Annotated in this window: 110 protein-coding genes (2 of these 110 running past the window's edge); 52 read left to right on the top strand and 58 right to left on the bottom strand. The window is 59.5% G+C overall.

Annotated features, from left to right (window positions below; translation table 11 throughout):
- Window positions 1-57 carry the start of a choline ABC transporter substrate-binding protein gene (gene choX, locus ACRQ1B_RS03930; RefSeq protein ID WP_432292357.1) on the bottom strand. 897 nt of this gene lie to the left of the window's left edge, so the window shows 57 of its 954 coding nt (coding positions 1-57); the start codon lies at window positions 55-57; its stop codon lies off the left edge, out of view.
- Between the two features lie 202 nt (window positions 58-259).
- Between choX and ACRQ1B_RS03935 the strand changes: the two genes are divergently transcribed.
- From ACRQ1B_RS03935 to ACRQ1B_RS03945, 3 genes are all read left to right on the top strand, one after another.
- Window positions 260-712 (top strand): pseudoazurin, encoded by a 453-nt coding sequence (locus tag ACRQ1B_RS03935; protein ID WP_432292358.1) that lies wholly within the window; start codon window positions 260-262, stop codon window positions 710-712.
- A 122-nt stretch (window positions 713-834) separates the two neighbouring features.
- The gene (locus ACRQ1B_RS03940; RefSeq protein ID WP_432292359.1) at window positions 835-1,761 is read left to right on the top strand and encodes a hypothetical protein; all 927 of its coding nucleotides are present in this window, start codon (window positions 835-837) and stop codon (window positions 1,759-1,761) included.
- A 32-nt stretch (window positions 1,762-1,793) separates the two neighbouring features.
- Entirely contained in the window at window positions 1,794-2,912 is a 1,119-nt protein-coding gene (locus ACRQ1B_RS03945) for a DUF2333 family protein (protein ID WP_432292360.1), read from the top strand.
- 131 nt (window positions 2,913-3,043) lie between these two features.
- On the opposite strand, the gene ACRQ1B_RS03950 is transcribed toward ACRQ1B_RS03945, so the two are convergent.
- The 4 genes from ACRQ1B_RS03950 to ACRQ1B_RS03965 all read right to left on the bottom strand — a co-directional run bounded on the left by ACRQ1B_RS03950 (window position 3,044) and on the right by ACRQ1B_RS03965 (window position 6,637).
- On the bottom strand, window positions 3,044-4,138 hold the full coding sequence (locus ACRQ1B_RS03950; protein ID WP_432292361.1) for a porin: 1,095 nt from the start codon (window positions 4,136-4,138) through the stop codon (window positions 3,044-3,046).
- 537 nt (window positions 4,139-4,675) lie between these two features.
- A complete protein-coding gene (locus ACRQ1B_RS03955; protein ID WP_432292362.1) occupies window positions 4,676-5,230 on the bottom strand; it encodes a TetR family transcriptional regulator in 555 nt (184 codons plus the stop codon).
- Between the two features lie 150 nt (window positions 5,231-5,380).
- Complete coding sequence (locus tag ACRQ1B_RS03960; RefSeq protein ID WP_432292363.1) at window positions 5,381-5,881, bottom strand: PAS domain-containing protein; 501 nt, start codon at window positions 5,879-5,881, stop codon at window positions 5,381-5,383.
- A gap of 33 nt (window positions 5,882-5,914) precedes the next feature.
- Window positions 5,915-6,637, bottom strand: coding sequence for a helix-turn-helix transcriptional regulator (locus ACRQ1B_RS03965; RefSeq protein WP_432292364.1), 723 nt, complete (start codon window positions 6,635-6,637; stop codon window positions 5,915-5,917).
- A 351-nt stretch (window positions 6,638-6,988) separates the two neighbouring features.
- Between ACRQ1B_RS03965 and ACRQ1B_RS03970 the strand changes: the two genes are divergently transcribed.
- Window positions 6,989-8,668, top strand: a complete 1,680-nt coding sequence (locus ACRQ1B_RS03970) for a formate--tetrahydrofolate ligase (protein WP_432292365.1) — start codon at window positions 6,989-6,991, stop codon at window positions 8,666-8,668.
- A gap of 182 nt (window positions 8,669-8,850) precedes the next feature.
- Here ACRQ1B_RS03970 and ACRQ1B_RS03975 read toward each other — a convergent pair whose 3' ends face one another.
- Window positions 8,851-10,077 carry an extensin-like domain-containing protein gene (locus tag ACRQ1B_RS03975; RefSeq protein ID WP_432292366.1) on the bottom strand — a complete coding sequence of 409 codons (1,227 nt, stop codon included), beginning with the start codon at window positions 10,075-10,077 and terminating at the stop codon, window positions 8,851-8,853.
- 316 nt (window positions 10,078-10,393) lie between these two features.
- On the opposite strand from ACRQ1B_RS03975, the gene ACRQ1B_RS03980 reads away from it, so the two are divergent.
- The 5 genes from ACRQ1B_RS03980 (at window position 10,394) to queF (ending at window position 15,555) form a co-directional block, all read left to right on the top strand.
- Window positions 10,394-12,583 carry an anthranilate synthase gene (locus ACRQ1B_RS03980; protein ID WP_432292367.1) on the top strand — a complete coding sequence of 730 codons (2,190 nt, stop codon included), beginning with the start codon at window positions 10,394-10,396 and terminating at the stop codon, window positions 12,581-12,583.
- Between the two features lie 79 nt (window positions 12,584-12,662).
- Window positions 12,663-13,487 (top strand): signal peptidase I, encoded by an 825-nt coding sequence (lepB, locus tag ACRQ1B_RS03985; RefSeq protein WP_432292368.1) that lies wholly within the window; start codon window positions 12,663-12,665, stop codon window positions 13,485-13,487.
- A gap of 36 nt (window positions 13,488-13,523) precedes the next feature.
- A complete protein-coding gene (locus ACRQ1B_RS03990) occupies window positions 13,524-14,024 on the top strand; it encodes a GNAT family N-acetyltransferase (RefSeq protein WP_432292369.1) in 501 nt (166 codons plus the stop codon).
- A 191-nt stretch (window positions 14,025-14,215) separates the two neighbouring features.
- Window positions 14,216-15,094, top strand: a complete 879-nt coding sequence (locus tag ACRQ1B_RS03995; RefSeq protein ID WP_432293801.1) for a cation diffusion facilitator family transporter — start codon at window positions 14,216-14,218, stop codon at window positions 15,092-15,094.
- The gene (gene queF / locus ACRQ1B_RS04000; protein WP_432292370.1) at window positions 15,091-15,555 is read left to right on the top strand and encodes a preQ(1) synthase; all 465 of its coding nucleotides are present in this window, start codon (window positions 15,091-15,093) and stop codon (window positions 15,553-15,555) included. Before ACRQ1B_RS03995 ends, queF begins: the two co-directional genes overlap by 4 nt.
- Window positions 15,556-15,713: 158 nt before the next feature.
- Here the strand turns inward: queF and ACRQ1B_RS04005 are convergent, their stop codons facing one another.
- Window positions 15,714-16,517 (bottom strand): DUF2076 domain-containing protein, encoded by an 804-nt coding sequence (locus tag ACRQ1B_RS04005; RefSeq protein ID WP_432292371.1) that lies wholly within the window; start codon window positions 16,515-16,517, stop codon window positions 15,714-15,716.
- A gap of 110 nt (window positions 16,518-16,627) precedes the next feature.
- A complete protein-coding gene (locus ACRQ1B_RS04010; protein ID WP_432293802.1) occupies window positions 16,628-17,215 on the bottom strand; it encodes a HupE/UreJ family protein in 588 nt (195 codons plus the stop codon).
- Window positions 17,216-17,429: 214 nt separating this feature from the next.
- Here ACRQ1B_RS04010 and ACRQ1B_RS04015 point away from each other — a divergent pair, with 214 nt between their 5' ends.
- The gene (locus ACRQ1B_RS04015) at window positions 17,430-18,014 is read left to right on the top strand and encodes an ATP-dependent Clp protease proteolytic subunit (protein ID WP_432292372.1); all 585 of its coding nucleotides are present in this window, start codon (window positions 17,430-17,432) and stop codon (window positions 18,012-18,014) included.
- An 81-nt stretch (window positions 18,015-18,095) separates the two neighbouring features.
- On the opposite strand, the gene ACRQ1B_RS04020 is transcribed toward ACRQ1B_RS04015, so the two are convergent.
- Window positions 18,096-20,390: a bifunctional diguanylate cyclase/phosphodiesterase gene (locus ACRQ1B_RS04020; protein ID WP_432292373.1), complete on the bottom strand. Its 2,295-nt coding sequence runs from the start codon at window positions 20,388-20,390 to the stop codon at window positions 18,096-18,098.
- A gap of 221 nt (window positions 20,391-20,611) precedes the next feature.
- On the opposite strand from ACRQ1B_RS04020, the gene ACRQ1B_RS04025 reads away from it, so the two are divergent.
- The 4 genes from ACRQ1B_RS04025 (at window position 20,612) to leuA (ending at window position 24,085) form a co-directional block, all read left to right on the top strand.
- Entirely contained in the window at window positions 20,612-21,793 is a 1,182-nt protein-coding gene (locus tag ACRQ1B_RS04025; protein ID WP_432292374.1) for a benzoate/H(+) symporter BenE family transporter, read from the top strand.
- The gene (locus ACRQ1B_RS04030) at window positions 21,793-22,020 is read left to right on the top strand and encodes a hypothetical protein (protein ID WP_432292375.1); all 228 of its coding nucleotides are present in this window, start codon (window positions 21,793-21,795) and stop codon (window positions 22,018-22,020) included. Before ACRQ1B_RS04025 ends, ACRQ1B_RS04030 begins: the two co-directional genes overlap by 1 nt.
- Before the next feature lie 71 nt (window positions 22,021-22,091).
- The gene (locus ACRQ1B_RS04035) at window positions 22,092-22,217 is read left to right on the top strand and encodes a hypothetical protein (protein ID WP_432292376.1); all 126 of its coding nucleotides are present in this window, start codon (window positions 22,092-22,094) and stop codon (window positions 22,215-22,217) included.
- Window positions 22,218-22,378: 161 nt separating this feature from the next.
- Window positions 22,379-24,085 (top strand): 2-isopropylmalate synthase, encoded by a 1,707-nt coding sequence (gene leuA / locus ACRQ1B_RS04040; RefSeq protein WP_432292377.1) that lies wholly within the window; start codon window positions 22,379-22,381, stop codon window positions 24,083-24,085.
- Between the two features lie 76 nt (window positions 24,086-24,161).
- Here the strand turns inward: leuA and ACRQ1B_RS04045 are convergent, their stop codons facing one another.
- The 3 genes from ACRQ1B_RS04045 to ACRQ1B_RS04055 form a co-directional block, all read right to left on the bottom strand.
- Window positions 24,162-24,995 (bottom strand): anti-sigma factor family protein, encoded by an 834-nt coding sequence (locus tag ACRQ1B_RS04045; RefSeq protein WP_432292378.1) that lies wholly within the window; start codon window positions 24,993-24,995, stop codon window positions 24,162-24,164.
- On the bottom strand, window positions 24,995-25,462 hold the full coding sequence (locus tag ACRQ1B_RS04050) for a sigma factor (protein ID WP_432292379.1): 468 nt from the start codon (window positions 25,460-25,462) through the stop codon (window positions 24,995-24,997). The genes ACRQ1B_RS04045 and ACRQ1B_RS04050 overlap by 1 nt, the downstream gene beginning before the upstream one ends.
- Window positions 25,463-25,548: 86 nt before the next feature.
- Complete coding sequence (locus ACRQ1B_RS04055; protein WP_432292380.1) at window positions 25,549-26,517, bottom strand: metallophosphoesterase family protein; 969 nt, start codon at window positions 26,515-26,517, stop codon at window positions 25,549-25,551.
- A 42-nt stretch (window positions 26,518-26,559) separates the two neighbouring features.
- On the opposite strand from ACRQ1B_RS04055, the gene ACRQ1B_RS04060 reads away from it, so the two are divergent.
- Window positions 26,560-27,048: an NUDIX domain-containing protein gene (locus ACRQ1B_RS04060; protein ID WP_432292381.1), complete on the top strand. Its 489-nt coding sequence runs from the start codon at window positions 26,560-26,562 to the stop codon at window positions 27,046-27,048.
- A gap of 90 nt (window positions 27,049-27,138) precedes the next feature.
- Window positions 27,139-27,297, top strand: coding sequence for a hypothetical protein (locus tag ACRQ1B_RS04065; RefSeq protein WP_432292382.1), 159 nt, complete (start codon window positions 27,139-27,141; stop codon window positions 27,295-27,297).
- Between the two features lie 30 nt (window positions 27,298-27,327).
- Here ACRQ1B_RS04065 and ACRQ1B_RS04070 read toward each other — a convergent pair whose 3' ends face one another.
- Window positions 27,328-28,317, bottom strand: coding sequence for a glutathione S-transferase family protein (locus tag ACRQ1B_RS04070; RefSeq protein WP_432292383.1), 990 nt, complete (start codon window positions 28,315-28,317; stop codon window positions 27,328-27,330).
- A gap of 260 nt (window positions 28,318-28,577) precedes the next feature.
- Between ACRQ1B_RS04070 and ACRQ1B_RS04075 the strand changes: the two genes are divergently transcribed.
- Together ACRQ1B_RS04075 and ACRQ1B_RS04080 are read left to right on the top strand one after the other, a co-directional pair.
- Window positions 28,578-29,093 (top strand): GNAT family N-acetyltransferase, encoded by a 516-nt coding sequence (locus ACRQ1B_RS04075; RefSeq protein ID WP_432292384.1) that lies wholly within the window; start codon window positions 28,578-28,580, stop codon window positions 29,091-29,093.
- An 80-nt stretch (window positions 29,094-29,173) separates the two neighbouring features.
- Entirely contained in the window at window positions 29,174-30,487 is a 1,314-nt protein-coding gene (locus ACRQ1B_RS04080; RefSeq protein WP_432292385.1) for an MFS transporter, read from the top strand.
- A gap of 39 nt (window positions 30,488-30,526) precedes the next feature.
- On the opposite strand, the gene ACRQ1B_RS04085 is transcribed toward ACRQ1B_RS04080, so the two are convergent.
- Window positions 30,527-31,501, bottom strand: coding sequence for an MBL fold metallo-hydrolase (locus ACRQ1B_RS04085; RefSeq protein WP_432292386.1), 975 nt, complete (start codon window positions 31,499-31,501; stop codon window positions 30,527-30,529).
- Between the two features lie 89 nt (window positions 31,502-31,590).
- Between ACRQ1B_RS04085 and ACRQ1B_RS04090 the strand changes: the two genes are divergently transcribed.
- Window positions 31,591-32,568 (top strand): LysR substrate-binding domain-containing protein, encoded by a 978-nt coding sequence (locus ACRQ1B_RS04090; protein ID WP_432292387.1) that lies wholly within the window; start codon window positions 31,591-31,593, stop codon window positions 32,566-32,568.
- 11 nt (window positions 32,569-32,579) lie between these two features.
- On the opposite strand, the gene ACRQ1B_RS04095 is transcribed toward ACRQ1B_RS04090, so the two are convergent.
- The 6 genes from ACRQ1B_RS04095 to ACRQ1B_RS04120 form a co-directional block, all read right to left on the bottom strand.
- Window positions 32,580-33,317, bottom strand: a complete 738-nt coding sequence (locus ACRQ1B_RS04095; RefSeq protein WP_432292388.1) for a class I SAM-dependent methyltransferase — start codon at window positions 33,315-33,317, stop codon at window positions 32,580-32,582.
- A 22-nt stretch (window positions 33,318-33,339) separates the two neighbouring features.
- Window positions 33,340-33,762, bottom strand: a complete 423-nt coding sequence (locus ACRQ1B_RS04100) for a GNAT family N-acetyltransferase (RefSeq protein WP_432292389.1) — start codon at window positions 33,760-33,762, stop codon at window positions 33,340-33,342.
- A 92-nt stretch (window positions 33,763-33,854) separates the two neighbouring features.
- Window positions 33,855-35,921 carry a hypothetical protein gene (locus ACRQ1B_RS04105; RefSeq protein ID WP_432292390.1) on the bottom strand — a complete coding sequence of 689 codons (2,067 nt, stop codon included), beginning with the start codon at window positions 35,919-35,921 and terminating at the stop codon, window positions 33,855-33,857.
- A gap of 12 nt (window positions 35,922-35,933) precedes the next feature.
- Window positions 35,934-38,813 carry a DUF4159 domain-containing protein gene (locus ACRQ1B_RS04110; RefSeq protein WP_432292391.1) on the bottom strand — a complete coding sequence of 960 codons (2,880 nt, stop codon included), beginning with the start codon at window positions 38,811-38,813 and terminating at the stop codon, window positions 35,934-35,936.
- Complete coding sequence (locus ACRQ1B_RS04115; RefSeq protein ID WP_432292392.1) at window positions 38,810-39,742, bottom strand: DUF58 domain-containing protein; 933 nt, start codon at window positions 39,740-39,742, stop codon at window positions 38,810-38,812. The genes ACRQ1B_RS04110 and ACRQ1B_RS04115 overlap by 4 nt, the downstream gene beginning before the upstream one ends.
- A 26-nt stretch (window positions 39,743-39,768) precedes the next feature.
- Window positions 39,769-40,782 (bottom strand): AAA family ATPase, encoded by a 1,014-nt coding sequence (locus ACRQ1B_RS04120; RefSeq protein WP_432292393.1) that lies wholly within the window; start codon window positions 40,780-40,782, stop codon window positions 39,769-39,771.
- Between the two features lie 183 nt (window positions 40,783-40,965).
- Here ACRQ1B_RS04120 and ACRQ1B_RS04125 point away from each other — a divergent pair, with 183 nt between their 5' ends.
- From ACRQ1B_RS04125 to ACRQ1B_RS04135, 3 genes are read left to right on the top strand one after another with little or no spacing between them, the layout of a single operon-like run.
- Entirely contained in the window at window positions 40,966-41,589 is a 624-nt protein-coding gene (locus tag ACRQ1B_RS04125; protein WP_432292394.1) for a DUF1285 domain-containing protein, read from the top strand.
- Window positions 41,586-42,221 (top strand): CoA pyrophosphatase, encoded by a 636-nt coding sequence (locus ACRQ1B_RS04130; protein ID WP_432292395.1) that lies wholly within the window; start codon window positions 41,586-41,588, stop codon window positions 42,219-42,221. Before ACRQ1B_RS04125 ends, ACRQ1B_RS04130 begins: the two co-directional genes overlap by 4 nt.
- Window positions 42,218-43,495: a CCA tRNA nucleotidyltransferase gene (locus ACRQ1B_RS04135; protein WP_432292396.1), complete on the top strand. Its 1,278-nt coding sequence runs from the start codon at window positions 42,218-42,220 to the stop codon at window positions 43,493-43,495. The genes ACRQ1B_RS04130 and ACRQ1B_RS04135 overlap by 4 nt, the downstream gene beginning before the upstream one ends.
- Here the strand turns inward: ACRQ1B_RS04135 and ACRQ1B_RS04140 are convergent.
- Window positions 43,492-43,683: a DUF1059 domain-containing protein gene (locus ACRQ1B_RS04140; protein ID WP_432292397.1), complete on the bottom strand. Its 192-nt coding sequence runs from the start codon at window positions 43,681-43,683 to the stop codon at window positions 43,492-43,494. The two genes, ACRQ1B_RS04135 and ACRQ1B_RS04140, sit on opposite strands and share 4 nt — an antisense overlap.
- Window positions 43,684-43,881: 198 nt before the next feature.
- Between ACRQ1B_RS04140 and ACRQ1B_RS04145 the strand changes: the two genes are divergently transcribed.
- Window positions 43,882-44,136 carry a type II toxin-antitoxin system Phd/YefM family antitoxin gene (locus tag ACRQ1B_RS04145; RefSeq protein ID WP_432292398.1) on the top strand — a complete coding sequence of 85 codons (255 nt, stop codon included), beginning with the start codon at window positions 43,882-43,884 and terminating at the stop codon, window positions 44,134-44,136.
- On the top strand, window positions 44,133-44,405 hold the full coding sequence (locus ACRQ1B_RS04150; protein ID WP_432292399.1) for a Txe/YoeB family addiction module toxin: 273 nt from the start codon (window positions 44,133-44,135) through the stop codon (window positions 44,403-44,405). The genes ACRQ1B_RS04145 and ACRQ1B_RS04150 overlap by 4 nt, the downstream gene beginning before the upstream one ends.
- Before the next feature lie 13 nt (window positions 44,406-44,418).
- Here the strand turns inward: ACRQ1B_RS04150 and ACRQ1B_RS04155 are convergent, their stop codons facing one another.
- The gene (locus ACRQ1B_RS04155; protein ID WP_432292400.1) at window positions 44,419-44,682 is read right to left on the bottom strand and encodes a hypothetical protein; all 264 of its coding nucleotides are present in this window, start codon (window positions 44,680-44,682) and stop codon (window positions 44,419-44,421) included.
- Window positions 44,683-44,785: 103 nt separating this feature from the next.
- Complete coding sequence (hemF, locus tag ACRQ1B_RS04160; RefSeq protein ID WP_432293803.1) at window positions 44,786-45,700, bottom strand: oxygen-dependent coproporphyrinogen oxidase; 915 nt, start codon at window positions 45,698-45,700, stop codon at window positions 44,786-44,788.
- A gap of 154 nt (window positions 45,701-45,854) precedes the next feature.
- Here hemF and ACRQ1B_RS04165 point away from each other — a divergent pair, with 154 nt between their 5' ends.
- Window positions 45,855-46,112 carry a hypothetical protein gene (locus ACRQ1B_RS04165; protein ID WP_432292401.1) on the top strand — a complete coding sequence of 86 codons (258 nt, stop codon included), beginning with the start codon at window positions 45,855-45,857 and terminating at the stop codon, window positions 46,110-46,112.
- Between the two features lie 3 nt (window positions 46,113-46,115).
- Here ACRQ1B_RS04165 and ACRQ1B_RS04170 read toward each other — a convergent pair whose 3' ends face one another.
- Window positions 46,116-46,574, bottom strand: coding sequence for a tRNA (cytidine(34)-2'-O)-methyltransferase (locus ACRQ1B_RS04170; protein ID WP_432292402.1), 459 nt, complete (start codon window positions 46,572-46,574; stop codon window positions 46,116-46,118).
- 378 nt (window positions 46,575-46,952) lie between these two features.
- Between ACRQ1B_RS04170 and ACRQ1B_RS04175 the strand changes: the two genes are divergently transcribed.
- From ACRQ1B_RS04175 to ACRQ1B_RS04195, 5 genes are all read left to right on the top strand, one after another.
- Window positions 46,953-48,803: an ABC transporter ATP-binding protein gene (locus ACRQ1B_RS04175; protein WP_432292403.1), complete on the top strand. Its 1,851-nt coding sequence runs from the start codon at window positions 46,953-46,955 to the stop codon at window positions 48,801-48,803.
- Between the two features lie 232 nt (window positions 48,804-49,035).
- Entirely contained in the window at window positions 49,036-50,949 is a 1,914-nt protein-coding gene (locus tag ACRQ1B_RS04180; RefSeq protein ID WP_432292404.1) for a methyl-accepting chemotaxis protein, read from the top strand.
- Window positions 50,950-51,247: 298 nt separating this feature from the next.
- Complete coding sequence (locus ACRQ1B_RS04185) at window positions 51,248-53,185, top strand: HAMP domain-containing methyl-accepting chemotaxis protein (protein WP_432292405.1); 1,938 nt, start codon at window positions 51,248-51,250, stop codon at window positions 53,183-53,185.
- Between the two features lie 319 nt (window positions 53,186-53,504).
- Entirely contained in the window at window positions 53,505-55,415 is a 1,911-nt protein-coding gene (locus ACRQ1B_RS04190) for a HAMP domain-containing methyl-accepting chemotaxis protein (protein ID WP_432292406.1), read from the top strand.
- A gap of 135 nt (window positions 55,416-55,550) precedes the next feature.
- Window positions 55,551-57,410, top strand: a complete 1,860-nt coding sequence (locus tag ACRQ1B_RS04195; protein ID WP_432293804.1) for an ABC transporter ATP-binding protein — start codon at window positions 55,551-55,553, stop codon at window positions 57,408-57,410.
- Window positions 57,411-57,414: 4 nt separating this feature from the next.
- Here ACRQ1B_RS04195 and ACRQ1B_RS04200 read toward each other — a convergent pair whose 3' ends face one another.
- Window positions 57,415-58,344, bottom strand: a complete 930-nt coding sequence (locus tag ACRQ1B_RS04200; protein WP_432292407.1) for an endonuclease/exonuclease/phosphatase family protein — start codon at window positions 58,342-58,344, stop codon at window positions 57,415-57,417.
- Window positions 58,345-58,723: 379 nt separating this feature from the next.
- On the opposite strand from ACRQ1B_RS04200, the gene petA reads away from it, so the two are divergent.
- The 5 genes from petA to ACRQ1B_RS04225 all read left to right on the top strand — a co-directional run bounded on the left by petA (window position 58,724) and on the right by ACRQ1B_RS04225 (window position 62,980).
- On the top strand, window positions 58,724-59,302 hold the full coding sequence (gene petA, locus ACRQ1B_RS04205; protein ID WP_324184667.1) for a ubiquinol-cytochrome c reductase iron-sulfur subunit: 579 nt from the start codon (window positions 58,724-58,726) through the stop codon (window positions 59,300-59,302).
- Between the two features lie 14 nt (window positions 59,303-59,316).
- A complete protein-coding gene (locus tag ACRQ1B_RS04210; RefSeq protein WP_432292408.1) occupies window positions 59,317-60,633 on the top strand; it encodes a cytochrome b in 1,317 nt (438 codons plus the stop codon).
- Between the two features lie 21 nt (window positions 60,634-60,654).
- Window positions 60,655-61,542 (top strand): cytochrome c1, encoded by an 888-nt coding sequence (locus ACRQ1B_RS04215; protein ID WP_432292409.1) that lies wholly within the window; start codon window positions 60,655-60,657, stop codon window positions 61,540-61,542.
- 167 nt (window positions 61,543-61,709) lie between these two features.
- A complete protein-coding gene (locus ACRQ1B_RS04220) occupies window positions 61,710-62,255 on the top strand; it encodes an adenine phosphoribosyltransferase (protein ID WP_432292410.1) in 546 nt (181 codons plus the stop codon).
- Window positions 62,256-62,365: 110 nt separating this feature from the next.
- Window positions 62,366-62,980, top strand: coding sequence for a LysE family translocator (locus tag ACRQ1B_RS04225; RefSeq protein WP_432292411.1), 615 nt, complete (start codon window positions 62,366-62,368; stop codon window positions 62,978-62,980).
- Window positions 62,981-62,985: 5 nt separating this feature from the next.
- On the opposite strand, the gene ACRQ1B_RS04230 is transcribed toward ACRQ1B_RS04225, so the two are convergent.
- From ACRQ1B_RS04230 to ychF, 3 genes are read right to left on the bottom strand one after another with little or no spacing between them, the layout of a single operon-like run.
- A complete protein-coding gene (locus ACRQ1B_RS04230) occupies window positions 62,986-63,453 on the bottom strand; it encodes a MaoC family dehydratase (protein WP_432292412.1) in 468 nt (155 codons plus the stop codon).
- Entirely contained in the window at window positions 63,450-63,920 is a 471-nt protein-coding gene (locus ACRQ1B_RS04235; RefSeq protein ID WP_432292413.1) for a MaoC family dehydratase, read from the bottom strand. The genes ACRQ1B_RS04230 and ACRQ1B_RS04235 overlap by 4 nt, the downstream gene beginning before the upstream one ends.
- A 16-nt stretch (window positions 63,921-63,936) precedes the next feature.
- Window positions 63,937-65,040: a redox-regulated ATPase YchF gene (ychF, locus tag ACRQ1B_RS04240; RefSeq protein ID WP_432292414.1), complete on the bottom strand. Its 1,104-nt coding sequence runs from the start codon at window positions 65,038-65,040 to the stop codon at window positions 63,937-63,939.
- A gap of 138 nt (window positions 65,041-65,178) precedes the next feature.
- Between ychF and ACRQ1B_RS04245 the strand changes: the two genes are divergently transcribed.
- From ACRQ1B_RS04245 to clpS, 3 genes are all read left to right on the top strand, one after another.
- Entirely contained in the window at window positions 65,179-65,475 is a 297-nt protein-coding gene (locus ACRQ1B_RS04245; RefSeq protein WP_432292415.1) for an AbrB/MazE/SpoVT family DNA-binding domain-containing protein, read from the top strand.
- On the top strand, window positions 65,465-65,863 hold the full coding sequence (locus tag ACRQ1B_RS04250) for a type II toxin-antitoxin system VapC family toxin (protein WP_432292416.1): 399 nt from the start codon (window positions 65,465-65,467) through the stop codon (window positions 65,861-65,863). Before ACRQ1B_RS04245 ends, ACRQ1B_RS04250 begins: the two co-directional genes overlap by 11 nt.
- Before the next feature lie 83 nt (window positions 65,864-65,946).
- Window positions 65,947-66,255: an ATP-dependent Clp protease adapter ClpS gene (clpS, locus tag ACRQ1B_RS04255; protein WP_432292417.1), complete on the top strand. Its 309-nt coding sequence runs from the start codon at window positions 65,947-65,949 to the stop codon at window positions 66,253-66,255.
- Between the two features lie 2 nt (window positions 66,256-66,257).
- Here the strand turns inward: clpS and ACRQ1B_RS04260 are convergent, their stop codons facing one another.
- The 5 genes from ACRQ1B_RS04260 to ACRQ1B_RS04280 all read right to left on the bottom strand — a co-directional run bounded on the left by ACRQ1B_RS04260 (window position 66,258) and on the right by ACRQ1B_RS04280 (window position 72,229).
- Complete coding sequence (locus tag ACRQ1B_RS04260) at window positions 66,258-67,187, bottom strand: oxygenase MpaB family protein (RefSeq protein ID WP_432292418.1); 930 nt, start codon at window positions 67,185-67,187, stop codon at window positions 66,258-66,260.
- Between the two features lie 119 nt (window positions 67,188-67,306).
- Window positions 67,307-68,044, bottom strand: coding sequence for an aminoacyl-tRNA hydrolase (gene pth / locus ACRQ1B_RS04265; RefSeq protein ID WP_432292419.1), 738 nt, complete (start codon window positions 68,042-68,044; stop codon window positions 67,307-67,309).
- A 96-nt stretch (window positions 68,045-68,140) separates the two neighbouring features.
- Window positions 68,141-68,866, bottom strand: a complete 726-nt coding sequence (locus ACRQ1B_RS04270) for a substrate-binding periplasmic protein (RefSeq protein WP_432292420.1) — start codon at window positions 68,864-68,866, stop codon at window positions 68,141-68,143.
- Between the two features lie 37 nt (window positions 68,867-68,903).
- Window positions 68,904-71,279, bottom strand: coding sequence for a putative bifunctional diguanylate cyclase/phosphodiesterase (locus tag ACRQ1B_RS04275; RefSeq protein WP_432293805.1), 2,376 nt, complete (start codon window positions 71,277-71,279; stop codon window positions 68,904-68,906).
- 332 nt (window positions 71,280-71,611) lie between these two features.
- Window positions 71,612-72,229 carry a 50S ribosomal protein L25/general stress protein Ctc gene (locus ACRQ1B_RS04280; protein WP_432292421.1) on the bottom strand — a complete coding sequence of 206 codons (618 nt, stop codon included), beginning with the start codon at window positions 72,227-72,229 and terminating at the stop codon, window positions 71,612-71,614.
- A 327-nt stretch (window positions 72,230-72,556) separates the two neighbouring features.
- Here ACRQ1B_RS04280 and ACRQ1B_RS04285 point away from each other — a divergent pair, with 327 nt between their 5' ends.
- Together ACRQ1B_RS04285 and ACRQ1B_RS04290 are read left to right on the top strand one after the other, a co-directional pair.
- The gene (locus ACRQ1B_RS04285; protein ID WP_432292422.1) at window positions 72,557-74,632 is read left to right on the top strand and encodes a putative bifunctional diguanylate cyclase/phosphodiesterase; all 2,076 of its coding nucleotides are present in this window, start codon (window positions 72,557-72,559) and stop codon (window positions 74,630-74,632) included.
- A gap of 108 nt (window positions 74,633-74,740) precedes the next feature.
- The gene (locus ACRQ1B_RS04290; protein WP_432292423.1) at window positions 74,741-76,195 is read left to right on the top strand and encodes a hypothetical protein; all 1,455 of its coding nucleotides are present in this window, start codon (window positions 74,741-74,743) and stop codon (window positions 76,193-76,195) included.
- A 119-nt stretch (window positions 76,196-76,314) separates the two neighbouring features.
- Here the strand turns inward: ACRQ1B_RS04290 and ACRQ1B_RS04295 are convergent, their stop codons facing one another.
- From ACRQ1B_RS04295 to lgt, 6 genes are all read right to left on the bottom strand, one after another.
- Window positions 76,315-77,247, bottom strand: a complete 933-nt coding sequence (locus ACRQ1B_RS04295; RefSeq protein ID WP_432292424.1) for a ribose-phosphate pyrophosphokinase — start codon at window positions 77,245-77,247, stop codon at window positions 76,315-76,317.
- Window positions 77,248-77,396: 149 nt separating this feature from the next.
- A complete protein-coding gene (locus ACRQ1B_RS04300) occupies window positions 77,397-78,242 on the bottom strand; it encodes a polyadenylate binding domain-containing protein (protein ID WP_432292425.1) in 846 nt (281 codons plus the stop codon).
- 102 nt (window positions 78,243-78,344) lie between these two features.
- Entirely contained in the window at window positions 78,345-79,511 is a 1,167-nt protein-coding gene (locus ACRQ1B_RS04305; protein WP_432292426.1) for a M24 family metallopeptidase, read from the bottom strand.
- 1 nt (window position 79,512) lies between these two features.
- Window positions 79,513-80,298 (bottom strand): peptidoglycan editing factor PgeF, encoded by a 786-nt coding sequence (pgeF, locus tag ACRQ1B_RS04310; protein WP_432292427.1) that lies wholly within the window; start codon window positions 80,296-80,298, stop codon window positions 79,513-79,515.
- Window positions 80,299-80,511: 213 nt separating this feature from the next.
- Complete coding sequence (locus tag ACRQ1B_RS04315) at window positions 80,512-81,615, bottom strand: class I SAM-dependent methyltransferase (RefSeq protein WP_432292428.1); 1,104 nt, start codon at window positions 81,613-81,615, stop codon at window positions 80,512-80,514.
- Between the two features lie 14 nt (window positions 81,616-81,629).
- Window positions 81,630-82,445 (bottom strand): prolipoprotein diacylglyceryl transferase, encoded by an 816-nt coding sequence (gene lgt / locus ACRQ1B_RS04320; RefSeq protein ID WP_432293806.1) that lies wholly within the window; start codon window positions 82,443-82,445, stop codon window positions 81,630-81,632.
- Window positions 82,446-82,714: 269 nt separating this feature from the next.
- Between lgt and ACRQ1B_RS04325 the strand changes: the two genes are divergently transcribed.
- The 4 genes from ACRQ1B_RS04325 (at window position 82,715) to ACRQ1B_RS04340 (ending at window position 85,097) form a co-directional block, all read left to right on the top strand.
- Entirely contained in the window at window positions 82,715-82,972 is a 258-nt protein-coding gene (locus tag ACRQ1B_RS04325) for an accessory factor UbiK family protein (RefSeq protein WP_132272045.1), read from the top strand.
- A 471-nt stretch (window positions 82,973-83,443) separates the two neighbouring features.
- A complete protein-coding gene (locus ACRQ1B_RS04330) occupies window positions 83,444-83,935 on the top strand; it encodes a type III secretion system chaperone family protein (RefSeq protein WP_432293807.1) in 492 nt (163 codons plus the stop codon).
- Complete coding sequence (gene proC / locus ACRQ1B_RS04335) at window positions 83,935-84,753, top strand: pyrroline-5-carboxylate reductase (protein WP_432293808.1); 819 nt, start codon at window positions 83,935-83,937, stop codon at window positions 84,751-84,753. Before ACRQ1B_RS04330 ends, proC begins: the two co-directional genes overlap by 1 nt.
- Window positions 84,754-84,755: 2 nt before the next feature.
- Window positions 84,756-85,097 (top strand): tRNA-binding protein, encoded by a 342-nt coding sequence (locus ACRQ1B_RS04340; RefSeq protein WP_432292429.1) that lies wholly within the window; start codon window positions 84,756-84,758, stop codon window positions 85,095-85,097.
- 39 nt (window positions 85,098-85,136) lie between these two features.
- On the opposite strand, the gene ACRQ1B_RS04345 is transcribed toward ACRQ1B_RS04340, so the two are convergent.
- The 4 genes from ACRQ1B_RS04345 to ACRQ1B_RS04360 form a co-directional block, all read right to left on the bottom strand.
- Entirely contained in the window at window positions 85,137-85,586 is a 450-nt protein-coding gene (locus tag ACRQ1B_RS04345; protein WP_432292430.1) for a MarR family winged helix-turn-helix transcriptional regulator, read from the bottom strand.
- A 101-nt stretch (window positions 85,587-85,687) separates the two neighbouring features.
- A complete protein-coding gene (locus ACRQ1B_RS04350) occupies window positions 85,688-87,070 on the bottom strand; it encodes an ATP-binding protein (RefSeq protein ID WP_432292431.1) in 1,383 nt (460 codons plus the stop codon).
- Between the two features lie 52 nt (window positions 87,071-87,122).
- Window positions 87,123-87,821, bottom strand: coding sequence for a response regulator (locus tag ACRQ1B_RS04355; protein WP_432292432.1), 699 nt, complete (start codon window positions 87,819-87,821; stop codon window positions 87,123-87,125).
- A 6-nt stretch (window positions 87,822-87,827) separates the two neighbouring features.
- The gene (locus tag ACRQ1B_RS04360; RefSeq protein WP_432293809.1) at window positions 87,828-88,286 is read right to left on the bottom strand and encodes a MarR family winged helix-turn-helix transcriptional regulator; all 459 of its coding nucleotides are present in this window, start codon (window positions 88,284-88,286) and stop codon (window positions 87,828-87,830) included.
- 299 nt (window positions 88,287-88,585) lie between these two features.
- Between ACRQ1B_RS04360 and ACRQ1B_RS04365 the strand changes: the two genes are divergently transcribed.
- Together ACRQ1B_RS04365 and ACRQ1B_RS04370 are read left to right on the top strand one after the other, a co-directional pair.
- Window positions 88,586-88,789: a hypothetical protein gene (locus tag ACRQ1B_RS04365; protein WP_432292433.1), complete on the top strand. Its 204-nt coding sequence runs from the start codon at window positions 88,586-88,588 to the stop codon at window positions 88,787-88,789.
- A gap of 90 nt (window positions 88,790-88,879) precedes the next feature.
- Window positions 88,880-89,527 (top strand): MBL fold metallo-hydrolase, encoded by a 648-nt coding sequence (locus tag ACRQ1B_RS04370; RefSeq protein ID WP_432292434.1) that lies wholly within the window; start codon window positions 88,880-88,882, stop codon window positions 89,525-89,527.
- Window positions 89,528-89,619: 92 nt separating this feature from the next.
- Here the strand turns inward: ACRQ1B_RS04370 and ACRQ1B_RS04375 are convergent, their stop codons facing one another.
- Window positions 89,620-89,835, bottom strand: coding sequence for a cold-shock protein (locus ACRQ1B_RS04375; protein ID WP_003494703.1), 216 nt, complete (start codon window positions 89,833-89,835; stop codon window positions 89,620-89,622).
- A gap of 575 nt (window positions 89,836-90,410) precedes the next feature.
- A complete protein-coding gene (locus ACRQ1B_RS04380; protein ID WP_432292435.1) occupies window positions 90,411-90,728 on the bottom strand; it encodes a hypothetical protein in 318 nt (105 codons plus the stop codon).
- A 364-nt stretch (window positions 90,729-91,092) separates the two neighbouring features.
- Here ACRQ1B_RS04380 and ACRQ1B_RS04385 point away from each other — a divergent pair, with 364 nt between their 5' ends.
- Complete coding sequence (locus ACRQ1B_RS04385; protein WP_432292436.1) at window positions 91,093-92,295, top strand: pyridoxal phosphate-dependent aminotransferase; 1,203 nt, start codon at window positions 91,093-91,095, stop codon at window positions 92,293-92,295.
- 78 nt (window positions 92,296-92,373) lie between these two features.
- Here the strand turns inward: ACRQ1B_RS04385 and ACRQ1B_RS04390 are convergent, their stop codons facing one another.
- The 5 genes from ACRQ1B_RS04390 to ACRQ1B_RS04410 form a co-directional block, all read right to left on the bottom strand.
- Window positions 92,374-94,860 carry a TonB-dependent receptor gene (locus tag ACRQ1B_RS04390; RefSeq protein ID WP_432292437.1) on the bottom strand — a complete coding sequence of 829 codons (2,487 nt, stop codon included), beginning with the start codon at window positions 94,858-94,860 and terminating at the stop codon, window positions 92,374-92,376.
- 113 nt (window positions 94,861-94,973) lie between these two features.
- Window positions 94,974-95,951, bottom strand: a complete 978-nt coding sequence (locus tag ACRQ1B_RS04395) for a FecR family protein (RefSeq protein WP_432292438.1) — start codon at window positions 95,949-95,951, stop codon at window positions 94,974-94,976.
- A 6-nt stretch (window positions 95,952-95,957) separates the two neighbouring features.
- Entirely contained in the window at window positions 95,958-96,518 is a 561-nt protein-coding gene (locus ACRQ1B_RS04400) for an RNA polymerase sigma factor (protein WP_432292439.1), read from the bottom strand.
- Window positions 96,519-96,672: 154 nt separating this feature from the next.
- The gene (locus ACRQ1B_RS04405; RefSeq protein WP_432292440.1) at window positions 96,673-97,896 is read right to left on the bottom strand and encodes a PQQ-dependent sugar dehydrogenase; all 1,224 of its coding nucleotides are present in this window, start codon (window positions 97,894-97,896) and stop codon (window positions 96,673-96,675) included.
- A 203-nt stretch (window positions 97,897-98,099) separates the two neighbouring features.
- Window positions 98,100-99,275, bottom strand: coding sequence for a calcium:cation antiporter (locus ACRQ1B_RS04410; protein ID WP_432292441.1), 1,176 nt, complete (start codon window positions 99,273-99,275; stop codon window positions 98,100-98,102).
- 225 nt (window positions 99,276-99,500) lie between these two features.
- On the opposite strand from ACRQ1B_RS04410, the gene ACRQ1B_RS04415 reads away from it, so the two are divergent.
- Window positions 99,501-99,767 (top strand): DUF2188 domain-containing protein, encoded by a 267-nt coding sequence (locus tag ACRQ1B_RS04415; RefSeq protein WP_432292442.1) that lies wholly within the window; start codon window positions 99,501-99,503, stop codon window positions 99,765-99,767.
- An 80-nt stretch (window positions 99,768-99,847) separates the two neighbouring features.
- Here the strand turns inward: ACRQ1B_RS04415 and ACRQ1B_RS04420 are convergent, their stop codons facing one another.
- The 4 genes from ACRQ1B_RS04420 to trxB all read right to left on the bottom strand — a co-directional run bounded on the left by ACRQ1B_RS04420 (window position 99,848) and on the right by trxB (window position 103,814).
- Window positions 99,848-100,975, bottom strand: a complete 1,128-nt coding sequence (locus tag ACRQ1B_RS04420) for an alkene reductase (protein ID WP_432292443.1) — start codon at window positions 100,973-100,975, stop codon at window positions 99,848-99,850.
- Window positions 100,976-101,011: 36 nt separating this feature from the next.
- On the bottom strand, window positions 101,012-101,341 hold the full coding sequence (locus tag ACRQ1B_RS04425) for an ArsR/SmtB family transcription factor (RefSeq protein ID WP_432292444.1): 330 nt from the start codon (window positions 101,339-101,341) through the stop codon (window positions 101,012-101,014).
- Window positions 101,342-101,911: 570 nt separating this feature from the next.
- The gene (locus ACRQ1B_RS04430) at window positions 101,912-102,808 is read right to left on the bottom strand and encodes a LysR family transcriptional regulator VtlR (RefSeq protein ID WP_165931952.1); all 897 of its coding nucleotides are present in this window, start codon (window positions 102,806-102,808) and stop codon (window positions 101,912-101,914) included.
- A gap of 31 nt (window positions 102,809-102,839) precedes the next feature.
- Window positions 102,840-103,814: a thioredoxin-disulfide reductase gene (trxB, locus tag ACRQ1B_RS04435; protein WP_432292445.1), complete on the bottom strand. Its 975-nt coding sequence runs from the start codon at window positions 103,812-103,814 to the stop codon at window positions 102,840-102,842.
- A 257-nt stretch (window positions 103,815-104,071) separates the two neighbouring features.
- On the opposite strand from trxB, the gene ACRQ1B_RS04440 reads away from it, so the two are divergent.
- Window positions 104,072-104,539, top strand: coding sequence for an Lrp/AsnC family transcriptional regulator (locus tag ACRQ1B_RS04440; RefSeq protein WP_432292446.1), 468 nt, complete (start codon window positions 104,072-104,074; stop codon window positions 104,537-104,539).
- 75 nt (window positions 104,540-104,614) lie between these two features.
- On the opposite strand, the gene ACRQ1B_RS04445 is transcribed toward ACRQ1B_RS04440, so the two are convergent.
- Both ACRQ1B_RS04445 and ACRQ1B_RS04450 read right to left on the bottom strand, forming a co-directional pair.
- A complete protein-coding gene (locus tag ACRQ1B_RS04445) occupies window positions 104,615-105,376 on the bottom strand; it encodes a glycosyltransferase (protein WP_432292447.1) in 762 nt (253 codons plus the stop codon).
- A 107-nt stretch (window positions 105,377-105,483) separates the two neighbouring features.
- Complete coding sequence (locus tag ACRQ1B_RS04450; protein ID WP_432292448.1) at window positions 105,484-106,305, bottom strand: glycosyltransferase family 25 protein; 822 nt, start codon at window positions 106,303-106,305, stop codon at window positions 105,484-105,486.
- A 93-nt stretch (window positions 106,306-106,398) separates the two neighbouring features.
- On the opposite strand from ACRQ1B_RS04450, the gene ACRQ1B_RS04455 reads away from it, so the two are divergent.
- Window positions 106,399-107,205, top strand: a complete 807-nt coding sequence (locus ACRQ1B_RS04455) for a glycosyltransferase family 2 protein (RefSeq protein ID WP_432292450.1) — start codon at window positions 106,399-106,401, stop codon at window positions 107,203-107,205.
- A gap of 13 nt (window positions 107,206-107,218) precedes the next feature.
- Here the strand turns inward: ACRQ1B_RS04455 and ACRQ1B_RS04460 are convergent, their stop codons facing one another.
- On the bottom strand, window positions 107,219-108,295 hold the full coding sequence (locus ACRQ1B_RS04460; RefSeq protein ID WP_432292451.1) for a glycosyltransferase family 4 protein: 1,077 nt from the start codon (window positions 108,293-108,295) through the stop codon (window positions 107,219-107,221).
- A 118-nt stretch (window positions 108,296-108,413) separates the two neighbouring features.
- The gene (gene greA, locus ACRQ1B_RS04465; protein WP_432292452.1) at window positions 108,414-108,890 is read right to left on the bottom strand and encodes a transcription elongation factor GreA; all 477 of its coding nucleotides are present in this window, start codon (window positions 108,888-108,890) and stop codon (window positions 108,414-108,416) included.
- Between the two features lie 230 nt (window positions 108,891-109,120).
- Between greA and ACRQ1B_RS04470 the strand changes: the two genes are divergently transcribed.
- Entirely contained in the window at window positions 109,121-110,353 is a 1,233-nt protein-coding gene (locus tag ACRQ1B_RS04470) for a putative DNA modification/repair radical SAM protein (RefSeq protein WP_432292453.1), read from the top strand.
- Window positions 110,350-110,492: the start of a UdgX family uracil-DNA binding protein gene (locus tag ACRQ1B_RS04475; RefSeq protein ID WP_432292454.1), read on the top strand. 1,330 nt of this gene lie beyond the right edge of the window; 143 of the gene's 1,473 nt are visible here — the first part of the coding sequence; its start codon is at window positions 110,350-110,352; the stop codon falls past the right edge of the window. The genes ACRQ1B_RS04470 and ACRQ1B_RS04475 overlap by 4 nt, the downstream gene beginning before the upstream one ends.

Consider the following 110,492-nt stretch of genomic DNA (forward strand, 5'->3'; position numbering starts at 1 on the left):
AAGCAGCAGTGCCGATACGGTCGTGGCCAATACAGTCGAATATTTGATAAAGCGCATGTTGGGCTCCCGTTATTTTTTGTTCCCGATCATTATGAATACATCCGGCCCGCAAGCAAGCGCGCGCAAAAACGGCAGGCGAACCGGGGTATTTGCGACATAATGGCACGTCAGGGCAGGTTTGATCTCCGTCAATGTTGGTAAAGGAGCATGGGGTGTAGGTGTCGCGTGATAAAAGCCATGAACGCCACAGGAGTTTCCCATGCGTCTCGCCCTCATCCGCCCAGCCATTCTTGCCGCAGCCGTTGGCCTGTTCGCCGTTCCGGCGCTCAGCGCCGAAATCGAAATCAAGATGATGAACAAGGGCAGTGACGGACAGGCCATGGTCTTCGAGCCGGCTTCCGTGCGCGCTGCCGTCGGCGACACGATTCGATTCGTCTCCGTCGACAAGGGCCATGACGCCCAGGCCGTGAAGGAACTGATCCCGGAAGGCGTCGAGCCGTTCAAGGGCAAGATCAGCACCGACCTGACTGTCACTGTCGACAAAGAGGGTGCCTATGTCGTGAAATGCACGCCGCATTACGGCATGGGCATGATTGCCCTGATCGTCGTTGGTGAAGGTGCTCCTGCCAATCTCGACGCCGTCAAGGCTGCCAAGATGCCGAAGAAGACCCGCGACCGCCTTGATGCCGAAATCGCCAAGCTCGGTCTCTGATCGGTACAATGCATGATTTTCGATGCGGCGGCGCAGACATGCGTCGCCGCATTGGTCTGCAGGCCTCTGGTATTTTGCTTGTCGGTGCTTATGTGTAGCGAGCAAATATAAAGGGCTGCCGCATGGCGAAACGACATTCTGTTGACGATGAGCTATCCGGTGCGCTGGCGATCCTGAACGGCATCGAGGTCGCGATTGAGGAATGGGCGCCGGAACCGGCGCAATCGCCCGTCGATATCGAGCCCGACAAGCCGGCCTTGGCCGAGGTGGCCGGTCAGACGCAGCAACCCGAGCCTGTGAGACGCGCTGATCCCGATGCCGCCGCCTTTGTCGCGAGCGTCGATCGTGCGGCAGGGCGGTCTTCTCCACTGGTGAATTTCATCCGCCATCTCGATGATGAGATTCAACGGATCATCGCGCAGGCGAACGATACCGAAATTCTGTCATTTCACGAAAAGCTCTTGCGCCGGCTGCATCTCAGCCGCACGCCACAGGATATGCACCGCCGAGACGGTGTGCTGGCCGGGCGACTTGTCACCGTCCTGGAACGGGCGGCAAGGCTGATTGCGGCGCTTGATACGCATCGCCGCATGATGAAATCGCAGCTGTCGCCGATCGAGACCGATCTCGTCATTCGGATCGAACAGACAAAATCGATCGGCGATGAGGCCGGTGCCATCGCCGATGCTGCTGAGCAGCTGACCAGCCGGCAGGATGTGGTCGAGGCCGCCATTCGTCACGAAGCCGACTGCAACAGCCTTTATCACAAACTCGCCATCGAGGCCGAGCGCGGCATCGTCGTGTTGCGCGCTCTGACGGGCGGGCAAAACCTGTCGTTTGCCGAACAGTTTTCAGCAGAAGCGCGCGCGGCATTTTCGCCGCTCCTGGCGCTCAGTGATAAAGGCATGCTTTCGATGCGCGAAGTCGAACGGCGCAAGCATGCCGTCGACCAGAGTTTTCTGCACCGCTTTAATCCCGCGCCGGTGCGGCGCGCAGAAGGCGAAACAACGACCGAACATACACCGCAGACAGAACAGGCACACGCCTGACATGACGGCCGACACAGGAGCAGCAACCGCTTATGTTTGAACAGATTCTCGCCTTTTTCCGGCGTCTCTTCACCCGCATCGGCTGGCCTTTCATGGCGGTGCGCGGCTGGTATGGGCGGCGTAACTGGACCATTCGCGGAACCGTTCTTGCTCTGTTGGCGCTCCTGATCGGCTTCTACGGCTATTTCTTCTACCAGACGCAGGTCTGGAGCGATTTCGATCCCGATTTCGTCGAGGCCTATCGCTGGTCGGAACGCACCGTGCCGGCCGGTCAGCAATTGACGACGCCGGCGCCGGCCAGTGTCGATGCACCGGCCGGTGCGGCAACGCCGCCGCGCCAGTGCCAGTCTTCCGCCATTGTCGATGTGGCCGCCGATCTCACCAACCGCAACGTCAACAGCAATGCCTGGATTTCGTCCATGCTGCTCTACCGGCTCGGCTTTTTCGGCGTCGACTGGGATCACACGCCGTTCTTCGACAACAAGGCGTCCTTCCAGCGCGGCGTCAACCAGGCCGTGCGTCGTACTACTGTGGAGCTGGTCGACAGCCTTGCGCGTGTGCGCGGCACGTCCGGCATCGACAATAATCTGCAGGATGCCCGCAACAATCTGCAGTTCGATGAATATGCCTGGTATTTCGGCCTGACGCCGTTTGGCCCGAAAACACCGACACCGAGCTATTATCGCGCGGCGATCAACAGTTTGAAGAAATTCAATGTCGATCTGGCCGCTTGCGTGACGACCTTCGACAGTCGCGCCGACAACCTCGTGCAATTCGTTGATCGTATCGCTAACGATCTCGGCAGCACGACCGCAATTCTGCGCGAGCGTTCGGAAAATCATAATGGCGGCTGGTTCGATACGCGCGCCGACGACCGTTTCTGGTTCGCTTATGGCCAGCTCTACGGTTATTACGCCGTGCTTTCGGCTGCCGGTGCGGATTTCAGCCAGGTCATTCGCGAGCGCAATCTCGGCCCGCTCTGGACCGATACGCTTGGCCAGTTCAAGGCGGCTTTGAAAATCCAGCCCTCGATCATTTCCAATGGACGCGAGGATGGCATGATCATGCCGACGCATCTGTCGACCATGGGTTTTTACATGCTGCGCGTACGCTCGAATCTCGTGGAAGTGCGTTCGGTTCTGGACCGCTGAGCCGAGACGCCGCTTTTGGGAGGGGCATTTCGGCAGTCCTGACAATCCTGCCGGTGGCGAATGTTCATCTGCCAAAAACAGAAAAGCCCGGCAATTCGCCGGGCTTTTCCGATCAGATCTGACAGATCAGATTAGAAGTCACGCTGCAGACGCAGGAAACCGTCCCAACGATCTCCGCCACCGGCGACGGCACTGTCGATATCGACATCGGTGTAGTTGACGGTGGCCTTGAAAGCGAGATTCTGGGTGATGGCGTAATCAGCCGTTACGCCGACGCGCCATGCGCTGCCGCCGTCGTAATCGCCAAGATCGGTCGTCTTGATCTTGTCCCAGTACTGGGCGCCCGGAGCAATCGACAGCTTGTCGCTGACCTTGAGGGCGTATTCAGCGCCGATCGTCCACTCGGAATAATCCCAGTAACGGTTCGGGCCGGTGGAATAGACACCGAAGACGCCGAGCGAGCCGGGGCCGATTTCAGCGGTCAGCGTGGATGCGATGACGCCGTCTTCGTTGTCGAATTCGTAGCCGCCGAACAGATCGATCGCGACGCCGCCGAACTTGGCAGCGAGTAGGCCGTTGACGCCGATTTCGTCCTGGCTATCGTCAGCGTCGGTCTTCCAGCCGGCTTCCGAATTGAAGGCATCTGCGCCGACATAGCCCATGAACGAGCCCGCCTCGAAGGTGTAACGGATACCGTTGTTCAGCGTGTCGGTGGCCTGGTAATCGATGGCGCCGCCGAGCGGGCCGTCGTCATGCAGAACGGTTTCGCCCGGGAGGCCCGTGTCGAAATAGTTGTAGAACTGACCGACGCGCAGGCCGCCGAGTTCGAGGTAGGTTTCCTCGAGGTAGAAATCGCTGCCGCGGCTAGAATCGTTGGTGTTGGCGCGCAGGGTCACGCGCGAGGCCAGCGTGCCGAGTTCTGTATCGGACTTGGCTTCCAGACGAAGCTGGGCGCGGGTGTTGGTGCGATAACCGCCGTCCTGAACCCGGCCGAGACCGTCGATGTCGAAGTCACTGCGGCCGCCGACTTCGGTGCGGACGTAACCGCCGATCTTCAGGCAGGTTTCCGTCCCCGGAATGTAGAAGTAACCCGTGCCGAATGCATCGCATACGCGAACATATTCCATGGGCTCCGGTTCAGCGGCGACGATAGCGTCGGCAGCCTGCGCACCCGTGGCGAATGCCAGGGCAGCAGCGGAGCCGGCCAGAAGGCTCTTGATGTTCATCAGTTGAACTCCAGTAAGGTAATATGGGCGCGAGAGAGTGCCCGATCTGATCCGAGTCGAAGCGGAGTTCGACGCAGTCCGGCCAGTGTACGAACGATCGTTCTTTTCTCAATCGCTGAATCCGCTTCAGGATCGGATCATCGGTTGTTTGCCGAGGTTCAGTGGCAAAAAAAACACAATGTGAGCGATTTGGCGCTCTCGCAAAATATGGCTATTTTGCGGCTTTTGCGCTGTGTTTCAGTCACGATAAGTGACCGCTCTGACGTGTGTGGTATTATGAAGGTCGCTTTGAAACTGAACGATCGTTCGTATTGTTGGCATCTGCTGCGATATGTCAAGCAGGCGATGACGGCCAGGTCCGTTCATCACCCGGCGTTGCGGGCAGCCGGGTATCGATCAGCCGCGATGGCCGGAGACCGTGTCGGCATGAGATCTCCACGTCGATCCTCACCGCCCTCATCCTTGGAAGGGCGGTTGTCGTCGTCTGTCTGCGTTAAACGCGTGGCAGGCCTTGCCAAGCACGTCGGGAGAGCGTGTTCAGGCCGGGTAGGAGGTGTAAACGTCCCGGATTTCCTCCAGGATTTCGGTTCGCTCCGCATCGGTCCAGGTGTGGAAATTGAAGCGTTCGATACAGCTGAACCCCGTCAGGGCAAAATAGGCCATTCGGGCCGCTTTCGGTTTGGGACCACTCGAGACGGCGGCAAGTTCGCTCGACATCCAGTTGCGCATGATCTGCTGCAGACGTTCGTCCCGTCCCAGAGACACGCTGACGGCCATGGCGATCGCCCGGTCTCTTTCATGCGGCCGCGTGCGTGCTGCCACCAGTCTGCCGAACAACTCGGCGTGAGAGGAGCCAGCGCCGGCGCAATCGCTCACATATGATGCCGTTGTCTGCTGGTCCTTGCGGATCTGGCGTTCAACCAGAGCTTCGAGAAGCGCGCATTTGGTCTTGTGGTCGTAGACGACCTGCGACTTGCTGACCCCTGCCTCCTTGGCAACGGAATCGATGGACAGGCTGGCGGCACCAGTACGCGAAATAACACGCTCGGCTGCGTCCAGAATACGCTCCGGATCAATTTTCCTAGGTCCCACTTATACGTCTAGCCCCTCATGTCTTTGATGCTACTTATAGCAGTTATGACAACGACTTGAATACGATTGCGCAAGTGATTTCAGTTTTGCCGCGCAATCACCGGATTTCTCCGCGCGAGGAGGGGCGTCCGATCGCTGCGGCGACCGGCTTCACTTCTCGTGGAGGGCATCGTCGGGACCCGGGCTGCCAAGCGGCCAGCGTTCGTCTGCGGAGACGAAGGCGGTGCCGCTGCGCCTCGGAAAAAATTCATAGGTGATGCCGACAACCTCGCCGGATGTGCCCGGTCTGTCGCGGAACGTGCCGACCGTGCGCAGAAAACGATAGTTTTCTTCTTCGGCTCCGACCCGAAAAATGCTGTGATAGGTGCGCTTGTCGACGCTGGCGCGCTCGAAGGTCGACATCATGAAATTGAGGTCGTCCGGATGGATCTGCGCCGATACCGCCGCCATGTTCATGGGGCCATCGGTGTGGTCGAGCCCGAACAGATCGCTGAAATCCTGGCTGCCGAACAGATGGCCGCTATCGAGATCCAGTCGCCACGAGCCAAATAGCCGGAAAGCGGTGACCAGTTCCATGGCCTCGGTATCGGTGATGCCGATTTCACGATGCTGATCGTTGTCGCGATGTTCCTGCTCGACCCAAAACGGCAAAACAGTGCTCCTTCATGCATGCCAGGTGCGGCTTCAGGCTATCAGCCGCAACCGGATGGCCTTAGCTACCAACTGCGTACGGTTGACGCAATCGAGTTTGCGGATCGCGTTGGTGAGGTAGGCGTTGATGGTGTGATCGGACAAGGAGAGGATATTGCCAATCTCGTTGGAGGTCTTGCCTTGCGAGGTCCAGCGGACCACTTCGAGTTCGCGGGCGGTCAAAGCCGGCACGGAGGGTCGGGGTTCGTTGCGACGCAGTCGGTCGAACACGTCGAAGGCGTGCAGCGCGATCATGCCGAGTTCATTCAGTTCGGCCTGGCTGAGCGGCGGCCGTGTGCCATCAAAACGCATGAGGAAGCGATTGCCATCGACCGAATGCAGCGGCATGGCGGCACTCGAGACGATTTCGAAACGACGTTGCAATTCCACCATCTGTGGATGGAATTCGAGATTGTGCTTGTCGTCGTGGTCGATCGACCAACTGACCGGAAGCGCCGACGTCAGAAGCAGCGGCGCGAGTGGGCAACGACGCATGAGGCGCCGCCGGTCGAATTCGCGGACATAATCCCGCGGCCAAGTGGTTTCGACAATCAGCGGTGCCAGAAGAATATCGTCCGGGTCCGGCGACGCGAGCAGCGTAACGTGCCGGAAGCCGAATTCCAGTGCGACCTTTTTCAAGGCGGAGATGACGTCCGGATGCGATTCCGACGAGGAAATCTCCTTTGTCAGAGCCGCCTGCCGTTCGAGCGTGATCATGGTGCTCCCAAAACCTGACACCCAGTTATGTTGGGGCGCAACGATTATACCAAAAATGATGTATTGCCAGCATAATTTTTCGAACTTAACGCACCGAAAAGAAGCTTGTTGGGCTTTTGCTCAAAATTTCTTGTTATTTCAGCGATTTATGTTGAGACAAAATAAGGAGTTTTCGCGACGATCGAGCGGTTTTCTATATTTGCGAAAATATAACGGGCGGCGATTCGTTCGATCATGTTTGTCGATTGCTTGATAGCCAAATGTGATTGATGGGGATGGCGTTCTGCCAAGCCTTGCCCTATCAGGCCGTTTCAGCGATTTTCCGCGCTCGCAGTCTTAAGGAGATACCACTTGCCGACCGTAGCTTCCGATATCGAAATCGCGCGTGCCGCCACCAAGAAGCCGATCTTCGAGATCGGTGCCCGGCTTGGCATCGCGTCAGAAGATCTCGTTCCTTACGGTCACGACAAGGCGAAAGTCAGCGCGGAATTCATTAACGCACAATCGAAAAAGCCGGATGGCAAGCTCATTCTTGTGACGGCGATCAACCCGACGCCTGCCGGCGAGGGCAAGACGACCACCACGGTCGGACTTGGCGACGGTCTGAACCGCATCGGCAAGAAGGCGATGATCTGTGTTCGCGAACCGTCGCTAGGCCCCTGTTTCGGCGTCAAGGGTGGTGCTGCCGGCGGCGGTTATGCGCAGGTCGTGCCGATGGAGGATATCAATCTCCACTTCACCGGCGATTTCCACGCCATCACCTCGGCGCACAACCTGCTGGCCGCGATGATCGACAACCACATCTATTGGGGCAATGAGCTCAATATCGATGTGCGCCGCGTCACATGGCGCCGGGTCATGGACATGAACGATCGCGCGTTGCGCCAGATCGTCGGTTCGCTCGGCGGCGTGTCGAACGGTTTTCCGCGTGAAGGCGGTTTCGATATCACGGTTGCTTCGGAAGTGATGGCGATCCTCTGCCTTGCCTCGGATCTGGAAGACCTCGAGCACCGTCTTGGCAATATCATCGTCGCCTATCGTACCGACAAAACGCCGGTGTTTGCCCGCGACCTGAAGGCCGATGGCGCCATGGCGGTTCTCCTGAAGGATGCCATGCAGCCGAACCTGGTGCAGACGCTGGAAAACAATCCGGCCTTCGTGCATGGCGGTCCGTTTGCCAATATCGCGCATGGCTGCAATTCGGTGATCGCCACAAAGACGGCGCTGAAGCTGGCCGATTACGTGGTGACGGAAGCCGGTTTCGGTGCCGATCTCGGCGCTGAAAAATTCTTCGATATCAAATGCCGCAAGGCTGGCCTGAAGCCGGATGCGGCCGTCATCGTCGCCACCGTGCGCGCGCTTAAGATGAATGGTGGCGTTGCAAAGGAAGATCTGGGTCGTGAAGACGTCGAGGCTCTGACGCGCGGTTGCTCAAACCTTGGCCGCCATGTCGCCAATGTCCGCAAATTCGGCGTGCCGGTCGTTGTCGCCATCAACCATTTCATTTCCGACACCGATGCGGAAGTTCAAGCGGTGAAGGATTATGTGGCGCATCTCGGCGCTGAGGCGATCCTGTGCCGCCACTGGGCCGAAGGCTCTGCCGGCATCGAGGAACTGGCCTGGAAGGTCGTGGAAATGGCACAGTCGGGCACGGCGAAATTCGAGCCGATCTATCCCGACGCAATGCCGCTGATGGAAAAGATCGAGGCGGTTGCAGCCAAGATCTATCACGCTGGCGAAGTGACGGCGACCAAGGCGGTGCGCGACCAGCTGAAGGCCTGGGAAGAGCAGGGGTACGGGGATCTGCCGGTCTGCATGGCGAAAACCCAATATTCCTTCTCGACGGATCCGACACTTCGCGGTGCGCCCGAGGGCCATGTCGTGCAGGTGCGTGAAGTGCGGCTTTCGGCCGGTGCCGGTTTTGTCGTTGCCATCACCGGCGAGATCATGACCATGCCCGGCCTGCCGCGTTCGCCGGCAGCGGAGCGGATCGTGCTGAACGAGCAGGGGTATATCGAAGGGCTGTTCTAGGCCCGTTGTCCACGCGCGTCGGAAAAATTGCCCCTCACCCTAACTCTCTCCCCGCTTGCGGGGAGAGGGGACGTGGCACACGTGGCTTGTATCTCTGGGGGTAAGCGGCGCGGCATGTTCCCCACTCCCCGTAGGCGGGGAGAAGGTGGCGGCAGCCGGATGAGGGGCAGCCGAAAAAGTCGTCACCTGCAATACCGGTACCCGTTTTTGCGATCCAGCACGTCGAGATGCAGGTGATCCTGATGGGTCGCATCGCTGCCGGGTGAAAGAACCGTCGAGAAATACAGGCAGGCGCTGGCCGTGGCGGTGCGCTGGAAGGCGCCTTCCAGTGTTGAATCCTCCTCGCGCGGTTTCATCTCGAATGTTTCGCCATTGTCGAGCTTGAAGGCGGCGACATCGATGGCGTTTCCGCGCGCATGTTCGGATACCTTGCCGCTTGAGGCGCTGTTGCGCAGGCGGCAGGCATAGGTTGAGCCGGGCACGATGCCGGTCACCCTGCGGCCCGGCATGGCGACACTCATGGCTGGCTGGACGTTGTCCTTCATCCAGGTGGCCAGCGCCTTGGCGGTTTCGCAGCGCATCTGCGCACCGCCGGTATCGACGCCGGGAAGAATTTCTTTCACCGCGATCGGCTGTTCGATGCCGCAACCGGGTTCTTCGCCTGTTATGGCGGGGATGGTTTCGAATTTGGTGCCAAGCGCGGTGATATCGGCAAGGCAGGCTTTCAGCTCTTCCGGGTCTTCCTTTTCGAGCGGTGGAGGCGGCGGGTTTTCGGCCTTTTCCTCTTCCTTCTTTTCGTCGTCTGTCTTGGGTTGATCGGCCTTGCCCGGTTCTGCGGTTTTTTGCTCGTCTTCTTTGGCAGCAGGCTTTTCGCCTTCCAGCTTTTGCTCTGCTTTGTCCGTGTTTTCCGGCTTTGCGGTATTTTCTGTCGGCGGCTCGGGTTTCGGCATTGGTTTTGGAACGTCTGCCGCTTCCGACTGTTCGGGAGAGGGCGCAGGATTTTCAGCCGGCACCGGTGTTTTTTCCGCAGTGTCAGGCATAGGCGGTTTGGTTTCCGGTGAGCCCGGTGCAGCGGTCTCCGCTGTTACCGGCTTTGTGTCTTCTGCCTCTTTTGCTGGTGAAGCGCTTTCTTCGGGCGGTGAGCCCGGTTTCGGTAGCGGCACAGGGACGGTCGCGAGTGCAGGGACAGATGGCGTCGCATTCCGTGTCTTGGCCGGGCGTGCGCGGCGGCGTTCTGACTGTTTCGATCGGGCAGACTGTTTTCTGGCGCCGATATCCTTCATGAAGCGGTCGAAGGCATTGATCGGCACCACGTCCGTTCGCTCCACGGCCTGCACCGGAGGGTGGGGTGGCATGGCAGCGCCGAAGCCAAACGGCAGACAGGCGAAAACACAAAGGATTTGCTTCATCCTTCATTGGTCCTTTCATCTTCGGGTGAGCCATTTTCGGACGCCCGGCGAGGAGGGGAACGCGAATGGCGCTGATTTGGTCGCATCCAAACGGCAATAAAATTGCGGCAGGAATCCGCTTGCATGGTTTTCAAAGCCACGCTAACAATTCGCCCCATGATGAACTCGATGAACATTGCTAACTGGTGGTGGGCACGCTGACGCGGCCTTGACCAGTCATGTCCATCGACAAGACGACGACAAGCCGCCCGAACCACGAGGCGGCTTTTTTGTTGAGCCGCCAACAGGATCGGGCAAAGTATCCGAGAGGCGAAATATGGTTACGGTTATCGAAGACGACGGTTCGGAAAGTTATTCGACGCGGGGCGGCATCAGTGTTCGTCGTCAGCGCAGGCCGGCTGAATATGCGACGGCGATCAGCAGTTATGTCGACCGACTGGACGAGCGTCGCGGTGCGGTGTTTTCCTCCAATTACGAATATCCGGGCCGTTACACCCGCTGGGACACCGCGATCGCTGATCCGCCGCTCGGCTTTTCCTCTAATGGCCGAAAAGTCTGGATCGAAGCCTATAACGGCCGTGGTGAAGTGCTTCTCGGTTTCGTTGTCGAGCGACTCGCAAAGGAACCGGAACTGACGCTCGGCGAGCGTTCCGCCCGCCGTCTCGACCTCACCGTCAACGAGCCGACCCGCGCCTTTACCGAGGAAGAGCGCTCGAAAATGCCGACCGTGTTTACGGTCCTGCGCGCCGTCGTCGATCTGTTTTATTCGGATGCGGATAGCGCCATCGGTCTTTTCGGCGCTTTCGGTTACGATCTCGCCTTCCAGTTCGATGCCATAAAACTGTCGCTCGCCCGCCCGGAAGACCAGCGCGACATGGTGCTTTTCCTGCCGGACGAAATTCTCGTCGTCGACCACCACGCCGCCAAGGCCTGGGTCGATCGCTATGACTTTTCGAAGAATGGCGTGACGACCGAGGGCAAGGATTCGGAGATCGCGCCCGATCCGTTCCAGCGCACCGATGTCATTCCGCCGAAGGGTGATCACAAGCCGGGCGAATATGCAGCGCTCGTCACCCGCGCCAAGGAAAGTTTTCGTCGCGGTGACCTGTTTGAGGTCGTGCCGGGCCAGAAATTCATGGAGCGTTGCGACAGCAATCCGTCGCAGATTTCCAACCGCCTGAAGGCGATCAACCCGTCGCCCTATTCCTTCTTCATCAATCTCGGCCATCAGGAATATCTGGTCGGCGCTTCGCCGGAAATGTTCGTGCGCGTGTCGGGCCGTCGCATCGAGACCTGCCCGATCTCCGGCACGATCAAGCGTGGCGAGGATGCGATCGCCGATAGCGAGCAGATCCTGAAACTGCTGAACTCCAAGAAGGACGAGTCCGAGCTGACCATGTGCTCGGATGTTGATCGCAACGACAAAAGTCGCGTCTGCGAGCCGGGTTCTGTCAAGGTGATCGGTCGTCGCCAGATCGAGATGTATTCGCGCCTGATCCACACGGTCGACCATATCGAAGGCCGTCTGCGCCCCGATATGGACGCCTTCGACGGCTTTCTGTCCCACGCATGGGCTGTGACCGTCACCGGTGCGCCAAAATTGTGGGCGATGCGCTTTGTCGAGCAGAATGAGCGCAGCCCGCGCGCATGGTATGGCGGCGCGATCGGCATGGTCGGCTTCAACGGCGACATGAATACCGGCCTGACGCTCAGAACCATCCGCATCAAGGACGGCATTGCCGAGGTGCGGGCAGGGGCGACGCTCTTGAACGATTCGAACCCGGAAGAGGAAGAAGCCGAAACCGAACTGAAGGCATCCGCCATGATTTCCGCCATCCGTGATGCGCGCGCCGGCAATTCCGGCAAGGTTTCCCGTGATGTCGCCAAGGTTGGCGAAGGGGTGAAAATCCTGCTGGTCGATCATGAGGATAGTTTTGTCCACACGCTCGCCAATTATTTCCGCCAGACCGGAGCTACCGTTTCGACGGTGCGCACGCCGGTGCCGCAGGAAATCTTTGACCGCATCGATCCCGATCTCGTCGTGTTGTCACCCGGTCCCGGCAATCCGAAGGACTTTGACTGCAAGGCGACCATCAAGGCAGCGCGCGCCCGTAACCTGCCGATCTTTGGCGTCTGCCTCGGCCTGCAGGCGCTGGCGGAAGCCTATGGCGGCGAGTTGCGCCATCTCGCCATCCCGATGCACGGCAAGCCGTCGCGTATTCGTGTGCTGGAGCCGGGGATTGTGTTCTCGGGCTTGTCCAAAGAGGTGACGGTTGGCCGTTACCACTCGATCTTTGCCGATCCGGCCACGCTCGACCGTGATTTCATCATCACCGCCGAAAGCGAGGATGGCACGATCATGGGCATCGAACATGCCAAGGAGCCGATTGCGGCCGTGCAGTTCCATCCGGAATCGATCATGTCGCTGGGCGGCGATGCCGGCATGCGGATGATCGAGAATGTCGTGGCGCATCTGGCAAGGAAACGCGAAACGAAGGCGGCGTGACCGGTTTCTGTACCTTTACGGGGATGGGAAACCGGGATGGCTGACCTAGATCCCTCTTAGATTTGACGGGGATCCTGCAATGCGCTCACGACTTTATTGCAAAATGCTGCTGGCAGCTCTGGCATTCGCGCCGCTGCCAGCGGCGGCCGAGACAAAGGCCGAACGTGTCAATACATTCGTTGATGTTCTCCGGCCCCTATACCCGGTGTTGCTGGGCAGTGTCGGGGTATGGGAAACCGATCCCCAACGGGTGGAAATCTTCGTCAGGAAAACGGCAACCGGCATTGCCGCCGTCGTGCCTGCCGATTGTGACGCTGCAAGGTTCAAAGAGGACAATTGCGGGCTCAAAATGCTGGTGCAGCCATCCTCATCGATGGCGCCGACCGTGCGCGAACGTGAACTCATCGCCCGCCAATCCTATCGTGCAGACGAGACGCCACGTCGCGGCGACATCATTCTGTTCGACACCAAGACGGCCTATTCTGACAAGCCCGTCACCTATGTGAAGCGGTTGATCGGCCTGCCGGGAGAGACGGTCGAGTTGAAACGTGGCGTCGTGTTCGTTGATGGACGTGCATTGTCGCAGTCCGCAACGGAGCAATCCTTCGAGGCGCGGGGAGGCGGTGCTGTTCGTGTCCTGACTGAAACGACGCCTGAGAAGCGCCGGTACAGTATTGGCATGACCGTAAAGCCGCCGTCGACCAAAACGGACGATGCCGGTCCGTTTCATGTGCCGGAGGGACATTATTTCGTGCTGGGCGACAACAGGCACAACTCGGCCGACAGCCGATATCCCGATCAGCTCGGTGAGAACGGTTTTGTACCGGCCGGTAGCGCCACAGGGCGTCTCGTTGCCATTGTTGCGTCAAAAGATGACACCCGAATTGGGCTTGTTGTCGAGTGAATACCGAATTTGCCAAAGCTGAAAAGAAATGAAGACGTGACGAGCGAAATCAACATCGAACCGATCGAAGAGAAACATGTCGAGGGTTTTCGCGAGGCCCTCGACATCGTTGCGCGTGAGCGAAAATACCTGGTGTTTCTGGAAGCGCCGCCCGTCGAGGCGATGCTGTCCTTCGTGCGCGGCAATATCGCGGCTGGCCATCCGCATATGGTGGCGGTTGTTGATAGCAAGGTCGTTGGCTGGTGCGATATTCGTCGTGGCTCGCGGGATGCGGAAGCCCATCGCGGCGTGCTCGGTATGGGCATCATCCCCGGTTATCGTGACCGGGGATTGGGTCGCAAACTGATACTTGCCACGCTTGAGGCTGCGAAAACTGCCGGCATGCACCGGGTGGAGTTGCACGCCCATGCCGACAATCTGCGTGCTATCGCTCTCTATGAGAAGGTCGGCTTCGTGCATGAGGGTGCTGCGCGCGATGCGATCATGATCGATGGTCGTTACATCGACAGTGTGCTGATGGCCTTGATCCTGGATTGAAGCCGCCGCCTGACCCTTTGACAAAATCCGTAACCTGAGCCATATCCACGTCAATTCGAAACCGCCGCCGCGAGACGATCTCGCTGTGGCGGTTTCGTCGTTTCAGGCATGGCGTTCTGCAAATCATTCGCAGACGCATTTGGGGATTTTTTGACGTGGTGAAGGAAGACAGGACCGTCGAGAGGCTGGCAATGTGGGGCATTCCGATCTCGATCGGTGTGCTGGGCCTCAAGCTCGGGGCGTGGTGGGTGACCGGTTCGGTGGCGCTGTTGTCGGACGGGCTGGAATCGCTGGTCAATGTGGCTGCCGCCTTCATCGCCTATTTCGTCATTCGTTACGCGCAGCGTCCCGCCGATCACGATCATCAGTTCGGGCACCACAAGGCCGAATATATTTCGGCGGTTCTCGAGGGCGTGCTGATCGTTGTTGCAGCTCTGCTGATCATTCAGGAGGCTTGGCAGGCGGTGATGCGGCCGGTCATGCCGGAGGCGCCGTGGCTTGGTCTCGGCATCAACGCCGTCGCGGGTGTGATCAATGCCGTTTGGGCAACCACGCTGATCCGCGCGGGCAGGGCGCATCGCTCTGTGGCCCTGACGGCGGATGGCCAGCATATCATGTCGGATGTGGTGACTTCGGCTGGCGTTTTTGTCGGTCTCGTTCTGGCTGTGGTGACCGGTTACGCCATTCTCGATCCGCTGCTCGCCATTTTTGTCGCCATCAACATCCTTTGGCAGGGTTACAAGGTCATCACCCATTCGCTTGGCGGCCTGATGGACAAGGCGTTGGAGCCGGAGGAAGAGGCAGCGGTGCGCGAGGCGATTACCACCCATTGCGGTGGCGCGCTTGACGTGCACGACCTCAAGACACGCCGGGCGGGTTCTGCCGCTTTCATCGATTTTCATCTCGTTGTGCCGGCCAAAATGACCGTGCGTGAGGCGCATGTCATTTGCGACCGCTTGGAAGATGCGATCAAAGAGGTTATTCCCGGCGCCACATTGGCGATCCATGTCGAGCCCGAGGGCGAACACGCGCATGGACAGACTGTCTCAATCGAAGGAATAGGCAAATGACGATGACGGATGTCAGCGGGCTGTCGCAGCTCGGCAAACAGGTGGATGCACCGAAAAGCCCGGAAGAAGCCGTGCTGGAACGTGTGCCCAACAGCAATCAGGGCATGGATTACGTGACGCGTTTCACAGCGCCGGAATTCACCTCGCTCTGCCCGATGACCGGCCAGCCGGATTTCGCCCATATCGTCATCGATTATATTCCCGATGCCTTTCTGGTGGAATCCAAGTCGCTGAAGCTTTTCCTGACGTCGTTCCGCAATCACGGCGCCTTTCACGAGGATTGCTCGGTCTATATCGCCAAGCGCCTTGTCGACCTCTTGCAGCCGAAGTGGTTGCGGATCGGCGCCTACTGGTATCCGCGCGGCGGCATTCCGATCGACGTCTTCTGGCAGACCGGCGATGTTCCGGCCGGCGTCTGGCTACCGGATCAGGGCGTGCCGACCTATCGTGGACGTGGGTGAGGAGCGGTCCGGCGCAGCCGGAGCAATCGATCCAGTGGATCGATTGCAGTGACGAACGCACCGAGCCCAAGCGAGGGGCCGGGATCGGTCGCCCCATTCTCCGAGACCAAAAGCGCCGGAAAGCATCTCTCCGGCGCTTTTCGTTTGTGAGATGACGATCAGACGTCGAGACTATCGTCGCTGCCGCTGAAATCGTCATCACTGTCATCCGACGCGCCATTGTCGTCGTAATCAGCTTGCTCGATATTGCCGTCATCCGAGGCTTGCTGTGCATCGCTATTGTCGGCACTATCGCCATAATAGTTGTTGATCACCGTTTCCTCGATCGGTGCGCCACCGAATGCCGCAGCACCTTCAGCCGGGGAACCCCAGCCAAAGCTGGAAACGTGATTGCTGAAGACACTGGAGAGGGAATTGGCGAGCAGCATGCCGCCGGCGACCCCTGCTGCCGTGCCGAGCGCACCACGCAGAAAGCTGCCGCCGGCAGATGGCGCATAGGATTGCCCGCCAAAAGACTGGCTGCCGCTCCATGGGCCGCTTGGCTGCTGTGGTGCACGATAGTCAGTGTTGTCGTAGCTGCTATTGCCGCGATAGGCCTGGTTCGGAACGGGAATGCGGTCGGGCCGCTCATTGCTCCACGGTCCGGCATTGCCGCTACTCTGCCGCGGCTGGTCGCTGTTGCCGAAAATCGAACTGAGGAAACCGCCGCCGCCCTGGCGCTGGCCGTTGCCGGCATTTTCCAGCTCTGCCACGCGCGCCTCAAGCTGCTGAATGCGGTGCGAGGCTGCCTCCAATCCCTTTTCCTGAACGATGACGGCCTGCGCGAGGTAATAGGTCGCATAAGGCTGACGGCGCGTCTGTTCGTCGATCAGTGTTTCCGCGTCTCGGTCGCGCGGGGTGGAGGATGCGGTCTGAACGCGGTCGAACAATGCGATGAGAAGCTGGCGTTCTTCGGGTGACATATCTGCCTCCTTGGCGGTGATATCCACCCATAAAATTAAGAAGGGATCGTGGCTTTTCAAAGCGACGATCCCTTACATTTCGGTAATCTGAAGGTCTGGTAATTGCCGGCTTAACCGAAGACCAGCGACAGGCCGAGCAGTGCGGTGATGACGCCAAGGCCGCGCGCAATATAGGGGCTGAAGCGGGCGATGCCGAGACCGAGCGCAATGCCGGCGACATGCAGTATTGCGGTGGCGATGACAAAACCGACGCCGAATTGCAGCGCACCGGCAGAGCCGAGTTCATCGCCATGGGCGTGGCCGTGGAAGAGCGCGAAAATTCCGACGATCGCAGCCGATGCGGCGACCGGCAGTTTGACCGCCATGGCGACGAACAGGCCGAGCGCGATCACCGATGCAAGTATGGCAGGCTCCACGAAGGGCAGATCGATGCCTGATACGGCAATGGCAAAACCGAACGCCATCGTACCGACGAACGCAGAGGGGACGATCCACAAGGCGCGTCTGACATCGCTGCCTTGCGCGATCTGGGCCGCCCAGAGGCAGACGGCGACCATGGTCAGGATATGATCCATGCCGAACAGCGGGTGCGAAAAACCCGCCATGAATGAGCCGTGCTCTTCGGGATTGAGATGCGCGAAGGCGGGTGCAGTGGCGCCTGCGAAAATGGCGGCGGTGAGAGAAAGACGTTTGAATATGGACATTATTGTTCCCCTTGATGCCCGAGCCGCGGAGAGGATGCTTGCGCAGTCGGTCTGTGGCCAAGATCAGGGAGATCGGATTTCGGCGTCCATGGGGAAAATGCCGGGGATAATCCAGCGACAAGGAATTCACCTTAAGCCCATTCGCACATTGTTTTAACGATGCGAACGCATTATGTCCGGTATCGACACGTCCATGCTGGAGACACTGATGAACGACGAAAACGACGACGACAAGACGAAGGAATTGCCGCTCGGCAAGGAGACTGAAGCCAATCTCTTCAAGTCCCGCTCGATCTTCATCTATGGCGGCATCACCCAGGAACTGGCGCAGAAGGTCTGCACCCAGCTGGTTGCGCTTGCTGCCGCCAGCGACGAAGACATCCGTATCTACGTGAATTCGCCAGGCGGCCACGTGGAATCGGGCGATTCGATCCATGATATGATCAAGTTCATCAAGCCGAAGGTCTGGATCATCGGTACCGGCTGGGTCGCTTCCGCCGGCGCGCTGATTTATGTTTCGGTTCCGAAGGAACGTCGTCTGGCGCTTCCGAACACCCGCTTCCTGCTGCATCAACCGTCCGGCGGCACGCGCGGCATGGTTTCCGACATCGAGATCCAGGCACGCGAAATCATCAAGATGAACCAGCGTCTGATCAAGATTTTCTCCAAGGCCACAGGCCAGTCGGAAGAAAAGATCGCCAAGGACATCGATCGCGATTATTGGCTCGGCGCCGAAGATGCCGTCGAATACGGTCTGGTTTCCAAGATCATCACGAGCCAGTCGGAAATCTGATCCGGCTCGAGATCGAGAGAACAAAAAATCCCCCGCCGGTTCTATCGGCGGGGGATTTTTTATGGTCGGTCGAAACGATGGTCAGGCAGACTGGCGGGCGTGGGAAAACAGGTCACCACGCTCGGCCTGCCAGTTTTCGGCAAACTCGACAAAGGCTTCGGCGGACATAGGTCTGGCAAAGGCATAGCCCTGCAACGCGTGACAGCCGAGATTGCGCAGGATGTCCACATGCGCCATCGTCTCGACGCCTTCCGCGACGATCTCAATGCCTTGGCTGCGGCCGATCTCGATGATCGATGCCACAAGACGGTGCTGCGAGCCGGAGGCCTGTAGCGGCATGATCAGGCGGCGATCGATCTTCAGACGTTTCGGGTCAAGGTCCAGCAGGCTGACGATCGAGGCATGGCCGGACCCAAAATCGTCGATCTCTATATCGATGCCAAGTTCCTTCAACTGGCCTATGACCGAGCGCAGTGCCTTGTCCTGACCGTCGAAAGAGATCGATTCCAGCAGTTCGAAGGACAGGCTGCCCTTGGGGACATTCAGACTTGCGACCTGTGCCAGCAGATTTTCGTCCTTGAGGCGCTGGGCAGAGATATTGACCGAGACATGCGGGATGTTCAGTTCGCGCGCACGCCAGCGGGTCGCCTGAAACAGCGCCTTTTGCAGGATGATGGCGTCTATATCGCCCGAGCGGTGAAGCCCTTCGGCAATGTCGAGGAACTTGTCGGGCGTGAGGATGCCGCGGGTCGGATGCTGCCAGCGCGCCAAGGCCTCGACGCCGACGATATCGAGTGTCTGCGCATCGAATTGCGGCTGGAAGAAAGGGACGATCTGGTCGTTTTCGATGGCGACCAGCAATTCGTCGGAACTGCGCTTGGTGTGGATGGCGGCGAGCAGCAGCTTTTCGGAAAAGATTTCGGCGCGGTTGCGGCCGCGTTTCTTGGCTTCGTAGAGGGCGACGTCGGCATTGATCAGCAACTGTTTCGGATCTTCGGCGGCAGCGGATTGCGCCGCCACCCCCGCACTGCAGCCGACATGGCATTCATGGCCGTCCACGATGATCGGACGGGCCAGAGCCTTCACAACGGCGCGTGCCAGATTGAGGGCGCGATCCTCCGCCTTTGGGCCACTGGTCACGAAAACGAACTCGTCGCCGCCGATACGCGAGGCAAATTCGTCTCCATGAAGAAGCGCCTGCAGCCGCTTTGTCGTCTGGCGCAGAACATCGTCCCCCGCAGCGTGGCCCAGCGTGTCGTTGACCTCCTTGAAGCGGTCGAGGTCTATATGCACGAAAGCGAGCCTGTCGCTTTCCGACGTCGTCGAAGAGGCATCCATGAACTGATCGAGAAAACGGCGGTTGGGAAGTCCGGTAAGGGCGTCGTGCAGCGACTGATGTTCCAGTGTCCTGCGCGCCGAACGCAATTCGCTGTTCTGCGCCTGAAGCTGTTCCTCTCGCTGCTGCAGCGTCTGGATATGGCCGTGGCGCTGGCGGATCAGAAACCCGACCCAGATCGTCGGCAGGAGTACGGTCAGGGCGACAAGGGCCGCGTAAATGTAAAGGCGGCCGATATCCCTGGGCGTCGCCTGCCAACCTGCCTTGGGGCGGGCCGCGAGATACCATGTGTCGTAACCGAGATCGATGCGGGTACGCACGACATCCTGCGAAAACAGAGCAGTGTCGCCAAAGAAGACGTCCTTTTCCTGAGGCACGGGGCGCCGGGCGATGGTGATATCCAGTTGCTGCCGCTCGGTATCGACATTGCTGTCGCGCAGCAGCCGGTCGATATCGATGACAGTCGAAACGACACCCCAGAAATGGCCGTTTGAGGAGAGGAAAACCGGATAACGGGCAAACAGGCCCTTGCCGCCCTGAACGAGCTTGACTGGACCGGCAATCGTCGTCGTACGTCTTTTCACGGCTTCGAGAACGGATGCCGACTGTTTTGGATGGGCGTTATAGTCCTGCCCGAGGATTTCGCGGTTTTCCGCAAGCGGATAGATCATCCGGACCACCAGATCCGGCGCTGCTGCCACATTTTTCAGCTGTGACGGATGGGCAAATATGTGCTCGGCAAGCTGGGCAAATTGCACCTGCGTGATCGAAGGATTGGCGGCGATATTCGCGACAAGGCCATGGATGAGATTGACGTTGCCGTGAATGTTGGTTTCGAGACTGGAGGAAACCTGCGCAAGCTGTTCTGAAGCCGAAAGTTTTTGCGCCCACATGTCGCGCTCGTATGCGTCCTGAACGGCGCGCACGATCCCCACCGCCACCACCGCCATGACCAGAATGGCCGGCACAATGTAGGCGAGGTGGTGAGAGCGGCCAGAAAACAAGTTTCTGAGCACGCGCGTGGACGGCAAAATATTCATTCAAATGTCCCGTTGAATATGCCGTCACTATGAGAAAAAGACTTTAATTTAGTCTGATCTTTATCTGTAGGAATTGGCATGCCGCAGGTTTAGGCGGTGCTTCCTGTGGATATACTCGCCCATTGGAAAGCAGCGGCAACGTACCCGACGTGACCATGCCGGACTTGCCTGCCATCAAATCCTGTGCTCCTGCTGTCTCCATCTAGAGACGGATCCCCCCGATGCTGAAAGACTTTTCCGTACCCGCTTTGCTGATGGGCCTGCTGACCGCGTTTGTCGGTTTCGTCAGTTCCTTTGCCGTTATCGTGCAGGGCCTGTCGGCCATGGGCGCCACGCCGGATCAAGTGGCGTCGGCGCTACTTGCCGTTTGCGTGGCGCAGGCCGTGTTGGCTGTATTCTTTTCGGTTCGCCACCGCATGCCGATCATGATGGCGTGGACTACACCGGGCGGCGCGCTTCTGGCCACGACCGGCATGATCGACGGCGGGTTTCCGGCGGCTGTCGGCGCATTCGTCATATGCGGCCTGCTGATCACGCTGACCGGTCTGTTTCCGCTGTTTGGCCGGGCCGTGCGAATGATTCCGACGCCGCTGGCCAATGCCATGCTGGCCGGCATCCTGCTCGGGCTTTGCCTCGCGCCGGTAAAGGCTGTGGCGTTCAATCCGTGGTTTGGCCTGCCGATCGTGCTGGCATGGATGCTGGTGGTAACCCGCTGGCGGCTCTGGGCGGTGCCCTCGGCTCTGGCCGCCTTTATCCTCGTGCTGATCTTTGGCGTTGACCTGCCGCCGGATGCGTTGGCGCGGGTCGGGGCAGCCATCCATCCGCAGCTGGAATTCGTGGCGCCGGTGTTTACATGGCACGGCGTCGTCTCGGTGGCGCTGCCGCTGTTCATCGTCACCATGGCATCACAGAACATTCCGGGTATCGCCATCCTCAAGGCGCATGGCTACGAGCCGCCACCGAGCCCGCTGTTTGCCTCCACCGGCGTGTTTTCCGCCATCATCGCCTTTTTCGGCAGCGTTCCCGTCAATCTCGCCGCCATCACCGCCGCGATGTGCGCCAGCGAAGACGCGCATCCCGACCCGAAGCGGCGCTATTGGGCAGCTGTTGTCGGCGGCAGCGCCTATATCGTACTCGGCCTGATCGCCGGTGGCATCATCGCCTTCGTGTCGCTGGCGCCGCCCATCCTGTTGCAGGCGGTGGCGGGGCTGGCCCTGATCGGCGCACTGTCGAATGCGGCGCATGCTGCTTTCCATGATCCGGCTGCGCGCGAAGCGGCGGCTATCACCTTTCTGGTGACGGCGTCGGGAACGACCTTTGCCGGCATTTCCGGCGCCTTCTGGGGGCTGGTGGCCGGTGGCTTCGTTCTGTGGTTGATGCGGTTCACCAAGGGGCGCCGCTGATGTTGCGATCTCTGGTCGCCTTGGCGCTGCTGGCGACCGCACTTGGTTTTGGCTGGTTGTTCATAGATCGCTACTGGCTCTGGCGGGATTGTATCGCGGCGTCACAGTCGAGCTGCGTGACGCCCGACGGTGCCAATCTGACGGCGGGCGGTGCGGTCTGGAGCTTGTTTTCGCTCGGTTTTCTGATCGTGTCGATCATCGTGTTTCTGAGAGGGCGGCGTCGATAGGCCGGTCGGGCGTACCAAAAGTCAAAAAGCCGTTCTTGCCACATCCATCACCCGCCGCTATAGATTCGCCCATGACCATGACAGGCGCGATCATGTTTGACCGTTTTGCCGCCCGCAGCACCGCTGCCGGGGCGACGGTTTTCGCGCCTCTCTCGCTTCTTAGCCTCGACCTTACACTCGGTTGCCGGGTCCGTTGAGGAGCGCCCGGCGGCCGACAAAGCCCGCCGGCGTAAGAGCTCCTCGCATCAAATCCCTGAAATGAAGTAGGACCATAAGGTCCAGCATCCGCAGTTTGCCGCCGTCGATGAACGGCATCGAGCCAACTGCTCCTGCGGATGAGACGCGAAGGACGAAAGACATGGACAGCAAGATTTCCGCATCCACCAAGGGCATGCAGTCGGCAGGCGTAAAGTACCGCGCCTATCCGGCCATCAATATTCCCGACCGCACATGGCCCTCCAAAACCATCGAAAAGGCGCCGATCTGGTGTTCGGTCGACCTGCGCGACGGCAACCAGTCGCTGGTCAACCCGATGGGCCATGACCGCAAGGCACGCATGTTCAAGCTGCTGCTGGACATGGGTTTCAAGGAAATCGAGATCGGTTTCCCGTCCGCCTCACAGACCGATTTCGACTATGCCCGCTGGTGCGTGGAAGAGGGGGGCGTGCCGGAAGACGTATCCTTGCAGGTGCTGGTGCAGTGCCGCCCGGAATTGATCACCCGCACTTTCGAAGCGCTGGAAGGCGCGCACAAGCCGATTATTCACTTCTACAACTCGACCTCGGAACTGCAGCGCCGCGTGGTGTTCGCCAAGGATGTGCATGGCATCAAGCAGATCGCCGTCGACGCCGCCAAGATGATCACCGACATGGCGGAAAAGGCCGGTGGCGGTTACCGTTTCGAATATTCCCCGGAAAGTTTTACGGGCACCGAGCTGGAAGTGGCTCTGGAGATCTGCAATGCCGTCATCGCCGAAGTGAAGCCGACTGCCGACAACAAGCTGATCCTCAACCTGCCGTCCACCGTCGAAATGGCGACGCCGAACATCTATGCCGACCAGATCGAATGGATGTGCCGCAACATCGACAACCGCGAAAACGTCATCATCTCGGTTCACCCGCACAATGACCGCGGCACCGGCATCGCCGCGACCGAACTGGCGCTGATGGCAGGGGCCGACCGTGTCGAAGGCACGCTGTTCGGCAATGGCGAGCGCACGGGCAATGTCGACGTGGTGACGCTGGCCTTGAACATGTTCACGCAAGGCATTGATCCGGAACTGGATTGCTCCGATATCGAGCGCATCAAGGACGTTTACGAATATTCCAACGAGATGGTCATCCCGGAACGTCACCCTTACGTCGGGGAGCTGGTCTACACGGCGTTTTCCGGCTCGCATCAGGATGCCATCAACAAGGGCATGAAGGCGATCAAGGTCGCCAACCATCCGATCTGGGAGGTGCCGTACCTGCCGATCGACCCGCAGGATGTCGGCCGTTCCTACGAGGCGATCATCCGCATCAACTCGCAGTCGGGCAAGGGCGGCATCGCCTACATTCTCCAGCAGGACTACGGCATCAACCTGCCGCGCAATCTGCAGGTGGAGTTCCGCGAAGAAATCCAGCGCATCACCGACGAAGAGGGCAAGGAGCTTTCTTCCAAGCGCATCTATGAGCGTTTCATCGAACGTTATGTCGAGCAGCCGCAGGGTCGTCTGAAATTCGTCGATCACCAGACCTTTCCGGCCGGTCTCGAACACAAGGGCGTGCGTGTCGTGTCCGCCGAGATCACCGACAATGGCGTGGTGAAGACGATCGAGGGCAAGGGGACTGGCCCGATCGACGGTTTCATCAACGCCCTGTCGACCTATCTCGGCATCGAACTGTCGGTGAACGACTATTCCGAACACTCGCTGCAGCACGGCTCGAACGCATCGGCCATCGCCTATGTCGATATGCAGCATCCGGGTGGAAAACTGTTTGGTGCCGGCGTCAACACCAATATCGTCGCGGCATCGCTGGAGGCGATCGTTTCGGCGGCGAACCGCGTGATTGCCGAGCGCTGATCGTCCAAGGCTTCACTTGAAAACGAAACGGCCCGGAATCGCTTCCGGGCCGTTTCGTTGTTTGGGTGATGATGGCTCAGATGCGGCCGGCGACTTTTGCCGCGATGCTGTCCAGATTGGCATCGGAGGAAGCGCCGGTGACGACATAATCCGTCTGGTCTCGATGCCAGGCGATCAGGCCGATATCGTCGCGGATCTGCTCGGCCATGTTCTGGTCGTTGCCGACGAGGTTGCGGGCGAAGCAGATCGAGATGATGCCGCCATCCTCATCGCGATAGACGAGTTGGCCAACCGGTTTGCCGGCGGCGGAGAAGAGGCGGCCACCGAGAAATTTGAGCTTGTCGGCGCTGAGGTCGGGGACGCGGAAGGAGACGCCGGTCGTGGCCATCAGCCAATCGACCAGATGCGGGCTGTCCGATGCCGGTACCTCAACGAGATGATCGGTCTGACGCGAAAAGACCCGGTGATGTGTGGCGATGTCTTCCAGCCAGCCGCTGGTAACCGGCATGGCAAGATCAGCGAATGTCTGCATTTGCGGGCGGCTGCCGATCATGTAGCCGATGCCGCCGGCGAAAAGCGCAACCATGACGCATCCCATGATGGCCTGACGGCGTGTCGGTTTGAACTGCAGTTGCGGGCGTTGCGCCTGCGGCAGGCGGACCGCCTTGCGCGGAGGTGTTGCCGTCTTGATGGTGCGCACCAAGGTCAGCGGAACCGGCTCGCGCAGAACTTCGGCAAAGGCATGCAGGCCGAATTCGTTGCCGCGGCGCAGCGTTTCCTGCGCATCGCGCACATGCGGATCATTGCCGGCCAGCAGGGCTTCGACCTCTATCCTGTCGGTATCGTTGAGTTCACCGTCAAGAGCGGCGGAGAGGCGCGAATCGTTGTTCAAATTCCGGGAGGAAGGCATCAGGCTCTCCGCTCGGCATTTTCGGCGACATGAGCGGAAAAATGCCGGCGTGCGATCGCGACATTGTCTGAGACCGCCTCCGCGGCAATTCCGAGGATCGCCGCCGATTCGGCGTAGCTATGGTCTTCGACGCAGACCAGAAGAAAGCTTGCCGCAGCACCTTCCGGAAGATCGAGGATGGCGTGATAGCCTGCAAATCCGTTGTGCCCAGCAGTGTCGTCGCTCGCTTGTTTGCGCTTCTTGGATTGCTCCAGCCATACAGCATGGATCAGCGAAAAAGCCCAGCTTTCAAGCCGGCTGCCGTTGTCGAAATGCGGTGCCTTCAAGACCGCGCGCAGACAGGCGTCCCCGACCAGTTCATCGACCATGTCCGGTTGCCCGCAGAGTGCCAGCGCGAAACGCCGAAGCCGCGGCAAAAGGGAAACAAGGTCGCGTCTGATATCTGTCAGGTCAGGCTGCAGGGTCATGTCCGTCCGATGCGTTGAGTGATGGTGATGGCATGCGAATGGGGAGAATTTGCGATATAAAAACACCGCTGGCTTTCGCCAGGCTGTCATGATGATGGCAGGGGCACCACTTGCGGCATTGGTATCGGCGTTTCCCTCGGGTCGTGTCCGTAAAACAGCCGGGTGTGATCGAGTGCGATTGCATCCGCGGTTTCGGTCAGGCCGTGGCGCTCGCAGATCAGGTTCCATGCACCGGGTTCGCCGGTCAGCGTGAAGAGATTGTAGGCGGCACGGGGTTTGTGACCGCCGGGGCCTTGCGAAGCCGATGCAATGCCGACGACCGGTATCTGCCCACCGCTATGCGTTTTCAGGAAATAGACAGTGTCGAGATGGGTGTGCCCGTGCAGGATCAGTTCGGCGCCGCCCATGGACATGGCTGCGTTGAAGCGGCGTATGCCGATCATCCGCTTGTGGCGGGCGGCGGCCCCCCTGATCGGCGGATGGTGGATCATCACCACGCGAAACAGGCCTTCGTCGCCGGCTTTTTTCAGCAGTTCAACGGTTTCGCGTGCCTGCCGGGCGCTGAAAAACCCGGTGGCAGAAAACGGAGGCGTGGCCAGCGAGGTGGAACAGCCGATGATGGCGATCGGTCCGCGGCGACGGTAGGTCGGGAAAACGTGGTCGTCGTCCGGCCAGTCTTTTGGACTGTCGTCGCCGGCGATAAACGGGTACCAGCGTTTTACGGACTTGTCGTGGGCGCCGGGCACATATGCATCGTGATTGCCGGGCACGACGGTTGTCGCAAGTGGTTCGCCGACGCTTTCCAGCCATTCGCCTGCCAGGCGGATTTCGATCTCAGTCGCAAGATTGACGAGGTCACCGGTAATCATCAGGTGGTCGGGATGATGGTCCCGGATATCGCTGAGGAGGAGGTCGAGCGTGTTGACGAGCAGATGCTTGCGCCGATTGCGGTGCCAGTTGATGAAGCCCGTTATCCGCTTGGAAAAAAGCTCGCGCAAGGTTAACTGCGGAAGCGGCCCGAGATGGATGTCGGAAATATGCGCGAACCTGTACATGGGGTCATGACATAGGGCTGTCCGGCCCAAGGAGCAAGCGTGATGAGTGATGAAGGCGTACCGGAAATTTCCCGTAAAAGCACACGGATCATGGTGTGGCTGCTGCATCGCTATTTTCTTTTGACACGCAGCATGACGCTGGGGGTGCGGGCCGCCTGTTTCGATGAGGAGGGCAGGGTGTTTCTCGTGCGCCATACTTACTTGCCGGGCTGGTATCTTCCTGGCGGCGGCGTGGAGCGCGGTGAGACGATGCGTGCTGCGCTTGTCAAGGAATTGCGTGAGGAAGGAAATCTGGAAATTCTTGGGAATCCGCAGCTTTTTGCCAGTTACTTCAATCGTAATACAAGTAAGCGCGACCATGTACTTATGTATCGTGTAAATGTCAGGCAGACTTCCGCGCGTTTACCTGACAAGGAAATAGCCGAAAGCGGTTTTTACTCGCTCGACGCTTTGCCCGACGGCGTGACCAAGTCGACCGTGAGGCGGATAAAAGAATTGTCGGGTGCCGCCGAAGTGGATGACTACTGGTAGGATATTTAAGGCGATAAACATTCACCTACCGGTTGCTTGCAACTGCATGTATCGTCGATAATCATGTCCTAATAAACGGGGATCAGGGACATGACGAAAATCGAGATGGCGATCGACCACCTGATGGCGACGCACAAGCTGGCCGTGCAGGAACATGAGGTGATGCTGGCCTATTTTATCGGCCTCGCACTGGAGGAAGCGCGGGAGGAATTGGCGCGCAGACGAAAGACGCGCGTCGCGCTCAACTGACAAAAATATCGCTGCTCGGTTCGAGCGCCGTCACTTCGCCTTGCCAACACTTTTGCGTGTGTGTGGGGGCGTCAGGTCGATATAAGGCCCGGCCGGCACGATACCGGTGGGGTTGATCGTCTTGTGGCTGCGGTAATAGTGGCCCTTGATATGCTCCAGGTTGACCGTGTCGGCGATACCCGGCTGCTGATAGAGATCGCGCAGATAGCCCGAGAGATTGGGATAATCGGCGATGCGTCGGATATTGCATTTGAAATGGCCGACATAGACCGGATCGAAACGGAGAAGGGTGGTGAAGAGCCGCCAGTCGGCTTCCGTGGTTTTGTTCCCGAACAGATAGCGGCTTGAGACAAGCCGTTCTTCCAGCATGTCCAGTGTTTCGAACAATTTGACCACTGCCTCTTCATAGGCTTCCTGTGTGGTGGCGAAACCGGCGCGATAGACGCCGTTATTGACGTTTGCGTAGATGACGGCATTCAGCGCATCGATGTCTTCGTGCCGGTCCTTTGGATAAAAATCCTCCGTCGAACCCGTCAGTCCATCAAAGGCGGTGTTGAACATGCGGATGATTTCCGCGCTTTCGTTGGAGACGATGGTCTGCTGATGCCTGTCCCACAGGACCGGCACCGTCACGCGGCCGGAATAGACCGGATCGGCCTTTAGATAGATCTGGTAGAGATAATCAAGGCCGTAAAGATCATCGCCGGTGGCGCCGGCCGGCCTTTTGAATTCCCAGCCGTTTTCCAGCATGAGGTAATCGACGACCGATACCGAGATCAGGTCCTCCAGCTTTTTCAGCTTGCGGAAAATCAGCGTGCGGTGTGCCCATGGACAGGCCAGCGAGACGTAGAGGTGATAGCGGCCGGCCTCGGCCTTGAAGCCGCCCTTGCCGGAAGGACCGGCAGAGCCATCTGCTGTCAGCCAGTTGCGGAACTGGGATTGTGAGCGTTCGAAACGGCCCTTGCTGGCCTTGGTGTCGTACCACACGTCCTGCCACTTGCCGTCGACGAGCATGCCCATGATAAAATCCTTCGTTGTCCTTGGCTTGTAGATACGCCAACCGCTGCGGATATCGAGGCTCGAAATTGCGAACGCTGTGTTTTTAGATTGGACGGACGAAAAAAATCCTGCTAACCGGCTTTTCACAATTTTCTGGAAACCACAATTCATGACCCAAGCCAGAGCCCTGCGACGACGCTGATCTTCCGACAAGACGCTGTAACCGGCGTCAACGAGATCACTTGTCCTGTCCGCTCTTTTTTCTACGGCTTCGGTTCATCATGGCTCCGCAACTCCTTGCAAAACACGACCTCGTTTACCTGACGGAAGATGCGTCTCACGACGACGTCATCGAACTGATCAATGCCGAGGCTTTTGGCCCCGGTCGTTTCGTCAAGGCCGCCGCGCGTATTCGCGAACAGGGGCCGCATGACCGGTCGCTTTCCTTCGTCTGCACCGATTACGGTGAAACGATCGGTTCCGTGCGGATGACGCCGGTTCTGGCCGGTGGTGTGAAAGCGCATATGCTGGGTCCGCTTGCCGTGCGGCCCTCCCACAAGAATCAGGGCATCGGCCGGGAACTGGTGCGCATCGCCATCGAGGCGGCGCGGCGCAAGGGCTCGGAAGGCGTGATCCTGGTCGGTGATCCGCCCTATTACATGCCGCTCGGTTTTGAAAAAGTGCCCTATGGCGCGCTGGAGTTTCCCGGCCCGGTCGATCCCGGCCGCGTGCTGATCGTGCCGATGGCATCGGATCTCACCGAACGGCTGAAAGGCAAAATCGGCTGGCGCCCGTAAAACAAACCCTCTAAATCTTGCCGCGCATCACGTCAGGCGAAACGTCGCCGGCGGATAATGCACGCCGGAGGGGCTTTGGAATGACGGGAATTTCCATCGAAGCGGCATTGGATCGAGCAGGAACGGGCGCCTATCAAAGGCGGCTGCTCGGTATTTTCGGCCTGGTATGGACAGCGGATGCCATGCAGGTTCTGGCGGTCGGTTTTACCGCCGCCTCAATCGCCAAAAGTTTTGGTCTGACGGTGCCGCAGGCGCTGCAGGCGGGTACATTATTCTTCCTCGGCATGCTGATCGGCGCTGCCGTCTGCGGCAAGCTGGCGGATCGTTACGGCCGCCGCCGGGTGCTGATCTTCACGGTCTGCTGCGACGCCATTTTCGGCACGCTGGCGGTGTTTTCTCCCGATTTCGCAAGCCTGATCGTGTTGCGTTTCCTGACCGGGTTTGCGGTGGGCGGCACATTGCCGGTCGATTACGCGATGATGGCGGAATTTCTGCCGGCTAAGAACCGTGGGCGCTGGCTGGTCATGCTCGAAGGTTTTTGGGCGCTCGGCACGCTGATCGTTGCGTTGACGGCATGGGCCACCAGCCTTGCAGGTCTCGAGGACGGCTGGCGTTATATTCTCGCCATTAATGCCGTTCCGGCCATCATCGGCATCGGCCTGCGTTTCCTCGTTCCGGAATCGCCGCTCTATTTGCTGCGCAGCGGGCGTGGGGAGGAGGCGAAAACCGTTCTCAATCAGATCCTATCCGGCAATGGCAAGCCGCCGCTCGGGCCGGAACTCACCATTGTCAGCCCGCCGCCGGTCAAGAACATCGGCCTGTTTTCGCCAAGACTGCGCCAGCGCAGCATCATGATGCTGGCGATCTGGTTTCTCGTGTCGATTTCTTATTATGGTGTCTTCACCTGGATGCCGCCGAAACTGGCGGCGGACGGATTTGGCTTTGTGCGCGGTTACGGGTTTCTCGTGCTGGTCGCGCTGGCGCAATTGCCGGGTTATGCACTGGCCGCTTACGGTGTCGAGGCATGGGGACGGCGGCCGACGCTTGTAGCCTTCTGCCTGCTTTCGGCGCTCGGATGCCTTCTGTTCGCGATCGGTAGTGGCGATCTCATGATCGGAGCCGCGCTGTTGCTGATGAGCTTTGCGCTGCTCGGTACCTGGGGCGCGCTTTACGCCTATACGCCGGAACTTTATCCGACCGCCTCGCGTGCCACCGGCATGGGCGCGGCGGGCGCGATGGCGCGTCTGGCGGGCCTTCTGGCGCCGTCACTGATGGCACTGGTGATTGCCGATGGTCTGGTTCTGGCGATCGGCATCTTTGCCGGCCTGCTGGTCGTGGCCGCTGCGGCGGCGTTGATGATCGACGCCGAGACCAAGGATGTTTCTCTGGCGTGATTGAATGCGGGCACCGTCGCAAACGGTGCCCGTTTTTTCTCAGTACGTGGCCTTGTAGACCAGTGGCACCCATTCATAATTGGTCTCGTCGCGGCGGACATGGCCTATGCCCGGAAAGGCATGGTGTGCGCCTGCCACCAGATACTTTTGGTCCGCAGCGTCGGCAAAAGCGATGGCACGTGCCTTGGCTGCCTCTTTCTGGTCGACGTCGAAATCCACGGTGATTTCCGGATGGTCGTATTGCAGGACATCACCATGGGCGATGTCGCCCCAGAAGATGATCTTTTCGCCCTCACTCTCGACGATGATGCCGCTATGGCCGGGCGTATGGCCGGCATGCAGCACCGAACCGAAGCCGGGGATCGGCGCGGCATTGTCGCCAAATGTTTTCAGCTTGCCGGCCTCGGCATAGGGACCGACGCATTTTTCGGCCTGCTCGATCTGACGCCCAAGTGTCTTGTCGGCTTTGGCCGCCGCATCGGCCTTCAGCCAGAATTTTTCCTCCCGCTCGTTCACATGCAGGATCGCGTTTTCGAAAACGCGTTTTCCATTGATGACGAGACCGCCCGAATGATCCGCATGGATATGGGTGAGGATGACGTGGTCGATCTGTGCGGTCTTGTATCCGGATGCCTCGATGTTCGAAACGAGCTTGCCGAGCGCCGGCGCCATCAGGTCGCCGGTGCCGGCATCGATGAGAACGAGGCGGTCGCCGGTATTGACGAGAAAGGCATTGACCGATGTTTCGCTTTCGCCCGCCTGAAAATGGTTTTCGAGATAGGTCTCCGCATCCTGTTCCGGAATGTTGCGATAGATTTTTGACATCGGCAGTTTGACCGTGCCGTCTGAGAGCGCGGTGATTTCGTAATTGCCGAGTTTCAGCCGATAGAAGCTCGCCGCCTGCTTGCCGATAACGGGTGCCTTAGCAAAAACGGCAGAGGGAAGCGCGGCGAGAGCGCCAGCGGCAAGGGCAACGCCGGTGGTGGTTTTCAGAAGGTCACGACGGGTCTGCATGGAAAGCTCCAGGTAAAAGTTGGATGGTCTTGAACTGACCTGCAGAGCACGTATGTATCGGCGTATCAGCAATCAAATCGATCCGGCTCATGGCAACTATCGATCATTTCAATCTGCGTTCCTTCGACCTCAACCTTCTCGTGGCCTTCGATGCCCTGATGTCCGAAGGCAGCGTGACGAAGGCGGCCAAACGGCTAAGAATCCAGCAGCCGGCGATGAGCCATTCGCTCTCGACCCTGCGCGTATTGTTGCAGGACGAGCTGTTCATCCGTGTGGGGCAGGTGATGCAGCCGACGGCGCGGGCGCGCAGCCTCGCTGTGCCGGTGCGTCAGGCCTTGCGGCAGGCGCAACTGGCGCTGACGGGCGGCTTGGCCTTCGATCCCGCCACCAAGGAGCGGACGTTTCGCATCGCCATGTCGCCGGAAATCGAGCTGCTGCTCATCCCCGACCTGACGGCGCGGCTGAGAAGGCTGGCGCCGGGCATCAAGGTTCTGGCGCGGGTTTTCCCTTATGAGGCCATGGAACCATCGCTGGAAGATGGCACGATCGATCTGGCCGTCGGCTGCACCTATACGAAATCCAGCCGCCGCTCGTTCGAGCCGCTTTATGAGACGCATTTTGCCTGCTGTTTCAATCCGGCGCTCTTAGACCTGCCCAATCCGGTTGGTCTGGATGCCTATCTTGCCGCCGAGCATGCGACGATTTCCCAGAACGAAACCCTGCAGGGCTGCATCAAGGATGCGCTGGAAATGGCGGGCGTGGAACTCGACGTGGTGATGGCGGGGCCGGGCTACATGTCCGTTCTGTCGGCGGCGCAGGTGAGCCCGGTGATCGCCACCGTTCCGGGGCGGATTGCCGAGCGTTATGGGCCGCTGCTCGGGCTTGAGGTCAGCCCGTTGCCGGTGCCGCTGAGCTTTCCGCCAGTCAACATGGTCTGGGCCAATCATGCGGATGGCGACGCTGCCAATGCCTGGCTGCGTCAGCAGATCCGTGACAGTCTGGCCTGTACCGGTGTGGCGGGAGAAAAGCTTGAGCGACCGTCGGAAATTGTGGTGGCTTTTGCCTGACAGATGCGTGATCAGCTTTCTTGCGCAGGCTTCTGCCATTCCATCAGATGCGCATAAGGCACGCGGCGATAGGCGTCGCACATGTCTTCCGCGCCGCCAATCGGCGATGGCTCGTCGAAATGTTTCAGCTGCAGGCCCTTACCGAGAAGCAGGCTGAAATAACGGCTCATCGGCCGGTGGTAGTTCAAAATGCGCATGCCCCGCCATGTCTGCAGATCGGCATGTTCGTTGAGGTAATTGTCGACCGTGTAATGCAGGCGGCTGCCGTCCTCGGCCTTGACCCATCCGGTGCCGCCATTGGCGGTGGTAAAGCCGTTGAGGTTGACGATAAGGATCGTGCCGCCGGGCGTCGCCACACGTGCGATTTCGGAAATTGCGGCCTCGATGCCTTCGATATCGATAAGGGTCAGATAGCTGACAACCAAATCGAAGCGTTCGTCGGGGAAGGGGAGGTTTTCCGCCGCCGCTTCGATATATCTGCCGTTAGGGTCACGCAAGCGGGCGGCGTCCAGAAGAGGCGCTGTCGGGTCGATGCCTGTCACCGAGGGAATGTCGAAGCGCTGTTTCAGCTTGCGGCAGAACCGGCCTTCACCACAGCCGACGTCGAGAGCTGCCTTGAAACGGCGTCCGGCCAGCTGCCGTTCGATCGCCGGGTCCATCACATATCGGCGCAGGAAATCGCCATCGTCGCCAAGGTTTTCGATCCATGCGGCGGCCGAAAGGGTCCAGCCATCCTTTGCGATATCCATGATGTCTCCCCCTTGCCGCGCGTCAAGAAAAACGCTTGGCCAGCCATACGATAGCGGAATCACCGGCGAAACCGTCGAGTTTGCCGACGGCCACATACCCCAGCCGCTCATAGGTTCTGACCGCGTCTGCATTCATGCTGTCGATGAAGGCGCCGGTACAGCCGCGTGCCTTGGCTTCCTGCTCGGCCGCAGCAAGCAATCTGCCGGCAAGTCCCTGACCACGCAAACGCTCCGGGATGAATATCAGCTTGGTGTAAAGCCAGCCGCGAGCGGTGTGCCCGATCAGGCCACCCTCGATATTGCCCTGAGGATCACGCAGGAAAATGCCAAGCTTCTTTAGGCCTGCATCACCGAAGCGTTCGCGATTGTAAGCGACGAGAGGGGCTTCAACGGCTTTTTCATCTTCCGGCTCCCAAGTGTCCGAAATGGTCAGTTCGTGGTCCATGCTGCTCCTCCCCATCGCGCCGCCGTCGGCGATACCAGAGCGTGACGGCAGACGTAAAGTACCCGCCTCGAAAGGCGGGGCATTGATGAGGATCAGCGGCCTTCGCGCCACCACATGGCGGAGACGGCAAGCAGCAGGGCGGCGAGACCCGCGAAACCGGCAAACAGCGGTAGCGTGTTGATGCCGCGCAGCACCGTTTCATCGGTCATGCGGATGGTCATGCGGTTGGCATCGGCCACCCGCACGGCGCCGCGTACCGGCAGGATGTCCGGCAGGCGGATGCCATCCTCGCTGGCGACGCGGGTGACGAGGCCGCGCGTCTGCTGCGCGTAAGGAGCGAGCGTTTCCTCCGTCGAGATCATCGCCTTGAATTCCGGCGCATCCACCGCGCCGACATGCACCAGCGTTGAAAACTCGCCGTTAGAAACCTCGAACAGGCCGGTTTCATCCATGCGTTTTTCGAGCTTATAGAGGCCGGGGCCGGATTGGGTGAAGGGGAGGCTTTCGGTCTTGCCGGACGGATATTTGACCGTGGCAGGACCCGGATCGTCACCGATCGTCTGGCGGGTGGCTTCCAGCGTGCGGCCGGAGGCGCGGGCGGTGAGTGCCTCTTCTTCCAGTTCCGGTTCCTTCATCAGCCAGTGGGCGATGCGGCGATAGAGGTCCACATGCGGGCCACCGCCCTCGAAACCGCGCGCCCAGAGCCATCCCTGATCGGAGAGCAGCATGGCCACACGGCCTTCGCCCTGACGGTTGAGGACGAGGAGAGGGCGGTCGCCATCGCCCTCCATCACCGTCTGGCCGCGCGGCTGGGCGACATCGACGGTGCGGAACCATCGGCCCCAGGCCGGCGGGTTTTGCGTCGCGCCTTCGAGGCCACGGGTGACCGGGTGTTTCTGGCCGGCAGCCGAGAGGTGCGGGTAGAAGCCTGCATTGTGCATCTCGCCGGTCGGCGAAGCGGGCAGGACCTGTTCCAGCGGCGTTGAGGCGATCGAATCCTCGCCGGCATGTTCTGGACCAGCGGCGATCAGCAGCGCGCCGCCCTTTTCGACATATTGGGCGATATAATCGTAATAGAGGATCGGCAGCACGCCGCGATGTTTGTAGCGGTCAAAAATGATCAGGTCGAAATCGTTGATCTTTTCAACGAACAGCTCGCGGGTGGGGAAGGCGATCAGCGACAGTTCGTTGATCGGCGTGCCATCCTGCTTTTCCGGCGGGCGCAGAATGGTGAAGTGGACGAGATCGACGGAGGCGTCGGATTTCAGAAGGTTACGCCATGCGCGTTCGCCGGCATGCGGTTCGCCGGACACGAGCAGCACGCGCAGGTTCTGGCGGATACCGTCGATCACGTGGACGGCGCGGTTGTTGGCGGTGGTCACTTCGCCGGGCAGGGCGGCCACGGAAAATTCCATGACATTGTTGCCGCCGCGCGGCACGGTGAAGCTGAACGGCGTTTCCGCACCGGGGGCGGCCTGCAGGATGGCCACCTGTTCGCCGTTGATGCGAACCGTCACCTCGGCCGAGCCGCCCTGTTGGCGACCGTCATCGAAGACGCGCAGCGTCATGTCCTGACGTTCGCCGACAATGCCGAAACGCGGGGCCTTCACTACCTCGATGCGGCGGTCGAATTCATCCGGCTGGCCGGTGATCAGGCCGTGGATCGGCGCGTCAAAGCCGAGATCCTGATTGACGCCGGGCATATCGTGGATCTGGCCGTCGGACAGGAAAATGGCGCCGCCGACGCGGCCGGGCGGTACGTCGGAGAGGGCTGCGGAGAGCGCGCCAAAAAGCTGGGTGGAGGGCGAATCCGAATCCGGGTTGTCGTTGACCTCGACGATGCGAGGCTCGATGCGCGGGAAACGCGACAGACGTTCCTTCAGGCCCTCGAGAGCCTGATTGGTCTGTTCCGTACGATTGGCGGTTTCCTGGCTCTGGGAGCGGTCGACGATGACCGGAACGATGGTCGAGAGCTGTTCACGGTCTTCCTGGGTCAGCAGCGGATTGGCGATGGCGAGCAGCAACGCCACGAGCGCAAGAGCGCGTAGAAGAGCGCCGCGCAGGCCGCGCCACAGGCTCAGCACCACGAGGATTGCGGCGAACACGCCGAGCCCGGCAAGGATCGGCCATGCGAAGAAGGGGGCGAATTCGATGGTCATCGGTAGCTCCCTTTATTGTCCAAGACGTTCGAGCAGGGCGGGCACATGCACCTGGTCGGCCTTGTAGTTGCCGGTGAGCATGTACATCATGATGTTGACGCCGGAGCGAAAGGCGTGTTCGCGCTGCATGTCATCCGGTGGCACGGTGGGCAGCACGGAATTGCCCTGCGCATCCACCGCCCACGCACCGGCAAAGTCGTTGCCGGTGATGAGGATCGGCGTCACTCCGTCACCGGAGGAGGAAAGGGCCGTTCCCTGATTGCGACTATCCTGACGTGCCTCCACCCAGAGCGGGCTGCCATTGTAGCGTCCGGGAAAATTGTTGAGCAGATAAAAGGAGCGAGCGAGAACGTGGTCGTTCGGTGTCGGCTCCAGCGGCGGGATGTCGATATTGGCAAGGATCTGCTGCAGGCGTTCGCCATTCGGGCTGGTGCCACCGCTGTTATCCAGAGAGCTGAACTGGTCGCGGGTGTCGAACAGCACCGTGCCGCCACTGCGCATATAGGCGTCGATGCGGGAAATGGCGGCGGCCGAAGGCATGGGAGCCGTGGCGGAAACCGGCCAGTAGATGATCGGGTAGAAGGACAGTTCGTCCTTGGTGATATCGACGCCAACAGGCGCGCCGGGCTCAAGCGTGGTGCGATAGGTCATGAACTGGCTCAAACCATCCAGACCCTGTTCGGAAATGCGGTCGACATCACTTTCGCCGGTGATGACATAGGCGAGATGGGTGGTGTCGAGGCGTTCGAGAATGGCTTCGTCGCCGGGCTTGACATGTTCGATCGGGGCGTTTGGATCGGGCACCGGCTGACCGGGAGTTGCTTGAGCCGCTGGTGGTGTCGGCTGAGTCTGCGCAAACACATCGCCCGGCTGAGCGAAGGCAATCGCGACGGCGCAGATGGCGAGCATGGCGGCGGCGCGGCCGGCGCGGGGCAGCCTCGAAAAGCCGCCGTTCATGAACAGCACGATCAGTGTATCGAGAAGCAGCATGAAAAAGGCTGCGGCAAACAGGGCGGGACGCAGCGACCATGCTTCACCACCGGCAAGACCTTGCCGCACGATCGGGAAGGATGCTGCCGAGGCATCGAAGGGCGCGAGCGTTGTGTTGGCGGGAAGCAGGTTCACGGCGGTAAAACCTTCCTCCGAACCATAAAGGCCGGGCGGATTGTCGAGGCTGGCAATCGGCGTGGCGCCTACCTTGATGGCCAGAGGACGGGCGCTGCCGACTTCGGTCGAGAGAATGCCATCGGCGGTGAGCAGGCGGTAAGGCGGCAGGGCGGCGGCCGTCGCACCTGCTTCCGGAGGGGCGGCGCCACCGGCGCGTGACAGTTGCACGAGACGGCGCAGCATTTCGACAAAATTGCCGGAGATCGGCAGGTTCGACCATGTGGCATCGGCGCTGACATGGAATAGCACGATACGACCGGCCTCGACCTCGCGGGTAGTGACGAGCGGCGTGCCATCGGCCAGGCTTGCCCAGGTGCGCTCGTTGAGATCCGGCGTCGGTTCGGCGAGAACCTGTCGCCGCACGGTGATGTCGGCAGGTGGTGCCATCCCGGCAAACGGACCAAAGTTCGGGAAGGCGGCGAGCGGCTGCGGGTCGGCCCAGGACATGGCGCCGCCGAGTGCGCGTTCACCCTGACGCAGGCGCACCGGCACCAAAGGATCGTCGGCAGGGGCTGCGGCTAGGCGCGGGCCGGCAAAACGGATCAGTGTGCCGCCACGGTTCAGCCATTGCTGCAATGGCGCGTAACTTTCCTCCGGCAGGCGGCCGACATCGGCCATGACGATGGCGGACGGATTGCTGGTCAGGATTTCACGCAGCGAGGCGGCGAGATCGCCACCGCGCGGCTGGATCAGGTCGGCATAGGGTTCGAGCGCGCGGCTGATGTAATAGAGCGGCAGAAGCAGTGGCTGGAAATCGTTGCCGCTGTCGCCGGAGAGAAGCGCGATGCGGCGGCGCTTGAAACCATCGTCGAGCAGATGCGTCGCACCGGCCGTGGCGATGCCTTCGACCGAGAGGCGGGCAAAATCGTTGCGCAGTTCGAACGGGGCGTTAATGGTGGCCGTGGCGGTGTTGGCGCCGGTTGCGAAATCGAGCGTGCCTGTGGCGAGCGAACGACCCTGCTGGTCGAGCGCGTTGACCGTGAAATTCTGGGCGCCTTCGGTTTTCAGACGCGTTGCAGCGACCGTCATGGCGGCGGCATTGTTGGTGGCGCCTGTGAGGGCCAGCGATTTCTGGCCGTCGCCTTCGATCAGTTGCATGTCGCGCGGTGAAAGGGCGGCCAGCGCGGTCAGCATCTCGCCATCGGCAGGAGTGGCAATACCGTCCGACAGATAGGCGAGCGTGCCTGGCTGGGTGCCGTTCAGTGCTTCCGTGACGGCTCGGGCGGCGCGCAGGCGATCCGGCACCAGCGGTTTCGGGCGGGCGGCGGCAAGATGTTCGCGGGCGACGGTGGCACTGGTGGGCACGGCGTCGTGCGTCGCTTCAGCGGTGAAGACCAGCGAGACCGGGATTTCCGCATCGGCGGCGTCACTGATCATTAGGTCGGCCGTCTGCACACGCCGTTCCCAGTCTTCGGCGCTCGCCCAGCTGTTGTCGACGATCAGCACCAGCGGGCCGCCCGATGCGAGCGGATTGCTGCGCGGGTTGATGACCGGATCGGCTATCGCCAAAATAACGGCGGCGGCGAGCAGGATGCGCAGCAGCGTCAGCCACCACGGGCTTTGCGCCGGAGTTTCTTCGCGCTTCAAGACGGTTGCGAGAATGCGCAGCGGCGGAAACACTTCCGAACGCGGACGCGGTGGTGTGAGCCGCAACAGCCACCAGATGGCGGGCAGGGCGATCAGCGCGAACAGGATGGCGGGGCTGGCGAAGGCGAAACCACTCATGCGCCCACTCCGGAGGATGTATTCGGCGCAATGCGTGGGGGATTGCCGGAGAGGTGACCATGCACGGCGCCGAGCGCTTCCGATGCGAGGTGATCGGTGCGGTGGACGATAAAGCTCCAGCCCATGCGGCGCAGCGACTGGCCGAGATTTTCGCGGCGCGCGAGATAGGCGTTGCGATAGATGTCGCGCACGGATTCGGCGCGGCCCGAGGTGAGCTTTTCGCCGGTTTCGGGATCGGTGAATTCGGTGCGGCCGCTATAGGGAAAGATCTCTTCGGCCGGATCGGCCACTTCGATGACATGGCCGCGCAGGCCGCGACGGGCGAGCGGTGCGACGCGCTGCATGATGCGGTCGGCATCGTCGAGAAAATCGCCGATCAGCACGATATCGCTGGCGCCGCGGATCATTTCGGTCTGCGGCAGGCCGCTGGTCGGCGGGGCATGCACGAGGGCGGTTGCCAGCCGTTCGGCAGCATTGCGGGCCGAGACCGGCTCCATCACGCCCGGACATCCGATGCGTTCGCCCGAACGGGCCAGAACTTCGGCGAGCGCCAGCATCAGCACCAGCGCCCGGCTTTCCTTGGAAACGGAAGCATAGGTGGATTTGTACATCATCGACGGCGACATGTCGGCCCACAGCCAGACGGTGTGGGCGGCTTCCCATTCCTTGTCGCGGATATAGGTATGGTCATCGCGGGCGGAGCGGCGCCAGTCGATGCGGGCCAGGCTTTCGCCATCCGCATAAGGCCGGAACTGCCAAAAATTTTCGCCGATGCCGCGCTTGCGGCGGCCATGCCAGCCGGCGATCACCGTGTTGGCGATGCGGCGGGCTTCTACCATGCAATCGGGCACGAGAATGGCCCGCTGGCGGGCACGGCTGAGGACTTCTGCGCTCGGCGTCTGGTCGACGATCTCACCGATGGATGCCACGCGTATTCCTTTCGGTCGAGACGGCGTCAGCCGCGAACCTGTTTTGCCAGGCCGGAAATCACGTCACGTACGGTCATGCCTTCGGCGCGGGCCGAGAAGGTCAATGCCATGCGGTGCTGCAGAACCGGTTCGGCGAGAGCGGCGACATCGTCCAGCGACGGGGCGAGGCGGCCTTCATAGAGCGCGCGGGCGCGGGCGCACAACATCAGCGCCTGACCGGCGCGCGGGCCGGGACCCCAGGCGACATGATGGTCGGTCATGGTATTGCCATGGCCGGGGCGGGCGGAACGGACGAGCGAGAGGATGGCATCGACGACCTTGTCGCTGACCGGCATCTGACGGATGAGCGACTGGATTTCCAGAAGGCGGGCGGCATCGATGACGCCTTTGGCCGTCGCTTCGGAAATACCGGTCGTGCCGAGCAGGATCTGTCGTTCGGCGTCGAGTTCCGGGTAGAGCACGTCCACCTGAAGCAGAAAACGGTCGAGCTGTGCTTCCGGCAGCGGATAGGTGCCTTCCTGTTCCAGCGGGTTCTGGGTGGCGAGAACGTGGAACGGGCCGGGCAGGTCATAACGCTGGCCGGCGACGGTGACGTGATATTCCTGCATGGACTGCAGCAGCGCCGACTGGGTGCGCGGCGAGGCGCGGTTGATTTCGTCGGCCATCAGCAGCTGGGCGAAAACCGGTCCCTTGACGAAGCGGAAGGAGCGGCGGCCGTTTTCGTCCTGATCCATCACCTCGGTGCCGAGAATGTCGGAGGGCATCAGGTCAGGCGTGAACTGGATGCGGTTGCCATTGAGGCCGAGCACGGTGCCGAGCGTGGTGACCAGCTTGGTTTTTGCGAGACCCGGCACGCCGACCAGCAGCGCATGACCGCCGGAGAGAACGGCGAGAAGGGTGTTTTCGACCACCTGCTCCTGACCAAAGATCACTTTGGCCACCTCCTCGCGGATGGCGGCGATATCGGCGAGCGCCTTTTCGGCGGCGGCGATGATGGCCTTTTCATCGAGTGGAGTTTCTGTGGACGTCATCACACCCATTGGGTTCTCCATCTGTCGGTTTTTTCGCGGCTTCTGCGCAATGGCGGTTGGCTATTCATATCGGGAATGCTGCATGTGCGCACTATCGCAATGAACTTATTCCCAGTTTGACGGCTGACAAGGACGCAACGAATGACTATCTCGTGACTCAATTGTCCTTAAAGGTCGAACCGGGACACAATCATGGCGACGGAACGGATAAATCAGGCGGCGGATGCCGCAGGTCTTGCGGCGATGATTTCGCGTGCTTCCGAACAGACCGGCGAGGGCACGCGTGGTCTGCCGCCGGTGGAGCGCTGGAATCCGCCGTTCTGCGGCGATCTCGACATGGAAATCCGCGCTGACGGCACATGGTTTTATATGGGCACGCCGATCGGCCGGGCGCCGCTGGTGCGGTTGTTTTCCACGGTTCTGCGCAAGGACGAGGACGGAAAGACCTATCTCGTCACGCCTGTGGAAAAGGTCGGTATCCGTGTGGTCGATGCGCCTTTCGTGGCGGTGGAGATGCAGGTGGGGGAGCGCGATGGTGCATCCGTGCTGACGTTCAGGACAAATGTCGGTGATGTGGTCGAGGCGAGTGCCGACAATTCTCTGCGATTCGAGATCGCCGGCGAAAATCGCGAGCTGAAACCCTATCTGCTCGTACGTGGAGGTCTGGAGGCACTGGTGTCGCGGGCGGTGATGTATGATCTGGTTGAACTGGGTGAGACCGAGGAGATCGACGGCGTTGCGATGTTCGTCATCCGCTCCGGCGGTGCGGTGTTTGCCGTGATGCCGCAGGCCGAACTGGATGCGCTTTCGAAATGACGCAATACCCGCTTTTTTCGGCAAAAGATTTTCGCGCGCGTGCGCAGGATCAGAAGGGCATGCCGCTTGAAGAGGCTTGGAAGGCGCATGGCGATCATGCGCTCAATCCGCTTTTTGTGGCGCGGGCGCAGGAACTGAAACTGCGCGATGCCGCCGTGCTGATCCCCGTTATCGATGATGGCGAAAAAGCCAGTATCATCCTCACCCAGCGCACCACGACCTTGCGAAAACATTCCGGCCAGATCGCCTTTCCCGGCGGCTCGATCGACCCGGAAGACAATTCGCCGGAAGAGGCGGCCTTGCGCGAGGCGGAAGAAGAGATCGGCCTGTCGCGCGCTTTCGTGGAGCCGGTGGGGCGTCTGCCGACCTATTTTACGCCGACCGGTTTTCGCATCACGCCGGTTCTGTCCGTGGTGAAGCGCGGTTTCGAGCTAAAACTCAATCCGGCCGAAGTGGCTGATGTTTTCGAAGTGCCGCTGCCGTTTCTGATGGATGAGGCCAATCACCAGCGCGGCAGCCGTGTTCTCGATGGTGTTGAACGACATTTTTTCCTGATGCCCTATGGCGAGCGCAATATCTGGGGCATTACGGCCGGGATTTTGCGCACGCTCTATGAAAGGCTTTATGCATGACCGGTCCGACACATAAAAACATCGCCAACGAGGACTGGTTCAACAATCCGGCGCTGGCTCGTGTGCTCGATCTCCTGAACGGCGATGGCGGAGAGACCCGTATCGTTGGCGGCGCGGTGCGCAATGCGCTGATGGGGCTGCCGATCCAGGATGTGGATCTGGCAACGACCTTGTTGCCGGCAGAGACGCAGGCGCGTGCGGAGGCGGCCGGTATCAAGTCGGTGCCGACCGGGATTGCGCATGGCACGGTGACGCTGGTGGTGGATGGCCAACCTTTCGAGGTGACGACGCTGCGGCGTGACGTTTCCACCGATGGCCGTCATGCCGAGGTCGCTTTCGGCACCGACTGGCAGGCCGATGCGGAACGGCGCGATTTCACCATCAACGCGCTTTATGCGGACCGCGACGGTCATGTCATCGACATGGTCGAGGGCCTGAAGGATATCGAGACGCGCACGATCCGTTTTATCGGTGATGCCGCGACCCGCATTGCGGAAGATCATCTGCGCAGCCTGCGCTTCTTCCGCTTTTTCGCCTATTACGGTTCCGGGCGCCCGGATGCGGATGGTCTTCGTGCCGTCGCCCGCGCCAAGGACAAGTTGTCGACGCTTTCGGCAGAGCGCATCTGGGCCGAGACGAAAAAACTCTTGTCCGCCACTGATCCGTCTCGCGCGCTTTTGTGGATGCGCCAGACCGGGGTGCTGACGGAAATTCTGCCCGAGACGGAGAAATGGGGCATTGATTCCATTCACGGCGTGGTGGCTGCTGAACAGGCTCTGGGCTGGAAGCCGGACCCGTTGCTGCGTCTGGCCGCCATCGTGCCGGTCGATGCGCCGCGCCTTGCCGAGATGGCCAAGCGGTTGCGCATGGCCAATGTCGAAGCTGCGCGTCTTGAAGGTTGGTCCTCCGCGCCCCTCCTGCCTGACGAGGTGACCGATGTCGGTTTCGACCGTATTCTCTATCGTGCCGGCCGCGATGGGCTGATCATTCAGTTGAAGCTGGCGCTGGCTTCGGCGCGGGCGAATGCAGAGGGTGATCCGATTGCCATGCGCAAGGCGGCGCGGCTGTCGGCTCTGCTGAAGCGAGCCGAGAACTTTGAGAAACCGGTCTTTCCGTTGAGCGGCGGTGATGTAATCGCGGCGGGAATGGAGCCGGGGCCAAAGGTCGGGGCGCTGCTGGCGGAGCTGGAAACGCTCTGGGTCGAGCGCAATTTCTCCCTCGACCGGGCAGCGCTGGCCGCCCGGCTGGCAGACATGGTGGGCAAGGCGGATTAGGCGGCCTTGCTGCCCGGTTCGTCGCGGACACGGGCCTTGATATTGTCGACCATGTTTTCGCGAATGAATGTTTCGCCATGGGCCGAGCGCATGTGCTCGACGGCACGGCGCACCACTTCGGCATCCTCGTCAGCCCGCGTATGCCACTCGCAACCGGGAACCAGCGTTCCGCATTCGAACAGTCTCATGATGTTTCCTCCTTGGATGGGGCAGGGGCGATATTCTTGTGTTCCACCTGCCTTCCAGAGATAACTAGAGCCAAGGCTATTGGTTTCCACGGTCTTGACTGTTCGATCTCTGGTTGTTTTGAGTTGTGCACGAGCAACTTGACGGGATTTCGGAAAATCCGTACATGTATCTGTACAGATTTTTGCTGAAGGTGCGTTATGGCCAGCGTTCGTTTTACCGAATTCCGACAGAATTTTGCGACGCATTTCGATGCGGTGCTGGAATCGCGTGCGCCACTTCTGGTGACGCGGCAGGGCAAGGAGTCGGTCATCGTGCTTGCCGAAGGCGAATACGAGAGCTTGCAGGAAACGCTGCATCTGCTTTCCACGCCAGCCAATGCCAATCGCCTGCGCCAAGGTCTCGAGCAACTCGAAGCCGGTCAGGTTGTCGAAAAAGACCCGACCGCCGAATGAAGCTGGTCTGGACGCTCAACGCCTGGGACGATTACGAGTTCTGGCAGTCCAGAGACCCCAAGATGGTTCTGAAAATTAACGAACTGATCAGGAGCGCCAAGCGCACTCCGTTTGCTGGCCCGGGAAAACCCGAGCCGCTCAAGGGCGATCTTGCCGGTTTCTGGTCCCGACGGATTTCAGGCGAGCACAGGTTCGTTTACCGCGTGGCCGGCAGCGGCGGCGACCAGCGTCTGGAGATTCTGCAATGCCGTTTCCATTATCGGAAATAGCTTTTTGGCGTGCTTATTCCGCAAGTGCCCAGGCATGGAAGACCGAACTGTGTTCGGCAGCGCCTGCTTCCTTCGGCGGCAATGCATCATTGGCCGCCGGCAGGTGTGACGGTTTTCCGGCCAATTGGCGGCGCACCTGCGCGACGTAATAGGAATGCGGAAAATCCGGATCGCCCTTTGCTCGCAGATCGCGCGCCATGCGGTCGATCAGTTCCTCGGTGGCAATGTTGCGTTCCGTCTTTTTATGCTGCTGCGGTATGCTCTGCGATGCGACCATGGCGACATCCTCCCTGTGCTACCGGCCTTGACAGCCGTCAGGAAACTAGCATCGGGATATGTGGTTTGGATATCGCTTTTGTTAATTGATCGCTAAATTATGATCAGGGCCACCGCACCATCGGCGGCAGCGAGGACAGGATGGCTTCGACATTGCCGCCGGTCTTCAGGCCGAACAGCGTGCCGCGATCATAAAGCAGGTTGAACTCGACGTAGCGACCACGGCGGACCAGCTGTTCGTCGCGATCTGCCTGCGTGAATTCCGTGTTGAAATTGTTGCGCACGATCTCAGGGTAGACTTTTGCAAAGCTGCGGCCGACATCCTGCACGAAAGCAAAGTTGGTGTCCCAGCCGCCCTTGTCGGCCTGCGGTGTCAGCCAGTCGAAGAAGATGCCGCCGATGCCGCGTGCCTCGTTGCGATGGGGCAGGAAGAAATAGTCGTCGCACCACTTCTTGTAACGATCGTAATCAGCAACGCCGGCATGGGCGTTGCAGATGTCTTCGAAGGCGCGGTGAAACTGTCGGCTGTCGGCATCGTCCTGCGCGCGGCGACGGTCGAGTACAGGCGTCAGGTCGGCACCGCCTCCGAACCACTGGCTCGAGGTGACCACCATGCGGGTGTTCATGTGCACGGCCGGGACATTGGGATTGACCGGGTGGGCGATCAGCGAAATGCCGGAGGCCCAGAAACGCGGGTCTTCGTCGGCGCCCGGCATCTGCTTGCGAAAGTCTTCCGAAAACTCACCGTAGACCGTGGAGGTATGGACGCCGACCTTTTCAAACACGCGGCCTTCCATCATCGACATGCGGCCGCCGCCACCGGCGCCGCCATCACGTTGCCAGTCTTTTCCGACAAAACGGCCGGGCGCGCGATCCGACAGAGGGCCGGAGACTTCGTCTTCCAGCGCCTCGAAGGTGGAACAGATGGTGTCGCGCAGGCTTTCGAACCACGCTCTCGCGGTGGCTTTCTTGTCCTCTATGCCCTCGGGCAGGCCTTTTGCGAGTTGCGGCCGTTCCATGTCATTCCTTTCGGTGCAGTCCTGTTCGGTTCCCTTGCGTGCTGCTGCCCGGAAGGCGCTGCGCGGAAACATCGTTGCGCTGCCTATACCCCTTTCAGAATCGACTCGCAAAGCCTGCAAACGCGCATTATCTTGCAAATGAGAGGTAGCGCGCATGACGAGAACGAAAGTCCCGCCGCTCGACGGCTTGAAGCGCAGGATGGATCGCCATCGCCTGGGTAAGGCGACTGCGACAAATGGCCATTTCGTGCGCGAGACCTTTTGCCTCTCCCGGCCGGAAGCCCGCGAGAAGGCGAAGGAATGGTTCGATGCCTTTCCGAAAGCCGCTTACTGGACCGAGGTGGAAAGCTGGCGTCAGCTCGAGGGCGACCAGATCGAGTTCACCATGCGGCGCCTGCCGACCGCTGATTGATCCTCAAAATCCTGTCTGTCGTAGGGCTTCGCCAACAATCATCGCCGCCGACATGGCGACATTGATCGAGCGTTGCCCTTCGCGCATGGGGATCAGAACCCGAGCCTCCGCCGTGTCATGCACATTGTCCGGCACGCCAGCGCTTTCCCGGCCGAACAGAAGAATGTCGCCCGGTTGGTAGGTGAAATTGACATAGGGCAGGGCGGCCTTGGTGGAGGCCAGCACGAGACGGCGGTTTTCCGTCCTGCGCCATTCGTCGAACACCTGCCAGTTGACGTGACGCACCAGCGAGACCGAGCCGAGATAATCCATGCCGGCACGTTTGAGATTGCGGTCGGAAATGTCAAACCCGGCCGGTTCGATGATATCGACGCCGAAACCGAGGCATGCGGCAAGCCGCAGGATCGTGCCGGTATTGCCGGGGATGTCCGGCTGGTAAAGGGCGATGCGCAGATCTGTCATGGACGACCCTTAGGCGAAAATGACCTTCCGGCTCAAGTCATGTGTTATCCGCGCAGGTTTTTCCCTGCGGTCGCAGGTAAATGGGCGTTTTTTGACCAGTTGCTTCAGCTTTGCTCTTTCCAATTTCTTAAGGTGGGGTTACAAGTTGCGCCAACCGAAACGCCAGCCAAGGAGGCCCACATGGATATGACCGTGCGCACACGCCTTTTGGCCCGGATCCTTTCTGCCTAAGCGTTTCGCGGTTCATCCGAGCTTTATTCCCCTTCTGATCGTTGCGTGGCCGTCATAAGGCCGCGATATCTCGTTTTCCGGCTGTCCGGCTTCATATGCACCGATGATGTATGGAGTGGCACAGCCGTCTGACCGACGGAGTTTTTCATGTTTTCCTGGTTCGAAAGGCGCATCAATCCGTATCCGGATGCCGCCCCGACCCTGCCGCCGAAAGGGCTTTTTGCCTTCTGCTGGCATTATACCAGGCCGGTCTGGCCCTGGCTTATCCTGATGTCGATCCTGACGACACTGATCGCGCTCGGCGAAGTGGCACTTTACCGCTTCCTCGGCGATATAGTTGACTGGCTGTCGACGGCCAATCGCGAGACCTTTCTGGCGCAGGAAGGCATGAAACTTGTCATGATGGCGCTTGTCGTGCTGGTCGGCCTGCCTCTGGTCGCCACGCTCAATTCGCTGATCATGCACCAGATCATGATGGGCAATTTTCCGATGGTGGCGCGCTGGCAGATGCACCGTTATCTGCTGCGACATTCCATGACCTTCTTCGCCAACGAGTTTGCCGGGCGTGTCTCGACCAAGCTGATGCAGACGTCACTTGCCATCCGCGAGGTGGTGATGAAAATTCTGGACGTCTTCGTTTACGTCGCCGTCTATTTTGTCTCGATGATCGTCGTCGTGGCCGCTGCGGATGTGCGGCTGGCGATACCGCTGGTCGTGTGGATCATCTTCTACGGCCTGACCGTCGCCTATTACGTGCCGCGCTTGCGAAAAATTTCGGCGCAGCAGGCCGATGCGCGCTCGATGATGACCGGTCGCGTGGTGGACAGCTACACCAACATCGCCACCGTCAAACTGTTCTCGCATACCGGTCGTGAGGAGAATTACGCGCGTGATGCCATGCAGATGTTCCTTGGAACGGTGCATGACCAGATGCGCAAGGTGACGATGTTCCAGGTGCTGGTCTATTTCTACAACTGCGCGGCGCTGTTTGCCGTGGCAGCCCTGTCGATCTGGTTCTGGCTGGACAGCGCGATTTCGATCGGTGCGATTGCGATCGCCATCGGCCTTGCCATGCGCATCAACGGCATGTCGCAGTGGATCATGTGGGAGGTCTCGGCTTTGTTCGAGAATATCGGCACGGTCTATGACGGCATGGAGATGATGACCAAGCCGCACGACGTCACCGACAAACCGGCAGCGCCGACGCTGAAGGTGCCGGAAGGGGCGATTGCGTATGAAAACATTCGCTTCCACTACGGCAAGAACAAGGGCGTCGTCGAAAACCTGACGCTCAATGTCGCGGCTGGCGAAAAGGTCGGTCTGGTTGGTCGCTCCGGTGCCGGCAAGACGACCTTGATGAACCTGCTCCTGCGCTTCTACGATCTGGAAGGCGGGCGCATCACCATTGATGGTCAGGATATCTCGACGATCTCGCAGGAAAGCCTGCGCGCCAGGATCGGCGTGGTCACGCAGGATACCTCGCTGCTGCACCGGTCCATTCGCGACAACATCGCTTATGGTCATCCCGGCGCGACCGATGAGCAGATCATCGAGGCGGCGAAACGTGCCTCCGCCTGGGATTTCATCGAGACCTTGGCCGATATGCAGGGCCGGGTCGGTCTTGATGCTCATGTCGGTGAGCGCGGGGTGAAACTGTCCGGTGGTCAGCGCCAGCGTATCGCGATTGCCCGCGTCTTCCTCAAGGACGCGCCGATCCTGGTGCTGGACGAAGCGACATCGGCGCTGGATTCCGAGGTCGAGGCAGCCATTCAGGAGAACCTGTTCTCGCTGATGGAAGGCAAGACGGTGATTGCGATCGCCCACCGCCTTTCGACGCTCACCGAGATGGACCGTCTGGTCGTGTTGGACAAAGGCAAGATCATCGAAACCGGCACGCATCAGCAACTGTCTACCAGCGGCGGCATTTATGCCGATCTCTGGCATCGCCAGTCCGGCGGTTTTCTGGGCGATCACGCAGAGGATGCCGCTGCGGAATAAAGCTTGCAGTCCCGCTCAAATCATCGGCCCGCGGCATCATGTGTCGCGGGCTTTTTGCGATGGTTTCGCAACATGTGTGCCGACAGCCCAAGCGCATCGCCATGATGATAAATACGCAGTTGCTTATATGTTTTTCCGCAACCAAAGATAAGTGAAAAAGTAAGTCTTTCTTTATGGAATGATGAAAGAAATGAGCGTGTATTTCGTTTGTGTCTCACGCTACGGTTCTCATATGCTCAAGTCCCTAAAGATCAAACTTCTTCTGCCTATCCTGTTCGGTTCGGTCGTTCTCGTCGCCATTCTTCAGGGCGGTCTCGGCATGCGTTCGGTCAACCAGATGGACGCCCAGGCGGACAATCTCGGCCGCCGTATGGAACAGTCTGTCGCGATGGCCAACATGGACCGCTTGCTTGCGGATGTTCGCCGTCTTGTTCTGATGGCGCTGTCCGGCAGCAATGCGGGGGAGCAGAAGAAGTGGCTTGGCCAGCTTCAGGACAAGAGCAAGGAACGCGCTGCGGCCTTCGACGCCTTTGCCGGCAGGATCACCGATCCGTCTGCCAAAACCAAGTTCGATGAGTTGCAGAAGGTCGTCGGCGAATACGACGCGATGGGCACCAAGTTCGTCGAGCTGATCAGCACGTCGCGCGTTTATGAAGCGAAGACGCTCATCGCGCAGATGGTGCCGAAGGGTGGCGAGGCAGGAGCGATCCTGTCCGAGCTCATCGAGGCAAACAACCAGCTTGGCATGGCCGACCGGCAGGCGGCCAATGCGGCAGCGCAATTCGCCTCTGTGTCGACCATTGTCGGCATCGTGCTGGCCGTGGTCGTCGCCATGGCCGCCGCAGCGCTCAGCGTATTGCGTATCGCTCGGCCGATCGACAATATTACCAAGGCCATGAACGTGCTCGCGGCCGGAGATAATGCAGTGCAGATCCCCCATGCCGGTCGTCACGACGAGGTCGGCGAGATGGCGGCGGCGGTTGCCGTATTCCGCGACAATGCGATCGAGCGCGAGCAGCTGGAGCGCGAAAGCGAAGCCAATCGCTCGATGAGCGAAAGCGAGCGTATCGCTCGCGAAGAGCAGAAGGCGCGCGAAGCAGCGGATGTTGCCTTCGCCGTCGATGGTCTCGCCCACGGTCTGAAGAGTCTCGCCGACGGTGACATGACCTATCGTCTGGTTCAGCCTTTTGCCGGCCAGCTCGACCAGTTGCGTGTGAACTTCAACGAATCCGTCTCGCGTCTTCAGGATGCGCTTCAGGCTGTCGGTGAAAATGCCCGCATGATCGATGCCGGCGCCAACGAAATTCGCTCTGCCGCTGACAATCTTTCCAAGCGCACCGAGCAGCAGGCCTCTTCCGTTGAGGAAACGGCGGCGGCGCTGGAACAGGTGACGACGGCCGTGAAGGATTCGGCTGTCCGCGCCGGCGAAGCCGGGGCGCTGGTCGATCACACCCGTGGTGATGCGGAGCGGTCCGGCGAGATCGTCAAACAGGCGGTCAATGCCATGGAGGCGATCGAGAAATCGTCGAACGAGATCGGCAACATCATCGGCGTCATCGATGAGATCGCCTTCCAGACCAACCTTCTGGCCCTGAATGCCGGTGTGGAAGCCGCGCGTGCGGGTGATGCCGGCAAGGGTTTTGCCGTGGTGGCACAGGAAGTGCGTGAACTGGCGCAGCGCTCGGCCAATGCAGCACGTGAAATCAAGGCACTGATCTCCGCTTCCGGAGCAAAGGTGCGCGATGGTGTAAAACTCGTTGACCAGACAGGCGAGGCTCTGGAAACGATCGTCTCCAACGTCCAGCGGATCAATTCGAATGTCGCCTCGATCGTCGTATCGACCCGCGAACAGTCCACGGGCCTCAGCGAGATCAACACCTCGGTCAATCACATGGATCAGGGCACGCAGCAGAATGCGGCCATGGTCGAACAAACGACGGCGGCGAGCTATCGTCTGGCATCGCAGGCGGGTGCGCTCAATGAGTTGCTGGCGCAGTTCAAGCTGGATGAAGGCAGGGCCGAAATGCGTGTGGCGTCCACCGATGCCCGCCCGGTTGCTTCGCCGGCGCGCGCCATCGGCAATCGCATCGCGGCGGCTTTCGGTGGCGGTTCGGTGGCCGTGAAACAGGAATGGTCGGAGTTCTGAGCCATCCCGAACGGTTTGATCTGAGACGGCGGCTCCGGCCGCCGTTTCTCGTTGGCGATGGCATTTCTGTGCGTTAATCGAACATGTGATTGATTGTCAATAAATTGCTACTTTTGATTTTATTGAATTCATCTGCAATTTCTCGTCATTCCTATTATCTATTCGTTAAGCCTTATATTCGAACATCCTCATATCAACGTATGGTTTTGTTTCGTTGATCTTTGCAATCGCATGCCGGAGGGCGTCGCGACGTTTCCCCCCAACGTCCCGGCGCCCTTGGCGTTTCCAGGGGATGATCATGCGATACCTGTCACAGATGCGCATTCGGGTTCTTCTTCCGGCTCTGTTCGGGCTGGTTATCGTCATTGCCTTTGCCCAAGGGGGCATGGCACTTTTTTCACTTGCGACGCTGAAGCAGCAGGTGCACGAGATCGGCCGCGAGCGCATGCCGCGCAATACGCTGATCGCCAAGATGGACCATTCCATCAACGTCATCCGTCGCTCCTATGCCGATCTTCTGCTGGCCAACGATGCCGAGGAAATCAAGGCGAACGAGCAGACAATCGCGACGCGCATGAGCGAGCGTGATGCGCTGATCAAGCAATATTCCGACATGATCACGTTGCCGAAAACGCGCGAACTGTTTTCGACGCTGCAGGACGGCGTGGTCACCTATGATGCTGCCGCCAAAACGCTGGTCGGGCTGGTCGAGGCGGGCCGTCACGAGGAGGCACAGTCAGTCTACCGTGGCGCCATGCGAGACGCAGCGAAATTGATGACGGAAGCGCTTGATACGACTGCCGCGAACAATCAGGCCATCAGCGATGAAGCGCTGATCGCTGCCGACACGGCGTATGATCAGGCGCTTGCCAGCACTTATGTGGCGCTTGCGCTGGCCGCAATCATCGCCATCGGTGCTGCCTGCATTTCCTTTTTCCGCGTTGCCAAGCCGATCGACGCCATCACCCGCTCCATGGGGCTGCTCGCTGGCGGGGACAACGAACGCGCAATTCCCTTCATCGAGCGTCGTGATGAAATCGGTTCGATGGCGGCGGCTGTGGAAATCTTCCGCGCCAATGCGCTGGAGCGCATCCGCCTGGAAGCTGAAGCTGAAGACAACCGTGAACTCATGGAACATGAACGCGGCGTGCGCGAACAGCAGAAGATGATCGAGGCCGGTCACGTGAAGGTTGCCGTCGATGGTCTGGCTTCCGGCCTTTCCAACCTTGCCGATGGTAATCTCGGTTACCGTATCGCCACCCCGTTCCATGGCGAACTCGAAACGCTGCGTACCAACTTCAATGCCTCGATGGGCAAGCTGCAGACGACGATGGTGTCGGTCGGCGAAAACGCTCACGCGATCAATGCCGGTACCAACGAAATCCGCAGCGCCGCCGACGACCTGTCGCGCCGCACGGAACAGCAGGCTGCATCGGTGGAAGAAACCGCTGCAGCGCTGGAAGAGGTGACGACCGCCGTCAGCGATTCGAGCCGCCGTGCCCGTGAAGCAGGCCAGCTGGTCGAAAAGACCAAGACGAGTGCCGAGCATTCCGGCGCCATCGTTCGCGATGCCGTGACGGCGATGGAGCAGATCGAGCAATCCTCGACCGAAATCGGCAACATCATCGGCGTCATTGACGACATTGCCTTCCAGACCAATCTTCTGGCGCTCAACGCCGGTGTCGAAGCAGCGCGTGCCGGTGAAGCCGGCAAGGGCTTTGCCGTCGTTGCCCAGGAAGTGCGCGAACTGGCGCAGCGTTCCGCCAATGCCGCCAAGGAGATCAAGACGCTGATCAACCGGTCTGGCGAGCAGGTCCGCAACGGTGTTGCCCTGGTCGGCGAGACCGGCACGGCATTGAAGGAAATCGTCTCCGAAGTCCAACATATCAATCGTCTGGTGGCCGAAATCGTGACCACGGCGCAGGAGCAGGCGACGGGCCTGAAGGAGATCAATACTGCCGTCAACCAGATGGACCAGGGCACGCAGAAGAACGCGGCCATGGTCGAGGAGACCACGGCCGCGACCCACAGCCTTGCCCGCGAGGCAGCCGGTCTGATCGAGCAGCTTGGTCAGTTCCGCCTGGGAGATGCGGCAGCGCAGCCCGCGGTTCGGGTGGCAGCTCCCGCTTCTCAGGCTTCGCGCCCGGCACCGTCTCCGGCGCGGGCGCTTGGCCAAAAGGTTGCCGCCAGCTTTGGTGGATCTGCCCCGCGTGGCGAAGACTGGTCTGAATTCTGATCGTGACGCGGACGGATGAAGTGTCCTTCATGTAACGTGGCAAACCTGTAATCAACGGCCGGAATAAAGGCATGCAAAACGCCTCCACTTTCAAGTGGGGGCGTTTTGTCGCATTAAACTTTTATTTATGCGTATTTGGTCGTTGCTCCCCGGTTTTTCGGCGATTTCTGCATTCTTGACGGTTGCAAGGCAGGTGATTTCATCGAATTCGAACATTAACCATCCAACGCGCGGATTTATCGGTAATTTTTTGTTTAGGCAGCCTTGAGAAAAGCCCGGCGTCCGATTGTTCGGGCTTTGTCTACACGGGGGTCGCCACATGTTGAAATCTGTAAAAATCAAAATTCTTCTGCCGTCACTTTTCGCTTTGACCGTCCTGCTCATCGTTCTGCAGGGCGTGCAGGGCATGCGATCGGTTTCTGAACTGGAAACGCAGGCAGACAATATCAGCAGGCGCATGGAGCGGTCGCTGATGGTCGCCGATATGTACAGTTCGATGGGCGACGTGAGACGCCTTTACCTGATGGTGCTGGCGACCGACAGCGCATCCGAGCGCGCCACTCTCTTCCGGGAGATCGAGGCGACGACGGCCAAGCGTGCCGCCGAATTCAACACCTATTCTGCCTCGATGAAGATCCCGGCTGCGAAGGCGAAGTTTGCCGAAATGGAGACGCTGGCCGCCGATTTCGACCGGCTGGGTCAAGAGTTTTCCGCTCATGTCGCCGCATCCAGACTGTCGGAAGCGCGTGCCGTTGTCGCACGGATGTCCGAAAAGGGTGCTGACGTCGGAAAAGGCCTGCAGCAGCTGATCGCCGACAACAACCAGCGTGGACAGGAAGACCGTGCCGCTGCCAAGGATGCTGCGCAGTTCGCCTTTTCATCCACGCTCGTCGGCATCATCATTGCCGTACTGGTTTCGATCGGTGCCGCCATTGCCAGCGTCTTCCGCGTGACCCGTCCTATCAGCGCCATCACGGCGTCTATGAACACGCTGGCTGCGGGCAACAACAAGGCGGCAATACCTTTTGCCGGCAATACCGATGAGATCGGCGACATGGCGGCCGCCGTTGCCGTGTTCCGCGACAATGCGCTGGAGCGCGAGCGTCTGGAGCAGGAAACTGAAGCCAACCGCTCGATGAGTGAACGCGAGCGCATCGCCCGCGAAGAGCAGAAGGCGCGCGAGGCCGCTGATGTCGCTTTCGCCGTCGATGGTCTGGCGTCGGGTCTCAAGAGCCTGTCGGATGGCGACATGACCTTCCGTTTGGCCCAGCCCTTTGCCGGTCAGCTTGACCAGCTCCGTCTCAACTTCAACGAATCCGTTGCCAAGCTGCAGGGCGCACTGCGTGCCGTCGGCGACAATGCCCGCATGATCGATGCCGGCGCCAACGAGATCCGTGCTGCCGCCGACGATCTGTCGAAGCGCACCGAACAGCAGGCGTCTTCCGTCGAGGAGACGGCTGCAGCGCTTGAACAGGTGACCACCGCCGTCAAGGATTCGTCCGTTCGCGCCGGTGAGGCGGGCAAGCTCGTCGATCATACCCGTGTCGGCGCGGAACGTTCGGGCGATGTCGTCCGTCAGGCCGTTGCCGCCATGGAGGCGATCGAGCAGTCGTCGAGCGAGATCAGCAATATCATCGGTGTGATTGACGATATCGCTTTCCAGACCAACCTCTTGGCTCTGAACGCTGGTGTGGAAGCGGCGCGTGCCGGTGAGGCCGGCAAGGGTTTTGCTGTCGTCGCCCAAGAGGTGCGTGAACTGGCGCAGCGTTCCGCCACGGCTGCCCGCGAGATCAAGACGCTGATCGGGGCCTCTGGTGACAAGGTGCGCGACGGTGTCGATCTGGTCGGACAGACCGGTACCGCGCTGGAATCGATCGTCGCCGATGTGCAGAAGATCAACCAGAACGTTGGCACCATCGTCATGTCGGCACGCGAACAGTCGACCGGACTTGCCGAGATCAACACCGCCGTCAACCAGATGGATCAGGGCACGCAAAAGAATGCGGCCATGGTCGAGCAGACGACGGCGGCCAGCCACAGCCTTGCCAGGCAGGCGGCTGAGCTGACGGAACTGCTGTCACAGTTCAAGCTGGACGAGGGACGTGCGGATGTTCGCGCAGCCACGCCGACGTCGCGTCCGGTGACGTCGCCGGCCCGTGCCATTGGCGCCCGCATCGCTTCCGCTTTCAGCGGCAATGCGGCGGTCAAGCAGGAATGGTCGGACTTCTGAGAGGGACGATAGAGAATGAACGAAACGCCGGCCTCGCGCCGGCGTATTTCGTATTCGTCCGGGCCACGCCTATCTTACCGAAATGTAAGCTGCACTGACCTTTGCCAGTTCATGCGAAGCCGCTATATCGGCTTCATGGCCATCACTCGTCTTTTCCGCTTTTTCGAAAACTGGATTTCACCATTCGCCCGGAAAGACGATCTGCGTCCGCCGGCAACGACGCTTGGATTCATCTGGTTCTATCTCAATCAGGCCAAGACGCCGTTTTTTGCCATGCTGGTGCTGGGTGGCCTGACGGCGGCAATCGAGGCGGCCCTGTTCTGGTTCGTCGGGCGCCTAATCGATATTTTGGCCACCATCAAACCGGCAGACGGCTGGGCCGGGCTTCTCGCCGCGCATGGCTGGGAACTAGCCGGCATGCTGGTGCTGATCGGCGTTGTGCGCTTCGTCGTGACGCTGCTGACGGCGCTGACCGACCAGCAGATCATCACGCCCGGTTTCTACAACATGGTGCGCTGGCAATCCTACATGCATGTGGCGCGGCAATCGCTGTCCTTCTTCCAGAACGATTTTTCCGGCCGCATCGTCAACAAGGTCTGGTCGGGCGGCCAGTCGGCGGGTGATCTCGTTACCTCGCTGATGGAAAGCGTCTGGTTCGTCGGCATCTATTCCGTCTCGATGCTGTTTCTGGTCGGCAGTCTCGACTGGCGTCTGGCGGTGGTCGTCTGCGTCTGGGTGTTCATCTTCTCGCTTCTGGCGCGGTATTTCGTGCCGCGCATCCGCTATCATTCGCGCGAAACGGCGGAAGCAGCTTCCATGCTGAACGGCCGCATGGTCGATGCCTATAGCAATATCCAGACGCTGCGCCTGTTCGGTCATGACGATGCCAATGACCGCTACATGCTGCAGGGTTTCGAGACCTTTCAGAAAACCACAATCCTGTTCACCCGGTTCATTACCGGGGTGAGGGCTTCGATGGCGCTTTTGTCGGGCATCATGATCACCAGCATGGCGGCGCTCTGCATCGATCTGTGGCTGTCTGGAAAGATCACCTCGGGTGCCGTTGCCTTCACGCTGGCGCTGGTGCTGCGGCTGAATTTTCTGCTCGGACGGCTGATGACGCAGTTCAACGGCATCATGCGCAATTTCGGCGTCGTGCAGAATGCCGCCGAACTGATTTCGCAGCCGATCGGCCTTGTCGATGCGCCGAACGCGGGTACGCTGTCGGTAAAACAGCCCGGCATCGTCTTCGACAATGTCAGTTTTCATTATGGGCGCGGCAAGGGCGTCATCGAAAATCTGTCTCTGGAAATCCGTCCGGGCGAGAAGGTCGGCGTGGTCGGCCGTTCGGGTGCCGGCAAATCGACGCTCGTCAATCTTCTCTTGCGTTTCTATGATGTCGAGAGTGGTCGTATCCTGATCGACGGGCAGGATATTTCGCAAGTGACGCAGGATAGCCTGCGTCGGCAGATCGGCATGGTGACGCAGGACACGGCGCTGCTGCATCGCTCGATCCGCGAAAACATCCTGTTTGGACGCGATAATGCCGGCGAGGAAGAGCTGGTGGCGGCAACGCAGCGGGCAGAAGCGGATGACTTTATCACTCGGCTGGAGGACCAGCGCGGCCGCACGGGTTTCGATGCGCATGTCGGTGAGCGTGGCGTCAAACTGTCCGGTGGCCAGCGGCAGCGTATCGCCATTGCCCGTGTGATGCTCAAGAACGCGCCGATCCTCGTGCTGGATGAAGCGACCTCGGCACTCGACTCGGAGGTGGAGGCGGCGATCCAGGCCAATCTTGACCGATTGATGGAGGGCAAGACCGTGCTGGCCATCGCACACCGGCTTTCGACCATTGCAGCGCTCGACCGCCTCATCGTCATGGATGCCGGACAGATCGTCGAGCAGGGCACACATGTCGAACTGATCGCGCGCGGCGGGCTTTATGCATCCTTCTGGGAACGGCAGTCGGGCGGATTTCTCGGTGCGGAAGACTGAGCCGTTACTCAGGAACGACGAATTCCGCCATCAGGCCATAATGGTTGGAGCCCATCGAATTCGGAATGCGGGTGACCGATTTCATGGCGAGCGGCGCGCGCACCATGACATGATCGATGGCGATGCCGAACCGGCCGAGACGCACCGGCCATGTGGGGATTTCCGGCGCGATGGTGCGCAGGTCCGTCCAGCGCATGAACTGCTGCACATCCGGTGCGATGCTGGACGAGTTGAAATCGCCGGAGAGAAACAGCGGCCCCTTGCGGTTGTTGATGATCCGCGCGGCGTTGGTCAGTTCCATCTTGTGATAATTGTCGAAATACGGCTTGCTGAGATGCATGGCGACCACATGCACCGTCGTGCCGGCGACATCGATATCCGCCAGCATGAAACGGTCTTTTCGTAGTTCGCTGAGGCCTCCGACGCTCAGATTGCTGAGCGGCAGTTTCGACAACATCATCATGTCGCAGATATCCGTCTCCCGGCCGCAGCCGATCCGGTAGGGATAGACCTTGTCGAGATCCGCCAGATACGGCGCCAGCGGCGGCATTTCCATGATGTTGACGACATCGGCACCGGAATCGACGATGGCCTGGTAGATGCGCTCGCCATTGCGATAATTGCCGCCGAGAATGTTGAAATGCATCAGCCTGATTGTCTTGCCCGATTGCGGTGCCGGCTCGGCATCGAACTCGTAGGGCATAATCCAGGCATGCACGGCGATGCCGATCGAAGCGACCAGCAGCAATCCGGGGAAAATGTTGCGGCTGAGGAGCAAAGCCAGAATCATTGCCAGCGCGCAGGCGACGGCGGCGTGCAGTTGCAGGCTGTGAAGCGTTGCAAGCATCCATTGCGGATGCACATAACGTGTGGCGATTGCGCCCAGCACAAGCGACACAATGACGCAGAGGGCAACCGAGATCGTGTGTTTCATGTGCTCTTGCCCGGAAGTCGCCACGTCTGAGCACCGGTTAGCATAAAGCATGTGTGCGTTGCAACACGCGGAAGTGGCAGCGGTTTCCGGCACTTGATTCAGATCAAGTTGGCATTTGATTCCTCTGCGTAAATCGCCCCGAGCGGCGTGATGACCGGTTTGTCATGGCGTGCACGAAGCAAAGCGGGGCGAAGCTGCCGGAATTCACGCGGTTGACTGGCCGCAGCCCTTGCCAAAACAGGAGTTTATCTGCGATCAAAAGGTGTATTGCGCCGACTTGCTGGGGACTCGTTGTTCGCACTATGGTGGACGCGGTTTCGACCCAGCCTGGAGGAGGCTTTGTGCGGTTGATCGGGATGCGTGAGAGGATGGTAAAACCGTGAGTGAAAACACATCGAACGGACAGGCGTCCGGCGAGCCGACTCGCCGTGACTTTCTATATCTGACCACCGGCATGGCGGGCGCAGTCGGCGCCGTCGCTGTCGCGTGGCCCTTTATCGACCAGATGCGGCCGGATGCATCGACGCTGGCTCTGGCCTCCATCGAGGTCAATGTCGCCGCCTTGCAGCCGGGCATGTCGCTGACGGTGAAATGGCGCGGCAAGCCCGTGTTCATCCGCAACCGCACGCCAAAGGAAGTGGAAGAGGCTAATGCAGTTGCACTGTCCGATCTGAAGGATCCTATCGCCCGCAACGCCAATCTGGGCGCGGATGCCGAAGCCAGCAGCATCGATCGCTCGGCCGGCGCAGGCAAGGAAAACTGGATCGTTATGATCGGCTCCTGCACCCATCTGGGCTGCGTGCCGCTCGGCCAGGCCGGTGAATTCGGCGGATGGTTCTGTCCCTGCCATGGCTCGCACTACGATACGGCGGGCCGTATTCGAAAGGGGCCTGCGCCGCAAAACCTCGCCATTCCGACATTCGCTTTCACCAGCGATACCGTCATCACGATCGGATAAGGGGGGATTATTCAATGAGCGGTCATTCGTCTTACCAGCCATCCACCGGCATCGAAAAATGGATCGACTCGCGGCTTCCTTTGCCGCGCATGGTCTATGACAGTTTTGTTGCCTATCCGGTTCCGCGCAACCTCAACTACGCCTACACATTCGGCGCCATGCTGTCGGTCATGCTGGTCGTGCAGATCCTCACCGGTGTCGTGCTTGCCATGCACTATACGGCGTCCACGATCGGCGCTTTCGATAGCGTCGAAAAGATCATGCGCGACGTCAACCACGGCTGGCTCTTGCGTTACATGCATGCCAACGGCGCATCCTTCTTCTTCATCGCCGTCTATCTCCATATCGCCCGCGGCCTCTATTACGGCTCCTACAAGGCGCCGCGCGAAATCCTCTGGATCCTCGGCGTGGTCATCTATCTCCTGATGATGGCGACCGGTTTCATGGGGTACGTCCTGCCCTGGGGCCAGATGTCCTTCTGGGGTGCGACCGTCATCACCGGCTTCTTCACAGCCTTCCCTCTGGTGGGTGAGTGGATCCAGCAGTTCCTGCTCGGTGGCTTTGCCGTCGACCAGCCGACGCTGAACCGCTTCTTCTCGCTGCATTACCTCTTACCGTTCATGATCGCCGGCGTCGTCGTCCTGCATGTCTGGGCGCTGCATGTGACCGGCCAGACCAACCCGACCGGTGTCGAGGTGAAGACCAAGACCGATACGGTGCCGTTCACGCCTTATGCGACGCTCAAGGATGCGTTCGGCGTGTCGGTCTTCCTGATTGTTTATGCCTGGTTCGTCTTCTACATGCCGAACTATCTTGGCCACCCGGACAACTACATTCCGGCCAATGCGCTGAAGACCCCGGCCCATATCGTGCCCGAATGGTATTACCTGCCGTTCTACGCGATGCTGCGCGCCATCACCTTCAATGTCGGCCCGATCGACTCGAAGCTTGGCGGCGTTCTGGTGATGTTCGGTTCGATCATCATCCTGTTCTTCCTGCCCTGGCTCGACACGTCCAAGGTCCGCTCGGCCGTCTACCGCCCGTGGTACAAGCTGTTCTTCTGGCTGTTCGTCGTCAACGCCATCCTCCTCGGTTGGCTTGGTGCCATGCCGGCGGAAGGCGGCGGTCTGGTGACGCTGCTGTTCTTCGGTGAACTGAAGGGCAACTATGTCGGTTATTCGCAGCTCGGAACGCTGTATTATTTCGGTTTCTTCCTCGTCATCATGCCGGTTCTCGGCCTGATCGAGACACCGCGGCGCATCCCGAATTCGATCACCGAAGCCGTTCTTGCAAAGAAGAACGGTTCGCCCAAGGCCGATACGGTCGCCTGAGCCCGCGAGAGGAAAATCATCATGAAAAAGCTTAAGCTAAGCTTCCTGTCGCTGGGCCTTATGGCGGGCATCGCCATCCTGCCGGCCGCTGCGCAGGAAAACCACGACAACGCTCCCGGCGGCACCGCCGTCGAGGACCATGGCGCAACGCCGCATTATCCGATCAAGCACCCGCATCAGACGGAGTGGAGTTTTGCCGGTCCCTTCGGCCATTACGACAAGGGTCAGCTGCAGCGCGGCCTGAAGATCTATTCGGAAGTCTGTTCCGCCTGCCATTCGATGAAGCTGGTGTCTTTCCGCACGCTGGAAGAACTGGGGTATTCGGAAGCGCAGGTGAAGGCATTTGCCGCCACGCACGAGGTGCAGGACGGGCCGAACGAAGATGGAGAGATGTTCACCCGCAAGGCCGTGCCTTCGGACTATTTCCCGTCACCGTTCCCGAACGAACAGGCGGCCGCGGCCGCCAACAACGGTGCGGCACCGCCGGACTTCTCGCTGATCGCCAAGGCACGCGGCATTACGCGCGGCTTCCCGACATTCATATTCGACATGTTCACCCAGTATCAGGAGGGCGGCCCGGATTACATCCATGCTCTGCTGACCGGATATCAGGAGCCGCCGGAAGGAACGGAAGTGCCGGAAGGCACGCATTACAATCCGTATTTCGCCAATGCCGCGTCGCTGGCCATGGCGCCGCCGCTCTCGGCCGATCAGGTGACCTATGACGACGGCACGCCGCAGACGCTGGAACAGTATTCGCAGGATGTTTCCGCATTCCTGATGTGGGCAGCGGAACCGCATCTGGAAGAACGCAAGCGCACCGGATTCATGGTCATGGTGTTCCTGGCGATCTTCACGATCCTGATCTACCTGACCAAAAAATCGGTCTATGCCAACAAGGAGCACTGAGCGGCTCTTGATGACAGGAATAGGCGGCTGCGGCCGCCTTTTCATGCGTAACGCCTGTCTGGCTTGGGGATGGGGAGCCGGAGCGGGCCCGTGCGGCGATGCGGAACTTTACAGGGCGGCCATTGCGCGCCAAGGTGCCGCCTCAAGAACACGGATACAAGATTCCCATGACCGCCTCGACCAAAGACATCCTCTCCGCCGCCATCCGCTCCATCCCGGACTATCCGAAGCCCGGCATCATCTTTCGCGACATCACCACCTTGCTCGGTGATGCGCAGGCATTCCGGCTGGCGGTCGATGAGCTTGTAAAACCGTATGAAGGGCTCGGCGTCGACAAGATTGCCGGCATGGAAGCGCGCGGCTTCATCCTCGGCGGTGCCATGGCGCATCAGCTCTCGGCCGGTTTCGTGCCGATCCGCAAGAAGGGCAAACTGCCTTTCCGCACCGTCAGCATGGCCTATGCGCTGGAATACGGCACCGACGAGATGGAAATCCACGTCGATGCGGTCAAGCCGGGCGAAAAGGTGATCCTCTGCGACGACCTGATTGCGACGGGCGGTACGGCCGTCGGCGCCGTGCAGCTACTGCGCCAGATCGGCGCGGAGGTCGTCTCCGCCTGCTTCGTCATCGATCTGCCGGATCTCGGTGGCCGCAAGAAGCTCGAGGCGCTTGGCGTCGAGGTGCGGGTGCTGGCGGAATTTTCCGGGCACTGATTTCCCTCAGGGGACGAACCCCTCGTTTTCCATGATTGCGCGGGTTTTTGCCCGCGTTATCCTCCATGCCTGAGCCGTCGGGGCCGGGATACCAGCTTGGGGGATTTTGCATGGATGTGGCGACGCTTCTGGCCTTTGCCGTGGCTTTTTTCGTATTCGCCGCAAGTCCCGGCCCGGATAACATGACGATCGTTGCCAGGACGCTGTCGCATGGCCCGGCGTCCGGCATTGCCTATGCGAGCGGCATGGTGGCGGGCATTCTTGTCTGTCTGGCGCTTGCCGTGCTTGGCTTGTCCGTCATCGCTACCGAGATGGGTGGCGTGATGACGATTTTGCGGTATGCCGGTGCTGCCTATCTGGTCTGGATGGGTTTTCGCATGTGGACTGCCGATCCGGTCTTGCCGGAAGTGCCGGCGGTGGCGGATCGCGGTGATCTGCTCAAGACCTTCCTGACGGGCATAGCGCTGAATCTCGGCAATCCGAAAATGCCGCTGTTCTACATGGCGCTGTTGCCGCATGTGGTCGGGCCGCAATTGACGTTCGCTCAAGGCGGGGTGCTGGCACTGACGATTGTGCTGGTCGAGGTCGTCGTTATCGGCGCCCATGTGGTCGCTGCCAGCCGGGCGCGAAAAATGCTGCGCAGTCCGGTGGTGATGCGACGCGTCAACCGTGCTTCGGGTGCCGTGATGGTTGGTGCAGGCGTCGCGGTTGCCGCTTCGCGCTGAACTGCCTATTCGAATTCCAGCACGCTGCCTTCGTAGCGCATCACCATGTGGCCATCCTGATTGACGCCTTCGTTGATGGTGCGGTTAATGAATGTGCCTGGCCGGGTGGCGAGCGGACGGCTGTCGACCAGCGTCACAGAATAGGTGATGCTGTCGCCGGCATAAACCGGGCGGAGCCATTGCAGCTTCTGGAAACCGGGTGAGGGTCCCAGTTTCGGAGGGACCTGACCCTCGGCGATCAGTTGTGCGCTTTCTTCTGCCCAATATGCCAGAAACGTCTTCATCCAGCCGGCGCAGGTGTGCCAGCCGGAGGCACAGAGCGCGCCGAAGACGTAATCCTTGGCGGCTTCCGCATCGACGTGAAAGGGCTGCGGATCGAATTTTTTGGCAAAGCGGATGATGTCGTCCGGTGTGAACAGCATCGTGCCGGTGACGACCTTTTCGCCGGGTGGGGAAAGCTCAACCAGTCTCATGGACGAACCTCCGCAGGCTCACGCAGACGCATCATGATCGGGTTTTCACCACGCATGACGACCTCGCCGCGCTGGTTTTCCACTTCGTGCAGGAATTTGACCAGGCCTATACCAGGCTTAGAGCGTAAGGTTCGGGCCTCAATCACGGTGGAGCGACCGGACAGCGTATCGCCGGCCAGAACCGGTTTGCGCCATTCCATGAAATCGATGCCGGGAGAGCCTTCCGACGAGGAGCGCGACAGCCAGCCGTCATACATCATGCGCATGAACAGGCTCGCCGTGTGCCAGCCGGAGGCTGAAAGGCCGCCGAGAATGCTGGCCTTGCCCGCTTTCTCGTCGAGATGCATGGGCTGCGGATCGAATTCGGACGCGAAGGCAATGATCGCCTCCGCCGTGATTTTGGCGCTGGCCAGGGCGAAAACGCGTCCCGGTTCGAAATCCTCGAAATGAAACTCGATCGCGCCCATGGCCGGTGCTTCTACATTACGTGTTGAAGCGGAAGTGGATCACGTCGCCATCGTTGACGACATATTCCTTGCCTTCGTCGCGGCCCTTGCCGGCTTCCTTGGCGCCGACTTCGCCCTTGAAGGCGATGTAGTCGTCATAGGAGATGGTGAAGGCGCGGATGAAACCGCGTTCGAAATCCGTGTGGATGACGCCGGCGGCGGCCGGGGCCTTGGTGCCGCGGACGATCGTCCAGGCGCGGCATTCCTTAGGGCCAACCGTGAAATAGGTGATCAGGTCGAGCAGATTGTAGCCGGCGCGGATCAGACGGTCGAGACCGGCTTCCTCAAGGCCGAGGGCGCCCAGAAATTCCTTGGCTTCCTCGTCCGGCAACTGCGCGACTTCCGACTCGATGGCGGCCGAGATGATGACGCATTCCGCGCCCTGCGCCTTTGCCATTTCGGCAACGGCTTTGGTGTGCTCGTTACCGTCGACCGCATCGCCTTCGGCGACGTTGCAGACGTAGAGCACCGGATGGGAGGTCAGGAGATTGAGGCCCTTGAGGATCTCGATCTCGTCGGCAGCGAGCGTGTTCAGCAGGATGCGGGCCGGCTTGCCTTCGTTCAGAAGCTTAATGACCGCTTCCATCACCGGCAGCTGGGCAGCCGATTCCTTGTCGTTGGTCTTGGCGCGCTTGCGGGTTTGTTCGACGCGGCGCTCAAGGCTTTCGAGGTCGGCGAGCATCAGTTCTGTATCGATCGTATCGGCATCGCCGACTGGATTGATCTTGCCCTCGACATGCGTGATGTCGTCGTCTTCGAAGCAGCGCAGCACGTGCACGACGGCATCGACTTCGCGGATGTTGGCAAGGAACTTGTTGCCGAGGCCTTCACCCTTCGAAGCGCCGCGCACGAGGCCGGCGATATCGACGAAGGAGATGCGCGTCGGGATGATTTCCTTGGAGCCGGCGATTGCCGCCAGCTTCTGCATGCGCGCGTCGGGCACGGCCACTTCGCCGGTGTTCGGTTCGATCGTGCAGAAGGGATAATTGGCGGCCTGCGCGGCTGCCGTCTTGGTGAGTGCGTTGAAGAGGGTGGACTTGCCGACATTCGGCAGGCCCACGATACCGCATTTAAAGCCCATGGTCGGGAACCCGTATCTTTGAATAAACTGGGGGCAGGCTATGGGGGAAAGCGCCGTGGGGGTCAAGAGCGGGGCGCGACCCTTCTCTTGCGGGCCGGGCCCATATCACCTATTTTCAAGGCCCAAGGAGTGTTGGTCATGACCATTCTGACTGTCACCAGCGCGGGGGATGTAACCCTCGACAAGGAACTGCTCGAAACACTGGATATTGCGCCGGGCGACCGGCTGGTCGTGCTGCCACGTGCAGATGGCGGGCTGTCGCTTTCGCCCGTCCCGGAGGTGACTGCGGCGCCTCAGAAAAAGAAGGAAGGCGGGTTGGAGGCTTTTTTCGGATCGCTCAAGAACAAAACGCGGGTTGCACCGTCGCTCGAGGAGATCAAGGAAGCCATCGAAGACGGATGGGCTGGCAAGGTACGGTTTGACGATGATCGCTGATACCAATGTGCTGGTTCGTGCCTGGGCCGCAGACGACAGGATACAGGCCGCCCAGGCACAGGCTGCGATGGATGCGGCGCTAAAGATCCACGTGCCGCTTACGACCTTCTGCGAGTTTGTATGGGTGCTACGACAAATTTATCGCTTTTCTGCCCAAGATATCGCCGGTGCCATCCGCGTGCTGATTGCCGATCCGCGAACTGTAATTGATCGCGATGCCGTTGCCGCAGGACTGGCCTTTCTCGATGCAGGCGGCGATTTTGCCGATGGCGCCATCGAATTCGAGGGGCGACGGCTTGGCGGCAAGGTTCTTGCCACGTTCGATCGTCAGGCCGCTGCGATCATTCGCGGGCAGGGCCGGCAATGCCTGTTGCTGGGCGCGGAATAACATCGTCATATTGCTGCACTATTGAAACGCGCGAATGCGCATCATTTTTTGCCCGAGAGGCGCGTCATCATCAGGAGATGCCGATGGCCGACGACACGACACTCAAGCCGACAACCAAGACAACGCCCAAGGCAGAGCGGCCAAAGCTCTACAAGGTTCTGCTGCTCAACGACGACTATACGCCCCGCGATTTCGTGACCCTCGTGCTGAAGGCGGTGTTTCGCATGAGCGAGGAGGCGGGCTATCGGGTGATGATGACCGCCCACAAGATGGGCACCAGCGTCGTCATGGTCGCGGCAAAGGATATCGCCGAGACGAAGGCGACGGAAGCTGTCGATCTCGCCAAGGAAGCGGGTTTTCCGCTGATGTTCACCACCGAGCCTGAGGAATAAGGTCAGCGGCGGATCGGCCGGTAGAGGTAATCATCCGGCAGGCCGAGGCGACGGCAGGCCTGAACGGGGGGCGAGGACCGCAGCAGCAGCCTGTCGGCGCTGCGGGCGGCAAGCCTGACGGTGGCGCGCTCCAGACGGTTCAGCGACCATTCGCTGCCAAGTTCCAGCCGGTGCCTGATCCAGTGTGGCAGCAACTCGACGGCTGCCTTGACCAGCAGGCCCTGCAAGGGACGGACCGGACCCGGAAGGGCGGGAAGATCGCGCATGATGCCAAGAAACTCGGCAACGATGGGTGACGGTTCCAGTCGATCCCGCCGGAAGGCGAACAACGCATCCAGTTCTGCCTGCGACGTCGGCGCACCCGTGGCGCCGTAGAGTTTTGCTGCCGGCCCGGCTTCTAAAAACAGTGCGTCCCGCTCATCGTCGGACAGCGGACGCACAAACTGGTGGTAAGCCTCCATGAAGCCAAAGCCTGCCGTCGCCTGCACCCAGTCGAGCAGGTCGGGATCGTTGGCGTTATAGGCCTCACCGCCGCTTGTCTGTCCCTCCACCTTGCCGTGGCGGCGCACGACGCCCGCGATCATTGCCTCCGCCTGACTGTGGGCGCCATAGACCGTCACCATGGCGGCAAGACCGGTGCGTTGAAGGCGCGTCAGCGCATCGGCGCGAAAGCTACTATGCTGCCACACGCCGTCACGAACCTTTGGTTCGGCAAACTCCAGCAGCACGGCGGTGACACCGCCGATGAACATCGAAATCTGGTTTTTGAAAACAATCCAGGAAACGGATGCCGCCGGGACGAGCGCAGGTTCGCCCGTGGGCTGCGAGAAGTCGATTTTCATGGCGCCATTGCCGATAAGGTCCGTGGCGGCACGGTCGAGGCGGTCATGCAGCAAGCCGGGCAGGGGCAGGGCCGTCGAGTGATGGAACATGTCAAACTCCTTTTTCCTTCCAAGCCGGATGGCCGGAGTTTGTTCCGGAATTGTGACTTTGTGTCCTGTTTTTCGGCGAACTCAGGGCGGGTGGCCTGCCGCGCCCAACCGCGAAGCCGTCACTCGCCCTTGTTGCCGAACATCTTCTTCAGCATTTCCGCCATCGGGCCTGTCGTCGGCAGGTTCGGTTTCGTGCCGCCGCGTGCCTGATGAATATGCGATTTTCCGGCGGGTTTCGGTGCCGCCGGTTTATCAACCTTCGGCTTTTCAGCCTTCTCCGCTTCCGGTTTGGCGCCGACGGCCAGCGCCAGCTTGTTCATCAATTGCGAATCCTCACGCTTCACCAGCATGGCGGCATTGTCGGCCAGCGTATCGAGCAGCGGTTCCAGCCACACCTTGTCGGACTTTGCAAAATCGCCGAGGACATGGTTATGCACCTGCTCCTTGTTGCCGGGATGACCGATACCGAGGCGCAGGCGGCGGTATTCCTTGCCGCAATGGGCATCGAGCGACTTGACGCCATTGTGGCCGCCATGGCCGCCCCCGGTCTTGATGCGGGTGCGACCGGGTGCGAGATCCAGTTCGTCATAGATGGCGGTGATGTCGCCAGGCCCGAGCTTGTAGAAGCGCATTGCCTCTCCGACCGATTCTCCCGACAGGTTCATATAGGTCTGTGGCTTGATCAGCAGGACCTTTTCGCCGCCGAGTTCGCCTTCGGAAATCAGCGCCTTGAACTTTTTCGACCAGGGCGCAAAGCCGGGCAGACGCTGGATGGCGTCGAGCGCCATGAAACCGATATTGTGGCGGTTGCCCGCATATTGCGTGCCGGGATTGCCGAGGCCTGCGATGATCTGCATGTCTGCACCGTTCTGGGTGGTCTGTCTGCCTCTTCACCACCGCGAAACGGCGCAGAAGTCAACCGCCTTGCGTCCCAGTTGTTTAATCTGGACGTCTCACTGCGGTGGCTCAAGTCCGTAGGCGCGGTATATCCGGGCCTGCGTGCCATCGGCGATCATGCGGTCGAGCTTGGTCTGCATTTTCCTTACTGTTTGCCAGGATACGGCACGATTGCAGGCTATGCCAAGCTTCTGGTCGGAAAGCTTGGTAACCCGCTCAACCGCAACGCCGTTTGCATGCAACTGATCATAGACATCTTCAGACATCGGCATGAGTTCGATGCGATCACTGAGCAGTTTGGCCAGGGTCACGTCGAATGTCGAACTGATATCGATCTTGGGAAATTTCAGTTTGACCAGCAGCGTTTCCGTGTAGTCGGAGCGATGTGTGCCGACCGTGAATGCCCTGGCGTCATCCAGCGTTTTTGCCTCGACCCTGGAGTGTCGGTGTTTGACGAGAATGCTCTGGCTTCTGGCAAGCGGCATCACCCATCTGAAACGGGCCAGGCGTTCCGGTGTTTTTGCTGCCGAGAACACGCAAGTGGCCGCCTGGGTTTCGGCGAGCGCGATGGCGCGCGCCCAGGGCATGACTTCGATGCGATAATCAAGGCCACTTCCTGCCATCATGTCTTTTACCTGGTCGACCGAAATGCCGCGCAGAGAGCCTGCCTTTTCCTGAACGATGAAGGGTGGATAGGATTCCGTCGTGAAAAGCAGTGTTTCGTCCGCGGCGGCATGGCCGGCAGCGAGGATCAGGCCGAATGTCAGCGCCGAAACCCTCATGGATTCTCCTTGCCGGTGCGACTGTGCAATGTCGTCATCAACCCGCCATCGATCTCGGTTCGTGATCACCCTGTACCAGTGCAGTCATCAGGTCGGCAATGCCGAGCGGTCTGGCGTAGAGGTAGCCCTGTGCGCAATCTACACCAATTTCCCGCAGGAAGGTACGCTGCTCTTCTGTCTCGACGCCTTCGGCGATGACGGTGCATTTCATCTTGTGCGAGATGGCGCTGATGCCTTCCACCAGCATGCGGCTCTTCTCCGCCACCTCCTTGCGACTGCCGCCGAGCGAGCGGATGAAGGACTGGTCGATCTTGACGATATCGACGGGGAAGCGGCTCATGTAGCTGAGCGAGGAATAACCGGTGCCGAAATCATCGATGGCGATGCGGCAGCCCAATTGATGGATGGCGTCGAGAATACGCCGGATCTCGGGATTGTCGTGCATCAGTACCGCTTCGGTGATCTCGACGACGAGGCGTGACGGGCGGATGTCGTAACGGTTCAAGATGCCGGCGAGATACGGTGCCAGATGCCCGTCGAACTGTAGCGGTGAGAAATTGACCGCGACATAGGTCTCGCCGAGTCCAGGCAGACGGGAGAGGCGGGCGAGATTGGCGATCGCGTCCTCGAAAATCTGTTCGCCGATACGGCCGATCGAGCCGGTTTCCTCGGCAACGCCGATAACCGCTGCGGGCGGCAACAGGCCCTTGCGGGGATGGCGCATGCGCATCAGTGCCTCAAAGCCGATGATCCGGCCGGTCTCGATCTCGACGATCTGCTGAAAATGCGCCTCGAACCATTTTGCCGCCAAAGCGGCTTCGATATCGTTTTCGATCTCGGCGCGCTCGCGGGTTCGGTCGAGAATGGCGGGATCGAAAACCTGGGCGCCATTCTTGCCTTCGCGCTTGCGCTCGTACATCGCCATGTCCGACTTTTGCAGAAGTTCGGCGGCGCTGTCTGCGTGAAGCGGATAAAAGGCGAGGCCCATGCTGGCGCTGAGGCGCACATGCTGACCTTCGGCCTGGAAGGGCAGGTCGAACAGGTCCACGACCTTGTCGCAGAGCGCGGCGGCGCGTTCCTGTACGGCACTGCCTGTCACCAGTATGGCGAACTCGTCACCGCCAAGTCGCGAGGCGGACGAACCTTCACCGATAAGCGGACGCAGCCGCTGCACGAATTGCCTCAGGACGGAATCGCCTGCGGCGTGGCCGAGATTGTCGTTGATTGCCTTGAAACGGTCGAGATCGATGAACAGGCAGGCGACCTCACTGCCGCTCGCATCCGCCTCGGCAATTCGGGTGTCGAGTGCTGCCTCGAACCCCTGGCGATTGAGAAGGCCGGTCAGATAATCGGAAATCGCCTGGTGGTGGTTGCGCAGTTCGGACTGTTTCAGCTCGGTGACGTCGGTCATGACGCTCAGCGAGGCCGGTAGATCGGCGGCGGAGGATACCAGCTGCGTTTCGGCGATCAGGGCATCCATGATGCGCCCGCCTGCACAGACGAAGCCGATGGTGACGTCACTGGCCGCGCCGGCGGCGACACCGCCGCCCTTGCGCCGGGCATAACGATCACGATCTGCAGGTGCGACAAGTTCACGGAACGGGCGGCCGAGGACGTCTTCGCGCCGGTAACCGGTTGCCAATAGCCAATAGTCGCTCACCGCCGAGATCATGTCGTCGGCATCGAGCGAGAACAGCATGGCCGGCGTCAGATTATAGGTTTCCTTCATCAACTGGTGGGCGCGTTTCAACTCGCGCTCCTCGCGGTCCAGCTGGATTTGCATGTCGTTGAAGCTTTTGGCGAGCCGGCCCATCTCGTCGCCTGAGCGCCAGTCGACGTGATGGCGCGAGCCGAGCCGGCGGGTGGCCTCTATCGCCGCCGTCAGCCGCATTAGCGGCTTGATGATCATGATACGGTTGCCGACGATGGCCGCGCCAAACACGGTGAGAATTGCGACGATGAAGATGGAGATGAAAGCCATTTCCATCTGGTTCAGTGCGGCGAACCAGCCGATAGGGGCATATTGCACCGTCAGCCTGCCGACATTGCGCGGGCCGTTCGCGGACTGGAAGAAGATTTGCCGGGAAATCTGCTCGAGATCACTGCCATCCACCTGCGGATTGTTGTCGGTGACATCGAGCTTGGCCAGTGTATCGGTGATCCTGACGACGCGGACGCCACGTTCGGCCACCAGCATGCCGGAAATCCGGCGAACACTTTCGATATCGAGTTCCCACAGCGGCTTGCTGAGTGCCTGGGCATTGGCGGCAACCAAGATTTCAATCTGTTCGGTGAGACTTTTTGCTGCCTGTTGAGAAGACAGCGCCAGAAAAAGCGTGAATAACGGTGCAACGACCGCAAGCAGCGCGCCGGATATGATGGCGACAAAACGGCTTTCTACAGAATGAGTCATCATTCCTACTTTCGGGGTCGCAGCGTTCTCTTGTGTGCCGTTTGATGCGGCTTGCTTGTTTATTATTTTTGTCACTGACAGATTAAGCTTTGCTGAAAAGCTTTTATTGTTCTTCTTGATCCTCGGGTTTCGCCTCTCGACGGCGTCGAAGGCAAAGCCGGAATCGATCGCAGAACCTACCTATAATGCGATCTATTATCACTTTCTGAATGGCGCCGCGTTTTCAAGTGTCGGCATCAGGTGCGGTCTCGGCGTGATTAAACAAACCTTAAAACGGAAAAGGCCCGCCTTCGGAAAGGCGGGCCTCAAACAATCCACTGTCGGAAAACGTATTATTCCGAAGCAGGCGTTTCGTCTGCAGCAACTTCTTCTTCTTCAACGCCGGCAGCCGGGGCAACGATCGTTGCGATGGTGAAGTCGCGGTCGGTGATGACCGGACGAACGCCCTTCGGCAGCTTGACGGCGGAGATGTGAAGGCTGTCGCCGATCTTGGCGCCGGACAGATCGACGGTCAGGAATTCCGGGATCTGGTTGGCCGGGCAATGCAGCTCGACGGTGTGGCGAACGATGTTGAGAACGCCGCCCTGCTTGATGGCCGACTTGTCTTCGTTTTCGAAGTGAACCGGAACTTCAACATTGACTTCGGTCTTTGCAGACACGCGCAGGAAGTCGACATGCATGGTGAAGTCGCGGACCGGGTCCAGCTGGTAGTCCTTCGGCAGAACGTTGATCTTCTTGCCGTCGAGAACGATAGTCGCGATCGTCGTCATGAAGCCGCCGGCGTGGATACGCTTGGTGACTTCGTTCGTCGACAGGGCGATAGAAAGAGGAGCCTGCTTGTCACCGTAGATGACAGCGGGAATGAGACCATTGCGGCGAAGTTCACGGGAGGACCCCTTACCGACCCGTTCGCGCGCCTCGGCCTTGAGCTCGTAATTGTCCTGGCTCATGGCATTTCCTTTCGAGGTTATTTGGAGTGTTCGCCGCAGCTGATATCGCTGACTTGGCCAACCGGAGGGTATCTCGCGATACTCTCCCATCCGCATTGCCTCCAAGGGTGTCTACGCGGACGAGGGGGTCCTTAATACAAAGGCCCGCGATTGGCAAGGGAAGCCTGAGGCAAAGCGGCTGCAGCCTGAAGTTTATGCCGTGGCCGCGTTTCGGCACAGGCGACAACTTCGCCTTGTTGATATTGCGGAACCCTTAACCGTGCTCGCCAACGCTTCGATTATCATTTGTTTCTAAAACGGCAAGGACACTCCAAGCCGGAAAACGAAATGCTGCATATATTGAACTGTATCGCTGTCGACCATGACTGGCGTTACGTGGCCGCCGCGGTGATGATCTGCGTCGTCGGCTCCTTCCTGACCATCCGGCTGTTTTCGCGCGCAAGACGCGCGGTGGGCCTCGAACGGGCAATCTGGATCTTCCTTGCGGGCTTTATCGGCGGCACGACGATCTGGACAACGCATTTCCTTGCCATGCTCGGTTATCATGGCGGCGGTACTGCCGGCTATGGCGGGGAACTGACGCTTCTTTCTCTGGTGATCGCGGTGGCATCGGCCGTGTCCGGCATTGCCATCTCCACCTATGCCGGTCGTTCCGCCCTGGTGGAAGCGGGTGGCGTCATTCTCGGCATCGGCATTGCCGCCATGCATTATACCGGCATGGCAGCCTATCAGATCCGCGGTACGATCGTATGGGATCAGGCCTATATTGTTGTGTCGCTGGTTCTCGCCGCGTTTTTCGGCGCGGTAGCGATGAACCGCGTGGTGCGTCCGGTCAGCCGCTTCTGCCGTTTTGGCGGTCCTCTTGCGATGATCCTCGGCATTGCGACAACACATTTCACCGGCATGGGAGCGATGTCGGTGACGATCGATCCAACGGTTGTGGCCACCTCGGAAACCATCTCGCCGGTTCTGCTGGGTTTCACGATCCTGTCGGTGATGATGGTCCTGCTGGTTATTGTCGCCTGCGCCTATCTGCTCGATGCACGCACGACAGAAGCTGCGGTCGAGCGCTATCGCCATCTTTCGCGCCATGATGCACTGACCGGTCTGCCGAACCGATCGGCGTTTAACGAGGAGATCGAGAGCCTGACCCGACGCGGTCATGACAGTTCGGCGCGTATCGCCATCCTGTCCTTCGATCTCAACCGTTTCAAGGAAATCAACGACGTCCATGGCCATGCGGCGGGCGATGCGGTTCTGCGCGAGATTGCCGCGAGGCTTGCGGCCTCATTGCGCGGCGGCGAGTTTCTGGCGCGTGTCGGCGGCGATGAATTCATCGCGTTGACCCGCAATTATTACACCCGTACCGATGCTCATTCGATGGCCAGCCGCCTGATGGCCGAGATCGCCAGGCCGGTCGACTGGAATGGCAATACGTTCATCGTCGGCTCGAGTGTTGGCATTGCCATCCATCCGGATGATGCCGCAGATATCGATGATCTTCTGGCACAGGCGGATGTCGCCATGTACCGCGCCAAGCAGTCGGGGGAAAACGCTGTCTGTTTTTATGATCCGTCGATGGACCAGATGGCGCGAGAGCGCAATATTCTGGCGATGGACATGCGGGCAGGGCTCCGTCGCGGTGAATTCGAACTCTATTACCAGAAGCAGAACGACACGCTGACAGGCGAGGTGATTGCTTTCGAAGTTCTGCTGCGCTGGCGGCACCAGACCCGCGGCATGGTGTCTCCGGTGGAATTCATTCCGATTGCCGAGCGCAACGGTTTTATCAACGAGCTCGGTGAATGGGTTCTGCGACAGGCCTGCATGGAAGCCGCCACCTGGAAAAACCCGCTGCGCATCGCCGTCAATGTCGCGGCTCCGCAACTGGCGGATATGTCGTTTCCGGCCAAGGTGCGCGATATTCTTGCTGCCAGCGGCCTGCCGGCGGAGCGTCTGGAGCTGGAGATCACCGAAACCGGCATCGTCGCCGACCAGCAGCGCGCGCTGGTCATCATTCGCCAGCTCAAGGAAATCGGCGTCAAGATCGCCATGGACGACTATGGTACCGGATATTCGTCGTTATCGACATTGCTGACGTTTCCATTCGACAAGATCAAGATCGACCGCGCCTTCGTGGATGGCGTTCCAACCAGTGCGCAATCTGCGGCCATCGTTCGCTCGACCCTGATCCTCGCGTCCAGCCTGGAAATTCCGGTTCTGGCCGAAGGTGTCGAAACGGACGAGCATATCGCGTTCCTGCGCGAGGAAGGCTGCCGACAGGTGCAGGGATATCTGTTCGGCAAGCCCGGTCCGCGCTCGGGCATCGAAGACATCGTCAACGGTCATCATATCTCGGATCAGGGTATTTCTACGGTTGCAGAGGACGCCGCGGCGGCATGAGTTGCGGTTGCTTCGGCCGCTGCGGCGTTATCTTTTGGACTTCTCATTGACTTTCACCCTTCCGCTTGCAGATTTGCCAACGACCATTTCAACGACAGGAGTCGATCCATGCGTCTCAACCTCGCGACAGCCAGCGTCGTGGCCATCGCAGCCGCGGTGTTCCAGCAGCCGGTACAGGCAGCCGACATCAACGAACAGGGAGCCAAGGAGCTTCAGGGCAGCCTGACGAAACTGATGCCGCAAAAAGCGGTTGAGAAGGGCGTCGTCGCGGTCACGCCGCAGAGCGACAAATACCAGATCCTGTTCGATCTGCCGAAGCTGATCGGTGTCTTCGACAATCCGAACTTCTCGCTGAAGCAGATTTCGCCGATGACCCTGTTTGCCAAGCCGGCCGATGGTGGCTTGTGGCAGGTCGAAGGCACGAACGACTTTGCCTTCACCAGCACCGGCAAGGATCTGGAAGGCAAGGATTCGGACTTCACCTATACGATCGCCAAGGTTGCCTATAACGGCCTGTTCGATCCGGCTATCAGCTATTTCCGCTCGGGTGATTTCACCTCCGGCGCCGGTGCCATCAAGACGACGGCCGGTGCAGAGAAAATGGATGCCAGCTTTTCCGGCATGAATTACACGCTCTCGTCCGTCGCCGGCGCTTCTGCCGGTGTGGTGGATTTTCGCGGCAGCGGTTCCATCGCGGATTTCAAACAGGCCATCGTGACACCGCAGGCGCCATTCGAATTCTCCGCTGAAAGTCTCGATATCGATGCGGGTGCTGCCGGCGTCAATGCACAGAAGCTGCGCGATCTGTTCATTTTCATCGCGGATCGCGCCGACAAAAAGAAGCTCGAGGCGCCGGAGATCGAAGAACTGAAGGGTCATGTGCGCGCTGCACTGCCGTTCTTCACCAGCTTCGATGAGAAGATCGACCTGCAAAAGAGCAAGGTTTCGACCGCGCAGGGCGATGTGTCGGCAGAAACCGTCAGCTACATGATGAAGGCTGCCGGTCCGCTTGAGGCCATGGAGGTCGGCTTCGGTTTCGGCGCGAAGGAACTGGCATTGGCCGATGGCATGGTGCCTCCGATCTATGCTCCGTTCATCCCGACGATCACGGATCTTCAGCTCTCGGTGCCGAACCTGAACCTGCAGGCGCCGATCGACGTGATGCTGAACGCCGATTACACCAAGGAAAAGCCGCTCAGCGATGCCGAAGCGGCAGCCATGGGGCTCTCGGTGTTCCCGGGCGGTGCCTATACCGTCAACATCAACAAGTCCGTGGTGACGGCACCCTCCTATGATCTGGAGATCAGCGGTAAGGTGACCGGATCGCTGATGGCGCCGGACCGCGTGGCTGTCGATGCGACCATTCTCGCGCGCGACTTCGACAAGACGATGGCCGCCGTGCAGGAACTCGGCCAGGCCGACCCGCAGGTCATGCAGGTCTTCCTCGGCATGACCATGGTCAAGGGCTTGGCAAAGACCGATACCGACGGTCGTTCGCGCTGGGATGTCAGCGTCGACCAGAACCGCAAGGTGACGATCAACGGCAATCTGCTGCCGTTCTGATCCATTGTAAAGGCGCAGGCGCTTGTCGCCTCCGCCCTCTCGCTCACGAGAGCGATTTTCGGACAAATAAAAAAGCCGCCCGGCGAGGGCGGCTTTTTTGATGGGCGCTGATCCTGTGATCAATCGAACAGGCTGGAAACCGATTCTTCCAGTGCCGTGCGGTTGATTGCTTCGCCAAGAAGGTTGGCGGTCGAGACCACGCGAATGTTGGGGGCGGACTGCACGGCGGTCGTCGGCTGGATCGAGTCGGTGATGACCAGTTCCTTGAGCATGGACGAGGCAATGCGGGTGACGGCACCGCCGGACAGCACGCCATGCGTGATGTAGGCGGTCACGCTGGTGGCGCCGTTCTTCAGCAGTGCTTCGGCGGCGTTGCAGAGCGTGCCTCCCGAGTCGACGATATCGTCGATCAGCAGACAGTCCTTGCCGGTCACATCACCGATGACATTCATGACTTCCGATTCACCGGCGCGTTCGCGGCGCTTGTCGACGATCGCCAGCTGGCAATCCAGGCGCTTGGCGAGCGAGCGGGCGCGCACCACGCCGCCGACATCGGGCGAAACGACCATGACGTTCTTCAGGTCGTAATGGTCCTTGACGTCGCGCCCCAGGATCGGCACGGCGTAAAGATTATCGGTCGGGATGTCGAAAAAGCCCTGGATCTGGCCCGCATGCAGGTCGAGTGTCAGGACACGATCGGCGCCGGCCTCGGTGATGAGGTTGGCGACGAGCTTTGCCGAGATCGGCGTACGCGGCCCGGCCTTGCGGTCCTGACGGGCATAACCGAAGTAAGGAAGAACTGCCGTGATGCGCTTTGCGGAAGACCGCCTGAACGCATCGATCATGATCAGCAGTTCCATGAGATGATCATTGGTCGGAAAAGACGTCGACTGAATGACGAAGACATCTTCGCCACGGACATTTTCCTGGATCTCTACGAAGATTTCCTGGTCCGCAAACCGTCTGACGCTGGCTTTCCCGACAGGAACATTGAGATACTTGCAGATCGCATCGGCTAGGTGCCGGTTCGAATTTCCTGCGAAAACCTTCATTTCGGTCCGCCTATTGTGTGCTGGATGGGGCCTTTTACCTTTGCCGTTTCTGAATGCAAGTCCGATTGGGCAATGCCCCTACTTTTTTATGAAGACTCGATGACGCTGGCGATGTTTTTGCATCAGTCAATGTGGCGCGGCGACGCGTTTCAGCCCGGTTGGGCATGTCGCCATTCCATATATGCATCAATCGTCTCTCCGGCGATCGCCTCCATTGTCGCGGCCGGTACGGCTGCCCATGGGTCGTTGCCGCCGCCGGGCGCTTTTTGTTGACCCTGGATGCGGTTGAGGCGGGTTCCGGCATTGTCGAGAATATCCCAGACGTAAACCACGGTGATGCCGCCACCATCCGGGAAGGCGGAGAGATAACCTTTGAGGATATGTTCGGACGAGGTGTCGCCGGATGATTTGATGGTCAGGCCGGCGGCGCGGGCGCGCATCCCGAGCTGGCGCGACAGCGGTGTCACCGCCTGAACCGGGGCGCCGATGATGGGCAGGAAACGAATGGTTTCAGATGTATTGGCGTTCTGCTGCGTTGGCGGAAGGCTGGCCTGCACGGGGGCGGTCTGGTTTGGCGGTGGATTGTTTGCGACGATGGTCTGCTGTGTGGAGCCCGAACCGGGCAAGGGCTCGAGTGGGGCGGACGCGACCGGTGAATTGTTGCCCGCGTCGATGGCGCGGGCCTGCGCCTCCAGCGAGTTCTGCGGACCTCTGCGGTTGGCCGATGGCGGATCCGGGAACTGATTATAGCTTCTGCCGCCCGCATAGGCATTCGGGCTTCCATAGCTCGGCTGGCTCGAGGCCATCCGTTCGGTATCGGCCTGGGTCACCGGGCTGGACGGCTGCATGCCTCCGCCGACATTAACCTGCGGCGTCAGTGCGTCTGTGGTGTTGCAGCCATAAAGGGCAAGCGTGCAGGCGAGAGCAAGGACACGGGCAGCCGCGCGAAACGGCATGCCACGGGCAAATCCAGGCATCGTTTTGCCTTGCCGCATGTCCGTCTCCTTTACCGCCAGTCCCGGCGGTAAATTTACGTGTGCCGTTCCGGGCCTGTCAATGCCGCGGGGCCAGCGAAAGCGCCCCGCATGTGTGGACCGTCACACCGGGAACGCGGGCAGGGCGATCAGGTCGAGTGGATGGCGCGAGAGGGCGCGCGGAGCCTCCTCGGTGGTCAGGTAGGTATGGCCAAGCGACATTGCAGTGCCGCTGTCGGAATCCATGATGATCATATGAACGAACAACGTCATGCCAGCTAAGATTTCCTGCGGATTGCCCTGATAGAACATCTGCTGCTCCATCCATGACGGCGAGAAACGCGCGCCGAGCGAATAACCGCAGGCATTCAGGCGATGACGGGTGAGGCCGCGCTCGTCCATGATGCGGGCATGCGTGTCGAAGACATCGCCAAAGGTGTGACCGGGCCGCAGCACGTCTTCGATCGCAACAATGGTTTCGTGACAGGCGTTGTAAAGCTCGCGGTGTCGTGCGCTCGGCTCGCCGATCAGAATGGTGCGCATCATGGCGGCGTGGTAATGGGCGCTGACGCCGGCCCATTCCAGCGTCAACTGGTCCGAGGCGGACAAAGTGCGGCGACCGGCCTTGTAGCGGCACAGAAGCGCATCCTCGCCAGATCCGATGATGAATTCATTGGCGGGGTAATCGCCGCCACCGGCAAAAATGGCGCCCTGCATGGCAGCGAGGATATCAGCCTCGTTGCCGCTGGCCTTGATCAGCGGCAGGGCTGCATCGAGCGCGTCATCCGCAAGAGCGGCCGCTTTCTCCACCCAGGCGATTTCGGCCGGGCTCTTGATCAGGCGCAGTTCGCCGACGAGTGTCGAGGCGTCGACCAGTTGCGCAAAGGAGTTCAACTGATTGTCGAGCAGTTTTGCGATGCGTCCGGTCATGCCATGCGTGTCGTATTCGACGCCGATGCGGGTGCCGAGCAGGTCGAATTCGCTCAGCATGTTTTTGAGGTCTATGGTCGGGTCGGCATTGGCGCGATCCACCCACACGACGATATTCTCGATGATCGAGGTCTGGCGGGCCTGTCGCAGGTCGGCCGAGCGGGTGATCAACGACATCGTGCCATCTGCCTTCACCACGAGGCACTGGAAAAAACAGTAGCCGAATGTATCGTAGCCGGTCAGCCAGTACATGCTTTCCTGGGCGAACAGCAGCATGGCATCGAGCTTTTCGGCCCGCATCCGCTCGGTGAGGCGGGCGAGGCGGGCGTCATATTCCGGTCTTTCGAAATGCAGGGCCATGTCAGTTTTCCCTTCTCGAGATGCTGATGGCCGAGATCTGACGGCCATAATCGGGTTCCTTGGCATGCGTCGTGCGGCGATAGGAATAAAACCGCGCCGGGTCGGGATAGGTGTCGAGGTCCAGCTTTTCGGCCTGCACCCCTGCTGCCTTCAGCCGCTTGAGGGTGAGGGACGGAAGGTCGAACAGGGCATGGTCCGGCTTGCCCGATGGTGTGAAGAATTCGTCGTAAGCCGGGTCGAAGCCCAAAAAGCGTTCGACGAATTCGGGTCCAACCTCGTAACTGGCGCCCGATATCGACGGGCCAAGGCAGGCCGTGATGTTTTCGCGTGTGGCACCCAGTGCGATCATGGCGGCGATGGTGTTTTCGGCGACGCCGCCAAGCGCGCCTTTCCAGCCGGCATGGGCCGCGCCGATAACGCCGGCATTGGCATCCGCAAACAGGATCGGCCCGCAATCGGCCGCCAGCACGCCGAGCACCAGACCCGGCACGCGCGTGACCATCGCGTCGGCCTGCGGTCGCTCAGCCGCATCATCGGCACTGACCACAACAACATCGGGAGAATGAACCTGATGCACGGTCGCAAGGCTTTCCGGTTGCTCACCGAACCAGGCGGCAACACGACGACGATTCTCGACGACATTCTCTCGCACGTCATCCGAACCAAGGCCGACATTGAGACCGGCATAAATACCTTCGGAGACGCCGCCCTGGCGAGTGAAAAAACCGTGGCGAATGCGGCTGCCGGCGTTTTGCGCGAGCAGGGGGCTTTCAATCGGCGTCGGCAAGTTTTCCTGCATCGGCTGAACGTTCTCGTCTTGATGTGTATGAAAGGGTGAAGGGGATCAGCACCGGGATGACCGGCGCAGGCGGAGGGTGTGACGTGTCCCGGTTCGCTGCTTCGATTTGCCCGATGTTGGCCCAGCCGAACGCCTTCTGTCAATCTCGCAGGGATTGTGCAGCGCGACGGGGACAACATCCCTTGGTCAGAAGCGACCGTGTCAATCGATCTTGCGGAAAGGCGCCAATTGAACGTGCGGGCTGGAAACAGCCAGAACCTTGAACAGTTCGCCCATCTTGCCGGCGCCTTCGCCGGCGAGACGGTCGACGGCGGCAGCAATCAGCTTCTGCTGTTCGAAGGGCTTGTCCTTGGCCAGCCGGGAGGCGCGTTCCGCAATGCCGAGACCATAAAGAAAATCGCCCTGTCGCAGGCAGCCATTGATCTGCACGCCGCTGGCGCGCGCCACCTTGGCCAGATCCTCGAAATCCACATGGCTGGTCAGATCGGCTTCGCCCGGATGGGCCAGCGGATCATCGAACTGGTGACGCAGCACAGCCTGCAGCGTGTCGCCATAGTTGGTGACCATGGTGCCGTAATCGATGATCGCTCCGGTGCCGCCATGATGGCGCAGCCGCTCGGAGAGGGTTTGCATCACGGCCTGACGGGCAGGCGCAATTTCGAAGATCGTGCCTTCGGGCTCATGGCCGGGCGGTGCGGGCAGAAGTGCCGGATCGATGCCGGCAACGCCGACGCCGAAGGCCAGTTCGTCATTCGCGTCCAGCGTCACGAGACGTTCGCGGAAACCGGTCGGCGTCTTGATGAACTGGCGGATCGGGATGGCGTCGAACAGTTCGTTGGCGACGAGAAGTGTAAAACCTTCCGGCACTTCCTCGAAATCGCCAAACCAACTGACCTTGGCGGAATACGATTCAAGCGTGATGCGCTGCACGCCACGCAGGCGTTCGCTGGTTTCGACAAGATGCACATGGGCGGATTCGAACAGTGTTGGCGCGAGTTTGGATATGACCCGCAGCATGTCGTGCATCAGCGTGCCGCGACCGGGACCGATCTCCACCAGTCGGATATTCTCTGTTGGACTGCCGTGTTGCTGCCACGCGTGCACCACGAAGATGCCGAGCATTTCGCCAAACAGCTGGCTGATCTCCGGTGCGGTGATGAAATCGCCGGTGCGGCCGAACGGTTCGCGCGTCATGTAATAGCCATGCTCGGGATCGGCGAGGCAGATGGCAAAATAGTCTGTAATGCTGAGCGGGCCGTTGTGGCGGATAAGGTTCTTGATCTTGTTGGAAAGCGGCGTGGTCATGGGCGGCCTCGTCGTCAACCGGCCTTGCCGGCGGCGAGGCGGGCACGGACGACAGCCCAGATGCCCAGCGCCACCATCGGCAGTGACAGAAGCATGCCCATGGTCAGCCAGCCGAAGGCGAGGTAACCGAGTTGTGCGTCCGGCTCTCGGAAAAACTCGACGAAGATGCGGGAAAGTGCGTAACCGATCACGAACAGGCCTGTGACTGTGCCAGGTCTTTTGAGCGCCTTGAAGGCGTAAACGGCGATGGCGAGCAGGATCAACAGCACGATACCCTCGAGGCCCGCTTCGTAAAGCTGGCTCGGATGGCGGGCGAAGGGGCCGCCTGTGGGGAAAACCACGGCCCAAGGGGCATCGCTCAGTCTGCCCCAGAGTTCGCCATTGATGAAGTTGGCAATGCGGCCGAAGAACAATCCGATCGGAACGACGGTTGCGATGGTATCGAACACGCTCCACACCGGCAGCGAGTGGCGGCGGGCAAACAGGATCATGGCGATCGTGGTGCCGGTCAGTCCGCCATGGAAGGACATGCCGCCCTTGGTGATGGCGAAGACACGCATCGGATCAGCGGAGACGGCAGCGAAATCGTAGAAGAGGACATAGCCGATGCGACCGCCCAGAACGACACCGGCTGCGGCCCAGAGCAGAAAGTCGTCGAGCTGCTGTTTCGTCATTGGCGGCGTATCGTTGGGCCACAGGCCCGGCGCGGCGATCAGTCTGCGCGCATACAGCCAGCCGAGAAGGATGCCGGCGACATAGGCAAGGCCATACCAGTGCACCGACAGCGGTCCGATGGAGAAGATGATCGGATCGATGTTCGGAAACGGCATGATGGCAAGGAGACTGGACGCTGATACCAAAATTATGTGCTCTCCCGGCGGGATAGATACTTAAAAGAGGCCTAAAACAGGCGTTTGCGGACCATGGGGCTTGGGAAAAACGTGGTCAAGACGAATCTCCGTGTCGGCTCGCGTCATCCTCAACGATCTTTGGAATCGCGCCCTGTGACGGCAAATCTTCTTGCAAGCGGCGACCGCAGACCCTACCTGATTTCCACAGATCAATGGCCCTTTTACGGCCCCTTTAGACGGAGACCACAATGTCAACCGGAACGAACCGCATCTTCGACGAATTCGCACGGCTGATGACGGATGCCGCCGGCACCGCGCAGGGGCTGCGAAAGGAAGTGGAAACCGCGTTCCAGGCGCAGGCCGAGCGTTTCCTCAACAGCATGGAAGTGGTCAAGCGCGAAGAGTTCGAAGTCGTGCGCGAAATGGCCATCAAGGCGCGTGATGAAAATGACGCTTTGAAGGCACGCATCGAGGCTCTTGAAGCCAAGCTCGCCGACAAGGCCTGATTTGCAAGCCTTTGTGGCTGGTCTTGTTCCAGCCACAATTTTCTCTTGATAATGCCGTCGACGGACATTCCGTTGGCAATCAGGGGCTTGGCAGCCCCGTTTTGTTGTGCATCGCCCACCTGTTGGTAAACGGCCAGTTAAAAAATCCGCGCCCTGTGGACACTGCCGAAAAAGCCAATTGCCAGAGTCAGTTATCCCTCCCGCTCAATCCAAATCCGAGCGCCGTTTGTGAGTCGTCCCCGCAAAAACGAAAGTCGGGGGCTGGAGTTGGGACTCCGTGCCTATACACTGATTTTACAAGATGATTCGAGATGAACACCGGCAAGCTCCGCACATGTTGCAGGGCCTAGCTTAGGTTCGTCGGCGATCATTCCAGATTTTGTCTCCGGTTCGTTGTGTTGCGTTTTGGGTGTGTTCGCACGTGAATTTCGCAAGATTCAACTCCGGTCTAAAAGGTGCCGCATGAACGTGATGGGAATGGAAATTGAACGACAGTCGAACCCGGTCGATATGATCGAGTTTGTCGCTGCCTCCAATGACTGGACTTTCGAACGTTCAGGCGAGGACGAGATCGCCATGACGGTCGCCGGCCACTGGACGGATTACCACGTCTCGTTTTCTTGGATGGAAGAGTTCGAGGCGTTGCATCTGGCCTGTGCCTTCGACCTCAAGGTTCCGGAACAGCGGGTCAATGAGATCTTTCGCCTGCTTTCGAATGTGAACGGCCAGACGCTGATGGGCCACTTCGACCTTTGGCGTCAGGAGGACGTGGTGATCTTTCGTCAGTCGCTGCTTCTTGCCGGTGGTGCAGAGCCGACAAACCAGCAGGTCGAAGTTCTGCTGTCGAGCGCGCTCGATGCCTGCGAAAACTATTATCAGGCGTTCCAGTTCGTCGTGTGGTCGGGCATGGATGCCAAGTCCGCCATGGAATGCGTTCTGTTCGAAACCGTCGGAGAAGCATGATGGCAGCAGCGGTGGCGGGACCGATCGTACTCGTTGGAGCCGGCAATATGGGAGGCGCAATGCTTTCCGGCTGGCTCGACAGCGGCAGGGACGGTTCTTCCACCACTGTGCTCGATCCGTCACCATCGGACGCGATCAAGGCAAAGCTGGCTGAAAAGGGGGCGTCCTCTTATCCGTCCGCGCCGGAAGGCATGATCGCCGGTATCCTGTTTCTCGCCGTCAAGCCGCAGATGATGGACAGCGTTCTGCCGTCAGTTGCGCGGCTTGTCGGGCCGAATACGGTGGTCGTCTCGGTTGCCGCTGGTACAACGCTTGCTGCACTTTCGAAACATCTTGGCGATGCCGCCATGGTGCGTGCCATGCCGAACACGCCGGCCATGATCGGGCGCGGTATCACCGGTGCCTATGGCAATGACCGGGTTACCGATGACCAGCGTCGGCAGGTGACGGAACTTTTGGCCGTCAGCGGTCCGGTCGAATGGGTTTCCAGCGAAGCTGATATCGATGCCGTCACCGCCGTGTCCGGCAGCGGTCCGGCCTATGTTTTTTATCTCGTTGAATGCATGGCGGAAGCTGGTCGCAAGCTCGGCCTGCCAGCGGATCTTGCCATGCGGCTTGCGCGGGAAACGGTTTCGGGAGCAGGCGAGTTGATGCGGCGTTCTTCGGATGACGCCGCGCAGTTGCGCAAGAATGTCACCTCGCCCGGCGGCACGACGGCCGCAGCGCTTTCCGTGCTGATGGCGCAAGAGGGCATGCAGCCGCTGTTCGATGACGCCCTGGCGGCGGCACGCAAGCGCGCGCAGGAGCTGGGAAGCTGATAATGAACGACGAAATTTCCTATGCCGACTTCGAGAAAGTCGACATCCGTGTCGGCACCATCATTGAGGCAGAGGTTTTTCCCGAAGCACGCAAGCCGGCCTACAAGCTGCGTATCGATTTCGGCCCCGAGATCGGCATCAAGCGTTCGTCGGCGCAGATAACCGTGCATTATACGCCGGAAACACTGGTCGGACGGCAGGTGATGGCTGTCGTCAACTTTCCGCCACGCCAGATCGGGCCGGTGCGTTCGGAAGTGCTGACGCTCGGTTTCGAGGATGAAGCAGGTGCGATCGTGCTCGGTGTGCCAGAGCGCGGCGTGCCGAACGGCCGGAAGATCATGTGATCTCCGGCAATTCCGACGGGTTTCAAAAGCTCTGGATGATCAGGCGTCTTCCGCTTGCGGTTCATCAAGGGCCGCGCTGATATTGCGCATGACGCGCGAGGCGACCTCAAGTTCTTCGTCGCTGAGGCCCGACAGAACCTGATAGCGAACTTCACTGGCGACCTGATTGACCTTCGTGAGTACCTCATGTGCCGCATCAGTCAGTATGATCGTCTTGACGCGGCGATCCTCCGGATGCTCGCGACGCTCGATAAAGCCACTGGCCTGCAGAGCGTCCAGCAATCGTACGACCGAAGAGCTGTCCAGAAAAAGTGCTTCAGCCAGATCCTTCTGGCGCATCGGAGCACTGGCGCGCGATAATTGCAGTAGGGGAAGCCATGTCGCGTCGGTGAGGCCGAACGGGCGCAGGCGAAGGTCGAGCGCGCGGCGCCACTGGCGGCTCGCCTGACCAAGGACATTACCGAAATTGTCGCGAACGTTGGAAGTCATGCCAGCCTTATCTCGTTTCTCTGTCAACTGTTGCTATTGCACATAATGGATGAACTGTCATCTTCCACTGACTGAACTATTTGTCAGAGAGAATTGACCTGTCACGCAGGAACCCTGACGATTGCCCGCAAACCGCCTTTCGGGCTTTCTCCAAGCGTTACATTGCCTCCATGAGCGCGGGCCACATCGCGAGCGATGGCAAGGCCGAGGCCGGTGCCCGAGGCATTGAGATTGCGGGCTTCATCGAGCCGGTAGAACGGTTTGAACACTTCCTCGCGGGCATTTTCGGGAATGCCCGGACCGTCGTCGTCGAACACCAGCATGAGCCATTTTGCGCTATGACGCGCTTCCACATGTAATGAATTGGCATAACGCTGGGCGTTGGAAGCAAGGTTGTCGACAAGCCGCAGAAATGCGTTCGGTCGCACCGACAGTTCGTCCTCGCCATCGACCGAAAAGGTCATCGTCTTGCCGTGCAGGGCAAAATCGGCGCGGATTTTTTCCATCAGGTCGCTGAGCTTGAGAACGCCAATATCCTCTTCCGCTTCGTTGCGTGCGAAGGCGAGGTATCCTTCCAGCATGGTCTGCATGTCGTCGGCATCGGCGCTCATGCCCTGCAGTTCGGGAATGTCTCCGGCCAGCGCCAGTTGCAGCTTGAAACGGGTCAGGATGGTGCGCAGGTCGTGGCTGATGCCGCTCAGCATGGTCGTGCGCTGGTCCATCTGCCGTTCTATACGTTCGCGCATCAGCATGAAGGCAAGGCCCGCCCGACGGATTTCATCGGCACCGCGCGGCTGGAATGGCTCATCGCTGCGCTTGCCCTTGCCGAAATTCTCCGCGGCATCGGCAAGCGCCAGGATCGGCCGGATCTGGCCGCGCAGGAAAAGCACCGAAATGCCGAGCAGGACAAGCGAGGTGCCAAACATCCAGACAAGGAAGATATGGGTGTTGGAGGCGTAAGCCTGACTGCGGCGGGCAAAGACGCGCAGCACGCGATCGTCGATCTTGATACGGATTTCGACAAGGCCGCTGTCACCGATCGTATCAATCCAGAAGGGCAGGCCGACATTGGTGTTGATCTGGCTGGCGAGCACGTCATCAAGCAGCGAGAAAAACGGCTTTGGTCGCGGCGGGGGCAGTTGCGCGTTGGGCTCGATCAGGATGTTGAGGTCAAGCTGCTGGTCGGCGATGCGGGTGATCTCGGCGTAATTGCCATCCTGCGGATAGGTGCGGATGACATCGATGATCGCTGCGATATCGCGTGACACGGCCTGTGACAGGCGGTCGGTGACCATGCGCCAGTGGCGCTCCATGAACACGGCGGCCACCACCGTCTGCAGCAGCAGCATCGGGATGATGACGATCAGCATGGTGCGCGTGTAAAGGCCGGTCGGCATGCGCCGTTTCAGCCAGCGGCCGAACAGGCGCCAGCCGGGCAGTTGCAGCCGGCTTGTGGTGCGCCTGAAGGTCTCGAAGATCGCCATGCTGCCTTTCCGGTTTCGATACGCCCACCCGAACCGGCAGGCGCTTGAGAGATCAGTCGATGCTCAAACGGTAGCCGATGCCGCGAACGGTTTGAAGATAGATCGGGTTGGCCGGGTCATCCTCGATCTTACGGCGCAGGCGGTTGATCTGCACATCAATCGTGCGTTCACCGACATCGGCATCGTCGCCGATCAGTTCGTGGCGCGGAATGGTGTCGCCGGCGCGCAGTGCGAACAAGAGCATGATTTCCTGCTCGCGGTCCGTCAGACGAATGTTTTCGGCGGCGCGGCGCAGTTCGCGGCGGGCGATGGAGAAGGTGAACGGGCCGAACATGATCTGGTCGATCTTCGGCGTATCCGGCGAGGTGTTGCGGCGCAGGATGTTGTTGACGCGCAGTACCAGTTCGCGCGGATCGAACGGTTTCGGCAGATAATCATCCGCGCCTGCCTCAAGGCCGGCAATGCGCGATTCCTGCTCTGCGCGGGCGGTCAGCAGAATGATGGGTATCGAGCGCTTTTCCCGCATCGCTTCGGTGAGCGACAGGCCGCTTTCGCCGGGCATCATCACGTCGAGAATGATCAGGTCGAAGTTGAGGCCCTCTAACTTCCGGCGAGCCTCCGCCGCATCAGCAGCGACGGTCACGCGAAAACCCTGGTCGGTCAGGTAGCGGCTCAGGAGGTCGCGGATACGGGTGTCGTCATCAACGACCAGAAGGTGGGCCGCGTCATCCGAGAGAGGAACCTTGCTCATGTCGTCTTACTCGCCTTTTGCCTGTCGGCCGCTTTCGGGCTGACGCATGTGCTGCAGAAATTGCATGACGCCGGCCCGTGCCTCTTCGGAAAGCGGCTCCATGGCGCGGGCGATACGTTGCGATTGCGGCTGCGAGAGGGCAAGCGCCAGTTCGCGGCCGGCCAAAGTGGGGTAGAGGCGGCGTTCGCGGCGATCCTTTGCTCCAGCCATCTGACGGATGTATCCTTCGTCTATCAGCTGTTTCAGGACGCGCGCCAGGCTCTGCTTGGTTATCTTCAGGATGTCGAGCAGGTCACCGACCATCATGCCGGGCTGGCGGCAGACGAAATAGACGACGCGGTGGTGCGCACGTCCCATGCCGAGCTTGTCGAGAATGGCGTCGGGATCGGAAATGAAATCGCGATAGGCAAAGAAGAACAGTTCGATGCACTCGAAATCGATCTCTGCCTCATCGACGGTTGGCATTTGCGGGCGCGTTTTCGTCGCCGTTTTTCCGGTCGTTGCGCGTATCACGCGGCCTCCATTTCGCGGGGGCGGTTGATGAGTATCACCGTGTCGCCCTTGGTTTCTGGATATCGCGCACGGCTGTTCTGTCAAGGCTTTAGGTCAACCGCTTTGCCGCGGGGCCGGCAAGTCCCGTCAATCTTGGTTCCCGGCCGTTGTTATTTCGTGAGGAAAGCCGTGATTGTTACGGTCTGCAACAGTTCGTTTCGGAACTTTCGGTATCGCTGCCCGTTGCCTGCACCAGACGATAGGAGCACTTCATGCCGACCGCCATGCCCACACGGACGATGACCGCTGATTTTTCCGAAACGCCCGCCAATTCGCTGCGGCCGGTTTTGCTGACCGTTCTTTCGCTCAAGGTCGCCGTTGCTGCCTTTCTGCTGCTCTCGGTGTCCCTGTCACCGCCGCTTTCCGCCGAAAGCCGCTATCTTGCCGGCGAACCACAGATGGCAGCCGCAAACTGATCTTTTGGGGCTGACTGCCACCTAAGTTTGCCGTTATACCCAGCCAAACAATTTTTTGACATCTGGCGGCAGAGATACGGGGGCAAGAACATGGGCAAGCTTCAGGCAGGTATTATTCCGGTCACCCCCTTCCAGCAGAATTGCACCATCTTTTTCGATGCCGACAGCAAGGAAGGCGTGGTCGTAGACCCCGGTGGCGATGTCGATACGATCGTCGGGTCGATTTCGCAAAACGGTATCACGGTCAAGGAAATCTGGATCACCCACGGTCATCTGGATCATGCCGGCGGTGCGGACGAGTTGCGCGAGAGATTGGGCGTGCCGGTCATCGGGCCGCATGTCGATGACAAGCCACTTCTCGAAAACCTCGAAATGCAGGGCCAGAAATTCGGGATTGCCATGCCGTTGCGCAATCTCGTGCCGGATCGTTATCTCGCCGAAGGCGATATCGTATCGTTCGGCGAGCATGTGTTCGAGGTTTTTCATTGCCCCGGCCACGCACCGGGCCACGTGATCTTCTTCAATGCCAAAGAGAAGTTTGCCCATCTGGGCGATGTGCTGTTCAGCGGATCGATCGGCCGCACCGACCTGCCGGGCGGCAATCATGAGCAGCTCCTGGCTTCGATCCGCGACAAGGTTCTGCCGCTCGGCGACGAGGTCGGTTTCCTGTGCGGACATGGCCCGGGTGGTCGTATTGGCGAGGAGCGCCGCTCGAATCCCTATCTGGTGGGGCTCTGAAGTGCACATTCGTGCCATGACGGCACAGATGAGAACGCACAAAAAAACCCGGCATCGCTGCCGGGCTTCAACTCGAAGAGAAAGCCGTGGGCTTAGCCAGCAATCTGCAGATTGACAGCCTTCGGGCCCTTGCCGCGACGATCCGGTTCCGTGTCGAAGCTTACTTTCTGGTTTTCAGAAAGACCGGACAGGCCAGAAGCCTGGACGGCGGAGATGTGTACAAAGATGTCGGCGCCGCCATTGTCTGGCTTGATGAAGCCGAAGCCTTTGTCGGTGTTAAAAAATTTTACAGTGCCAGTTTCGGCCATGCATCAGGTCCTTTTTCCTCTGTCCGTGTTCAGCGGGCGGACAGCATTACGATGTTTACCCCGAAGGGCAGCGGCAGGCAGTTCGAAAATTGAGGAAAGGGGCCCCGTATTACCGCGGCAGGCCGGCAGAAAGATCACCAAAAATCAGTCCCCCAGTCTCCCGCCCGGGGTTGTTTGCGCCCCCGGATCGCATTGATTATTAGGTCTTCCCATGCTCGCAAATTGCCCGAACAAACACAGATTGCTGTGTTTATCGTAAATTGGCAAGAAAAAGTTTTCTAACACTCGTTGAAATTCCGGGGCGGTGAGCCGCAGCAAAAGCCCTTGATGACAAGGCTTTTCGAGCTTTCCTAGCAAAAGTCTACCGGATTTCCATCGCCAGCGATAAGAATATCTAAATTGCTGGCCGATTTTGACACAGAATCCCGCAAAAACGCCGATTTTCGTGCTTTTTATCGATTTAGGTGATGCTTATAAGTGCTGTTGGGTGCGCAATTTTTGCGAGCATCGATGTGCCCGAATGTTCGTACTCGCTGGATGGCAGAGAGGCGCCGTCGCCTGCAAAGCTCCAAAGCTCAATGTTGAGACGGAGAGTTGGACCGCGTCATGGCGCGAAAACTGCGGTGCCAGACGCCGGCTGCCAGCAATGAAAAACCAAAGGTCAGAATGCCGAACAGCAGGCGATGATCGGCAGCGTTCACCTGCTTCAACATCGTCGTTTCAGACAGGCCCTGGGCTGCAGACATCATCGGTTCGGCGTGAGCAAGGCCCGACATCAGCAACGACGCACCGATGCCGGCAGTCAGGGTCGCGAGGAAGAGCGGGGTAGGGTTCCTTCGATCGGCAGTGGTGTCGGCATTTCTTGTCAGGGCAGGGGCCGGTTTCACGTCCATGATGTCGTCTCTCTTTGGGGCGTTCGCTTCGGTGCGAACGAAAGCAACGATCATCCCGGAAAACGACCCGTTGAAGACCGATTTACGGCCGCACGCGGCTTTGGTGCGGCAAAAACAAGGCGTCGGTTAACGTCAACCGTCGATCAGTTGCGGACTGCTTAAATGTCCTGCGAAGCGATTTGCTGAGCTGCGGAATCTGCCGGTTGCCGAGAATAGGTCAGGCTGTCAGACAGGCTGGTTTTTGTGAGTGGAAGAACCGTTTATGGCCGGTTTGTGCTTGAATAAGGGTTATACATTCGACATAGAACCAGACGGCGAAAATTCAGTTTTGTCCGCCTACTCAAACCCTCAGGATGACTTCATCATGGCCTTTCTTGCCGATGCCCTCTCCCGCGTAAAGCCCTCCGCCACCATCGCCGTTTCGCAGAAAGCGCGCGATCTCAAAGCAAAAGGCCGCGATGTGATCGGTCTCGGTGCTGGCGAGCCAGATTTCGACACGCCGGACAACGTCAAGCAGGCCGCCATCGACGCCATCAATCGCGGCGAAACGAAGTACACACCGGTTTCGGGCATTCCCCAGCTGCGCGAGGCGATCGCCAAGAAGTTCAAGCGCGAGAACGGTCTCGACTACACGGCGGCCCAGACGATCGTCGGCACCGGCGGCAAGCAGATCCTGTTCAACGCCTTCATGGCGACGATGAACCCGGGCGACGAAGTCATCATCCCGGCCCCTTACTGGGTTTCCTATCCTGAAATGGTGGCGATCTGCGGCGGTACGCCGGTGACCGTCGCAACAACCCAGGAAAACAGCTTCAAGCTGACGGCCGAACAGCTGGAAGCTGCGATCACGCCGAAGACAAAATGGTTCCTGTTCAACTCGCCCTCCAACCCGACGGGTGCAGCCTATAGCCACGACGAGTTAAAGGCACTGACCGACGTGCTGCTCAAGCATCCGCATGTCTGGGTGCTGACCGACGACATGTACGAGCACCTGACGTTTGGTGACTTCAAGTTTGTGACGCCGGTCGAAGTCGAGCCAAAGCTTTATGACCGTACGCTGACCATGAACGGCGTGTCCAAGGCCTATGCCATGACCGGCTGGCGTATCGGTTACGCTGCCGGTCCGCTCGAACTGATCAAGGCCATGGACATGATCCAGGGCCAGCAGACCTCGGGTGCCTCCTCGATCGCCCAGTGGGCTGCCGTCGAAGCGCTGAACGGCCCGCAGGATTTCGTTGCCAAGAACAAGGCGATCTTCGAAGGCCGTCGTGACCTCGTCGTTTCCATGCTCAACCAGGCGTCCGGCATCGTGTGCCCGAAGCCGGAAGGTGCATTCTACGTCTACCCGTCCTGCGCCGGTCTGATCGGCAAGACCGCGCCGTCGGGCAAGGTGATCGAAAACGACGAGGATTTTGTCACCGAGCTTCTGGAAGCCGAAGGTGTTGCCGTCGTCCACGGCTCGGCCTTCGGCCTCGGCCCGAACTTCCGCATTTCCTACGCGACCTCGGAAGAGCTTCTCGAGGAAGCCTGCAAGCGTATCCAGCGTTTCTGCGCTGCTTGCCGCTAAGCGCTTCACATAACAGCTGAAACGAAGAAAGCCCGCCGGAAACGGCGGGCTTTCTGGTTTTTCGGGATAGGTGCGGCTTCAGAACTTGCGGCTGAGTGAGATCTTGAAATTGCGACCCGGCATGGCTGTGATGCCGTCTGCAAGATAGGGTTCGTAATATTTGTCGAAGATATTCTGGACAGAAGCGTGAAGCTCGGTGTCTTTCATAATACCGTCCTGTGGAGTCCAGCTCATGAAGATGTCATGGACTGCATAACCGGCGCTCGGCGGGCGAGCATAGGTCTTGCCATTCTGATTGTAGGGCGTCTTGTCCTGCGCATCGACAAAAGTGCCTGACCAACCGACGGTGAAATCCTGATCGGGAAATTTCACGCCAAGTGCCGTCTGGGCGGTGAACGGGGCCAGATCGTTGATATAGGTGCGTGGACCGAAAATATCGTTGATGGCGCCATGTCGCGTGCCGGTCATCCACGATAGGCCAACATCTGCAAACATCCGCTCGTTTTCATAATGGGCCTGAATTTCCAAGCCGCTCGTCGTGTAGGACGGCGTATTCCAATAGAACGGCACTGGCCCGTCGACGCCCATACCGGACAGGTTGGCGGTACCAAACCGTCGGGTCACAGGATTGGTGACGTGGTTGTTATAGACGGCAACCTTGGCGGCAAACATGTCGCCCGACGTCAGGACGTCGTCGAAATTGAATTCCGCACCCAGGTTGATGGTGTTGTTGCGTTCAGCTGCAAGGCCTCTGCTGGTGCTGGCAGCGGTGGTCTGGGCGCTCTGGTTCGAGTATATTTCATCAATGTTGGGCGCTCGCATCGCGTAGGACCAGTCGGCGAAAAGGCGGAGGTTCCGGTTCGCATCCCACACAACGCTGACGGCCGGGGTGAAGCCGGTGTGATCTACTGCTGAGAAATCGTGGCCGGCTGCGGGATTATTGTAGCGCGGTGCATTGCTCGGCACACCCTCGGATCGGATGAAATCAAAGCGCATGCCGGGTGTGACCTTCAGGTCCTCGGTTAAGCTGATCGTGTCTCGTACGAAGGCCGATGCGGTGTCCTGCGTTCCTTCAGGCATGAACCATGGCGCGTAGTACCCGTAATTGTGCTGTGCCGAGTTCCTGTTGGCGATATCATACATCCAGACGTCACGTTTGTGAGCGTTGTACTGCAGGCCGTAGTTGAGGCTGTGGTCAAAGCCACTGAGCGTGAAGTCCGAGGTGTTTTCCAGTTCGATCCGCAAATCGGAATAGGTTGCCTCATTCTCGAGTCCGCCGACCGATGCGGCCGGGCTGAGGTTGCCGGGGCGCGTGGCGCGTTGTCCGGTCGAAGAATAACTTGCCATGAAACGCGGGTTCCAGAGTTCGCTATCGCCCTTGTATTTATATTCGAACGTCGTCGTCAGATCCTGCAATTCGCGCCATGCAAGGCGACGCCGCGCGGCTTCCTTGTAACCATATTTGGCAATATCGGAGAGCGAGATGTCCAGCTGGCCACGTATGGCGGCAACCGGTCCCCAATTGTTGCTTTCGCCATAAATGACGGAGGTGTTGATCTCGTGCCCGTCGAATTCCGCGCCAAGCTTGGCCATGCCGGTGGCGAGTTTGGAATCGGAGAAGGCGTAATGTTCGCCTCCGCCAACGCGCATGTCGCCGCCCTTGCGCCACGTCAGGGAAAGCAGGCCATCATAGGTGACCGGCGTGCCGAAGTCCGAGCGACCGTAAAGAGCACCGGTTTCCAGAAATTCCTTGTCGGCGGTCTGATACGCAGTCTTGCCCCAAGCGCCCCAGCTTTCGCCGGGTCTCAGCATGTCGGCGGCATCCTTGCTTTCCATGCGCACCGTGCCGCCAAAGCCGCCATTGCCATAACGAACCGAAGTCGCGCCCTTTTCGATTTCGACACGCTTCAGCAATTCCGGCTCAACGAAAATGTTGCCCTGATCGTATTTCTCGAAATTTTTCGGGGCGCCATCCAGCAGGATGCGTGTATCGGATTGCCTGGCAAAGCCGCGGATTGCGATGCTCTGTCCCTGCAAGCGTACGCCGCCGCCCATCGAGACCCCCGGCGTTTGCCGGACGAGTTCGGGGATGCTCGAAGCCTGGACCCGAGAGATGTATTCTTCATCGATGGATGAGGAACTCGGATTGCCGGACGCATAATAACGGCTGGTCTTGACTTGCAACGTGTCCAGATTGGTCACATCGCCATCCGTGCCAGCCGCCGCATTCGCCGCGGTTGCCTTGGTGAGCGTCACCGTGCGGCCTTTGACGCGATATCCGATGCCCGTACCGGAGAGCAGTCTGTCCAGAGTTGTATCGACCGACAGGTTGCCGGCAACGCCAGAGGTGCGCAGTCCTTGCGTGATCGCAGCATCATAAACGATCTGCAGTTTTGCCTGCGCCGCCAATGCATTCAGAGCGGTCGAAAGATTGCCAGCCGGCACGTTGATGGTGACAGCCGTCGCCTGCTGCGCGTGGGCAGCGTTGAGCGTGGCAAAAATCGCTGCGCCCGCCAGAAGCATGGCCGCGAAACGCTGCAGCCGGCGTGGGCTGTGGTCTTGCATCGAATGTCTGTTGGTCGAAACTGTCATGGTCCCCGGACCCATCCTGTGAAATGTTCGTCTGCCGGGTTGACGGATGGACGGGCATGTTTGGGACAGGTCTTTTGAAAAAAAAATTACTGGCGCAGGATCGTCAGGTAGGGACCGAGGCGCGTGACCTTGATGCCGATCGCCTCTGAGAAACTTTCGAGGGCGGTTTGCGGGTCGCTCAGGTCCAGACTGCCGGAGATTTTTCGCTTCGCCAGATCGGATTGGGCGATCATAATGCGACCGGGAAGAAAACGGGCGAGTTCGTCTATGACCGCCGAAAGCGGGCGGTTGTCGAAAACGATACGGCCCTGTCGCCAGGCCGTTGTCATGGCGATATCGGTCGGCTCGACAGAGCCGAGTTGGCCATCATCGTCATAGGTAACCTGGTTGTTTTCCGACAAGCGCTGTTTTCTGTCGTCCGACAGCGAGGCGACCATGACTGCGTGCTCCGTTACCGTTACCCGTGTGGCTTCGTCGGAGACATTGATGTCGAAAGCCGTGCCGAGTGCGGTGGTCGTGCCATTTCCGGCCTCCACGATGAAGGGGCGGGCAGGGTCGGCCGCCACTTCGAAATAGGCCTGTCCCCGCAGCAGCCTGATCCGTCGCTCGTTTGGCTCGAGATCGACGGCGATGGCGGTTTCGGCGTTGAGTTCGACCTTCGAGCCATCGGCAAGAGTCAGGATCTGTTTCTGGCCGGTGCCGGTGATGACATCGGCACGCAGGCGCATGGGGCCATCGGCGGCAAGGAAAGCGGCTGATGCGCCAAGAGCGAGGAGCAGCGCCGCAGTGATATTGCGGGCGCGCAACAAGGGCTTGTGGGTCGCTCGCTGAGCGAAGTCGAGGTCACTCTTGAGGAGATAGCTGGCATCGCCCATGGCGCGGCGGGCGCGTTCGAAAACCTCACCGCGCTGAGGATCTTTAGCAAGCCAGGTGTTGAACTGCGCTTGAAGCATCGGATCGTCGGGCTTGTCCTGCAGGCGCAGCAGCCAGTCGATCGCGTCAGCCCGCAGCTTGCGTTTTGTTTTATCGTTGGCCGTCGTGCCGGCTATTTCCGCGTTTTGCATCGGCGTTCAGAACGTTTCTTCCAGCCGATCAAGGCAATGCAGATAGGCCTTGCGCAGGTGACGGTCCACCATATTGCGGCTGATCTTCATGCGCCGCGAGATTTCGTCGGCCGACAGATTGCCGACACGGCTTGCGATAAAAACACGACGGCGCTGCAGCGACATGTCCATGATGGCCGTTTTCAGGATAGCGATGCGGTATTCGAGATCGAGGCCCTGATCGGGCGATGCGATCGGCGCACTGACCAGCAGTGCCTCCTGTTCGGTACCGGAAAACAGGCAGGCTTCGAAACGCTGGCGGCGAAAACGATCGATGCCGAGATTGATGCAGGCGCGGATCAGAAAGGCCTTGAGCGAAGCCTTCCCTTCCAGTGCCGCCTCTCTGTGCCGCAGGCGCACGTAGACGTCGTGGACGATGTCCTGCGAGTTCGCCGACGTGTGGCCACGGCGGCGCATGTTTGCGCAGAGCTCCTCGTAATGGGCGAGGAGGGCACTGTCGAGAAGAGCGGTCGGGATGGCTGTCGACGTGACGTCTCTGGTGGAAGAGGCGCCGAAATGCGCGGTCATGGCAGTCTCGGATGTGGCGGTGGATCGCCGGTTTCTTAAAAGCCATGTCCGGGCAATGCAACAAATATGATGATTTTAATCATGTTTATCGTTGCTGTGTTTGCGACTGTGGCCGGCAGGCAACTTTTATCAAGGTCGCCTGCCGGGAAAGTCGTTACGCCTTGGTCAGCTTGACGATGGTGGAGCTTCCGCCACGGCTTTCGGTGACGGCGTAGACGGCGCCATCCGGCCCGACCTTGACGTCGCGGATACGGGCATCGAGCGGTACGCGCTCTTCATGGGCGACCTTGTCACCATCCATATGCAGCACGACAACGCCCTGTGACACGAGGCCTCCGACCAGGAACGCACCCTTCCACTCAGGGATGGCGTCACCATCGTAGAAAGCCATGCCGGATGGCGCGATTACCGGGTCCCAATAATAGACCGGCTGTTCTGTTTCGGCCTTGGCTGTGATGCCATCGCCAACCGCGCTGCCACTATATTCAACGCCGTAGGTGACTTCCGGCCAGCCGTAGTTCTTGCCGGCTTCAGGGCGATTCAGTTCGTCGCCGCCCTTCGGTCCATGTTCCACTGTCCAGAGGCGACCCTGGCCGTCCAGCGTGGCTGCCTGCAGGTTGCGGTGGCCGAGGCTCCAGATTTCCGGCCGTGCATTTTCCGTTGAAACGAATGGATTGTCGGCGAGCGCCTTGCCCTCGGCATCGATACGGAACACCTTGCCCAGGCCGCTCGACAGTTCCTGTGCCTGTACACGCGGCTCAGGATCGGAGCGCTCGCCTACCGTTACGTAAAGCTCGCCCTGTGGGCCGAAGACGAGGCGTGAGCCAAAATGCTTGTTGCCGTCATAGCTTGGCATCTGCTGGAACACGACTTTCACATCTTCAAGCGTGCCACCGCCGGCGTCGTCCGGCACCAGCTTTGCGGAGGCGACCGACGTGCCGTTGCCGTCTTCACGCTGTTCGGAAAACGAGAAGTAGATTTTCCCCGAAGTCTCATAGTCGGGTGCGAGCGCCACATCGAGCAGGCCGCCTTGTCCGCCGGAGAGAACTTCAGGAACGTTCTTGATGGCTGGGCCGGCTTTGCCTTCCTGCGAAATGATGTGCATGTCGCCTTCCTTGGCGGTGACCAGCATGCGGCCGTCGGGCAGGAATTCCATGGACCAGAGATGTGGCAGGTCTTCAGCCACCGTTTCTGTTGTAATCTTCGGCATCTGTGCCGGCTGCGGTGCGCGCGTCTGGTTGGCGAAGGCGGGCTTCTGGTCTGGCGCGTTGGCAGCCTTGGTTTCGGCAGGTTTTGCCGCAGATTGCGCAAGGGTCGGGCCGGCAAGCACGGCGGTGGCGAGGATGGTACCGGTGAGAAGGCGGGTCAGGCGCGTCATGGTGAACTCCCTTTCATCGTGATCGACTGGCATATACGTCGCCTATCTAGGGCGTCGTGGCGCCAAACCCGCACACGTGGCGTTCAACATTACTTTATCTGTCTGTCTGCCGGCACGCGGCCGGCTGACAAACGGATTCAAGCACTTATGAAATCGATTCCGCTTTTTCTCTTAACCTGCCGATACGGAATCCCTATTATCAATCACAATCCCAGCACCGTCAGCATGATGAAGGTGGCGAACAGCACGAAATGAGTCATGCCCTCGATGGCGTTGGTTTCACCGTCATTGAGGTTGATGGCGGCAACGATGAGGGTGATGACGACCATCACCGTCTGCACCGGCGTCATCGCCATGACGAAGGGCTGACCGGTATAAAGCGCGATCGCCTCCATCACCGGCACGGTGAGGATCACGGTTGACAGTGATGCGCCCATGGCGATGTTGATGACGGATTGCATGCGGTTTCGAAGTGCTGCCCGCAGTGCCGTGAGGATTTCGGGCGCAGCCGAAATGGACGCGACAATGACGGCCATGAGGGCGGGCGGGGCGGACGTGCCTTCGAGGCCTGAATTGAGAAAGGCGGCCATGAATTCCGCCAGAAAGCCGATGACGACCACACCGAACAGGATGACGCCGATGGAGATCGCGGTGCTGGTCTCCTCGGTCTCTTCGGTGGCAGAGGCTACCGGCGTTGCGGTTTGCTGGTGCGATGACGGTGCCGACGTCGTGGGCATGGTGGGGCCGGAGCCCGTCGCGGCCATCGCGGGTGTCGTCTTCTTGTAGCTGTAGCTGAAGAAATAGCTGTGTGGCCCGACCTGCATTTTGAGGAAGAGGGCGTAAAGCGCGATCATCGCGATGATGGTAAAGCCGGAATAATAATGCCAGCGGTCGTCGGGCACGAATTCCGGCACGATCATGGAAATGCCCATGGCGGTGAGGATCATCACGCCGTAGGTTTTTCCCGAATTGTCGTTATAGGGCTGTTCTCCAAAGCGCAGCCCGCCAAGCAGGGCGGCAAGGCCGAGAATGCCATTGATGTCGAGCATGACGGCTGAATAAATCGTGTCACGCACCAAAGTCGGCGAGCTGCTGCTGCTGAGCATGATCGCCAGGATCATCACCTCGACCGCGACCGCAGACAGCGTCAGGATCATCGTGCCGTAGGGATCGCCGACCTTGTGGGCGAGAATTTCGGCGTGATGGGCGACCCGGGTGGACGCGAGCACGATCACCACGATCAACACTGCAGCTGCAATCAGCGAGACAACCCTGCCGGCCTCCAGCAGGCTGTGTTCAACGAAGATGCAGGCGATGGCGACAATTGCCGCCAGAACGAGCGATTTTTCCTGTTTCGGTAGTGCCGCGATACCAGCCATGATTCCCATCAAAGACATTTGTCAAAGTGTTGGGATTTAATGCCCTCATGGCAGCCATCAAGGGCGGGTTTTGCGCCCGAGCGGCTTTGATGCCATAGTAACCTCAGACGGGTGGGAACTTCGGGCCTTCTCGACGCTTCTCTCCTGCACGCGATTGCCGGCCCTTTTCGATTGGCTGATGTCGGCGCCGCGCCAAAAGACAGGCCCAAAACAAGGAGGGAAAGCATGACCAAGGTTGTCTATCAAGTCGTCAGGCATGATGGCGGCTGGGCGTATCGCCTGGATGGAGCCTATTCCGAAACATTCCCGACCCATCAGGATGCATTGGCGGCAGCGCGGATCGTGGCAGCCGAACAGCAGGTCGGTGGCGAGCCCGAAGAAATCAGCTGGCAGGATTCCAAAGGTGTTTGGCACACCGAATACAGCGATGGCGGTGACCGGCCGGAAGCTGAGGTCCTCGATGAAGACGAAGGCCAAGTTCAGCGTGCGTAAAATGCGTCAAGTCGATTTGCCCGACGGCTAACGCAAAAGGGGCCCGCGCATGGCGAGCCCCCGATAGTTTGCTGGTGGAGTTATTCGGCCGCAACGGCATCCAGAACCGGATAGTCGGTGTAACCCTTGGCGCCACCGCCATTGAAGGTGGAAACGTCAGGCGTATTGAGCGGCGCGCCGGTCTTCAGGCGGTCGACCAAATCCGGATTGGCGATGAAGGAACGGCCAAAAGCGACGACATCGGCATAACCGCTTTCGACGGCAGCCTTGGCGCTTTGGCCGTCGTAACCGTTATTGACCATCCAAGCCCCCTTGCCGCCGGCCGCGCGATAGGCGGCCTTCATGGCATGATAGTCGAAAGGCCCGTCGCCTTGCGTGAAATCGCGCGGGCCACCTGTTGCGCCTTCTATGACGTGGATGAAAGACAGGTCGCGTTTGCCAAGTTCCTGGGCCACGTGATGGAACAGCGGCTGCGGGTCCTGCTCGGTGATGTTGTTGGCCGGTGTGACTGGCGATAGGCGAAGGCCGGTGCGACCGCCGCCGATTTCACTGACAACGGCATCGACGATCTCAAGCAGGAAGCGTGTACGGTTTTCGATCGACCCACCATAGTCGTCGGTTCGCTGGTTGGCACCGGTCTTCAGAAACTGGTCGATCAGATAGCCGTTGGCACCGTGGATTTCGACGCCGTCGAAACCGGCTTCGATGGCAGCGCGGGCGCCTTTGCGGAAATCATCGACGATTCCGGGAATTTCGGACAATTCCAGTGCACGCGGCTCGGAGGTTTCAACGAACGCACCGCTGCCATCCGGCTTGATGATGTAGGTCTTGCCGTTGGCGGGCAGGGCGGACGGGCCGACGGGAGCACCTCCGTTCGGCTGCAGCGAGGCGTGTGAGATCCGTCCTACATGCCACAGCTGAGTGACGATCTTGCCGCCACGTTGATGCACGGCGTCCGTTACCTTTTTCCAGCCTTCGATCGCTTGAGGCAGATAGAGGCCGGGGACATCGATGTACCCCTGACCCTGTTGCGTCACCGACGTGCCCTCGGAGATGATCAGCCCGGCTGTGGCGCGCTGTTCGTAATACACGACGTTGAGATCGTTCGGCACGGCCCTTGGCGAGCGATTGCGGGTAAGCGGCGCCATGGCCACGCGATTTTCGAGGGCAATGTCACCAAGAGTGATAGGGTCGAACAGGCTGGCCATGAGGGCTCCTTTAGCTGCCTTTGGAATTTCAAGAAATCAGAGAGTGGCGCGCAGGTCCTCGATGAAGGCTGCGATGCGGTCCTCATTACGCTGGTAGAAAGACCACTGGCCGATACGCTTCAGCGTAATAAGGCCAGCCTTTTCCAGAACCGAGAGGTGCTGAGAGACGGTGGATTGCGACAGGTCACAGCATTTTTCGAACTGGCCGGCGCAAATGCCCATATCGAGAGGATGCGCCTGGCTGCAGAAATGGTTTTCCGGTTGACGCATCCATTCGAGGAACTCGACGCGCTTCGGGTGCGAGAGTGCCTTGAGAATCTCCGCCCTGGTTGCCGGGTCGATCTGCGTTTTGTTCATATCGGTCATTGCCGATATATAAATCGGCCAAAGCCGATTTTAAGGGGCGGCAGAGAAAAAAATGGAATTCCGGGCAAAAAAAAGGGCCAACGGAAAATCCGCGGCCCATAGGTATGAAGGTTTCAAAACCTCCAGAGGGGAACAGCCGGCAATGACGACGAGGGGCGTCGCCAACGGGGCCGGCTAAACCTGAAATGGGGAGGCGTAGCCCGGATGACAAGGGGCATTTCCGTCAAGGCGTCATTTTTTGTTGACGCCCTACCACATGTTTTGCGGAGTGGCCGACGGCATTTTTGTGGGCAAAAAAAGAGGGCCACCGGATTGCTCCAGGGCCCTATAGGTATGAAGGTCAAATAACCTCCAGAGGGGAACAGCTGCTGCGGTGGAACTGGGAGGAAAGCCACCATGTGCATCAGCTGTGTGCGATATGGGCGTTTTTTGTGCAGGTCGCAACGTTTTATTGTGCAATCCAGCTATGTCTCAAGCGCAAGGCTTATGTCACGTGGTCGTCATATTTGCAAAGGTTGCGCAAAATGACGTCGATGGAACAGGAAAGTGCTCCATACCGTAGGCGCGTGGTCAGAAGTTCCAGTTGCGTGCCTTGGCGACGATGAAGTCACGGAAAACCTTGAGCTTTGCCGCATTCTTGATTTCGTCGGGATAGCAGAAATAAGTGTCGAACGAGGGGATGTCGGCATTGATCGCCAATTGAATCAGGCCCGGATCGCGTCCGACGATATAGTCCGGCAGCACGGCAATGCCGATTCCCAGCAGGCAGGCGCGCTTGATCGATGTCTGGCTGTTGATCTGGAGGTGCGGCGTGCGCGGATTGTCCGATGAACGGCCGGCATCCTCCAGCCAGTTCACGTCCAGAAGATAGTTCGGCGCCGGCTGGCCAAAGCTGATGATTCGATGATTGTCGAGATCCTCGACCGTCTGCGGCTCGCCGAATCGGTTGATATAGGACGGTGCCGCATAGACATGCATGTGTACAGTAAACAGCTTGCGCTGGATAAGGTCGGACTGTTGCGGCTGGCGAAGGCGGATGGCGCAATCGGCATGCCGCATGTTCACATCGACTTCCTCGTTGTCGAGGATCAGCTGGATCGACATTTCCGGGTAAAGCTGCAGGAATTCCTGCACCTTGTCGGTGAGCCAGCCCTGGCCGAGGCCGACCGTGGTGGTGACGCGCAGCTTGCCGGACGGTTTGTCGGTCGTCTCGGTCAGCTGCATCTTCACTGTTTCGAGCTTCAGAAGCACGTCATGGGCGGTGCGATAAAGCAGTTCACCTTGTTCGGTGAGGATGAGACCACGGGCATGGCGGTGGAACAGTTTCACGCCGACATCCTGTTCGAGCGCGCTGACCTGGCGGCTGATGGCCGACTGGGAAAGATGCAGCTTGTCTGCCGCATGGGTAAAGGACCCGGCCTCCGCCGCCGCGTGAAAGATGCGCAGTTTGTCCCAGTCCAGTGGCACCACCATGCCTTGATCCCTTTTTTTGTCTTCGTTATTCGGCGGCTTCGGCTATCGGCTGGATGCCGGCAAGAAAACGTTCTGCCTCGAGCGCAGCCATGCAACCCATGCCGGCGGCGGTGATTGCCTGACGGAAAGTGTCGTCGGTCACGTCACCGGCCGCAAAAATGCCCGGCACGTCGGTCGCGGTCGAATCCGGTGCGGTCCAGAGGTAACCGTTGGATTTCAGCTTCAGCTTGTCCTTGAACAGTTCGACCGCCGGAGCGTGGCCGATCGCCACAAACACGCCGTCGATCGTGCTGTCGCTGACAGTGCCGGTGCGGGTGTCGCGCAGGCGAACGCCGGATACCGACGGTGGCATCGGCGGCTTGGCCGGGGTGCCGGTGATTTCGGCGATCTCGGTGTTCCACAGAACCTTGACGTTCTCGCGCTGGAACAAGCGTTCCTGCAAAATCTTTTCCGAGCGAAAGCTGTCGCGGCGATGTACGACGGTGACTGTCTTGGCGATGTTGGAAAGATAAAGCGCTTCCTCGACAGCCGAATTGCCGCCGCCAACAACGATGACGTCCTTGTTGCGATAAAAAAAGCCGTCGCAGGTGGCGCAGGCGGAAACACCAAAGCCCTGAAACGCCTGCTCGCTTTCAATGCCGAGCCATTTTGCCTTGGCGCCGGTGGCGATGATCAGCGTGTCTGCGGTCCAGACCTGTCCGCTATCCGTCCTGACGGTAAAGGGGCGATGGCTGGTATCGACTTCGGTCACGAGGTCGTTGACGATTTCGGCGCCGACATGCTGGGCCTGACCCAACATCTGCTCCATCAGCCACGGGCCCTGGATTGGATCGGCAAACCCCGGATAATTTTCCACATCGGTGGTGATCATCAACTGGCCGCCCTGTTCCATGCCGGCGATCAGAACGGGCTTCAGCATGGCGCGCGCCGCATAAATGGCGGCAGTGTAACCGGCCGGGCCGGAGCCGATGATGAGAACCTGGGTGTGACGGGCAGACATGGGACGATCCTTATTCAGTGCCGCGGCAGAGAGCCTTAAGAGGGTGAACTGCATCCCTATATGGGTATCAAACCGCATTCCACTGCCGACGAGCCTTCATTTATGATTGTTCCATGCGGAGATTCAAGGGCAGCCATGCGTTTCCAACAGGACTTGAGCCTTCTGTGCAACAATCCGTCGCTGGCTCGAAACTTTGTTGCGGAATCCTTCGATTTCTATAGAGGATGCTTGCGTGACAAAGACAGAAAGGCAGTGCCGTGATCCGCATTGAGCTCGACAGCATCGATCTGAAAATCCTGCGCGAATTACAGGCTGACGGCCGTATGACCAATGTCGAGCTGGCGGAGAGAGTTGGTATTTCGGCACCGCCCTGTCTTCGGCGCGTGCGCAAGCTGGAAGAAAGCGGCATCATCGAGGGGTATCATGCCATGCTCAACGGGCCGAAGCTGGGTTTCGATCTGGTTGCCTTCTGCGTTGTCGGGCTGAAACATCAATCCGAAGCCAACCTGAAATCGTTTGCCGCCGCCACGGAGCAATGGCCGATGGTGCGTCAGGCCTGGATGGTGTCGGGCGACAGCGATTTCCTGCTGCATTGCGTCTCGGAAAATCTCACGAAATTCCAGGACTTTGTCATCGAGGTGCTGACGGCAAACGAGCACGTGGATACCGTCAGGACGATGCTGACGATCAGGCAGGTGAAGAAGATCGGTTTGGTGGAGGTGTGACTGCGTCGATCACTTGAACGCAGTTCGATTGATTGCCTTTACGTGCGGGCGCCAATGGGTACGCCAGTCGTGGTCTCATGCGCTTTCAATCATCGCGACGATGTCCTGTTCAGTGTAGTCTCGTCTGTTTCGAACCTGCCAATGGACGAATGCCGTGTCACTGCGCGGTGATTTGACAAGGCGGTTTTCATCCAGCGTTGCAGCTTTCACAATGCGGTTCCATCGCTGCTCCAGTGGCGTGAACTGCATTCCCTGCCTGAAGCAGGCCGTGCCAAGATAATTTTGGTCCAGGCGATAAAAGCGCGGCAGAAATGCCAGACGCATTGCGACGGAATAGGCCGTGATATTGGGAAAGTTTTGTCGCGCGGCAGCGAGACCTGCGCGGGTATAGACGATGACACCCGAATTGAAGGCGCGTGTCTTGCCATCGTGGAGCCGGGGAGGCTTGGCCCGAAAAATGCCACCGGAGACCATCGCCCAGCGATTATCATTCCGGTCATTCAGCCATTTGGGCCGGTCGTCGCGAATTTCAGAATCCAGCTCCTCAACCATGCCTATGTGATCGACGGGGCATGTCAGGATATCGGCCGATGCCGCTTTTTTCGGATAGACATCGGCATCAATGAAGATGACCCTGTCATAGTCAAGAAAACTGTCATCATAAATCGGAAGAAGCGCATGATAATATTCTGAATATTTGCCTTTGAAAAAATCAGGGTTTTCATCGAAGCGATATTCGGCACCATGGCGTTGCGCATATTCCCTGAACAGACGTGAACTCAGGCTGGCATAGGCTGGAACCGTGCCCTTCCAGAATTGGTAAATGAGGGTTTTCATTCAAAAGCTCCGCCAAATCGGTTTCGCTGTCTATGCCGTTCCAAGGCAAGGCGAAAGAGTTATTTGGGAAGTATGCGCGTTGCGCTGAGGCGAAGACCGATTGATTTTTAGTGCGTGTCAGCATGCTGCCGAAAATCGACGCGCACATTGATTTGTCGGGAAAACGGGTTCAACCGACATCCAGAGATAAAGGTGGTGAGCTGCGCCCAGAAGCGGTGCCCCTCGCGTATAATTTTCTGTTTCAGTGTTTTGCGTTTGCGATTGATTTCCCACGCCCGTGTTATGTCACTCGGCAGTGCTTCCGCCTTCGAGCCCATGAACTGGTCTTGTATGCAAAGAGCAGGCATCATCTGGTAAATTTGAAGGCGTTTAAAGAGAACAGAAGCGGGATCGAACAGAATCTGATCCACCGCCATGTGAACGCTTCCCAGTTCACCAATAAGCCGCCGCGCGCTCAGCGGGCTCAAAATGTAGCCTGCCATACCAAAATGCTGGCCAAGCAGTTTTGCCAGGCTATGACCATGATCCAGCGGGATGCTTGTCTTCGAAACGACGGTCTTCCATTTCTTGACCGTCTCGATCTTGACGATCTCCGCATCGGCCGGGATCCACTTGCCCGATTTCAAAAAGGCGGCTGCTTCGGCTGAAAAATGAATGTCGTCTTCAAGCACCGCCGCATGGCCGGTTTCCATGGCGGCGATCTTTTCCCAGGCGTGCCGGTGGCTGAGCATGCAGCCGACCTCGCTCGGGGAAAGACAGAGACTGCCGTCGGGCTTTTTTTGAGACCAGCGCGCGATCTCTTCCGCATCGAGACGCTTGCCGTCGACGGCGTCCAGGCGTTCGAATTCCAGACCCTGTGCGCCGAGAAGCCTTTCCATGCGCTCGAGGCGCTCGGGATTACGTGCCAGATTGATGACGAAAATCTTCATGACCCGCTACCCTTCCTCTCGTGGCTCGTATAGATGCTGCCAAAACTCAAGTGTCCGGCGCGTTTGGGCCGCCGTTCTCGATGGATCTAATCTATGACTGGCCTTCTGCCTATATCGGGCTTCATTATCTGCCTCAATGAAGAGAATTATCTAGGGCGCTGCATCGAAAGTCTAAAGGGCTTTTCTGAAATCGTCATCGTTGACTCGGGCTCGACCGACGGAACCGCCAAGCTCGTCCAGTCCTATATCGACCGTGGATGGCCAATCCGCTTCATGTACGAGCCTTGGCGCGGTTATGCGGGGCAGAAGCAGTTTGCGTTGTCGCAGTGCAGCCAGCCATGGTGCTTTAACATCGACGCGGACGAACGGCTGGACGAGCAATTCCAGGCATTGCTGCCGAAACTTGTCGTGGCACCGGAAAATATTGTCGGATGGCGCATCGCTCGGCGTCCGTATCTGATCGGTTATGGTTATACGCCCGAAAACGTTCGTGAGCGTCAGAACTTGCGGATGATCCGCAACGGCAAGGGTGAGTATGATCTCAGCCAGACGGTGCATGAAGGCATCATGCCGAACGGACGCGTGAAAGACACGCCATCGGGCAGCCTGCTGCATTTCCGCCCCCTTCTGCTCGATGAGCAGATTTTGAAGGAAAACAAATATTCGACCCTGAAGGCCAACCAGAAAGTTGCCGAAGGCAAGCGGTCGAAGCTCAAGAAGCTCGTGTTTTCACCGACCGTTTATTTCCTGCGTCTGTATTTCTTCAACGGCCTGTGGCGCTGTGGCGTGCCGGGTCTGATCCAAGCCATGACCGGCGCATCCTATTCGTTCCTGACCCAGGCCAAGATCTATCAGCGCAATGCGCTCAGAAAACACCCTATTGCCGATGAGATAGAGTGATGGGCCGCGCCACTCAGGTGGCGGTGGCCTTGTAGATGTCGCCCAGTTTTTGTGCCTCGCCCTCGATGTTGAAATTCTGCGCAACGTGGGCGAGCGCTCGTTTCGAGGCCATCGCGCGCCGCACGTCATCGTCCATGAAAAGCGCCGTGGTATTCACCATGACATCGAGATTGTCGCGGGCAACGATCTCGCCCGTCTCGTTCTCGCCGGTCACCAGCAGTTCGGAAAATGCGCCGACATCGGTCGCCACGACCGGTACTGCCGTTGCCATCGCCTCGAGCGGGGTAAGCCCAAACCCTTCCCAGCGTTGCGGCGCGACAAAAAGATCCAGCACCCGATACCAGTCGTTGATATTCGTATGCTCGCCGACAAAGAGGATACGGTCGGCAAGGCCAACCGCCGCCACGCGCGCCTTCAGTTCGTTTTCGAAGGCCATATGTTTGGCCGTTGCGCGACCGGCGATGATGGCGATCCAGTCAGGCCTGTCGGGCAGAAGGCGGACCATGCTGTCGACGAACAGATCGGTGCCTTTCTGGTGACGCACACGACCAAAGCAGCCGACGATCTGCGCATCGCCATCAAGCCCACAGGCGCGTTTCGCTGCCGCCCTATCTTCCGGCGGCGAAAAACGGTGCGTATCTATACCGTGCAGCACGACGGTGTTTTGCACTTCCAGATAGGCTGATGTCTTGGCGCTGGTGGCGATCACAGCGTCCATTTTCGAGATCAGCCATTTCGTCCAGCCGGTATGCTTGCGCTGCGAAGCCGAGGTGAAGACAATGCGGATCTTCATCCGCAACACATCGCGCATCACGATTGCCGGCAGCATTTCGAGATTGCGGCGGGCATGCCAGATACGAACAGAGGCGCCATCCGGCTCCGACCAGAGGTGGAAGAGGTCGCGAAAACGAATGAAGGGCAGGCTTTCCGGCAGGCCGGGGCCAAGAGAGGCGATCCGCTGGCCCTGCCGGGCTTGAACCGGCAGAAGCTGGATGATCGTTGATGTCACGCCGGAAAGGCGCCTTTTGAAATTCGGCGCAATGACTTGGATCTTGCGGATGTCGGCAAGCGGCACTGTTGTCTCCGGCATGCTGCCTTAGGACGCCGTGCGCCCATCTGGACGCACAAAAGACGCTCTAGTTCTTGGATCTGCGCATCGTATCGGCCCGAAAATCGATTGCGATTTTCGGGCCGATACCGAGGGCTGGTCAGCCCCAGGTGACGGTCAGGATTTCGTAGGCCTTGGAGCCGCCCGGAGCGACCACCTCGATGGAATCGCCGGCTTCCTTGCCGATCATCGCACGTGCGATCGGCGAGGAAATGGAAATGCGGCCCTGCTTCACATCGGCTTCCTGATCGCCGACGATCTGGTAGGTCTTTTCTTCGTCGGTATCTTCATCAACGAGTTTGACCGTGGCGCCGAACTTGATGGTCGAACCGGACATTTTCGACAGGTCGATCACTTCCGCGCGGGCTGTCAGGTCCTCAAGTTCGGTGATCCGGCCTTCATTATGGCTCTGCGCTTCCTTGGCGGCGTGGTATTCGGCGTTTTCCGACAGGTCGCCATGGGCGCGCGCCTCGGCAATCGCTTCAATGATGCGCGGACGTTCTTCCTGCTGACGCCAGCGAAGCTCCTCCTGAAGCTTCGTGAAACCGTTCGGCGTCATCGGTACCTTTTCAACCATTTCCTAGTCCTCGACCCTGCGTCCGCCATGCGCGGACACAAAAAGAAAGAGGTCCCGGAGCAAAACTCCGGAACCGTCCGAAAAACATTATTTGCGCCAGTATAACAGAAATCTGACGGCAAATTCCAATAAAAACAGAGATAGTGCATTCATGCGCGATTTCACAGGGGCACAGTTGCTTTTGCAGGGTTTCTTGACATTCGTGTTGAGAACATATAGTGAACAAACTAATGAAGAAATCGCTTAAAGAACGCCTCGCCATTCTCTCTGATGCGGCCAAATATGACGCTTCCTGCGCATCGAGCGGGACGGTGAAAAGAGATTCGTCGGCATCTGGCGGACTGGGGTCGACTGAGGGTTCAGGCATTTGCCACGCCTATGCGCCGGATGGGCGATGTATCTCGCTTTTAAAAATTCTGATGACGAATTTCTGCATCTATGATTGCGCCTATTGCATCAATCGATCGTCGAGCAATGTCGAGCGGGCGCGGTTTACGGTCGAGGAAGTGGTCTGGCTGACGCTGGAATTTTATCGGCGCAATTATATTGAGGGCCTGTTCCTTTCCTCCGGCATCATTCGCTCCTCCGACCACACGATGGAGGAAATGGTACGCATTGCGCGCGAACTGCGAACGATCCATAATTTTCGCGGCTACATTCACCTGAAATCCATTCCCGAAGCCTCACCGAAACTGATCGAGGAGGCGGGACTGTATGCGGACCGTCTCTCGATCAACATCGAACTGCCGACGGATGCCGGCATCGGTAAATTTGCGCCGGAAAAACGGCCGGACAATATACGGCGTTCGATGGGCAATCTGCGTCTTAAAATTGAAGAGATGGCCGAGCCGACCCTGCAGAGCAAACGGCGACAGAAGTTTGCGCCGGCGGGGCAGAGCACACAGATGATCGTTGGGGCCGATGCCGCTGACGACGCCACCATTCTCGGCACCAGTGCTCGGCTTTATGGCAGCTATGGCTTGAAGCGCGTCTATTATTCGGCCTTCAGCCCAATCCCCGATTCATCGAAAAACCTGCCGCTGATCAAGCCGCCATTGATGCGCGAACACCGGCTATATCAGGCCGACTGGCTGTACCGCTTTTATGGCTTCGATATCGGCGAGATCACATCGTCGCGGCCCGACGGCATGCTGGACCTTGATGTCGATCCCAAACTGGCCTGGGCACTCGGGCATCGCGAGCAGTTTCCGGTGGATGTGAACCGGGCAGACAAGGAAAAGCTTCTTCGCGTGCCGGGTTTCGGTACCAAGACGGTGAAATCCATTCTGTCGGCCCGCCGCTTCCGCCGCCTTCGGCTGGAGGATGTTGCGCGCCTGGGTGTATCGCTGAAGAAAGTGCAGGCTTTTATCATTGCAGAGGGCTGGACACCGCACCGGCTGGTCGATCGCACCGATCTGCGGGCAATGTTCATGCCGAAACCGGAACAGTTGTCACTGTTATGACGGAGTGCTGTTTTCTGGAGGGGCGGGGCGATCTTTCCGAATGGCGGGATGCGGCGCGTCGTTTCCTGATTGCAGGCATCGAGCCGCAAAAGATCGACTGGCGGCTGCGTGATGGAGAGCAGGGGCTGTTTGATGACGG

The sequence above is a fragment of the Endobacterium panacihumi genome (assembly GCF_050847465.1).
Classification (GTDB): domain Bacteria; phylum Pseudomonadota; class Alphaproteobacteria; order Rhizobiales; family Rhizobiaceae; genus Neorhizobium; species Neorhizobium panacihumi.

What these genes read in the sequence shown, in the direction of transcription:
- ACRQ1B_RS03935 (WP_432292358.1), top strand. Translation starts at nt 260, where the DNA reads ATGCGTCTCGCCCTCATCCGCCCAGCCATTCTTGCCGCAGCCGTTGGC.
- ACRQ1B_RS03940 (WP_432292359.1), top strand. Translation starts at nt 835, where the DNA reads ATGGCGAAACGACATTCTGTTGACGATGAGCTATCCGGTGCGCTGGCG.
- ACRQ1B_RS03945 (WP_432292360.1), top strand. Translation starts at nt 1,794, where the DNA reads ATGTTTGAACAGATTCTCGCCTTTTTCCGGCGTCTCTTCACCCGCATC.
- ACRQ1B_RS03950 (WP_432292361.1), bottom strand. Translation starts at nt 4,138, where the DNA reads ATGAACATCAAGAGCCTTCTGGCCGGCTCCGCTGCTGCCCTGGCATTC.
- ACRQ1B_RS03965 (WP_432292364.1), bottom strand. Translation starts at nt 6,637, where the DNA reads ATGATCACGCTCGAACGGCAGGCGGCTCTGACAAAGGAGATTTCCTCG.
- ACRQ1B_RS03975 (WP_432292366.1), bottom strand. Translation starts at nt 10,077, where the DNA reads ATGAAGCAAATCCTTTGTGTTTTCGCCTGTCTGCCGTTTGGCTTCGGC.
- ACRQ1B_RS03980 (WP_432292367.1), top strand. Translation starts at nt 10,394, where the DNA reads ATGGTTACGGTTATCGAAGACGACGGTTCGGAAAGTTATTCGACGCGG.
- lepB (WP_432292368.1), top strand. Translation starts at nt 12,663, where the DNA reads ATGCGCTCACGACTTTATTGCAAAATGCTGCTGGCAGCTCTGGCATTC.
- ACRQ1B_RS03995 (WP_432293801.1), top strand. Translation starts at nt 14,216, where the DNA reads ATGTGGGGCATTCCGATCTCGATCGGTGTGCTGGGCCTCAAGCTCGGG.
- queF (WP_432292370.1), top strand. Translation starts at nt 15,091, where the DNA reads ATGACGATGACGGATGTCAGCGGGCTGTCGCAGCTCGGCAAACAGGTG.
- ACRQ1B_RS04005 (WP_432292371.1), bottom strand. Translation starts at nt 16,517, where the DNA reads ATGTCACCCGAAGAACGCCAGCTTCTCATCGCATTGTTCGACCGCGTT.
- ACRQ1B_RS04015 (WP_432292372.1), top strand. Translation starts at nt 17,430, where the DNA reads ATGAACGACGAAAACGACGACGACAAGACGAAGGAATTGCCGCTCGGC.
- ACRQ1B_RS04020 (WP_432292373.1), bottom strand. Translation starts at nt 20,390, where the DNA reads ATGAATATTTTGCCGTCCACGCGCGTGCTCAGAAACTTGTTTTCTGGC.
- ACRQ1B_RS04025 (WP_432292374.1), top strand. Translation starts at nt 20,612, where the DNA reads ATGCTGAAAGACTTTTCCGTACCCGCTTTGCTGATGGGCCTGCTGACC.
- ACRQ1B_RS04030 (WP_432292375.1), top strand. Translation starts at nt 21,793, where the DNA reads ATGTTGCGATCTCTGGTCGCCTTGGCGCTGCTGGCGACCGCACTTGGT.
- ACRQ1B_RS04035 (WP_432292376.1), top strand. Translation starts at nt 22,092, where the DNA reads ATGACCATGACAGGCGCGATCATGTTTGACCGTTTTGCCGCCCGCAGC.
- leuA (WP_432292377.1), top strand. Translation starts at nt 22,379, where the DNA reads ATGGACAGCAAGATTTCCGCATCCACCAAGGGCATGCAGTCGGCAGGC.
- ACRQ1B_RS04045 (WP_432292378.1), bottom strand. Translation starts at nt 24,995, where the DNA reads ATGCCTTCCTCCCGGAATTTGAACAACGATTCGCGCCTCTCCGCCGCT.
- ACRQ1B_RS04050 (WP_432292379.1), bottom strand. Translation starts at nt 25,462, where the DNA reads ATGACCCTGCAGCCTGACCTGACAGATATCAGACGCGACCTTGTTTCC.
- ACRQ1B_RS04055 (WP_432292380.1), bottom strand. Translation starts at nt 26,517, where the DNA reads ATGTACAGGTTCGCGCATATTTCCGACATCCATCTCGGGCCGCTTCCG.
- ACRQ1B_RS04060 (WP_432292381.1), top strand. Translation starts at nt 26,560, where the DNA reads ATGAGTGATGAAGGCGTACCGGAAATTTCCCGTAAAAGCACACGGATC.
- ACRQ1B_RS04065 (WP_432292382.1), top strand. Translation starts at nt 27,139, where the DNA reads ATGACGAAAATCGAGATGGCGATCGACCACCTGATGGCGACGCACAAG.
- ACRQ1B_RS04070 (WP_432292383.1), bottom strand. Translation starts at nt 28,317, where the DNA reads ATGGGCATGCTCGTCGACGGCAAGTGGCAGGACGTGTGGTACGACACC.
- ACRQ1B_RS04075 (WP_432292384.1), top strand. Translation starts at nt 28,578, where the DNA reads ATGGCTCCGCAACTCCTTGCAAAACACGACCTCGTTTACCTGACGGAA.
- ACRQ1B_RS04080 (WP_432292385.1), top strand. Translation starts at nt 29,174, where the DNA reads ATGACGGGAATTTCCATCGAAGCGGCATTGGATCGAGCAGGAACGGGC.
- ACRQ1B_RS04085 (WP_432292386.1), bottom strand. Translation starts at nt 31,501, where the DNA reads ATGCAGACCCGTCGTGACCTTCTGAAAACCACCACCGGCGTTGCCCTT.
- ACRQ1B_RS04090 (WP_432292387.1), top strand. Translation starts at nt 31,591, where the DNA reads ATGGCAACTATCGATCATTTCAATCTGCGTTCCTTCGACCTCAACCTT.
- ACRQ1B_RS04095 (WP_432292388.1), bottom strand. Translation starts at nt 33,317, where the DNA reads ATGGATATCGCAAAGGATGGCTGGACCCTTTCGGCCGCCGCATGGATC.
- ACRQ1B_RS04100 (WP_432292389.1), bottom strand. Translation starts at nt 33,762, where the DNA reads ATGGACCACGAACTGACCATTTCGGACACTTGGGAGCCGGAAGATGAA.
- ACRQ1B_RS04105 (WP_432292390.1), bottom strand. Translation starts at nt 35,921, where the DNA reads ATGACCATCGAATTCGCCCCCTTCTTCGCATGGCCGATCCTTGCCGGG.
- ACRQ1B_RS04110 (WP_432292391.1), bottom strand. Translation starts at nt 38,813, where the DNA reads ATGAGTGGTTTCGCCTTCGCCAGCCCCGCCATCCTGTTCGCGCTGATC.
- ACRQ1B_RS04120 (WP_432292393.1), bottom strand. Translation starts at nt 40,782, where the DNA reads ATGGGTGTGATGACGTCCACAGAAACTCCACTCGATGAAAAGGCCATC.
- ACRQ1B_RS04125 (WP_432292394.1), top strand. Translation starts at nt 40,966, where the DNA reads ATGGCGACGGAACGGATAAATCAGGCGGCGGATGCCGCAGGTCTTGCG.
- ACRQ1B_RS04130 (WP_432292395.1), top strand. Translation starts at nt 41,586, where the DNA reads ATGACGCAATACCCGCTTTTTTCGGCAAAAGATTTTCGCGCGCGTGCG.
- ACRQ1B_RS04135 (WP_432292396.1), top strand. Translation starts at nt 42,218, where the DNA reads ATGACCGGTCCGACACATAAAAACATCGCCAACGAGGACTGGTTCAAC.
- ACRQ1B_RS04140 (WP_432292397.1), bottom strand. Translation starts at nt 43,683, where the DNA reads ATGAGACTGTTCGAATGCGGAACGCTGGTTCCCGGTTGCGAGTGGCAT.
- ACRQ1B_RS04145 (WP_432292398.1), top strand. Translation starts at nt 43,882, where the DNA reads ATGGCCAGCGTTCGTTTTACCGAATTCCGACAGAATTTTGCGACGCAT.
- ACRQ1B_RS04150 (WP_432292399.1), top strand. Translation starts at nt 44,133, where the DNA reads ATGAAGCTGGTCTGGACGCTCAACGCCTGGGACGATTACGAGTTCTGG.
- ACRQ1B_RS04155 (WP_432292400.1), bottom strand. Translation starts at nt 44,682, where the DNA reads ATGGTCGCATCGCAGAGCATACCGCAGCAGCATAAAAAGACGGAACGC.
- hemF (WP_432293803.1), bottom strand. Translation starts at nt 45,700, where the DNA reads ATGGAACGGCCGCAACTCGCAAAAGGCCTGCCCGAGGGCATAGAGGAC.
- ACRQ1B_RS04165 (WP_432292401.1), top strand. Translation starts at nt 45,855, where the DNA reads ATGACGAGAACGAAAGTCCCGCCGCTCGACGGCTTGAAGCGCAGGATG.
- ACRQ1B_RS04170 (WP_432292402.1), bottom strand. Translation starts at nt 46,574, where the DNA reads ATGACAGATCTGCGCATCGCCCTTTACCAGCCGGACATCCCCGGCAAT.
- ACRQ1B_RS04175 (WP_432292403.1), top strand. Translation starts at nt 46,953, where the DNA reads ATGTTTTCCTGGTTCGAAAGGCGCATCAATCCGTATCCGGATGCCGCC.
- ACRQ1B_RS04180 (WP_432292404.1), top strand. Translation starts at nt 49,036, where the DNA reads ATGCTCAAGTCCCTAAAGATCAAACTTCTTCTGCCTATCCTGTTCGGT.
- ACRQ1B_RS04185 (WP_432292405.1), top strand. Translation starts at nt 51,248, where the DNA reads ATGCGATACCTGTCACAGATGCGCATTCGGGTTCTTCTTCCGGCTCTG.
- ACRQ1B_RS04190 (WP_432292406.1), top strand. Translation starts at nt 53,505, where the DNA reads ATGTTGAAATCTGTAAAAATCAAAATTCTTCTGCCGTCACTTTTCGCT.
- ACRQ1B_RS04195 (WP_432293804.1), top strand. Translation starts at nt 55,551, where the DNA reads ATGGCCATCACTCGTCTTTTCCGCTTTTTCGAAAACTGGATTTCACCA.
- ACRQ1B_RS04200 (WP_432292407.1), bottom strand. Translation starts at nt 58,344, where the DNA reads ATGAAACACACGATCTCGGTTGCCCTCTGCGTCATTGTGTCGCTTGTG.
- ACRQ1B_RS04210 (WP_432292408.1), top strand. Translation starts at nt 59,317, where the DNA reads ATGAGCGGTCATTCGTCTTACCAGCCATCCACCGGCATCGAAAAATGG.
- ACRQ1B_RS04215 (WP_432292409.1), top strand. Translation starts at nt 60,655, where the DNA reads ATGAAAAAGCTTAAGCTAAGCTTCCTGTCGCTGGGCCTTATGGCGGGC.
- ACRQ1B_RS04220 (WP_432292410.1), top strand. Translation starts at nt 61,710, where the DNA reads ATGACCGCCTCGACCAAAGACATCCTCTCCGCCGCCATCCGCTCCATC.
- ACRQ1B_RS04225 (WP_432292411.1), top strand. Translation starts at nt 62,366, where the DNA reads ATGGATGTGGCGACGCTTCTGGCCTTTGCCGTGGCTTTTTTCGTATTC.
- ACRQ1B_RS04230 (WP_432292412.1), bottom strand. Translation starts at nt 63,453, where the DNA reads ATGAGACTGGTTGAGCTTTCCCCACCCGGCGAAAAGGTCGTCACCGGC.
- ACRQ1B_RS04235 (WP_432292413.1), bottom strand. Translation starts at nt 63,920, where the DNA reads ATGGGCGCGATCGAGTTTCATTTCGAGGATTTCGAACCGGGACGCGTT.
- ychF (WP_432292414.1), bottom strand. Translation starts at nt 65,040, where the DNA reads ATGGGCTTTAAATGCGGTATCGTGGGCCTGCCGAATGTCGGCAAGTCC.
- ACRQ1B_RS04245 (WP_432292415.1), top strand. Translation starts at nt 65,179, where the DNA reads ATGACCATTCTGACTGTCACCAGCGCGGGGGATGTAACCCTCGACAAG.
- ACRQ1B_RS04250 (WP_432292416.1), top strand. Translation starts at nt 65,465, where the DNA reads ATGATCGCTGATACCAATGTGCTGGTTCGTGCCTGGGCCGCAGACGAC.
- clpS (WP_432292417.1), top strand. Translation starts at nt 65,947, where the DNA reads ATGGCCGACGACACGACACTCAAGCCGACAACCAAGACAACGCCCAAG.
- ACRQ1B_RS04260 (WP_432292418.1), bottom strand. Translation starts at nt 67,187, where the DNA reads ATGTTCCATCACTCGACGGCCCTGCCCCTGCCCGGCTTGCTGCATGAC.
- pth (WP_432292419.1), bottom strand. Translation starts at nt 68,044, where the DNA reads ATGCAGATCATCGCAGGCCTCGGCAATCCCGGCACGCAATATGCGGGC.
- ACRQ1B_RS04270 (WP_432292420.1), bottom strand. Translation starts at nt 68,866, where the DNA reads ATGAGGGTTTCGGCGCTGACATTCGGCCTGATCCTCGCTGCCGGCCAT.
- ACRQ1B_RS04275 (WP_432293805.1), bottom strand. Translation starts at nt 71,279, where the DNA reads ATGACTCATTCTGTAGAAAGCCGTTTTGTCGCCATCATATCCGGCGCG.
- ACRQ1B_RS04280 (WP_432292421.1), bottom strand. Translation starts at nt 72,229, where the DNA reads ATGAGCCAGGACAATTACGAGCTCAAGGCCGAGGCGCGCGAACGGGTC.
- ACRQ1B_RS04285 (WP_432292422.1), top strand. Translation starts at nt 72,557, where the DNA reads ATGCTGCATATATTGAACTGTATCGCTGTCGACCATGACTGGCGTTAC.
- ACRQ1B_RS04290 (WP_432292423.1), top strand. Translation starts at nt 74,741, where the DNA reads ATGCGTCTCAACCTCGCGACAGCCAGCGTCGTGGCCATCGCAGCCGCG.
- ACRQ1B_RS04295 (WP_432292424.1), bottom strand. Translation starts at nt 77,247, where the DNA reads ATGAAGGTTTTCGCAGGAAATTCGAACCGGCACCTAGCCGATGCGATC.
- ACRQ1B_RS04300 (WP_432292425.1), bottom strand. Translation starts at nt 78,242, where the DNA reads ATGCGGCAAGGCAAAACGATGCCTGGATTTGCCCGTGGCATGCCGTTT.
- ACRQ1B_RS04305 (WP_432292426.1), bottom strand. Translation starts at nt 79,511, where the DNA reads ATGGCCCTGCATTTCGAAAGACCGGAATATGACGCCCGCCTCGCCCGC.
- ACRQ1B_RS04315 (WP_432292428.1), bottom strand. Translation starts at nt 81,615, where the DNA reads ATGACCACGCCGCTTTCCAACAAGATCAAGAACCTTATCCGCCACAAC.
- lgt (WP_432293806.1), bottom strand. Translation starts at nt 82,445, where the DNA reads ATGCCGTTTCCGAACATCGATCCGATCATCTTCTCCATCGGACCGCTG.
- ACRQ1B_RS04325 (WP_132272045.1), top strand. Translation starts at nt 82,715, where the DNA reads ATGTCAACCGGAACGAACCGCATCTTCGACGAATTCGCACGGCTGATG.
- ACRQ1B_RS04330 (WP_432293807.1), top strand. Translation starts at nt 83,444, where the DNA reads ATGGGAATGGAAATTGAACGACAGTCGAACCCGGTCGATATGATCGAG.
- proC (WP_432293808.1), top strand. Translation starts at nt 83,935, where the DNA reads ATGGCAGCAGCGGTGGCGGGACCGATCGTACTCGTTGGAGCCGGCAAT.
- ACRQ1B_RS04340 (WP_432292429.1), top strand. Translation starts at nt 84,756, where the DNA reads ATGAACGACGAAATTTCCTATGCCGACTTCGAGAAAGTCGACATCCGT.
- ACRQ1B_RS04345 (WP_432292430.1), bottom strand. Translation starts at nt 85,586, where the DNA reads ATGACTTCCAACGTTCGCGACAATTTCGGTAATGTCCTTGGTCAGGCG.
- ACRQ1B_RS04350 (WP_432292431.1), bottom strand. Translation starts at nt 87,070, where the DNA reads ATGGCGATCTTCGAGACCTTCAGGCGCACCACAAGCCGGCTGCAACTG.
- ACRQ1B_RS04355 (WP_432292432.1), bottom strand. Translation starts at nt 87,821, where the DNA reads ATGAGCAAGGTTCCTCTCTCGGATGACGCGGCCCACCTTCTGGTCGTT.
- ACRQ1B_RS04360 (WP_432293809.1), bottom strand. Translation starts at nt 88,286, where the DNA reads ATGCCAACCGTCGATGAGGCAGAGATCGATTTCGAGTGCATCGAACTG.
- ACRQ1B_RS04365 (WP_432292433.1), top strand. Translation starts at nt 88,586, where the DNA reads ATGCCGACCGCCATGCCCACACGGACGATGACCGCTGATTTTTCCGAA.
- ACRQ1B_RS04370 (WP_432292434.1), top strand. Translation starts at nt 88,880, where the DNA reads ATGGGCAAGCTTCAGGCAGGTATTATTCCGGTCACCCCCTTCCAGCAG.
- ACRQ1B_RS04375 (WP_003494703.1), bottom strand. Translation starts at nt 89,835, where the DNA reads ATGGCCGAAACTGGCACTGTAAAATTTTTTAACACCGACAAAGGCTTC.
- ACRQ1B_RS04380 (WP_432292435.1), bottom strand. Translation starts at nt 90,728, where the DNA reads ATGGACGTGAAACCGGCCCCTGCCCTGACAAGAAATGCCGACACCACT.
- ACRQ1B_RS04385 (WP_432292436.1), top strand. Translation starts at nt 91,093, where the DNA reads ATGGCCTTTCTTGCCGATGCCCTCTCCCGCGTAAAGCCCTCCGCCACC.
- ACRQ1B_RS04390 (WP_432292437.1), bottom strand. Translation starts at nt 94,860, where the DNA reads ATGCAAGACCACAGCCCACGCCGGCTGCAGCGTTTCGCGGCCATGCTT.
- ACRQ1B_RS04395 (WP_432292438.1), bottom strand. Translation starts at nt 95,951, where the DNA reads ATGCAAAACGCGGAAATAGCCGGCACGACGGCCAACGATAAAACAAAA.
- ACRQ1B_RS04400 (WP_432292439.1), bottom strand. Translation starts at nt 96,518, where the DNA reads ATGACCGCGCATTTCGGCGCCTCTTCCACCAGAGACGTCACGTCGACA.
- ACRQ1B_RS04405 (WP_432292440.1), bottom strand. Translation starts at nt 97,896, where the DNA reads ATGACGCGCCTGACCCGCCTTCTCACCGGTACCATCCTCGCCACCGCC.
- ACRQ1B_RS04410 (WP_432292441.1), bottom strand. Translation starts at nt 99,275, where the DNA reads ATGGCTGGTATCGCGGCACTACCGAAACAGGAAAAATCGCTCGTTCTG.
- ACRQ1B_RS04415 (WP_432292442.1), top strand. Translation starts at nt 99,501, where the DNA reads ATGACCAAGGTTGTCTATCAAGTCGTCAGGCATGATGGCGGCTGGGCG.
- ACRQ1B_RS04420 (WP_432292443.1), bottom strand. Translation starts at nt 100,975, where the DNA reads ATGGCCAGCCTGTTCGACCCTATCACTCTTGGTGACATTGCCCTCGAA.
- ACRQ1B_RS04425 (WP_432292444.1), bottom strand. Translation starts at nt 101,341, where the DNA reads ATGACCGATATGAACAAAACGCAGATCGACCCGGCAACCAGGGCGGAG.
- trxB (WP_432292445.1), bottom strand. Translation starts at nt 103,814, where the DNA reads ATGTCTGCCCGTCACACCCAGGTTCTCATCATCGGCTCCGGCCCGGCC.
- ACRQ1B_RS04445 (WP_432292447.1), bottom strand. Translation starts at nt 105,376, where the DNA reads ATGAAAACCCTCATTTACCAATTCTGGAAGGGCACGGTTCCAGCCTAT.
- ACRQ1B_RS04450 (WP_432292448.1), bottom strand. Translation starts at nt 106,305, where the DNA reads ATGAAGATTTTCGTCATCAATCTGGCACGTAATCCCGAGCGCCTCGAG.
- ACRQ1B_RS04455 (WP_432292450.1), top strand. Translation starts at nt 106,399, where the DNA reads ATGACTGGCCTTCTGCCTATATCGGGCTTCATTATCTGCCTCAATGAA.
- ACRQ1B_RS04460 (WP_432292451.1), bottom strand. Translation starts at nt 108,295, where the DNA reads ATGCCGGAGACAACAGTGCCGCTTGCCGACATCCGCAAGATCCAAGTC.
- greA (WP_432292452.1), bottom strand. Translation starts at nt 108,890, where the DNA reads ATGGTTGAAAAGGTACCGATGACGCCGAACGGTTTCACGAAGCTTCAG.
- ACRQ1B_RS04470 (WP_432292453.1), top strand. Translation starts at nt 109,121, where the DNA reads ATGAAGAAATCGCTTAAAGAACGCCTCGCCATTCTCTCTGATGCGGCC.